Consider the following 109,712-nt stretch of genomic DNA (forward strand, 5'->3'; position numbering starts at 1 on the left):
ATCGCGCCAATCGAGGTGTTCTTCGCCGCACCGACTGAAATCGCCTTGAAACCATTGCTGGCCTGAAGGCCGGCAATGCCTGTCAGGTTGCTGGTCAAGCCGTAGGCGAACGTGCCGCTGAGGAAGGCGGGCTTGTCATAGCCCTCGCTGTTGTTATTGAATTTGCCGCTCGACAGGCTGTACTTCAACTGTCCCTCACGCACCATCGTCGGCAGGGCGGAGAATGCCTGTCGGGTGACCTTGCGCCGTCCATCCGCTTCAACAATGGTGATCTCCAGGTCGCCGTTGGAGCCCGATGGATAGATGTCACTGATCTCGAACGGACCCGGCGGCACGTTGGTGGTGTAGAGAATGTAGTTATCCTGGCGGACCTCGATCGTTGCATTGGTTTCAGCCACGCCACGAATGATCGGCGCATAGCCGCGCTCACTGTCTGCGCGCATGCCTTCATCAGAGGCCACCTTGACGCCTTGATAGCGCACGCTGTCGAACAGATCCGAATCGGAAAAGATTTCCCCCGCACTCAGTTGCCCCTTGATCGCCGTGAGGTCGCGCTGGATGAAGGTGCGGTTGCTGACGAACCGATTGGGCCGGCCGGTGGAGCTGCTCAGGTTGGACTCGTTGCGCAGCCGCCAGGCGCCCAGGTTCAGGCCGTTGCGAAGCCCGAGGTTGTTGGAAATTTGCGTCGAGTAATCGGTTTTGCTGCGGGTGCTGCTCAACTGATAGTTGATGAAGCCGGCGGCCACACCTTCGTCCCAAAGCTCTGGATCTACATAGCCGCGCGAGCCCCGAGCCATGGCGACCTGCGGCACGCTGATGTTGAGGCGCAGGCGGTTGGCATCGAAGCTGAGACTGGCTTGCTCGATCATCGCAGGCAGGTCGTAGTGATCGGCAGGGTGTTGCTCGTCAACCAGACCCTGCTCACGCAGTTTGCGCATGTCCACACCCAGCTGCTGCAACAGTTCCAGAGTGATGCGTGGCTCGACTTTGCCGTTGACCGGGTTGGCCGCGAAATCGATATCGCGACGCCCGACCAGCGTGCCGTTGCTGAACACGTCGACGCGGTATTGGCCTGGCAAGACGCTGTTGGCATTCAGCAACGGTTGCAGATCGACCGCCGATGAACCTTCAAGGAACAGCGTATTGAAAGATTCACTCGCCACTGCGGCCGGGGCTTCGGCGCCCACGGCGAATCCGCAAATGGCCATGTTGATAGCAAAGCACAATGGATGCAGGCAGCCCAACGCCGCTTTGTTTTTCTGGCGCGCAACATGATGCTTAACACAACTTTCAGATGTGTGGTGTTGGGAGGAAAACATGCAATTTGCCTTATCAGTCCGTGTTGCTTCAACCGGAGTCCGGAACTTGTGAATAGCTTGTAAGTTGGCAGGGTGGGGTGGGGGATTTACTGGGCGGAGGCATCTTTCACGCGCTCGGCATGGCTTTCGGCAACGCTTAGTGGTGCATCGAATCGTTGTTGTGCGCCGTAATCGTTAATTGCTGAAAAACTCAAATGCGAAGTACCAGCTGGCAGATCTTTCAGATTGAATGAGCGAACTTCCCCTGGAACGATCATTGTCGAATCAATTACCAATTCCGCTTTTTTCCCTGCAACGACTTTCAGATCCGCCAGCGACACGTGGTAGTTGCTTTGGTTTTTTACTTTCAGCACCGACTTGCCAGCCTGAGTGACCAATTGCCATGCAAGTTGCTCCGGTGCCTTTGCGGCATCACCGGTGAGTCCGTCCGGGCGGAAGAAGACCTTGATACGCTGACGTACCGCCAATTGCAGCGTGTTGACATCGGCAGCACTGGCCTGGGGGATTTCCTGCACGTTCAGCCATACCACCGACTCCTTGTCCGCAGGCATGCCGCGGCCTTCATAAAGAATCCTCAGTAATTGCTGTTGATTGGGCTCAAGTTTGGCCAGTGGTGGAGTAACTGCGAAAGGCGGTGCGCTGCCAGCGGTGTCGCCGGCATCCAGCCACGATTGCGCCAGAATGGTTTGTCCGCCGTTGCGCACGGTGACATTCGCCTCTTTGTGCGCGCCATCGAAGATAATCCGGGTGGAGCTCAAGGAGATGCTGGCGAATGCCGAGTGCGTCATCAACACCCCGGCAAGCCCCAGGCAAAGCGGAAAGTAGCGACTTAACATAGATTTCACCGATTAATCTGTTCGGGAAGGACGAGGCACAGCGGCCCCGTCCAGGTATTGCGGGCTGCTTATTCGTATTCGAGAACGAACGGCAGAGTGGCGTTACCGGTACCGGCAGTAGCGGTGGTCTTGTCGCCGGTGGTGACGTAAGCGGCTGCGAACGACAGGGTGCCGTCACCACCTGTGGTTGCGTCGCCAGTCAGGTTGGTCTGCACTTTGGCAGTGGCTTCGGAGCTCAGGTCGATCAACTGGCCATTGCTGTCCAGCAGTGCGATACCAACGCCTTTGGCCGCGTCTGCACCCTGCAGCTTGAGAACTTTCTTGCCATCAACCAGGCCCGAACCGCCGTTTACGGTTGGTTTGAACAGCATCGAAACCTTGGTGCCAGCGTTGCAGTTCACTTTCAGGTTGAAATCGTTGGCGGCCACACGACCGGCGCCCGGAGCAGAGTCGGTGCCCATGTCTTTGATCGACACGCTGCCCATGTCCACGGCAATCATCTTGTCGTTACCCAAGGCGCCATCTACCGAGCAAGCGTCGTTATTGATAACGCCGGTGAAGCTGATTTGACCGCTGCCGCCCTTGACAGCTTTAGCGGCTTCTTCTTCAGCCACTGCGCCAGTGGAGGCAGCCAGTACGGAAAGAGTGAGTACTGCGAAAGCGAACTTTTTCATGTTTATATCCGAAGTTATTGTGAAGTGCTGCATTGAAATGCCAGGCCATATTAGGTGTGCGGTGGTGGCGGGTCTTTGGGATTTGTCTTAAAGCGATAAAGGTGCGAGGCAGTCAGTAATATGGCAGTGGCGTATTCATATTTGCGGTAATGGTGCAGCGAACCAAATGAGACAATTCTCAAAGTCGTGCGGTCTTTGTCTGGCTAGTATTCGCGGATGCAGAAATTCTCAGTCAACGCAAAGTTTGTGAGCGGGCGTCCTGCTTGAAAGATTATTCAGACTTTCGCTATTAACGACTGATAGAAAGAGGTTCCAGGTTTGTGAACACGCTTCGTATATTGGTCTTGGAAGATCACGCCTTTCAGCGCACGGCGGCAGTCAGTGCGCTTAATAGTCTGGGGTACAAAAATATCTTTCAGGCGGCTGACGGCAAGGATGCGCTGGCTGTGATATCCCAGGCTGGAGGCGTGGACGTTGCATTGTGTGACTTGAGCATGGCCGGGATGGATGGTTTGACGTTCTTGCGCCTGGCGAGAGAGGCCGGTTTGATTCGTGCAGTGATTATCTGCAGTTCACTGCCTGAAGACTTGTTGCGCACGGTTGACCGGATTGTCACGTTGCAGGGGCTGGAATTGCTTGGCAGTGTCGGCAAGCCTCTGATGGTCGATGTGCTGGGGCCATTGTTGGCGCGTTATCGGCCGCACACTCCGGGCGATGCCAAAGTGGTGGAAAGTCATCTCGATCAGCCTTCGGAGAACGAAGTGCTCGAAGCGATACGCCGTCAGGAATTTCGCGCCTATTTCCAGCCCAAGTTTCATCTGCGCAGTGGTGAGGTGGATGGCGCCGAGGTGCTGGTGCGATGGCAGAGCCCCAGTCGCGGCTTGCTCTCGCCAGGCATGTTCTTGCCGACGATCGAGCGCTGCGGGCTGCTCGATGAGATGTTTTTCAGCCTGCTCACGCAAGGCTTGAGTCTGCAGCGCTTCGTCCAGTCTCACGGCAAGCCGTTCAAGCTGGCGTTCAATCTCGACGTGACGCAGATGGCCAATCCGAATCTTGTCGACCGGATCAAGGCGCTGTTGCGCATCCATGGCGCCTCGCCAGCTGGGCTCATTTTCGAGCTCACGGAAACCGGCCTGCTGCAGATGCCCGAGATCAGCATGGAAAACATGGTGCGTCTGCGCATGCTCGGCTTCAGTCTGGCAATCGATGATTTCGGTGTCGGCTATTCTTCACTTGAGCGGCTGTGCCAGATGCCGTTCAACGAAATCAAACTCGACGCCGGCTTCGTGCAGAATTTCCATCAGGCGCGCTACAGCGCGGTCATCCACGGGGCGTTGGCCCTGGCCCGGGAATTGGACATGCGCGTGGTGGCAGAGGGTATTGAAACCGCAGATCAGGTTCAGCATCTGGCGCGGCTTGGTTGTCAGTGGGGGCAGGGCTTCTTCTATGCTCGACCCATGAACTGGGCGCATCTGGTCGATTGGCGTTTCGAAGGCCAGAAGTCGTCCTGGCGCCGCGCAATAGGCACATCCGATCGTTGATGCAAGCGGCATTCTGACTTTTGGGACAAAGCCCTATTTCGTCACGCCTTCAAAACACTCATCATGTGCCGAGAAATCAATCAGATGCACCTGAATGCTTCGGTGATGCCCGGGATTTGCTGCGGTTGCCAAGTGCTGATGGTCCTCCAACACTCTTCATCATGGAGCTGTTCATGCATTGGTCAGTCGTGAATCCGTTACGCGTTGCCATCCTTGATGATCACTCGCTCATACGTCTGGCGATGAAGTCGCGGCTGACGCGCGAAGCCGAGTTCAGTGTCGTAGGTGTGTATGGCAGCAGCGCGCAGTTGCTCACCGGATTGCGCGAAATCGACATCGACCTGCTGATACTCGATTACAAACTGCACGATGGGGAGCTGGACGGGCTTAATCTGATCCGCCTGCTGCGCAAGCAATATCCGGGCATGCGCATCCTTGTCTCATCTTCCGAAGAGCGCCCGGCGGTAGTGAACATGGCGATCGGGGCGGGCGTCAGCGGATTCTTCGGCAAGTCGCAGTCGGTCGATGACCTGATCACCGCCATCCGCAGTGCTGCGTCCGGCCAGTTGTATCTGTCGCCGGAAATGGCCTTCGAACTCGATGTGCTGCCTGCGTCGGTCGACGAACCTGCTGGTGCCAATGACGATGGCGCGGCGCACGGCGACGACTTCCTCAGTAATCCTCTTCTGTCACCGAAAGAAAAAGAAGTATTGCGCTGCTGCCTCGAGGGGATGGGAGTCACGCAGATCGCTTTGAAGTTCTCGCGCAGTCGCAAAACCATCAGCGGGCAAAAACAGGCCGCTTTCAAAAAGCTTGGCATTCGTGGTGATGCGGAGCTGTTCAAGTTGCAGCACAGCCTGACGGCGGACAACCAGGGATAACACGCTTATGTTTCATCTGTTGCGCGGTGTTTTGCTAGTCAGTGTGCTTGTCATGTTCGGTAGCGGGTCGTTGTGGGCAGCAGAGCCGCGCACTCTGCAGGTGTTCGGTCGGTCTGACTGCAAGGAGCTGCAAGTCGATCTGGCCAATGAAGACTGGAGTTGGCTGCGGCAGAAGCGCAGTCTGGTGCTAGGCTCGGCGCTTCCGGATTTCCCGCCTTATGTCATGACCGCCAGCGGTACGCGGTACGAGGGAATAGCCGCCGACATCGCCTGCATTATCGGTCAGGCCTTGCATGTCGAAGTTACCGTCAAGGCTTATCCCGACCGTCGCGACGCCATGGCGGCGCTCGAGCGTGGCGACATCGACATGCTGGGCAGCTCCAACAGTTTCGAGTTGATCGACGGCCTCGTCACGCTCAGTAAGCCTTATGTCGAAGACGTGCCGGCGATGTTCATGCGCGGCGATGATCGACGACCGATGCCGGCCAATCTGGCCGGTTTGCGTATTGCGGTTGCCGACGATTACCTGCCTTCCAGTCAATTACACGCGTTATACCCCAACGCCGAATTCGTGCTTTTTCCATCGAACGAGTTGGCACTGGCTGCGCTGGCTTTTGGCAAGGTCGACCTGTTTCTCGGCGATACGGTGTCGAGCAATTACCTGATCAACCTCAACTACTTCAACTATGTGCGGCTGCACTCTTTCGTCAAAACCCAAACCAGCGGTTTCAGCTTTGCCTTGCGCCGGGGCAACGACCAATTGCTGCGTCTGATCGATTCGACCCTCGAGTCGCTGGGTGATGCGAAGATTGCCGAAATCACCAAGCGCTGGTCGGGCGGCGGCGGGGCGCTGACGCCCAAACGCATTGACCTGACACCCGGCGAAGCACGTTGGCTTGAGCTGCATCCGGTCGCGCGGTTCGTGATCAATGACGATCAGGCACCGTTTGCATTCTTTGATGGTGACGGCAACTTTGGCGGGATCGGCGCTGATCTGCTCGAGCTCATCCAGCGGCGTACCGGCTTGCAGATCAATGTCGAGCGCACCGACAGCTTTTCCAGTCTGAGCACGCGTCTGCTGGATGGCAGCGCGGATATTTCTCTGCTGACACCAACGGTCTCGCGGGAAGTCGGCATGCGTTTCACTCATCCGTTCCTTGCCAGCCCTTTTGTGATCGTCACCACCAAGGACGCAGGCGCGCCTTCAAGCCTGCAGGAGCTGCGCGGCAAGCGCGTCGCAGTGCCCGAAAGTTCGGCTGAGCGTGAGCTGCTCAAGGACTACCCCGACATCGAGATCGTTGATAACGAAACAGTTCTGGGCGCCTTGGCTGACGTGAAGGACGGTCGAGCGGACGCGATGATTACCACGTTGCACAGTGCGCGCTACTACATCGCCCACATCTACAGCGACAGCTTGCGTATCTCCAACATCGTCGGCATGAACAAAGGCTTCCTCGCTTTCGCCGCGCGGCGTGCCGATACCGAACTGGTCAGCATTCTGAACAAGGCGCTGCTGAGCATTCCGCCGGATGAGCTGGACGTAATCCTCAACAGGTGGCGTCCCATTGCAGCGTTTTCGGGGTTGTCGTGGCGCGATTACAAGGCGCTGATCTACCAGATCAGCGCTGGCGCGTTCCTGATTATCCTGGGATCGCTGGCGTGGAATTTCTATATTCGCCGGCAGATCCGCGAACGCAGCCGGGCAGAGCGCTTGCTGGGCGATCAGTTGAAGTTCATGGGAGCGTTGATCAACGGCACGCCGCATCCCATCTACGTGCGTGATCGTGAAGGTCGGCTTGTCACCTGCAATAATAATTATCTGCAAACATTTGGCCTGCTGGAAAAGGACGTGATCGGCAAGACCGTGCTCGAAAGCGGCAAGCGCAATCGTCAGGAGGCGTTGCAATTTCACGACGACTACCTGCGCGTCATCGAGCAGGACGAACCTTACGAGGTGGATCGCACGCTGCATGTCGGTGATACGCGGCTGATCATTTACCACTGGATCCAGCCGTATCACGACACGGCGGGTGAAGTCAGAGGCGTGATCTGCGGCTGGATCGATATCAGCGAACGCCGTGAACTGATCGAGGAGTTGCGTTCGGCGAAAGAGCTGGCTGACGAGTCGAGCCGCGCCAAAACCACGTTCCTGGCGACCATGAGCCACGAAATCCGTACGCCGATGAGCGCCGTGATCGGCATGCTCGAACTTACCCTCAAGCGTGCCGAGCAAGGTCACTTCGATCGGCCGGCGATTGAAGTGGCATACGACTCGGCAAAAGGTCTGCTGGAACTGATCGGCGATATCCTCGATGTGGTACGCATCGAATCGGGCCATGTCAGCCTTTCGCCGAAACGTGCCAACCTGCGCGAATTGGTCGAATCCGTGGCGCGGGTGTTCGACGGCTTGGCCAGGCAGAAGAGTCTGGTGCTTAAGCTCGACATCGACGCCACTGTCGGCTGTGACGTGCTGGTTGATCCGATGCGCTTCCAGCAGGTGCTCTCGAACCTGGTGGGCAACGCGATCAAGTTTACCGACACCGGTCATGTCAGCGTCTCGATTCGCGGCCAACGTCTCGCTGACGAACGCTTGCAGGTCGACCTCAAGGTCGAGGACACCGGCATCGGCATTTCCAGCGCCGATCTGCAGAATCTGTTCCAGCCGTTTTCCCAAGCTAATCATGGTCCCTCCAGCAGAGGCGGCACCGGTTTGGGACTGGCGATCTCCCGTTCATTGTGCGAATTGATGGGCGGGCGGCTGAACATTACCAGTACGCTTGGCAAAGGCACCTGCCTGGAAGTGTCGCTGTTCTTCAATATTCTCAGCCCGCTTGGCGGCAAAGTGCTGCCTGTTTCGGTTGTTCAGGACAAACCGGTACCGACACTCAGGATTCTCGTAGTCGATGACCAGAGCGCCAACCGCCTGCTGTTGACGCAGCAGCTGAGTTTCCTTGGCCAGGCGGTGCGTGATGCCGCCGACGGTGCCCAGGCATTGGCGCTGTGGCGCTCGGAGCCGTTCGACATTGTGATCACAGACTGCAACATGCCGGTCATGAACGGCTATGAGCTGGCCCGCACCATTCGCCAGGACGAACGCGAAAGTGGTGGATCGCCGTGCATCGTACTGGGCTTCACGGCCAACGCGCAGCCGGAAGAAAAAGTGAAATGCCGGGAGGCCGGGATGGATGATTGTCTGTTCAAACCGATCAGTCTCGGCACCTTGTCGATCATGCTTGCAGGCTGGGAAAAAAATGTTGAAACCCAGCCATTTGAAAGCCCGCCTGCGGCGACTATCAAGGAGCTGGGTTCGATTCGCGAGCGTCTTGACGAGCTCACCGGAGGCGATCTCGACATGATGAAAGAACTTCTGCGCGAGGCGCTGTCGAGTTGCGAAAAGGATCTGGAGGAGTTGCATTCGCTAATACCCGAAAGCGATCCCGGGCTGTTGGCTGACCTGGCGCACCGCATCAAGGGGGCGGCGCGCATTGTTGCCGAGCATCAGGTCATTGAGGCGTGTAACGAGCTTGAAGCCGAGTGCGAGGCGCCTGTTATCGATTCGCTGGACCTCAATCGCAGTGCATTGAAGCTGGAGCATGCACAGGCTGATCTGATCAAGAAAATCAAACGGATCGAGCTGTAAACGTATCGGCTCATGACCATCCGACTGGCCTTGCATTGAAGCTGACGTTAAAGATCATTTTGCAGCGGGCGATACCTTGGTTAATAACCATGGAGTTTCGCGATGATCATTCGACGTCCTTTATTGATTGCCTGCCTTTGCCTGCTCGGTTTTGACACCGTCAGCGCAGCCCAGTCTGCGCCGGTCAGCGGAGTGATTCGCTTCAGCGGTCGAATTGTCGAGGCAAGTTGCATTGCCAGTGGCGCCAGCCATTCTTCTGTCGAGTTGCTTGATTGCCCCCAGGCAAGCACCGGGCAGATTTTTACCGTGAACAACGTCAGTGCGGCAGGGCGAGGTGAGTCGCGCCAGCAGGTGTTTGTGAAGGTGATTGCCGATACTCATGAGCAGGACGATTATTACGACCAGCGCTTGCTGCTCACGGACAACAAGGGTCACCAGATAACGAGCGGTAATTACGTAGTGACGATGACGCTGCCTTGATGGCTTGGAAAGAATGAGCCTGCGCCCCTTGTTTCAAGGTTACTGACAAAGAGGGGCGTTAATAATGAGAATTGTCTGGTTCGCACAGAACCGTCCCGCGCTTCTGGCTTGTCGCCACTCCCCTGCGTTGCAAAATCCCTCCTTCAACACTCTCTGAGCCAGACCATGCGCCGATCGCGTGGGCTGTCGTCAAGGTGTGGCTTTTTATCATCTATCCCTGCGTTCATTTTTGAGACAAGTCTCATATCAGACAGATCGGCCCTTGGTTATTTTCTTGAAAGGAAGAATGGAGCTGCCAAAGGTGTCCGATGTTTCTTGAAAATAACCGAAGTCGATCCTTGCGGATCCTGATCGCCGACAGCGACGTGCGAAGAGGCCAGTCGATCGAACAGCAGTTCAACAAGCTGGGCTGTCTCAGCGTATTGAACGTGTGTACTTATCGCGACCTGAGAATACTGACGTATTACTGCCCCCAACGGTTGAGCCTGGTCGTCGTCAATGCTGAGCTGCTCAGCGAGATGGCGATGGATCCGCTCGACTTTTTCGGGGAAAACCCGCTGATTCGTCATCTGCTGATTTTCAATCCCAACGATGATCACCAGTGGTCGAAGACCTTCTTCAACCCGCATCCGCAACGCTGGATGCGCCTGGTCTCGAAAATCAATCTGCCGCGACTGGCAGATTTTCTGATGCTGGCCGACCCGGCGCTCAAGGAAATTGCGGAGCCGGCCTCGACCAAATCCACGCTCTCTCCGTGCGCCAACCGCTAGCTACCGCACCTTCCCGCGTTGATCCAGGTATGCGCCGAGGCGCTATACCGCAGCGCCGCTCTGCTGCCCACTCGTTTACCCCATTGTCTTGAACACACTCTAAGGTAAGGCATCATGCTGCTTCGTAAACTCAATCTCGCGCCGCGTTCGGCGCTGTGTTTCGGCTTGTTCTGTCTCATGATTATCGCGATCGGATTGATCGCTCTGCAGCAAGTCGACTTGCTCAACAAGGCAGAAACGTACGTCGAGACGACGATCGTGCCGAGTATCAAGCTGCTCGGCCAACTCGATCGAGAGTTCGTCGAAATCAAGGGCAACAACGCTCGCTTGCGCAATCCGATCGAAACCCCTGAGCGCAAGGCGCAGGCGCTGATGGACATTCAGCAGTCCCGTCAGCTGATCAAAAAACATCAGCAAGCGCTCATTGATCTGCTGGCCACTGACGCTGGGCGCGAGGCGTTCGAGAAGTTTGCCAAAGCACAGAAGGTCAACGATCTGGCTCAGGAGCAATACCTTCAAACCGTGGCGAACGGGCAGCTTGAAGCGGCCATTGCGTTGTCAAAGAATCAGATGCGTGCTGCCTCGGATGGCGTACAAGTCGCGCTCAAGAAGCTGATTGCACTCAACGAAATAGAAGCTTATGAGGCGGGCAAGCAGGCCGACAATGTCTATGAGCACACGCTGTTGATCGTCAGTGTGTTCATTCTCATCGCGATCGGTGCTTCGTTGGCCCTTGCCGTGTTGTATACCCGCAGTCTGACCGTGCCGATTGCAGGCTCGCTGAGGGTAGCGGAATGCATCGCCGCCAATGATCTGAGCGAAACCATTGCGCTGGATGGCTCCGATGAGGCGGCGCAAATGCTGTCGTCATTGGCGGCGATGCAAACCAGTCTGCGAGATGCCTTGATCATGATCCGTGATTCGTCCACGCAGTTGGCCGAGACCTCGGAGGTCATGCATGGCGTCACTGAAGATATCTCGCGTATCACTCAACGTCAGAGCCATGAAATCGAAATGGCCGCCACCGCCGTCACTGAAATGAGTGCAGCGGTGGAGCAGGTTGCAGACAACGCCGCATCGACCTCGCAGCTGACGTCGGAATCAAGTGCGGCAGCCATTGCCGGTCGAAGCCAGGTCAGCGACACGGTAGCCGCAATCAACCTGATGGTGTCCAGCGTGCACAGCACCTCGGCTGAGGTGCAGGCGCTATCGACCATGGCGAGCGATATCAGCAGCGTGCTGGACGTTATCCGAGAGGTTGCCGAACAAACCAATCTGCTTGCCTTGAACGCAGCGATCGAAGCAGCGCGGGCGGGGGAGGCGGGTCGCGGTTTTGCCGTGGTTGCCGATGAGGTGAGAGGGCTGGCGCAGCGTACTCAGAAGTCGACCGAGGACATCGAGTCCATGGTCAGCTCCATTCAGTCGGGCACCAGCCGCGCAGTTTCCTCCATGAGCCACACCCGCGCTCAGGCCGAGAGAACGCTCGAAATGGCCAATATCGCCGGCGAAGTGCTGACCGACATCACTGGCTCGCTGAATCTCATCAACGAGCGAAACCTGCTGATGGCAACCGCTGCCGAGGAGCAGGCTCAGGTTGCGCGGGAAGTCGACCGCAGCCTGATCAGCATTCGTGACCTGTCATGTGAAACCGCAGAGGGGTCGAAACAGACGGCAGTCGCATCGGCGGAGCTGTCGCAATTGGCGGCGTCGCTGAACAAATTGACCAAGGAATTCAAACTTTAATCAGTAAACGTAAAGCCCTGGCTACCAGGGCTTTTTGATCGGCGCTCGATCGGCGCAGCAAAGTCCTGCGCATGGGGTGCAGAGTCAGTTTGTGCTGGCGATGCGGTTTGTGCTGTCAACTGCTCAATGCAGCTGGCGAGTTGTTTTTCATAGCTTTCAAGTACCGCTTCGGCTTCAGCTTCGCGCTCATCACGCAGGCGGAAGAAATCGTCGCGATTGAGTTGGTCCGCAACAAGTCGGATGTTTTGCTCGATGATCGCGCACAATGAATCTTCATCCTCTAACGCCGCGCTGGTCAGGGCTGCCTGTCGATTGTTTTCGAGTTCGGTTTTTGCGTGCTCAGCGGCCTTCGCCTGTTCCTTTGCGCTAAGCAGGTCGGTTTCCAAAACCTGTTTCTGTTCCGCCAGGCGCTTCAGTTCTGCGCTCATCGACTGGATTGCATCGGCGCGTTGGGTGAGTTGGACCTCCTGTTGTTGCACCACAGCCTTCAGTGGAAACAGTTCATTGAGTTGGTAGCCGGCGACCAAAGTCATGGCGATCAGTGCCAGCGCAAGAATGGTCAGGCAGTAGATGGCGGCGTTGCTCTGGGGTTTTGAGCTATTGAGGGTATCGAGGGCTCTCACGGAATCGTTTCTCCTATCAAGAGTAGACAGTGTAATAACCTCGATTCGCTGGGCCTTTAAGACGAGTCTTAAATTGTGCTCTATTTGCGTATGTCGATAACGGCTAACATTTGTTAAAGAATTCGCAGAAGGTTTATTGCTTAAACCGACTATCTAAAGTTTCTTGTGGGTCCATGAGAATTGTCTTGTTTGCGAATAAATAAACTTTTTGCTCAAGCTCCTTTTTTTCATTATCGTCTGCTGCCGCTTTGGTGGCGTTACTGCTGATAGTTTACGCAATCGTCCGCCATTCAATTGTTTGCAAACACGGCGAGTCCAGAGAGATTGCTATGAAGTTTTCCCATGTTTTAATTGTCGGTTTTTTGTATTTACTGCCATTTAACGCAATGGCTGCAATTTGCGAATTTTATCCCGACCATTCCAAGGGCAGTGTCAGGGTGGTTCTTCCAGCCACGATCTCGGTGCCTCGTGACACGCCCAACGGCACGGTTATCTATGAAAGCCCGATCGTGACCCTGGGCGCCATACCCAGCTCATTCAGGTGCTCTGCGGTACACAACGAAGGTGTACGCAATACTGTCGGCGTTACTCAGCCGGGCGCGGAGATTTTTCCTATCGGAAATACCGGAATCGGCTGGCAATGGGTCCGACCGCCATCGGGGAAAGCGTGGAAAGGCTTTCCAGGAACTACCGACACTGCTGGCGGTTGGGGTTGGAATGGTTCTGAGCACATCTTGCGTTTTGTAAAGACGGGCACTATTTCCGGCAGTGCGACGATAACCTCAGGCCAACTTGGGACCTTCGTCGCTGCAGAAATCGAGCCTCTGGCAATGAATACAAATGGCACGCGGATCGTCTCGCAGTCTTGTGAAACACCTGATGTGAAAGTGGATATGGGCAGCTACACCATGAGCGATTTTTTGCAGAACGGTGACTATGCCAAGGAGAAATACTTCTTTCTTGATATGAAAAACTGTCCTCCCGGAATCAATAACTTCAGGTACTCCTTTTCGCCCACTGCGGGCAGCCCTGCATGGAGCGCTGATACCGGCGTGGTACACCTCAACAGTAATTCCACTGCCAAAGGGCTGGCATTGCAAATGCGCTTCAGTGACAGGACGATACTCAAGCTGAACCAGAATTACATAATGAAAGCGCCAACATCGAGCGGTGGTAATGCGTCCGTTTCCTTGCAAGCCCGCTTCGTGCGCATCGAGCCTTCCAATGCGCAAATGCGAGCGGGCGATGCCAATGCCGAAATTGCCTTTGTCGTCGAGTATCTATGAGCCCAACAGCCTCTTTACCTCAGCCACAATCACCGCAATATCAAACGGCTTGGGCACCACCACATCAAACAGATCCGAACGCTGCATGCCGATGTGCGCTTGCGCGCCACTCATGAGAATGATCGGCAAGTGTTTGACGGACGGCTGGGCACGCACGGCTTCGGCGAATTCGAGGCCGTCCATGACCGGCATCATGAAGTCGGTAATAACCAGCGCCGGACGTTCTCTTTCCAGCACCTCGAGCGCTTTCTTGCCATTGCTCGCGGTCACAGTCATGAAGCCCTCATCCTCAAGCGCAAAGCCAAGAATGTCAGCAATCAGATACTCGTCGTCGACTACCAGGATGGTGGTCATGTTATTTCAACCCGCTTGCAGACTTACGAAATTGAACCAGGCAATGACTCAGCTGTGACTGAAGGTTCATTTTTCAAAGCCTTTTCCAGGAACACATCTTGATCACGGATAACCACCTCGAACCGCGACGGGTTGTAGGAGCTATCACGTATCTTGAGAATGGAAAGCGTCCTGTGAAGTTCAGCGTGATTCTCAAAGAAACGCATGAGCATCAGGTTGTCGACAATACTGGACAGGTCGGAGTTCGGTGCGCTGACCTCGGAGCCGAACAAATCGCGCATTTCCCATGAGGCGAACACCGTAACGCCTCTGGATCGCAGCTCATTCATCAGCGCGCTGAAAAAGTCGGTGATGCGTTCCGGTGTGGTTGAAACCCGAGTCATGCCGCTGAGGCTATCGATGAACAGGCGCTTGATGCCTTTTTCATCGACCAGGCTCAGCAGGCGTGCGCCGAGGCCGTCCAGCAAGCCTTCGGTAGTTGGCTGCCAGGCAATGCTCAGCGCACCGCTGTGTTCCATGTGTTCGATATCAATGCCCAGCGAACGGCCTTTGAGCCGCAGCCGCTGCGGGCTTTCATAGAAGCCGAAGTGCAGGCCCGGCGCTTCGGCCGTCGACTGTGCGATGAACTTCAGACCCAGCGTGGTCTTGCCGATCCCGGAAGGCCCCATGACCAGCGTCACGCTGGAGCTGTGCAAGCCACCACCGAGGATGTCATCCAGTGAAGCAATGCCGCTTGGGATGCGCGTCATGTCCGCGCTGTCAGGGGCGGAAGGGCGCTTGTAGAGACTTTCGAGGCGCGGATAGACGACCAGGCCGTTATCGGTGATTTCACATTCGTGAAGACCGGTCAACGCGCCGCTGCCGCGAGTCTTGCGCAAATGAATGCGGCGTACCGAACGAGTACCGAACAGCTCTTCGCCCATTTCGATGACGCCGTCGACCATCGTGTGCTCGGGGCTGCCGTCGTCCAGGCGCGAGCTGGTGAGAAACAGCACGGTGCAACCGGCGAACGCCGCATGGCCTTGCAGTTCGGAGATGAATTTTTTCGTGTCGATCGGCGAGTCGGCTTTGGAACGTGCATTGAGCAGGCCGTCAACGACCATGACGGTCGCCTTCTGCCGGGTGATTTCGCGTCGCAGCAGCTTCACGACTTCATCGAGGCCTTCGTTTTCCAGCGTATCGAATGCGCTGACAAACTGAATTTCCGCGCCGACTCGCGAGGCGTCGAAGAAACTCATGGTCGACAGAAACTGGAACAGACGGTCGTGGGACTCGGCCAGCAACGTGGCGACCAGCACACGACCGCCATTACGGGCATGGTGAAACCCTAGCTGGTTGGCAAGGATGGTCTTGCCGGAGCCCGGACGCCCTTGAATGATGTACGAGGCACCGGCGACAAAGCCCCCCTGAAGCAGCGCGTCGAGCCCTTCGATCCCGCTTTGAAGGCGTTTTAGCTTTTCCACAATGCGACCCTGATCTGAATAAACAGGCTTGTTCAGCCGAATGAGTGAAATGCTAACGCCATTTCCGGTTGAGGGCCATAAAGGCTGGGGAAAAGTAGCGTTTTTGCAATGTGAACCTGGCACGTGACTGCTCGGGATCAGGGGGTAGTGACAAGTCCGGCACAGGAAGATTCGATCTTTCGAAACCCGGAAGCCGATTACATCCATAGGCGCTGCTGCGGACCGTGAGGGTAACGCTTGCCACTTTGCTTTCATGAAATCGTCACAAAGCTGCTGCAGAGTTCGGGAGCCCGTAATCACTAGGTGTCATTTAATGAAAAGTTTGATGAAGTCTGCTGCGCTCGCCATTGCGGTATCTCTTTGTGCCACCTCGGCCTCCTTTGCAGCAGAAAATGTTCGCCTGACGGGGTCCGGAGCAAGTTTCCCGGCGCCGATCTATCTGACCTGGTTCAAGGATTTCAGCAAGAAATCCGATGGTGTCACTGTCGATTACCAATCCAAGGGCAGTGGCGCGGGCGTACAGGACTTCTTGAACAAAACCGTGGATTTCGCTGCCAGTGACTCGGCAATGAAAGACGAAGATATCGCCAAGGTCGCCGAAGGCGTGCAGTTGCTGCCAATGACCGCCGGGGAAATCGTGCTGGCCTATAACCTGCCGGGCAATCCCAAGGGCCTGAAGCTGCCACGCGACGTCTATTCCAACATTTTCCTGGGCAAGATCACGCGCTGGAACGATCCGCAGATCGTCGCAGCCAACCCGGACCTGAAACTGTCCGATACGCCGATCACGGTTGTCGTGCGTGCAGATTCCAGCGGTACGACCGCGGTATTCACCAAGCACCTGGCAACCGTCAACGCCGAGTTCAAGCAGGCGTTGGGTGAGGGCAACACCGTCAACTGGCCGGCCAGTGACAAGTTCATCAAATCGCCGAAAAACGATGGCGTAACCGCTACCGTGCGCCAGACCCCAGGTGCGATTGGTTACATCGAATATGGCTTCGCCAAGCTGGCCAAGGTCGACTTTGCCCAGTTGCAGAACAAGGCAGGCAATTACGTCGTGCCAAACGCCGAAAGCGGTGCCGAGGCCCTGGCGGCGGTGAGGATGCCGGAAAACCTGGTGGCCTGGCTGCCTGATCCGGACGGTGCCAAGTCCTATCCGATCACCTCTTATACCTGGATGATTTTCCGCAAGGACAATGGCAACCCGGCCAAGGCCAAAGCCATGCGTGAAATGGTCGAATACAGCCTGACCGAGGGGCAGAAGATTGCCGATTCGATGGGTTACATCCCGTTGCCGCAATCGGTCGTCGAACAGGTTCGCAAAGCGTCCGCCAACATTCAGTAACGCCGTGAGGTCTCTCTCGGCGCGCGCGTCTGCGCCACGCCGGGAGAGTTTTCCCCTTGTTCCGGACTTAGCCCATGAACAAACCTTTTGTCGTACCGGTTAATCCCGACTCTGCCTGCCAGCCACCCTCGACGAAGGATTTTCTGGTTGATCGCACCTTCCGCGCGCTCGCACGCATCGGTGTGGTACTGATTCTGGCGCTGGTATTTGCACTGGTGTTCGAAGTCGGACGCAAGGCACTTCCCGGTATGGAGAAGCACGGCTTTGATGTGCTTCTGGGCAGTGTGTGGGACGTCAACCAGGGCAAATACGGCATCCTGCCGGCCATCTGGGGCACGCTTTACAGCGCCTTCATCGCGTTGCTGATCGCCGGTGTCTTTGGCGTGAGCATGGCGATTTTCCTGACCCAGGATTTCCTGCCGACCAAGCTCGCTGCGCTGTTTCGCACCATCGTCGAACTGCTCGCAGCCATTCCCAGCGTGGTCTATGGCCTGTGGGGGATCTATGTGGTGATCCCGGCGATTCGGCCGCTGACGACCTGGTTGAACAGCGAACTGGGCTGGATACCTTTTTTCGGCACGTCCCTGAGCGGTCCGGGCCTGCTGCCCGCGGCTCTGGTGCTCGCCATCATGATTCTGCCGACCATTGCCGCCGTGTCGCAGGACGCGCTTACGGCTGTGCCGATGAAAACCAAACAGGCCGCGTACGGCATGGGCACTACCCATTGGGAAGCGATTCTCAAAGTGATGGTGCCTTCGGCCGCCACCGGCATTTTCGGCTCTCTGGTGCTGGGCCTGGGACGCGCGCTGGGTGAAACGATGGCGCTGGCCATGCTGGTCGGCAATGCCAACAACATTTCCCTCTCGCTGTTTGCACCGGCCAACACGCTTGCCGCTCTGCTGGCGCTGAACTTCCCCGAAGCCGGGCCGAACGAGATCGAGGTGTTGATGTATGCCGCGCTCGTGCTGATGTTGATTACGCTGATCGTGAACATTTTCGGCTCGATGATCATGATGTACGCCCAACGGGGTAACAAGTGATGACTGATCTGACCGCAGCAACAGACCTGACGGCGCCAACCGGTGCAATGCCCAGCTTGCAACGCAGATTTGAAGGCCGTGCGCTGCGCAGCCTGATCCTGACCACCCTGGTCTGGGCAGGTGCTTTGCTCGCCAGCGTGCCGCTGATTTCCGTGCTCTACATGCTGATCACCCGTGGTGGCGCGCGTCTGAACCTGGAAGTCTTCACCGAACTGCCGCCGACCGGCTTCGAGATGGGCGGCGGTTTCGGCAACGCGATGGCGGGTACCTTTGTGATGGTCGGTATCGCGGCAGCGATCGCGGTGCCGGTCGGGATCATGGCGGCCATTTTTCTGGCTGAACTGGGGCCGGACAGCAAGCTGGGGAACGCCGCACGTTTTGCCGCCAAGATGCTCACGGGCCTGCCGTCGATCCTGGCGGGGGTGTTTGCCTACGCTTTGGTAGTAATGACCACCGGCACGTATTCGGCACCGGCAGGTGGCGTGGCGCTCGCCGTCCTGATGCTGCCTATCGTGGTGCTCACCGCAGAAGAATCGATGCGCATGGTGCCCAAGATCATGAAAGATGCTGCTTATGGCATGGGCTGCACCCGCTCGCAGGTCATCTGGAAAATCATCTTGCCGACCGGCATGCCGGCGATCCTGACTGGCGTGATGCTCGCCGTGGCGCGTGCCGCAGGCGAGACGGCACCGCTGTTATTTACCGCGCTCTTCAGCAACTACTGGATCTACCACCAGGGCAATCTCGATGTCATGAATCCGACTGCCTCGCTGGCGGTGCTGATCTACAACTTCTCCGGCATGCCTTTCGATAACCAGCTCGAGCTCGCATGGGCGGCCTCGTTGGTGCTGGTGATGATCGTGCTGTTCGTGAACATCATCAGCCGGATTTTCGGCAAGCCCAAGTATTAAGAACGGGAGCATCTGATTTTGAACGTATCCACTGCGCAAATAGCCGCTCCGTTTGTCACCCAGGCGCCTGTAGTCATGGACTGCAAACTGGACAAGATTTTCTACGGCAACTTCATGGCAGTACGTGACAGCCACGTGCCCATCGAGAAAAACAAGATCACCGGATTCATCGGTCCCTCAGGCTGCGGCAAAAGCACCGTGCTGCGCAGTCTCAACCGGATGAACGATCTGGTGAAGGGTTTTCGTTTCGAGGGCCATGTGCATTTCCTCGGCCAGGACGTCTACGGCAAGGGCGTCGATCCGGTGGTCGTACGTCGCTACATCGGCATGGTGTTTCAACAGCCTAACCCGTTCTCGATGAGCATCTTCGACAACGTCGCGTTTGGTCTTCGCCTCAATCGCTACAAGGGCGATATCGGTGACCGCGTCAAGCATGCGCTGCAAGGCGCCGCGTTATGGGATGAGGTCAAGGACAAGCTCAAGGTCAGCGGCCTGTCGCTCTCCGGTGGCCAGCAACAACGCCTGTGTATCGCCCGGGCAATCGCCACCGAGCCGGAAGTCCTGCTGCTGGATGAGCCTTGTTCGGCACTGGACCCGATCGCCACTAGGCGCGTCGAAGAATTGATGGTCGAGTTGAAGAAGGACTACACCATCGCACTGGTGACCCACAACATGCAGCAAGCCATCCGTGTTGCTGACACCACAGCGTTTTTCTCGGTGGATATTTCCCAGGGCACGCGCACCGGTTATCTGGTCGAGATGGGGCCGACGGCGCAGATCTTCGACAACCCGCGTGAACAGATGACCGGCGATTACATAAGCGGCAAGTTCAGCTGAGCCTTGCCACCGGTCACGGCCGCCTACCTGCACAAGCCAAATGGATTTGGCGGGCATCGGTGGACATTTACCAAGCGTTTCCAAGGAGCTCCAATGCCTGCCACGCATCGCCTTGATTTGCCTGCGATTGAACGCGCACTGCGGGAAGTGCAGACCCGTTTCGCCGAACTCAGCCGCCACTTCACCGAGCCTCGGGACCCGTTCACTGACGAAGTTCTGCACAATGTGCTTGAAGGCTATGCGTTGGTTGACGAATATGTTGCCCGCGGCGTCGACCTGTTCGATCTGCAGCAACTGAACCTGATGCTGGAGATCAATGCCACGGTGCTTTGTGGCCGGGATCCGGCGCGCCGGCTGGAATACGCCCAGCATCTGGCAGCCACTGAGGCGCACTTCTTCAACAACGTCGAGGGCGGCATCAAGGACTTGTACAACTGGTATTGCGCGTATCGCAGTGAGTCAGTCTGGAAACGTGCAGCGGGTGTCTATGTGCGCATTCTGAGCAAGCCGCAGCTGTTTATCGAAGGCAACAACCGCAGTGGCTCGCTGATTGTCAGCTACTTGCTCATGCGGGCAGGGCTGCCTCCATTCGTGTTGACCCTGGAAAATGCCGAGGGCTATTTCAACCCGTCCTCGGTCATCCGCAACTCCGCCAAGCATGGCGTCAAGGCGTTGTACGAATTGCCCAAGATCAAGAAAAAATATGCAGCATTCTTAGAAGAACAGGCGCCCGATCCAATGAAGTTCTTTCTCAAAGGCAAGCCTTTGCCTCTCTCTCAAGGTGGCCATTGATGAACTGGGCACCAGCATTTGCCAGATTGAAAACCTTCGGCAGCTGGGCAAGGCAGGCTATCCGCTGCGCTTTGCCGCAGTTGTTCGAACGTCAGCGCATACGGATTTCGTTCGATATAGATGACACGCTCGCCTGCCAGCTTCATCACTGCGCAGTCGAGAAGAGTCGACTACCGGCCTGTATCCATCGTTGGTTGGGTGAGCCGTTGCGGATGGGCACACGATCGCTGATCCGAGAACTGCGTCGCCAGGATTGCAGTGTCTGGGTCTACACCTCATCCGGGCGCACGCCGTCCTATATCAGGCGCTGGTTGGCGCTGTACGGTATCCGCGTCGACGGCGTGGTCAACAGCGTGCTGCACAACCGTGCGCTGACGGCGCACGGGATGTCGAACGCGCCTTCCAAGTATCCGCCAGCGTTCGACATCGACTTGCATGTCGATGATTCGGAGGGTGTGCAGATTGAAGGCAAGGATCATGGCTTCCGGGTGGTCGTGGTGCATCCCGAGGATGATCGCTGGGCGCAGAAAGTGCTGGATTCGGTGGCCAAGGTCCAGGCGCAGCTCGCCTGGCAGCAAATGCTCAGACCTCAGGCGCCGGTGCAACAGCGTGCGGAGGCTGTCTTTGAGTCGCTTGGCTGAGCGGGTACGCATTGGCTATCTGGACAGCAGCGCCTCAGTTTCACCAGCGGCAATATTCATATCTGTTTGAGTTAGTGGGGCTCCCGGATAAAGCGTTTCTGAGATGAACTCATCAGAAGCTCTTAAGAAGGCCACGCAGCTTTCAAAGCAACGCGCCACTTCTTCGAGCTTGATTTCATAGGCTGAGGCGATTTCATGGCAAATGATATGTCTCAGCTCGAACGTCCTGGCAACGTCTGCAAAAACATCGTTTGGATTTTCTAAGATTGGTGCAACTGCTTCGCCTTTGATTTCGTGCGCCCAGCGATCAACAACGGTCTCAAGCCCCTTCAAGAAACTGGTGTCAGGAATGGAAGAGAGTGTGACATTGATGTGTTCAAGTCGACTTATCTGAACGCCATGAGCGACTAGCTCGCCTACGGTGATTGCTTTTCCATGGACCGCTCTCAGGACTGAGAAGTCTAGCCTGATCAATGAGGCCGGCTTTTCGGCATTGGTTAGATATGGTTCGCCTGAATCAATCAGATCTTTGATAACCATCCGAAAATAGCCTTCCACGCAAGCTATCAAAGCGACGGGGAAGTACCTGACAAGCTCTCCATCTAGATCCTTGTGATTTTGAAAGGCTTGCTCAAGAGTCCGGAAGCTCCATCATCGCGCAGCCAGATGGCCTTCTCTGACGGAATTCCCGATTTCTTGAATGATGTCTCTGGTTTTGCTCATGGTTGGTTTCCACTGAAAAGAATTCATTCGGCTCGAGTCACATGGTAGATGAGAGCTGCATCATTGGAGCTTGTCTGAGTATTGATAGAAAACCGGCGGGGGACCCTGAGACTTTCGAAATAGTACGGGGTCGGAAAGCCGCGGGATCGCGTTAGTGGGAGGCCCGCCAGCTTACTTAAATTTCAATCATTGAAATCTTGAAAGGATTCATTGAAAAGCCGCTGAAAAGGAGGGCTCTTGACCGGAATCACATACATGTCCAAAAGCGCCTTCGCCGCGCACATCGGTCGATCACCGAGCTACATCACTTGGCTTAAGGAAAATGGTCGAGGCAGCCAGGGCATTGCGACCGAAACCGGCTTGGAGCACTGTCCGAAGTTGGATAGGCAGCGATCGAGCAACGGATACCTGATATGCCCATATTGTTTAGCACCTGCCGAGCAAGCACTTTAAGATAGCCTCCCGTCATGAACACCCATCCGTGCTGCATCCCGTCGTCGGCCCTGCTTGCGATTCGATCCGAATGATTTAATGAAGGTTTATCGTGGACGCTGAAGTTCGTCTTCCCGGGAGCCGCGGCGTTTTTTGCCTGGGCATGCTGCAGATTCTGGTTTGGGGGGGGTCGTTCTTTCTGCTCGCTGTTATGGGGGAGCCGATTATTCGCGACACTGGCTGGGGCAGCCAGTGGGTGTATGGCGCATTGTCATTGAGCCTTATGATCTCAGCGCTGTTAGCGCCTCTCTCCAGTCGCCTGGTGGCGCGTTTCGGTGGCCGTTTGCAGTTAGCCTGCAGTGGCCTGTTAGTCGCGCTAGGACTGTTGATCGCCGCTGCCTGTCATACCTTGCCGGTGTTCCTGCTGGCTTGGGCCGTTATTGGTATCGGCATGGCCGCGGGGCTTTACGAAGCGCTGTTTTCCACCCTCGGGGCGCTGTATGCGGAGCGAGCTGCCAGGGCGATCACCGGTATCACGCTGATCTCCGGGTTCGCCACTACCCTGACCTGGCCGCTAGTTGCATCGGCCATCGAGCACGTGGGCTGGCGAGGGACATGCGTTGGATACGCAGTGCTGCTTTTGCTCTCGACCCCCTTGTATTTGATCGTATTGCCAAGCGGTGGCAAGTTGCGCCGGATCAGGGGCACCAGCGAGCAAAATAACCCACCGGTAGACAAGCGCTTATACCTGCTGTTGATTTGGATCTTCGCGTTGGGCGCGATAATTATGACCGCGATCTCGGTGCAATTAGTAACCGTGCTCCAGGGGCTTGGCTACTCATTGACAGCCGCGATCGCACTGTCGTCTCTGCTCGGCCCGAGCCAGGTGGCTTCACGTGTTCTACAAATGATTGCAGGCAAGCGTCATCCGATCTGGACGGCGCTGGTGTCGGCGATGCTGGTTGCACTCGGGGTAGTACTGGTTGCCTTCGCGCCGGGCGCAACGGCCGTCGGTTTAGTGTTGTACGGTCTTGGCAACGGATTGCGTGCGATCGTCCGAGGAATGCTGCCGCTGGTATTGATGCCAGCATCGCAGTACGTGGCGCTCATGGGCAAATGTCGCGCCCCTCGTTGATCGGCCAGGCGTTGACCCCCTTGGCCGGAGGCTACTTGATGCAGCAGTTCGGAGCGACGGGTGTCCTCGTCACGCTGTGTAGTCTGGCCGTGATAAACGTGGTTCTGGTGGGGCTGATATTAAGGTTTTTGCAACGTTCTCGCGCGACGGATAAATCAGAAGTAGAGGAAAGTCACGATGGCCGATGAAAAACGAAGCGAGCATCTGATTGAAGGTCCAGCGGGTCTGATCGAACTCATAATCGATGAGCCGAGCTGCCCCCCGAAGGGAATCGTACTCGTGAGTCATCCCCAACCGCTGCTGGGCGGTAGCCCGCATCATCTGGTGCCATTAACGCTGGCACGCAAACTCAATGCAGAGGGATGGCGAGTGGTCCGCCCGAGCTTTCGTGGTGTAGGTAAATCCACCGGTGCGCATGACGAAGGCATCGGTGAAAGCGAAGATAGCATCATCGTCGTCAACCACCTTCAGCGCCTATACCCACAGCTGCCATCGCCCTGGTCGGATTTTCATTTGGCGCCCATGTGTATGCACGAGTGGCGTGTGCGCTCAATAACAGACTGCACGCGGTAGCTCTCTTGGGGTTGCCGGTTGGACTTGTACCTGGTGGAAGGCTGTACGAACCGCTGGCATTGCCTGCCGAGTGTCTCCTGCTGCATGGAGAACAGGACGAAATGGCCCCCTTGGCAAACCTATTTGACTGGGCGAGGCCGGAGCGTCGGGCCGTGGTGGTGTTTCCAGGTAGCAATCACTTTTTTAGAGGTTGCCTGGCGCAAGTCGCGCAGCATGTGGCGACGCACCTGGACCACGCATTCTGATCAACCAGTGAGTATTGCCTGGAATCGTTGACATCACAGCGCGTTGCGTTCCGAAGTGTTGGGGCACGACAACAGTGCGATGCTCATCCGTACGATCCAAGCCTCTATCCATGCTTCATCGACCGGCATCGGTCGGTTGCGCATGCCATCGGTAGTGTCAATCAATGCGTAAATCGCCGCGATTGCGCTGGGGATATCCTGCACGTTGAAATGCCCGGACCTTAGCCCTTGTTCTATCGCCTGATGCAACGGCGCCTGCAACCGATCAAGCGCCTGCGCTAACCAGATGCGGTGGCTTGCTTTGACATGTCGAGACTCATGGCGCAGCAGTAGCTCTTCGCAGGGATGAGAGCGTTGACGCGCCAGGAGAAAGCTCAGATAGCCCCGCAGGTCACGGGTATACGGGCCACTTTTCCAAGCCTCCAGCCGATGAGCAAGGATGTTCAGCAGAACATCAAGCAGCAGGTCCTCTTTGCTCGCGATATGGTGGTAGAGGCTGCCGGGTTGCAGGCCAACACGAGCGGCTAGTTGCCGCATGCTCATAGCGCCGTAGCCCTGCTCGGCCATTAGTTCACGAGCCGCCTCCAACAGGAAGTCCGGGCAATTCTGCGTGCGCGCGCCTTCAGGCATAGGCTGGCAATCTGGAAAGGGCACGCAGTAACGAACAGACAGCGCGGCGGCAGCGGTTACGTGAAGGGCTCTTTTTCATTATTTACCTCCAAACTAGGAATAGCCTTTCAGGCTGCCGGGTTTCTCGCATCCGCAGAAGTAGCCTACCTGCGACAAACCGCTCTGCTCAGTCGTCTTGCGTGATGCGCGCAAGCGTTGCACGAGCACGCAGTATTACGGGCGCATCGACCATTTGCCCGTCAAGGGTGAACACCCCGGCACCACCTTCGGCGCCCGCTATGACTCGGCGTGCCCAGTGCACCTCGGCTGACGAAGGCCGCAACGCCTGGTGAATTAACCTGACCTGGCTGGGATGGATGCACAGTGCGCCGCCAAATCCCATGTCGCGTACGAACTCGGTGTGCCGGCACAAGCCGTCGGTGTCGTGGATGGAGGGGTACACTCCGTCCAATGGTGCAGCAAGATTCGCTACTCGTGTGTGCAGCAAGATAGCGTAGCGCGCGTGCGCCAACACTTGCTCGGCGGCGTCACTGCCGCTGCGCAGATTCAGATCGAGCCCCAGGTCAAGGCTGCCGAAAGACAATCGTTCAACGCCGACGCTCGTCGCCAGCTGGGGCAATGCCGCGAGCCCACGCGCGCTTTCGATAATCGGCCACACAGGCTTGGCCGTCGAGTATGCCAGGCGAACCTGCTCGACTGTCTCGGCCTTAGGCAACAGAATGCCGCGCACTCCCGGATGACGCTTACATAGGTCCAGATCAGCCTCATGTGCCCAGTGCTCAGGTGCGTTGACACGGACCAGCACTTGGGCCTGCGGGTGCTCCGCCAGGAAGGTATCGAGGTTGTGCCGGGCCTGCTCCTTGGCGCTCTCCTCGACTGCGTCCTCAAGATCGACTATCACCCTATCTGCACCACTTGCCAGCGCTTTGGGGATGCGTTCCGGCCGGCTGGCAGGCACGAACAGGGCACTGCGTACGACTGACTGGCTCATAATGCATCTCCTGTAGTGAACTCAACTTCGCCGGATTGCGCCATACCGGCCTCTGCGGTTGCCCAGATCTGCGCCTTGCCGGCGTCCGTCAGCCGGCCACCCACCTCGAATGCCTGTGGTGAAATCAGCGGGCGCAAGCCGCGGAAATTGAAGCTATGAACTATGGCAGCCGGGTTGGCCCGCTGGAACGCGCGCAGGCTGAGCGTCGCGATCAGTGGGCCATGTACCACCAACCCTGGATAGCCTTCAACCTCAGTGACATATGGCCAATCGTAGTGGATCCGATGGCCATTGAAGGTGACTGCCGAATAGCGGAACAGCAGCGTCGCATCGGGAATGACTGCTTCCTGCCAAGCGCCTTCAGGGGCGGCCTCGGTGCCGGCGAGCTTGGGCGGGGATGGCTCGCGGTAGACGATATCCTGCTCCTCGACCAGCACTTCACGCCCCTCCTGAACATATTCGTGCTTTACCGTGACAAACAGCAGTGAGCCGGTTCTGCCGTGTTTGTCTTGTACATTGAGGATGGTCGAGCGCCGTGAAACTTCGGCGTCCACCCGCAACGGTGAAAGGAACTTCAGACGGCTGCCTGCCCACATGCGGTTGCGGTCGTCCGCCGGCGGCAAGAAGCCACCACGTGCAGGATGGCCATCGCTACCCAGGCCTGCTGCGTCGACGGTGTCCTGGAAGAATGCCCAGTGCCAGAGCAAGGGCAGGGCATCGCCTGGACCAGGTGCCGGTTCGCTCAAGGTCGCGGCGATGCGCTTGACCAAGTTATGTGTGATCCGATCCTGACTGGTTTCAGTGCGGCCGATCCAGGCGCTGAGGTCTCGTGTTGTCATTCTGCGTGTCCTCGTTCGTTCAAAGGTGGCTGGCAAGTGCCGGGACTGCTTCAAACAAGTCCGTCACCAAGCCGTAATCGGCCACCTGGAAGATCGGCGCTTCTTCGTCCTTGTTGATCGCAACGATCACCTTAGAGTCTTTCATACCGGCCAGATGCTGGATCGCGCCGGAGATACCGGCGGCGATGTACAGCTGTGGCGCAACGATCTTGCCGGTCTGACCGACCTGCATATCGTTCGGTACGAAACCTGCGTCGACCGCAGCGCGTGAAGCGCCAACAGCAGCGCCGAGCTTGTCGGCCAGCGCGTACAGGTGTTTGAAGTTGTCACCGTTCTGCATGCCGCGACCGCCGGAAACGACGATCTTGGCAGCGGTCAGCTCAGGACGATCGGACTTGGCCAGCTCTTCGCTGATGAAGCTCGAGGTACTGGCGTCGTGCGCAGCGCCAACGGCTTCAACGGCAGCCGAACCACCTTCAGCAGCAACCGGATCGAAACCGGTGGCACGCACGGTGATCACTTTGATCGCGGCGGTTGATTGCACTGTGGCGATGGCGTTACCGGCGTAGATCGGACGCTTGAAAGTGTCAGCGCTTTCTACCGAGATGATCTCGGAGATCTGGTCAACGTCCAGCGCAGCAGCAACGCGCGGCAGGATGTTTTTGCCGTTGGAGGTCGCGGCAGCCAGGATGTGGCTGTAGCCAGCGCCCAGCTCTGCAACCAGCGGTGCAACGTTTTCCGGCAGCTGATGCGCGTAAGCGGCGTTGTCGGCATTCAGGACTTTGCTCACGCCAGCGATTTTCGCTGCGGCTTCGGCCACCGGGCCTGCGCCCTGACCTGCTACCAGAACGTGGATGTCGCCGCCGATTTTTGCCGCAGCAGCCACGGTGTTCAGTGTGGCCGGGGCCAGCACTTTGTTGTCGTGTTCAGCAATAACCAAGATAGTCATTTAGATTACCTTCGCTTCGTTCTTGAGTTTTTCAACCAGTTCAGCCACCGACTTGACCTTGATGCCCGCGCTGCGTGCAGCCGGCGCTTCGACTTTCAGGGTCTTGTTGGTGGAGGCGGTGGAAACGCCCAAAGCGTCCGGAGTCAGCACTTCGAGAGGCTTCTTCTTGGCTTTCATGATGTTTGGCAGGGACGCGTAGCGCGGCTCGTTCAAACGCAGGTCGGTGGTGACGATGGCCGGCAGTTTCAGCGAAACGGTCTGCGCGCCGCCGTCGATTTCGCGAGTCACGGCAACGCTGTCGCCGGAGACTTCGACTTTCGAAGCGAAGGTGCCCTGACCGTAGCCGCTCAGTGCCGCGAGCATCTGGCCGGTCTGGTTGTTGTCGCTGTCGATCGCCTGTTTGCCGAGGATCACCAGCTGCGGCTGTTCCTTGTCGACAACGGCCTTGAGCAGCTTGGCCACGGCCAGCGAGGTCAGGTCTTCAGCGGATTCGACGAGGATGGCACGGTCGGCACCCAGAGCCAGTGCGGTACGCAGCTGCTCCTGAGCGGTGGTCGGGCCGATGGAGACGACGACGATTTCAGTCGCAACACCTTTCTCTTTCAGGCGTACGGCTTCTTCCACGGCGATTTCGCAGAATGGGTTCATCGACATCTTGACGTTTGCGAGGTCGACGCCGGAATTGTCCGCCTTGACGCGGACCTTGACGTTGTAGTCGACCACACGCTTGATTGCGACCAGCACTTTCATGGGCAGTATGACTCTCTGATTATTGTTCTAGGGCTGAAAAAAGAGGGGTCAGATGACCCCGCAGCTGCGCAACTCCTCAATACGTTGGGCAGACAGGCCAAGCTGGGCGAGAATGCTCGCGCTGTGCTCACCCAGGTCAGGCACCGCATCCATGCGCGGGCTGAAGGCATTGCTGCTGGCAGGAGGGAGTAGGCTGGGAATCTTGCCCTTGGGGGTCTCCACTTGGCGCCAGCGTTTGCGAGCCTGAAGTTGTGGATGCTGCCAAACTCCTTGCATATCATTTACGCGAGCATTGGCGATGCTGGCACCATCAAGGCGGGCAATCACGGTGTTGAAGTCGAGCTGGGCAAACGCTTCGACGATCAGCGTGCGTAAGCGGTCGCGGTTTTCGACCCGTTTGAAGTTCGCCGCGAACCGCTCATCGTCGGCGAGCTCGGGATGCAGCAGGACCTGCTCGCAGAATAGCCGCCATTCGCGCTCGTTCTGCAGCCCTAGCATGATGGTGTTGCCATCGCCGGTAGGGAAGGGGCCGTAAGGGTAAATGGTGGCGTGCGCTGCACCCGCGCGTGGCGGCGGCGTCGCACCCTCATAGGCGTAGTACAGTGGATAGTTCATCCACTCCACCAGACTTTCCAGCATGGATACGTCGACATGGCTGCCTTCACCTGTCTTGCCACGCAACAGCAGGGCAGAAAGTACGCCGGTATAGGCATACATCCCGGCGGCGATATCGGCAATCGAGTTACCAGCCTTTGCCATTTGATCGTCGTCAGGGCCGCCAGTGACCGAGAGGAACCCGCCTTCGCTCTGAATCAACAGGTCGTAGGCTTTCTTCTGCTCATAGGGGCCGCCGGCACCATACCCTGAAATGTCACACACGATCAGTTTTGGGAAGCGTGCATGCAACGTTTCGAACGACAGGCCCAAGCGTGCAGCGGCGCCCGGTGCGAGGTTCTGCACCAGCACATCGGCTTGCTCAAGAAGTTGGTCCAGAATGTCGCCGGCCACCTTCTGCTTGAGGTCGAGGGCGAGGCTTTCTTTTGAGCGATTGGTCCAGACGAAGTGGGAGGCCAGGCCGTTGACCCGCTGGTCATAACTGCGCGCAAAATCGCCGACACCTGGCCGTTCGATCTTGACCACGCGGGCGCCGAGGTCGGCCAGTTGGCGGGTGCAGAAGGGCGCGGCAATAGCGTGTTCGAGGCTGATGACGGTGATCCCGTCGAGTGGGCGGATGCCCGTGGGCTGGCTCATGGTTGTTATCTCTCTTGTCATGGCAGGCCCCTGCCGTTTGGGCGGCATGGGGCGACTTCAATCAGAACGAGCGGGGTAACTCCAGCAGGTGTTCAGCGACATACGACAAGATAAGGTTGGTCGAGATCGGCGCGACTTGGTACAGGCGGGTCTCGCGGAACTTGCGCTCTACGTCGTACTCGTTGGCAAAGCCGAAGCCACCGTGGGTTTGCAGGCATGCGTTAGCGGCTTCCCAGCTGGCCTTGGCTGCCAGATACTTAGCCATGTTGGCGGCGGCACCGGCATTTTTGCCGCTGTCATACTCTTCACAGGCGCGCCAGCGCATCAGGTCGGCGGCCTCGATCTCGATATGCGCCTCTGCGATCGGGAACTGCACGCCCTGGTTCTGCCCAATCGGTCGGCCGAACACTACGCGGTCACGGGCATACTGGCTGGACTTCTCGACGAACCAGCGACCATCACCAATACATTCCGCGGCGATCAGGGTCCGCTCGGCGTTGAGGCCATCAAGGATGTAACGGAAACCCTTGCCTTCTTCGCCGATCAGGCTGCTGGAAGGGATCTCCAGGTTGTCGAAGAACAGCTCGTTGGTTTCGTGATTGACCATGTTGGCGATCGGCTGCACGGTCAGGCCGTTGCCGATGGCTTCGCGCAGGTCGACGAGGAAGATCGACATGCCTTCGGATTTTTTCTTCACGTCGGCGAGAGGCGTTGTACGGGCCAGCAGAATCATCAGGTCGGAATGCTGGATCCGTGAGATCCACACCTTCTGACCATTGATCACGTACTTTTCACCCTTGCGCACCGCCGTCGTCTTGATCTTGGTGGTGTCGGTCCCGGTGGTGGGTTCGGTAACCCCCATCGACTGCAGCCGTAGCTCGCCGCTTGCCAGCTTGGGCAGATAGTAGCTTTTTTGCTCTTCGCTACCGTTACGCAGCAGTGTGAACATGTTGTACATCTGGCCATGGATGGTGCCGGAGTTACCCCCGCAGCGGTTTACCTCCTCTAGGATCACCGAGGCCTCTGCCAGGCCCAGGCCCGATCCGCCATATTCTTCTGGAATCATCGCCGAGAGCCAGCCCGCTTCGGTCATGGCTTTGACAAAGGACTCCGGAAAACCCTTTTGCTCATCGATCTTGCGCCAATACTCGGCAGGGAATTCACCACACAGGGCGCGAACGCCTTCACGGATGGCATTGAGTTCTTCGTTATCGTAGTCGCTCATTATTGTTCTCCAGGCGAGACGGCTTGCAGCGTCATCGTGGTTCGGCCGCAAGCCTATCTCCAACACGGTCAGAGAGGCTGGAAGCCGAGGGCAGCGCGGAAACGGTTCTTGATGAAATGACCATCACGCGGCGGAAGCACCCGTGGCGGGTTCTCAGCCTTAATTTTCACTGTGACCAGCTTCACCCCTTCACGCATGGCAAAGCGCTCGCGCAGGTCATGCACGCCTTCCATCTCACGAATTTCGTTAGTCCAACTGAAACCGCAGGTCCGTGCGACCTGGTCGAGCTTGATGCCGAATCCGGCATGGCTTACCTGCATGCCGGTCTCGCCGAAGTGGCCGTTGTCCAGCACGACGATGGTTAGGTTGGCGGGCTTTTGCAGCGCAACCGTGGCCAGTGCGCCAAAGCCCATCAGCAACTCTCCGTCACCGGTGATGACCACTACTGATTTGTCCGGCTGAGCGTTGGCTAGGCCCAGACCCACTGTGATGGCGCTGCCCATAGCCGCCCAGAGGTAGTAATTGCCGTCATGGTCACCTGCAGCCATCACATCGTAGGATGCAGAGCCCAATCCGGTGACGACCAACACATCGTTACGATCTGCTAGCAGGGTGCGTACCACTTCACGACGGCACAGGGTGTGGTTAGCGCTTACTTGACCCATTTCTTTTCTCCGATCAGACGCTGACCAAGCAGCAGGGCAGTGGCCGAATCACCGTTGAAGGCCATAGTGGCTGCGCCATGCAGCAGTGGCGCGACGTCCTCCGGCACGTCCGCACGCCAGGTCATCACCTTCATCAACTGCAGGGATGCCTCAGTAGCCTGCCCCATCGGGTTCTGCCACGCATTGAACTCAGCCCAGTCGCCGCGCATGGTGACGACCATCAGCAGGGGGAAACCGGCGCAGTTCTGCAAGGCCAGGGTATTGATGCAGTTACCCACACCACTTGACTGCATCAGCAGTGCACCACGCTCACCGCCGAGCCAAGCGCCGGCCAGATAGCCAATGCCTTCTTCTTCGGTGGTCAGAACGACTGCCTTGATATCAGGATCCTCGTAGGACATGCGGATGGCGGCCGAGTGGCCGGCGTCCGGGACGAATACTACGTGCTTGACGTCGTGAGCTTTGAGGACGCGAAAAACATCTTCTTGCCAGCTTTGTTCAGCTTCTTGCGATGACATGGTTGTCTCCAGTGCTGCTCTTGTTTTGCCTCATCATGAAGTCAAAGGAAGGAACAGACGACTACCATTTTTCTCTTTGAGATATGCCCGTTCGGCATAGCTTGCACTGCGCTGCGAGGAGCTTTGTGCTATCTCCCAGATGGATAGCAGTTAGGCCGAGAATGGCCTTAGTCGGCGTGGAGAACTTGGTTAGGGTGAGAGGCTGGTGTCCCTTCGGACGCCGTCCATGACCCACAAAAATAAAATCCGAGGGTACAACCATGTTCGAACGCTTCCTGCACTGGCTCACGCCTGCTCAACTTTCCGCAGACCCGCAGTACTCCTCGGCATGTCCTACAGGACACCTTGCAACTGCCTACCTCATTCCGTAATGCGGCGCATGTGCGGCGATACTTTCATTACTCGTTAACAGGTGGTCTATGAAATACCGTCTACCTCTGGCAGGTTGGATCCTGCTTGCGATGCTCACCGGTGTGCTGATCGGTTACACCATCTTTCTCAACGCCCCTGCCAAAGCCAGTGCAACCGAGATCGCCGGGTATATTTCGATTATCTCGGATGTGTTTCTGCGCCTGATCAAAATGCTGATCGGGCCACTGGTGTTTTCTACCCTAGTGGTCGGCATCGCTCACATGGGCGATGCCGGTGCGGTTGGCCGTGTGTTCAGTAAGGCAATGCTGTGGTTCATAACCGCTTCGCTGCTTTCGCTGGCAGTGGGGTTGATGATGGCCAATATTCTCCAGCCAGGTCAGCATCTGGCGTTGCCACTGCCTGACGTCAATGCAACTACATCATTACAGACCTCGGCGTTTACTTTGAAAGGCTTCGTCACTCACCTGGTGCCAAGGTCGTTTGCGGAAGCGCTCGCGACCAATGAAATCCTACAGATTGTGGTGTTTTCATTGTTCTTTGGCGTGGCCTTGGCCGCACTTGGCGAGAAGGCCAAAGGTCTGGTTCGCCTGACTGACGAGCTGGCGCAAGCCATGCTGCTCATAACTGGCTATGTGATGAGGCTTGCGCCCTTGGCTGTTATGGCGGCGATGGCCTCCACCGTAGCGATTAACGGGCTGTCGATTTTGGCTACCTTTGCCGTGTTCATGCGTGATTTTTACGTCGGCTTATCACTGCTTTGGTGTTTGTTAGTCCTGGCAGGAGCGTTGTTCCTTGGGAGTAGGGTGTTCAGCCTGCTGAGTCTGATCAAGGAAGCATTCCTGCTGGCGTTCGCTACAGCCAGCTCTGAGTCGGCCTACCCGAAGCTGTTGGCGGCGCTTGACCGGTTTGGCGTTTCGCGCAAGATCTCCAGTTTCGTGATGCCCATGGGGTATTCGTTCAACCTTGATGGTTCGATGATGTACTGCACGTTTGCCGTGTTGTTCATTGCCCAGGCCTATGGCATCGAGATGACCCTCGGCACTCAGATTCTTATGCTACTGACGCTGATGTTGACCTCGAAGGGGCTCGCGGGTGTGCCTCGCGCCTCTTTGGTGGTTATCGCAGCCACCCTGGTACAGTTCGATATTCCTGAGGCTGGGTTGCTGCTGATTTTGGGCATCGATACGTTTCTCGACATGGGCCGTTCGGCGACCAATGAAGTGGGTAACTCGATCGCAACGGCGGTGGTGGCGAAGTGGGAGGGAGAATTGCTTGATGAGCCTGAGGCGCAGGCGCGGGCAATGGCGATGGAGCGTCAAACCGATAACGTCGTTGCCGACTTGCAGCCTGCGCCATAGTTGAGCCCAAAAGTGTTTAAGGCTGACTCGATTCAACTGCTTTGCTGAATTGCAGGTAGAGCAGGTCCATCGGTTTGGATGGGCCTGCCAAATCTTCCAACAATGGTGTTAATACCCACACTCGCCAGATTAGGCGCCTCTCAATCTTGTGCTGCCAGCACTTGGCAAAGACAGCTGTCGCATCCTCTGTCCCCAAGACATTGACAACCCCGTCCTTCGCTCTCGACAGGCTATCCTTGTGTACTCGAGCAATGCACGCCGGTGCATGTGGATGCACGACTGCAACTGATGCTCGACCAATCTTTAGATCCTCAGTATGTGCACACACACACACACACACACCAACCTCTTCGAAGTATGCCAAGTAGCGCTTGAGCGGAGTATGGTCAGGCATTGGAAATAACACGGGCACGAAAAAGGGCTCAGATTCGTAACCGCCAATGGCGCGAATCTAAGCCCTCGAGATGCTGAAGCGTCAGCGATTAAAGTCGTGCTGTCTGCATCCTGCTTACGGGCATGCCTGTATTTTCTTCGACGTTGCCATCGCCACTGATATAACCATGCCGGCTCAGGTTAGGCATCATCATCGAGGCAACGAAGGTCACGCAGAGCACTGCGGCGACGTAGAAGAAAAAGTAGTCCTCGACACCTTCAGCGCGGAACGACAGGGCGACATACTCGGCGGTACCGCCAAACGCAGCATTCCCGATGGCGTAAGGAAAGCCGACTCCCAAGGCTCTCACTGCAGGCGGGAACAGCTCGGCTTTGACGATGCCCGCAATTGGCGTATACAGGGACGCGACTACCAGCCCGCCAAACACCAGCAAAAAGGCTACGAATGGGCTTTGTGTGCCCTTGATGGCGAACAGCAGCGGAATAACCAATAGAAGAGCCAGCCCCGAGAACATCAGCATGTGAGTCTTGATACCCAGTCGATCAGCCATTAGTCCGAACAACGGCTGACAGAGCATGAATCCGATCAGGGCCGAGGTCATGATGAAGCTGACCGTCTGAGCATCGAATCCGGCCGAGATCACTAGGAATTTTTGCATGTAGGTGGTGAAAGTGTAGAAGTACAGCGAGCCGCCGATGGTAAAGGCGATGACGAGGGCAACGGCGCGTTTATGTTTGAACATGCCGCGTAGCGATCCGGCGCCCTCGCGGTTCATTTCTTTTTTCGACGCAGTTTCGTGCATCGAACGGCGCAGATAAACCACTACCACTGCACTCACTGCACCAATGAAGAATGGAATACGCCAGCCCCATTCACGCATCTGTTCGTCAGTCAGGGTCTGCTGCAGGATTACCACGGTGAACAACGCCATTAATTGCCCAGCGATGATGGTGAAATATTGGAACGAGCCATAGAAACAGCGTCGTCCGGGTGTTGCGATTTCGCTGATATAGGTCGCGCCGGTACCGTACTCGGCACCCACCGAGAGACCTTGGATCAAGCGCGCAACAACCAACATAATGGGTGCCGCGATGCCTATGGTTTCATAGGTCGGTATCACTGCGATCAGCAGTGAGCCGCCGCACATCATGAACACCGAGATAATCATCGAGACCTTGCGGCCCTTCGTGTCAGCGAGCCAGCCGAAGATCCAGCCGCCCAACGGACGCATGAAGAAGCCGACAGCAAATACGCCCGCAGTGGCTAGCAGTTGAGTGGTGGTATCACCTTTGGGAAAGAACGACGCAGCGAAGTAGATCGCTGTGTAGGCGTAGATAAAAAAATCATACCATTCGACGAGGTTGCCCGAGCAGGCGCCCATGATCGCGCGGACACGATTGGGTTTGCGGACGCGAGCATCATCGACATCGGTATTGATTGGCAGTGGAGTGGACATGGTGGTCAACCTCTGGCAAGGCACGAGACATAACGAAGCGAAAACAGGCGCTCCGTCATCGGCTTGGGCATTTGTGTGAATCAGAGTGGGCGTTGTGTTTGCAAACAAATAGGGGGCTGGGGTAGCGGTCCTGCCAGAGGGGGGAGGAGTGGGTGGGTAGCATGATCAAGACCTCTAATTTTATTGTTGTGAGGCATCGCGTATCGAGTCGCGACTTGCTTGCAAGCTACTCCACAGTGCATGCATGAATAAGGGCGCCAGGCGACTATCTGATATGCTCAGATTCTATAGCTGCTAATAGTCAGGGTGATTAGACTGCCATTCACCCCTCTATCCTAAGTTGGTCTACCCATGGACGTCGTTCAGCTCAAAACACTTATTCATGTTGCTGAGCTAGGCAGTCTCAGCAAGGCGTCCGATCGACTGCACATCGCTCAACCAGCACTGAGTCGTCAAATTCGGCAGTTGGAAAAAGAGCTTGGGGTGTACCTTTTTGAGCGCCACGGTCGCGGCATGATCATTACCGAGGCTGGGAATGAAGTTCTGCAACATGCCACTCGCATCATGGATGAACTGGAGGCCATTCGCAGTTCGGTCGCGGTAGGTCGGGGGGCCTTCCGTGGTGCCGTTGCTATCGGTACTACACCGACCATCGCTGAAATAATGACGGTGCGCCTGGTAAAACGCATTCGCGAGGAAAACCCGGATTTGTCTATCCGTATCTCCTCGGCCTTTAGTGGCTATTTACTGGACTGGATTCAACGCGGCGAATTGGAACTGGCGATCTCCTATGATCTGGAGCCGTTGCACACGCTACGTATCGTCCCTGTGATGATGGAAAATCTGGTTTTGGTAGGACCACCCAGTGCGGGTTTGAAGTTGAACGAGGCAGTTCACTTCTCTAGCCTTGCCCACGAGCAGTTGGTACTGCCCAGCCCGCGACATGGCTTGCGCAAGATCATGGACCGTTGCGCTGCAGGCGTCGGTTTTAAGATAGTTGCCAACGTTGAGGCGGATTCATTTGGTGCGATGATCGACCTAGTCCGTAATGGTTTCGGGCTGACCGCATTGCCATTGGCTTCGATATATGGGCATCTGCAAAGCGGCACCCTGTGTGCCGCGCCTCTGGTAGAACCCACGCCAATGCGCAAACTAGTGATGGTGTCGCCCGCTGACAGAAAAGTCAGCCAGGCCACGCGCTATGTCGGCGAGACATTTGTCGAGTTGGCGTCAGAATTGGTGAAACAGGGAATCTGGGCCGGTCACATGCTCTGAACGCCCCGACAAAACTGCTTGATGATTTATATCACTGATTTAGGCGTTGTCCAACGTTTAAGCGGATACGTCAATGGCAGCTAAGGGCCGATAGCTGCCGCTCACGAACGGCGGCTTTCGGCCAAAAGCGGTCAGTGACAATATTCGCAAAGGCTACCGCTCAGCTTCCCGAAGACCGATCTCGACTATTCGTTAGATACAGCACCATCGCTGCACGAGCCGCATCTTTGATTACCTTCAGCCTCAACCAAGGTGATATTCGCGCCTTTATCAGCCAGGTGATACGCCAGCGAAGCTGCCACGATGCCGGCACTAATGACAACGACTCGTTTGCCCAGAGCATTTCCCATATCAACCTTCATTCTGTCGACCTGAAGGCGGTTCATTGTCTGCCTCTGGTCGATTTCTGCTTGTCGTAACGGGCTGCAGTTGTCGTCCAGAAAGCAGATGTAGATTTGTCTGAAGTGGCGAAATAGCTGACAAATTCATCGTGTTAAAACGCCGCCTGAAATGGTAGCAAGATAAGCGCGTAAGTGTTGTTGGCACTGGAGGGTACCGAAAATTCGTTCAGCTACTACGGCAAGCGTCATCAACGACTATAGTCATTGGTGAGCCAGAGCGAATCTGACCATTCCCCTGCCAACCTGGCCTAATCCAATTCCGCGATTACACGGCGGATCTTCTTGTGTTCCTTGATGCGGAACGTGAATGTTTCGCTGCCGAAATCACTCAGGCTCAGGCTGAGATCGAGGCAGCGTTGTCTTTTTTTGAACCCCTTGATGGTGGATGGAGTTATCCCGCCGGGCACGTCGCATCCCACTGAGCACGTCACAACCACCCATCTATCAAGGTTCAAGCAATGAATACTTTAGAGTTCGATGATGCACAAAAAACCAATGGCGACCTGGTTCAGGGGCCGCTGCCAGCCGGCACTGTCGCGCCCGACTTCACTCTTCACGCAACCCCTGATCAACAGTTGTCGCTGCGTGAGCTAAAGGGAAATCCCGTGATATTGGCGTTTTATCCCGCTGACTGGACTTCGGTGTGTGGTGACCAACTGACCTTGTACAACCAGTTGCTACCCACATTCAGAGAATACGGTGCGGCGCTACTGGGTATCTCGGTTGACAGCGCCTGGTGTCATCAGGCCTTTGCCAAAGATCGGAATTTTCACTTCAGCCTGCTGGCCGATTTCGAGCCCAAAGGGGCTGTGGCACGACGGTATGGAGCGTACGAGTCCCAGCTCGGGGTTTGTAAGCGTGCGCTGTTCGTGATTGACAAGGACGGGGTGGTTGCCTGGAGCTACGTCTCCCCGATGGCAATCAACCCTGGTGCGGACGGTATTCTGGATGCGCTGGATGCTTTGGCGAATTCGCCACAAAGCACGCCAACCAAAAATTAACAGGTGATTAGATGGCCACTCTCAAAGTCCCGGTAAGTGCCAACGACCATCGCCAGGGAAGTGCGCATGCCAAGGTCACCTTGGTCGAATTTGGCGACTATGAATGTCCCTATTGCGGTGAAGCTTATTGGATGGTCAAGAATCTGCAACAGCATTTTCGCAATGACTTGCTGTTTGTGTTCCGTAACTTCCCTCTGACCACCGCTCACCCCCATGCATTGGGTGCAGCGGTCACCGCTGAGTATGCCGGGAGTCGAGGATTCTTCTGGGAGGCCCACGACGAATTGTACGAAAATCAGGATCGATTGGGCCTGCCGCTGTATCGCGCCATCGTTCTCAAACACGGCCTTTCCAGGGAGGAATTCGATCTTGCAATGCAAGAGGATACTTACATTCCCAAAATACAAGCCGATTTCAATGGCGGTGTACGCAGCGGCGTGAATGGCACCCCAGCGTTTTACATTGACGGGCTTCGCTATGATGGAGTTCCAGAGTTCATCGGGATGAGTCAGATGATTGAGCTTTTGTTAGTGCGTGGACGAAATCGCTAGAGAGCCAAATCGGCTTGGCATCACCCACATCGGAGCCGAGGAAAAACCAACGTTAGCTTCCTTTTACATTAAAGAGGTGGACAAGGAGCCGGCAACTAATGAAATCTTTGAAGTATTATGAAGAAAATCGACACGCCACATGGTTGGAGTTGTTTTTTGACCTGACTTTCGTTGTTACGATAGGCCAGGTTACGCACACTCTCGGACATGTTCATGACGGGCACTTTGAACATAAGCAATTATGGACATTCTTACTGCTTTTTGTACCGTTGTGGTGGATCTGGTCCAGTCACACGATTTACTCCAACAGGTTCGATACAGACAGCAATCTTCACCGTTTGGCAACATTATTCATAATGCTCCTGCTCATTGTGCTATCGGCACGGATCGGGGAAGACCTGGAAGTGAACTACCCGCTTATTATTGCCTGCTATTTTGGTATACGTGCGATCATCAGTGTTATGTACATTTCATCCATTAGTAAACTCGATTCTCGCGGCGAACTTTCCTCAAGGCTTGGGTTCGCCCTATTAGTTAGCGCAGTTATTAGCCTTTCATCCGTTATTTTTGACCCGCCCTTGCGTTACCTTGTTGCTTATATTGGGATTGTTCTTGATATTCTGTTTCCTGTATTTTTCTGGACTAAACTAAAACCGTTGCCAGCACACACGGAACACTTGGTTGAGCGCATAGGCCTACTCACCCTAATCTTATTGGGGGAGTCAATTATTAGCCTTTCCGGAGGCTTATCTAACATTCAATGGGGTTATTATAATGTGATGGCGGCCATCACCGGATTTATCATGATTTGCAGTATCTGGTGGATCTATTTTGATAGTTTTTACTTATTAAACAAACATCAAGGCAGTATGAGTGGGCACGCCTTAATCTACTCGCACCTTTTTCTTTTTATGGGGCTGGCACTTCTGGCAAATTTGATAAGGCATGCGATCCTGAACGACATTGCGATACGCGATTTTCAGATTATGTCGATCACCGGCATGGCCTTGTTTTTCCTAGGTAAGCAATATGGCTATTTCATAGCCGTGAGTAGAATAAGGAAATACATACTGCAAAACACGTTGATAGTGTTTTCTTTGGGCGGGTTAGTCGTATTTTTACCCCGCATCGAGTACATATTGGTCGGCCTGACAGCAACCATGATCTCTTATGTTTTTCTAAATTTCAGATATCGTTGAATCATTATTATCAGACCAGAGGGTGGGACCAAGTGAGCAAGTGGCTGACTTGCGGTTACATGTTGCCCACTACGTCGTTCTCACTGCCCGTGCGCTACTCGCCGCTACCCTTGGTCTATTTGGGTTTGTAATCCTGGTATCGTCGACCATAGTTAAGAGTCTCGGATGCCCCTCTTAGCTATCGCGATCTGATAGCGCCAGCCGCATCGTAACAACAGGAGCCACATCATGGTCAAAGTAGCGTTGTTCGTTCGCCTGGAAGCAAAACCCGGGAAAGAAAAGGATGTAGAGAGCTTTCTTTTGGGCGGCCTTCCGTTAGTGGAGGAGGAGCCAGCCACTACAGCCTGGTTTGGAATCCGCTTGGGGCCGTCCACCTTTGGCATCTTTGACGCATTCCCGGATGAAGCGGGCCGGCAGGCTCATCTTTCGGGCAAGGTCGCGGCGGCGCTTATGGCAAACGCTGCCGAGCTATTTGCCGAACCGCCATCAATCGAGAAGGTTGACGTCCTTGCGGCCAAGCTACCCGGCTAAGCAAACCCAATAGGAAGCTCCCAGTCAGTACTGGGAGGCCCACGATGTATTTTGTGAAAATCAGGATAGCCTGGTCCTGCTGCTGTTCCGGGCGGTGATCAATCAAAACACCTGTATTGAAGATAAATGTCATGGCTAGAGTGCCGTGTCCAGGATTTATGCCATGCTCGCGCGCTCGGTATAAGTGAAAGGATACGCGCGCAAATCGTGTCCATGGACGGCGTGGAGCCGCACAGAATCCGCAAGGCAACGTGCTCATCTCGGGTTTAGGCTGGGTAGGGTAGATTGTTTGCCGAGCACCGGTCGCTCATGGCGCGAAGATCTCCATCATTGATATAGAACCGGAGGTCATCCGCGCCGTGACACCTTATGGTTTCGTCAAGTGAGCATTCGTCGGCGTAGCAGTGACCGATGTTCAATGAGCTGCCTGACGCGGCTGCACTCCGAACTGCGCAACGATGTGCGTACCCAATTCCTCAATAACTTCCACCGCAGGGCGCTTGCCGTATTTGAGATTGAGAATGACGTGGTCCACGCCGATTTCCTCAAGCGACTCCAGCAAAAATCGTAGATGGTAACGTCCAAGTCTGAACCCCAAATGGATACGTGTGGGTGGCGTTGACGGATTCTCATCGAGATCGATGTACAGCGACTGAGTAAAGGGCTTATACACAGAGCCACATTGTTTCGTGACCTCCAGTCGCCAATCTTCCACGACCAGCCGCTGCATGTTCGGAATGCGTGGATAGTTGATCCATCCGCTGCTCTCACGCGCGATCCAATCCAGTGACTGGCGACTGTTGCCGGTCACGAGCATTGGAATGAATTGGGTGGTAGGTTTCGGAATCAGGTCTGCGCCTTGCATTTCACCAGTGCTCCAGTGGATGGGCTCAAAACTGGTGCTGTGGGCGCGGCGAATCACTTCGTAGTGTTCTCGAAAGATCTCTCCACGCCTTTCGGGATCGACGCCAAACGCCGAAAACTCCACTGGCCGATCTCCCGTAGCAACCCCCAGAATCAAGCGACCAGTGCTCAACTGATCGACGCTGGCTGACGCCTTGGCCGTGTGCAGGGGATGGTGCAGCGGGATGGCGATGGAGGCGGTGCCAAGTGCAATCTCCGAGGTATGGGCGGCCATATAACCCAGGTAAACCCAGGGGTCGAAGACTTGGCCGACATCGCCGAAGCCAGGGTCGCGAAGCGGCACGTCGCGAAACCAGAGCGCGCAGAAGCCCAGCGCCTCGGCTTGTTTAGCCAGTGTGACCTGGTTGAGCATGCTCGGAGTGTCCCCGTCGAACGCCTCCATGGGAAAGAATAATCCAAGGCTCAAATGCCCCTGAGTGAAGGTTCGGCTGAACCCTCGATGCTGCTGGTAAGGAATCGTGCTCGGCCGATACATACGGATTGACCTCATGGCAGAACGTGAACAGCGCCCCCGTTTCCATAGGTGCTGCGGCATCGGTCGCTTTTGAACGGCAGATGGGGGGACTGGGTCTGGCTTTTACCCGTTGCGCCGTACTGCTGGTCGTGTGGACCGGACTCAGGGGGCAGTTGCTGGCGATAGGCGCGGGTTGGTCCGGGTGGGTGTTAAGCGGACGGTCAAAGGAAGTCAGATCTCTCGGCTCTATACCACCAGATGGGCAAGGCGTTCGAGGAATTATTCTATAAGCGTAGGCGGTTTTGCAGCTCTCCGCCATATTCTTACAATCGCGCCGCTGGCGGGCGAAAGTCGCGTATCGAAGGCAGTTATCGGTCGTTTCCTGCCATTCCAGAACGGCCGCTATTGGCCGGTAGCGGTCGCTTGCCGACGTCCGCTTCTGGCCGAAAGCAGCCTACTGCTCGAGTAAAAACTCGTCTGTGGCATTAAATCTGGCAATTGAAATTGACCGGAGGAGGGCGTCTGAAAGCAGGGTTGCGGAAATGGCCGAAAAGATGCGGAAACGATCCATAGAGACAGGAGCAAGTTTCCTGAAAGCCAGAAACGACAAAGCCCTGAATAATCAGGGCTTTGTCGTATAAAGATGGCGGAGGCGATGGGATTCGAACTCATGGACCTGTTACAGTCGACGGTTTTCAAGACCGATATGCAAAGCCAATGAAACCGGGGCCTGTAGCCGCTTTTCGTTACGATACGTTTATTTTTTGACACCTCTACACCCCGCATTCTACAAGGGGCGGATTTTGAGTTTTGTAACGGTTTTTGGGGCTATTTCGATGGCTTGGCAATGGCGCCAACTCGTCGATAAACGCGCTCGGTAATGTCTCCTTTGGTGTGCCCCAAGAGTAGGCTCGCATCGCCGACGTCGAGGATTTCCGACGCCGCTTTCGGCCTGATGTCTCTGAACTGGAAGCCTTCGATTTTCTCAGCCAGCTGAACATCGCCTTTTTCTTCAGCTTCTTTCTTGGCCCTTTCTCTGGCGTTGTCCCATCGATCGCGAAGCATCTTCGCGGTCATCCGCTTGCCGCGTGCGCTCACGATCAAATAGCTGCAAATGTGCTGAGCATTGCGCTCGGCCATTTTCCCGATCAACAGGCCCAGACTGTTTGGCTCATCACCGTCAGTAATCTGGATACGCAGCTTTTTGTGTGTCTTGTTCTGCTGCACACCCAAGTAATTTCCCTCGACATCGTCCTTCCTCATGACCAGGACATCTGCCGGTCTTTGCCCGGTCAGATAGGCCAAGTCCATCGCGTCCTTCAGCTCTTGAGCTGCCTTCACGTAAACAGCATCCCAAACAACATCATTCGCGTAATAGTCCCTCGGCGTTTCCTTGTTTTTGCGCACGCCTTGGCAGGGATTTTCTTTGGTCGTCAGTCCCCATTCTCGAGCAATGTTGAAAACGTGGGAGAGGGTGGCAATCTCGCGATTCGCCCGTACTTTGGCGGTCCGCGCGTCGCGGTACCCTGCGATAGTTGCTGGGGTGATTGAGTCGATGGGAGCGCTGTCAAACATCGGCCGAAGCTGCTTGATCTCTGACAAATTGTCCTTCTGCGTCCGTGCCGCTTTCTTCGATACGATGTCGCGGATATATCGGTCGAAGATGCCTTTCATAGTGCGCAGATCAAGCGGCTTTTCCTTCGCCTCCAGCTCCGCCCATTTGACCCTGGCCAAGTCCAGATCCTTGCCCAGCGGGATCGCCTTACCTGTCATATCCAGATAGTAATAGGCGATCCAAACCTTTCCGCTTTTTCGTGTTCGTGTCCACTTGTACATCCGAGGCGGCAAGCTGCGTGTGTCGGCCTTGCGGGGGCGCATATCAATTCACTCGCGAGTAGTCTGGCGTCCATACCGGTGCAGCCGGCGGCGGGTTCGTATCGGCGATCGTAGAGCTGATCATGCCCAGCTTCATGCGGGCATACATGCGGCCCACCAGCGGGCGCTTGCCACGGCTTTCGACGAACACCCACTGGCGATCAATCAGCCAGCGGCGCTGGTAGGCCCGGGCCTTGTAGCCGGTGAGTACGGCCAGTTCCTCGTCGGAGAGAATTTCAGTTTCCATTGTGATGCTCCATGCCGCGCCTGGCGGTAGCAGTTGGTGATGGGTTATGCGGGCAACAAACCTTTCGCTTTTGCTTCTGCCCGGCACTGCTCGCGAAACTCCTGGGCCTTTTCGATTGCTTGCTGCTTTGTCGCGGCCTTCCAAGTGGGGCCGACCTGAATGAACTTGCCGCGCAGCTTCCCGCACCAGTGCTTCACGAAATCGCCGTTCTCGATCTGGCAGATGGTGCCGGCCGATGCTTTCGGTGCCGTTGCGTAATCCACCAGCTTCTGGTCGTACGTTAATCCGGGCATGAGGATTCCTCGCCTGCCGTACACTGACAGGCTGTTGAGTTGGGGAGCGATTACGGGTACTGGCGTTTTATGCGATCGGCGATGCCTTCGAGCTTTTCCGCCATGTACCGCATGTCATTGTTATCGCGGCGGGAGACGACGCCGGATCGCCTAACGTTGCGACCGTCGATGATCCAGGCTGCTAGGAGGATGATTGCGGATTCGAGCCGACGCCTAAGCCAGCCGGTGTGTGGGACAACCTTCATCGCCACCGCTCCCTGCAGATCAGGGAGGCGATGTAGAGCGGGGCGAAGATCATGGCGTCACCTCGCGTCGCGCCCACCAACAGACCGGGCCATCGTCAGTGTCGTGAATCGAAAGGCAGAACCAGCCTTCGCCATTTGGACGATCCGGTTCCCAATAGCCGCAGTCCGGATTTTGGGAGTCAAAGTAGCGCTCCGATATCTCGTCCAGGGCGTCCTCAATGCTGGATATCTTCACAACTAAACCCTGTTCGTCGAGCCATTTCTTGCACTTGTCGCCGTCACCCTCATCGAAAGATGGCAGATCCGGGTGCCAGAACATGCCGTTTTCATCCCGCTTTACCGGCCAGTGTTTGATAAGTCCGACGCGATCGACGCGCTCAATCTCTGCAAGCAGCAGGGCTGCCGCCTTCACAAGGTCACGGCGCCGATCTGCACTCGGCTTGAACTCCCCGACTACAAGCGGCCAGGCCGTGCTCAGGCTGCGCGGCTTCCCGGCGAGGCTTGCATAGGTAGACGCCGCTTCGGCTAGTTCGCCATTGACGTATAGGTCATCGCGATACAGCGAAAAGCCCTCGAGGGACACTTGGCGTTGCCGTTCGGCCATGACGTCCCGCGCTGCGCTATTGAGGCGAATTTCGGTTTCTTCAGACATGACGTCGTCCTTGCCGCTATAGCGGCTCACTTTGAAGGGGCTATTGAATTTCTATCAATCTGAATGGAATACTGCGTTGGCGACGACGCTCAAAGAAAAAGGAAGCGTGATGTCCATTTCTACGCCGGCCGTCAGTAAATGTTCGGGGTGATTTTTAATTTTTAGTTTGAGGCAATGGAATGACTCCAAAATCAAATGCGTTATTTCACTTTACAAAGAATGTAGAAACACTGAAGTTGATCTTGAAAGGAGGGTTCTGGCCAAGATATTGCCTAGAAGATGTCGCTTGGCTCGGATATGAGCAGTTCAGCTACATAGGCTATCCAATGGTTTGTTTTTGTGAAATACCACTGACTCGTATATCTGAGCACGTTGATTTTTATGGCTCATTTGGTATCGGTCTTACAAGGGAGTGGGCGGAAAAAAATGGCCTAAATCCTGTGTTTTATGTTTCAGGTGGAAATAATGTATCGGGCGCCTATCGCGAACTAAATACATTGTCAAATTTGGGGGGCGATGCGGAAATAACAGCTAAGATAAAGGTGGTGTTGCGTGATTTTCTCGCTTTTACCAAGCCTACATTTGGAACTATGATCATAGAGGATAAGCCCATAGAGAAAGCGTTTTATCAGGAATCTGAGTGGCGCTACATCGCTAAGCATGATGACGTAAAGCAGTATATCATTCAGAGTGTTTATGATGATGTTGAGAAAAGGTCGGATCATAATGAGAACACAAGGGCAAACTGTTTGTTGAGGGTTGCTCCGTCTGATATACGATATATTTTTGTCAGGCGAGATTCAGATATTCCAGAAATAATAAATTTTATTCAAGCAGAGCTTGATGCATACCCTAGTGCGGATTTGAAGGTTTTAATGAGCAGGGTTGTTTCGTTAGAGAGTATAAGCCTCGATATGTGATCAGCTCTTTCGTTGTTTTTTGAGGTGCTCGGAGGAGTGCGCAGGGCATTGGCTATGAGCCAGTCGGCGATGTCCGGGCGCGCGAGTACCTTGGCGATGATTCGCCAGAAGAGATTGATCACGGTTGGCGTCCTATGCCGGGGCATGCCCGGGCGGTGGAAGGTGGCCTTCAGTCGAGTTTCAAAAGGTGCGCTCTTGGTTCGGTTCTGAGTAATCTGAGCAGCATGCGTACCGATCGGGAAGGATGATTAAGGGCTTTCCTTGCTGGCGAAATTGAAATTCGTGGGTTATTGTTCGAGTGACTTACAATTAACTTTAATAGGTGTCTAAAATTGAGCTTTCCTTCAGCGCCACCACCTCCTAGTCCTTTTAATAGTCTTGCTCAGGGACTCGGCTTTTCGACGAACCCAGTTGTTAAAGGTCAATGGTTTAAAGATCAAACAATGAGGCTTGATGGTTGGACTTTTCAGAACTGTAGATTTGATGGTTGTATGCTTCATGTGGCTACGAGCTCAATTCGGTTGGATCGCTGTTATATCGACGAAGAAACATCGATTGTATTTGAAGGTATGGTCTTAAATATCGTGCGATTGTTTCATGTTCGCAATGATTATATGAAGGATAAATTCCCATATTTTGCTCCAACTTATCACGATGATGGCACTATCTCTATTGGGGCCGCCTGACATGAGCATGGAAGGGAAATTCGAAACGACTGTTTCTCTCACTCCCCAAAAAAGTCAAATTTTTACTGTTGGTTGCCTTGTTCTTTCGGGCGCAAGCTTGCTAGCAAGCTGTGCATTTCTGTGGACTGAAAAATCGGGTTGGGAGATCCCTCTTGCAGGAGCGTGTTTTTTTGGAGTAGGCGGATTTTTATGCTGGCTTTTATCTCATAGAAATTCTGAGCTCGCTGGTGGTAGAGCTACTCAATTGACTGCTGATGATAAAAATATGACGCTGACTTTTGATCCGCGTAATCAGCCAACAAAACAGATGCTCTTAATGTTTGCAGCGCATGCGGAAGCTATCGCCTATAGAGAGCGTCTACCACCCTCTCAAGGACTGGTTGACGATTCCGGGAGAATTATTAAAGGGTCAGAGATTGAGGCAAATATTAATATCGATCAGCTCAATAAGCTTGTTAGCGAACAAGCGAAAAAGCTCGAGCAGCTTGCTTGCGATGTGAGATTGAATACTTCAGATTTAACTAATAATAAAAATATCTCTGCACCTGCCTATACAGGAGATGCACCTGTGGAAGGTGTCGTCTTAGAGAAAAATGTAGATAAGACTTATGACTCCCCGGGCTAGCGTGATTCATATAAGTGGGGTATTTATGTTCGAACCGGCATGGGACAGAGCCAAGGAGTTGTGAATGCAGGAAGATGATCAGTTTGCAAGTGACGCGCAGGTGGAGCTCTTCAGGCGGTGGACCAACTGCCCAAGTGACTTCGGTAACACTCCCCCGGGAAATGCAAGCCGCGCTCATCAAACCCTATTTGCTGACCACGTCCACGTGGAGGCGCATAAACTTCTGAGGTACATGCGCGGTGATATCAAGATGCCAGTTAAGGGCTTTTGTGCGATTCAGAGCGTGTATATGTGTGAGTTTTCTTCTGATCATGACGCGGTGCGAAAAAATGAACAGTGAGATATCTTACTGAATTGTAGGCTGAAATTATTTGATTTTTATAAGTTCGCCAGGCAACTAACGAGTGCCTGGCCTATGCTTGGTGTTATCCAGCTATTTGCAAATTGGCTGCTCGATAACGTCGAATTACAATTTGATTCACTGCACCGCACCAGATGATAGGTTTAGATTGTTGCTTTCCGGTGAAAAAGCACTTTCCAGAGACGAGGATGTGTGCGCCAGCTAAATCATCTAGCTCATCAATATTAAAGCTTTTTATGAAGTCATCAGCAATATCCGGGAATATTGCCACGCTGACAGATTGATATTGTGGAGAGGAGTTTAACCAGATCTTTCCATCTGGCGTTGTTTTGACGCTGGTGATTGGTCCCCAGTAGAACATGGGGTTCTCACTTGTTTCTTCCTTTGAAATCTCGCTGAATGCACGAGTGATATCCTTTACGCATCCTGAGATATAGGGCTCATCGCCCTTTTTAAAAAAAGTTAGCTTTGCGGAGGAATTCCGAAAATCAGGGCTCTGTACTAATCGATGCAGAATTCGACGTAAGGTAAACTCCTGACTCGACAATCTATCTCCACCTTTTACAAGGTGTGTTCTTCCGTCTTGCGAAGCCGGACCGCCTGGAAGCTCTGCAGGTGGAGCTACGTCGATATCACCACCCTTTTCTTTGTCGAGACGTACTATGATATCGCCACTGCTTTTCAGCATATCTACCGCTTCAGTGCCATCTCCCTTATCCTGGTCGACAACTACGTATTCTGCTTTTAACTCGCATTCATTGTTGTGGTGGGCACAGAAGTGAGCGGGGTGACCGTGGGTACTTTCCTTTCGGAACCATGCCAATGCTCCGCACATTGTACAGATAAGATTGTTACGCTTATCGCTTAACTCCGAGTGGCCTAGCCTTGAAAATGCATAAGCTTCCCAAGTTTTTCCGTCATTTCTGCACAGAGCGTATTGCATATGTTCTTCCCTGATTCATGCCAATTCGCCATTATCCTGCCTCTTCATGCCGACTTTGCCAAGTAGCCAGAGCGATTTCCCGTAGGTTGATCAGGTGCAGATTATGTCGCCTGCGCTCCTTGCATCTGCGGCCAATCTGTAAAGCCGACCTTCGGCACCTTGGTTTTCGGATTGAGGATTGGCTTCCCCTTGGTGTCAGTCAGTACCGCCTTTGCCCTGATCTTCAGATCACGACAGCGCAAAGTCTTGCGAGCCAGCTCCATGCACTGCTCGGCGTACTGCGGCGCGTCGAACAATGGCGAGAGCTGACGCACCGTAGCCCCCCCCATGATCTTCTCGGCACGCTTGCGAACCAGCTCAAGCCACTCAGGCTCCGGTATTGGCTCGACGCCGCCTGGAGCTTTGAGTTTCTTGCGGGTGCCGCTCGTTTTCTTGCGCGCCTCGGCGGTGGCGACATCAATGGTCATTCCAAACACAGCGAAAGTGCTCATAAGCATTCTCCGGGCATACGCCTGCCTCGCCGGCTGGCGTGATTCGTAGAAGTGGGGTATGTATCTCTGAACTCACACTGGCAGGAGGCCGACATGAGGTTGCAGAGCGATGTAGATGCGCTGGCGGCTATTGAAGAGGACGCCAAGGCAATGCTGAAACGGATAGGGCTGCCGGACGACGCAGTGAAGCTGGAGGTGGTCGTGTTCCTTCGGGAGGTGATCGACCTGGCCAGCTACATGGATTCGGCGCATCGAATCGTTGAGCCGCCTAGCTTCGTCTGAGGCGAGTGGGCATGCAGTCGAGCAGGCGCGCCGAACCTTGAAGTGCAACATCGCCTTGATGCTGTGGCAGTAATCCTGAAGCCGCTCATAGGCCTTGTATTTGGCCTGACTTCGAGTGGCTGCCCACACCCTGACCAGATCTTCGCGGGCTTCGCGGTTCCAGTCGAGATCGCTCCAGTCATGCTTGAACGGCAGGACCATCCATTCTTTGAGGGGCAGCGTTTCCGCCATCTCGCCGTACTGCATTTCGTGGGTGGGGTGAAAGTTGGCGATCCGTTTCTTCGGATCATCATCCAGCACCACGCCGATCTAATGGCCTCTATCTGCCAGGATGACGCCGGGCTTGCCGTAGGCGATGACGCGGCGGCCGATTTCGGCGGGCACCTGGTAATGCTGCCGAACGTATTCGCAGTTGTGGCTCATGAATTTCTCCAGTCAGGCGCCGCCCTCCGTGACCGGTGGTGGCAATTTGGATATAAATAGGGTATCTAGCAGGTTTCGAGAACCCAAAAAAAGCGACAAAATGATGGCAGCTGAAAGAGTCGATTGGTTTACTTTAGATACAAGAGATCTTGGCTATACGAATATTATGGGCGCTGCACGATCTGGCGACGAGGTCGTAAGCGGATTTTATGCAAGCAGTTTTTCAAACGTAAGTTTGTCGTTTTATGTCGGTTTGGTAGTTTGTATTTTTCTGTTCTGCTATCTCTTGATTGGTTGTTCAAGGCGCTTGAATTATAGGCTGAGTAGTTCTGGTAAGGTGGCGCTTTTATTGTTTATGGTGTTTTTTGTTTATGTTTCTTTTTTTATTACTATGCTTTGGGATGTTCCTTTTGGCGGAGTTCCAGAAAAGCTTCGTGAAGGTGCATTTGGCGATAGTTTTGGAACTTTGAATGCGTTGTTCTCGGGCTTGGCTTTCTCAGGTGTGTTAATTACGATGCTCCTTCAGAGAAAAGATTTAATCGAGTCGCGTGCTCAAGTCTCGAATCAGCAAGTAGAATCTCAGTTCTATAGTATGTTGGCATTGCAGCAGAGTGTTGTTAGTGGCTTCGATCTGAAGAAAAAAGGTGAGTTACTATACTCTGGTAGGGATTGTTTCAAGGCTTGGTATCGTTTTTTTGAAACTGAATTCCGTGAGAGTATGTCTCCAGAGTACAGTAAGCTTGATGATGCGTATGAACTCATGTGGCTCAAGTATCAAGGTGATTTGAGTTTGTATTTTAGAAGCTTGTATTCTGTTTTTAGATTTATCTCAGAGTCGGGTCATCCAGACGCGCCTAAGTTTGGCGGGATAGTCAGATCATTTTTGTCGGATTTTGAGCTTGTTGTACTTTATTACAATTGCCTAAGTGCACAAGGGAATGGTTTTAAAAAGTATATTTCAGAATTCAAGGTCTTTGATAATTTGGATACTAATATGCTAATTGACGTAGGCGAACTGAATGAATTTGATGCTCGGTCCTTCGGCGCTAATGAAGCCGCATTGTACATGCGGGCAATAGTAGGGGGGCGGTGAAGACTTTACTGTACCTTCAGTTAGTCTCGATACCAGGCTCGGCAAACTGCTCAAGCTGTCGCGACTGTTTTTCCGTTATTATGATTTCCGGTCGCGACATGTTGGCGAAGCGACCGGACTCACAGGTTGTTGCGCCGGCGAGGTTGATCAGGAACGTCGACACCGTCTCCTGCCATTCCTCGAAGCCGTGGCGCCCGCCGAGAATATGAAGGGCGTCATCTAAAGCTTTCGAGACAATCAGCGATCGCTTCTCGGCGCCGATGCGATCGAGCAGCGCCTTCTCCTTGGCTCGCTTGTCCTTCTGCAATTGCGCGTTGCTCTTGGCCATGGCCTACCTCTTCAATTCCGCTGGCCGGCAAGTCCAGCCAGGTTTGTCGGCGGCGTGTCGTCGCCCGGTTACTGATGCGTTTCATGAGTTGAACCTGAATCCGTTCTCGCTGGCGATCAGCGCAACCCGCTTGACGTGCATGTGCAGTGTCTTGGCCGTCTCGCTGATGGTCTTGCCGGCTTCGGCCAGTTCGCGAACCTTCGGGGCGATCTTGTTGCGCTCGACTCGCAGACGGTCGTGATGCGGTGTGGATGCCAGCTTTGGATCGCCAGTGACGCCACTGGGGATTTGCTGAGCCTTACCGCCGGAACCGAAGAACTGATCAAGTTGCTGGCTTAGGTTGTCGAGCAACTGGTCTCGTGGGTTTGGCATTGGTGCACCGATCAATGCACACCTTCCGCCAAGCGATTCGCCTGCTTTTCGAATGCGATCGCCATGTTCAGCGCGACCTGATAATTGAAGCGGAAGGCCTTTGTCTTGCCGGTGACCAGGTCAACGATGTGGTAAGCATTGCCGACCGTCCTCACCTGAAAGCGCACTTTCTTATTCGGCGCCGCCAGACCTGCAAGTCGGGCGAACTCTTCACGGGCTGCGTGGGAGCGAACAAATAAGGCGTTGAGAACTTCCCGGCGCTGTTGCATCAGTGGGTGCATTTGCATGGCTGATCCCTCGGTGGGTGTTGGGGTTGTATTCATTCGTCATCACTCGGCGCCGCCTGCTGGTTGCCGTTGGGCGCAGGGGAAAGTGCTGACGAGTAGAGGTGGGGAAGGGTAGGTGCCGGACAGCCCCGGCGTACTCACCACTGCCCAGGTGACGGGTCCTGCCGTAGACTGCAGGTTCGACCAAGCAGTACTACACGAGATAAGCATATGAGTAACAATGCAAAGTATTACACTGTTGATTCCGCGCGAAGTTTGGCTCCTTATTGTCAAATATCTCTAGGCTCTTACACGCCCGATACGCCAGTGAAGACTGATTTCCTCAACCAAATACACCCTGAAGGCTTGTCCAAACACGGCTACAATTATCTCTACAATCCTGAAGTAGTAATGAATAGTTTAACTGGGGCGAGTAACTCTCTGTTAGTGGGGCTAATATTTGAGCTGGTGCGCCGTAGCTATTTCCCGGAAAAGCCATCCCGCTATCAGTCGCTATTTGCTTGCGAACATTTTAGTGATGCAAAGCGATTTAGGGAGTTACTCGCGAAAGAGAAAAATGAACAAGAGATAGAATCAGCTTCAATATATGAGGTAATTACCGAGAGCGCGGTTCATCGCGGTGATATGAATCTGTTAGGCACTGATTGCTCTGTATTGGAACTGTATCAGCGGGCACACCTTTACTGGTCCAGTGAGGAATCACCTCATAAATTAGCGGATGAGCCACTTTGGGAGATATTGATTCCTCTCCCAACATTGGTTGGGCAACGAGTGTCGGAATAGCGGGTCACTGGTGTAATTTATACCGGGAGGTTGCAGCCACACTACCAATCATCATCACGTTGTTTTCGCCTTCAGCAAAGCGGCTTTCTCCCTCCTCCAGCTTCATCAGTGCGGTCTTTAAAGCCGTTATCGCGCAAGAGGGGGAGGCAGCATCCACGCTCAGCGTGTAGGTTTTGTTTTTTTCGCCCACCCTAATACCAAATAGAAATCCACGCCTGTCTTGTGTGGTGTCAGTCATTGCAACTCCGGGGTTTGTGCTGGCGGATGACGGGTAGAAGCGCCCGCCGATGTAAAAGGATAGGTGCCGGACAGCCCCGGCCTACTCACCACTGCCCAAGTGACGGGCTTTACGCTAGGCTGAGCGCTCTCACACAACGCAGCTTGCAAAGGAGGGCGAACTTGCTATGCGCAAATTCAAACTGAAGTACCTGAATGACTCCGACGATTCGTGCCCGAAGTACTACGAAAGCGCCGAGCCGATAAAGGTTGGTGATGCCATTCTTGTTGATAACGGCTTCTGGCACGGCGTTACGGACATTCGAATTCTGAAGACAGATATTCGTCTAACTCTTTCGAAATCGTCTCAGTCACCGGAAGAGGCAAAGCTCGTAATGAAGCAACTATTGTCCGACTGGTAACGATCGTTGCGTACTTGAGGCAGCTCGCCGCGTCGAGTTCTTTGCTCGTTGCATCAAAGTAATTTTCGTGCGAGGCCCAGGCTCAGCCTTGCTGAGCCACCGTCATAAGCGCGGCCCTATTCGAGAGGCCAGTGATGGAGCTTCAACTCGCGGTAACTTTGCGTTGCTGTCCACTGAATGCTGCATTTAGATGCTCCTCTAGGTCATCCCAAAGCACCCTCGCAAGAAGGTGCTTCAGTGATGATTGATATCTCGTTGCACGTCTGCCGGAGTCCTCTCTCTACCCGCTGCCGCTACTGGCGTCACATCGGGTGGCTGTGCAACTTTGCGTGCTCTCATGAGGGAGCCCGGCCAGTTCCAGAGCTGGCATGGGGATCGAAATTTGTGTTTCGCGCTGTTCCCGTTGCCGGGGATCGATCCGCGAAGATTTTTGACTGTTAAAGAACGGCGTAGCTTTCGCTACTTGGCCGGCGTAGTGGCTTGAAGCTATTTAAGCAAGCTGAAATCAAGCAGTCAAGCAAACTTAATAAAATAATTCAGCATTCTGAAATCAACAGTCGTAAAAAAGCCCGCGTTTGCGGGCTTCTTTTAAGCGTCACAGTATTGTTTCCACCCGATCTTTATTGCACCACCCTGTAAAGATTCAACCATCACACCGTCAGTCTCGCTGATATCGTCAATTAGTCGCTGCCAGTCTTCCTCGGCCTCGTGCTCCAACCTCGACACCGTGACGGCCATTCTCTTCTGAACACTCGGTGCAGTGATTAGTGCCTGGAGGCGCCGGCCCGCGAGTTCGTAAGATGTGGTGGTGCTGGGTGTCGCGGTCGATCTTAGAGACATGGGTGTTCCTTACCGTTAACTGTATGAATGTACAGTATTATTTCAACGCAGTTGATTGGCAAGGTTTTAGGAGTACATTTGTACTCCTTTGTCTTCGGGCAGCAAAAAGCCCGCTTTTGGCGGGCTTGGGATTAGCGGGTAGGGAGTAAGTGGGGCTATAACTTCTGCAGCGCCCGGACTACGACACCTACAATGCGGCAGTCTTCGGCCAGCATCTCAGTTGGATACGCGGGATTCAACGGCTTCAAAAAACGCCTGCCGCCATCATCAACAAGCTTTTTGAAAGTGGCTTGATCGCTATCGGCGAGTTTTGCGACAACCAGTTTGCCCGATTGCACATCTGCCTCAGTGTCGACGAGGATAAGTGTTCCCTCTGTGATGCTTGTGCCTACCGGTGATGTCATCGAATCGCCTTTCACTTCCAGCCAGAACGCGGTTCCTTTGGAGTCATAGTCGGAGAGCTCGTACCGATCTGAGAAACCAGGCGGGAAGGGCTCCACAGCCTCGGCCCACGCGCCTGCAGCTACCCAGCTGATAACCGGATATCGAAACGACTCCACGGGTTGCCGAGCCGCGCCTACATTCGAATCAGGTTCAACCTCTTCGCCTTCGCCGATTGCAAGCCATTCAGCCCTGAACCCCGTGGCCTTAGCCAGCGCGTAAAGGTTTTCAGGCCGAATACTTTTACTTTCGCCTGAGATCCATTGAGTAACGGCAGAATTCGCCACTCCGCAAAGGGCGGCGATTTCCCCTTTCTTTTTCCCACTGAGCGCAATGGCTCGGGCAATACGTTCGTGTCTTTCCATGACGCCAATATTAAGTTAGCTGAATTTAAGTATGCAGAGTGCTTAATTCTTCGTTGACGCCATAACTTCAGCATGCTGAATTTGCGGCACGCTCGAATGAGGATGCGCAATGAATACGCGTGAGGTCGCCGAACACTTCGGCAGCAAGAAAAAGTTAGCGGTTGCGCTGGGAATCCATCCAAGTGCCGTGACCATGTGGGGGGAAACGATCCCAGAGTCCCGTCAGTACCAGATTCAGGTCCTTTCCAAGGGGAAATTCAAAGCGGAGCGCAAAAGCGACGCGCCATAGCTGCCCTGATCCATGAGTTGAATTCTACTCCGCCACTGGCATCACGCCACGGAAACAAATTTGAGGTTTTACGAATGGAAGATTTCTTGAGGGCTTGCCACACCACCGTCAAGGAAAGTGGGGCAGAGGAGTTGGCCGGGAAGATGTGCATGGCACACGTGAGCTTGCTCCAGCGCTCGAACCCGGACAACGCGGCGCATCACCTGACTATTGAGCATCTGTTTGGGATTTTGCTGCACACCGAAGACATGCGCCCGTTGAAAACTTTGGCGGATCAGTTCGGTTTCGAGCTCGTTCCGAAGGATGCGCCGGCCCCCAAAGAGCTGACTGCCTCGCTGGTACATGTCGGCAAGGAAGTAGCTGATTTGACCATCGCTGTACACGAGGCTTTGGATGACCAGCACGTTTCATCCGGCGAGAAGGCCGACATTCTCACTGAGATCGGACATGTACGCGAAAGCCTTCATTTGCTCGAAAGCTCGGTGAAGGCAGCTTGAGTTTCAGGCACAAAAAAGCCGGGCTGCAACCCGGTTTCTTCAAAACGCAAAAAACTGAGGGGCCATTATGAATACGAACGTCACCCCCGGTAATCCCTCCATTCCTGCGACACGTTTTGGTCAATCGCAAAAAGTGTCGCGACACACGTCATCTCGTTTTGCCGAATTGAATATCGGAGCCTCGCTGTGAGCGTTCAAGCAATGTCATGGGCGCTGTCTTTGCCCACGCAAGTTCTCAAGGATGCCAGCGCACGGCACGTTCTGCTGTGCCTGGCCAACTATGCCGGATCGAACGGTACTGGCGCGTTCCCGTCAGCTTCCACCCTGGCTCAGGACACCGGTCTATCCGAGCGTACCGTGCGTTACAAGTTAGATGACCTGGAGAAGTCGGGACTGATCAAGCAGGGCAATCAGGCGATTGCTGCTGTTCACATTGATCGCCATGACCGACGCCCAGTCGTTTACGACCTCCAATTATTGCGGGGTGCAAATGCTGCACCCCGTTCCGAGCGGGGTGCAAATGACGGCACGGGGTGCAACCCACAACAGAACGGGGTGCAAGCTAAGACAGAACGGGGTGCAGCGGCTGCACCCAATCCGTCACTTAACCATCAATTAACCGAAGAGCAGCAACAGCGCGAGATTGATGCCGCGATCGCGGAGCAGAACAACGCCGCAATCGAGCCGCAGGATAATCACCAGCGCTTCTCCATGTTCGCGACTTGGTTGCCGAACGAGAAAGCGTTGTCGGATCAGATCGCCATCGCGGGGCTTCCAGCCGACTGCGTCCCTGACGAAGCGGTTCGCAAGTTCAAGGGCTTCCACTGCGCCAAGCCAAACACTCTCGATTCCGGCTCCGGCTGGTGCTACCGCCTGGTCCAATGGGTGAAGCGTGAGCGAGTGCAGGCAGCAGGTCGTGGTCAAGAGCCTGATTTCAACGACACCAGTTGGGGTGATGACCTGGGAGGTCTGTGATGAAGTCTGTTTCGAGTGTGCTGCAAATGTTACCAAATGTGGCGTCGGCTGAGGTCGCGCCAGTGAAGGCGGATGCGGGTACGGTCCAAGTCATCAACGCACTGTTCCGCGAGCTGATGGCAATCTTCCCGGCGTGGAAGCAGGCTTGGCCTGATCAAGAGGCCGTCAACGCCGCGAAAGCCACCTGGACCAAGGCGTTCATGGCCGAGAAAATCACGAAGGTCGAGCAGATTCGCTTCGGCATCGAGCAGTGCCGGAAGCTCGGCTCTGACTTCGCGCCGAGCGTAGGCAAGTTCATAAACCTGTGCCAGCCCACGCCTGAAATGCTTGGGCTGCCACCGCTCGAAACGGCGTTTCGCGAAGCGAGCCGCAATGTCCATCCGTCGATGGCCGGCCAAGCGAACTGGTCACATGATGCGATTTGGCACACGGCCAAGGAGTCGGGTTTCGAGAGCCTGAACCGCCTCGAAACCTCGCTGGCGCGCAAGCTGTTCGAGCGCAACTACGTGATCACCGTGCGCCGTTTGATCGATGGGTTGCCGCTCCAAAAGATGCCGCTGGCATTGCCCGCCCGAGTTGACGGCCGCCGTACACCTGAGATCGGAAACAGAGCGCTCTCCGAGCTGCGCGCCATGAGATCGGGGGCTGCCCGTCATGCCTGACCGCCGCCTGGCTGTTCCTGAAATCGATACCTATCGCTTCGCAGTGTTCTGCTGCTCGTTCAAGGTCGATCTGAGTTCGCCGCCTGATCACGCGCTGGCGCTGTTTGCCGACGAGGCCATGGCCAAGCGTTATGGCTCGTGGATGTGGCCTGGGACCTACGAAGTCGTCGACGTAGTGACGGGGAAGCCTGCATGCGAGTGAGCTCGAGGAAGCTTCGCGCCTCGGCAAATGGCCAAGAGTGCACCGTCCGGATGCCAAGCATCTGCAATCACAATCCAGAAACCACCGTCCTCGCGCATCTGCCTTGCGGGCAGAAGGGTATGGGCATGAAAGGTTTTGACACCGTGGCGGTGTACGCGTGCAACGCTTGCCACGACGTGATCGACGGCCGCGCCGCCGGCGAGATCGACTGGCAGGACGTCCCGCGCGCCATCGCCGAAACCCACGAAGCCCTGATCAGGGCTGGAATTCTCACCGTTAAGGGGGCCGCATGAGTACCGCCGCGGTGAAGATCACCGAAGCTGAGATCAAGCGCCAAGTGGCCGGCACCGTACAGGACGTACGCGACATTGAGAATAAGGGCCTGTACCTGCGCTTCAACAAGGCTCGAACCGGTGGCTCGTGGTACCTGGTGTTGAAGGGTAAGTGGAATCCCATCGGGACGTTCCCCGAGCTGACTCACAAACAGGTTGTAGCGGCGCTGCCGTCGCTTCGGCTGCGCCTGGCCGCCGGGGAGGGTGCGAGCCTGTCGAAGTGGAACGCTGTTGGCGAACTGCTGGACTGGTTCGCGGATCGCATGTCGCGCGATCGCAATCTGTCGACCAAGCGCAAGAACACCGGCGCCTCGATCATCAAGTGTCACCTTAAACCGCGCCTCGGCGAACTGCCCCTGATCGGTATCGACAAGGCTGCGCTCGACACCTTGCTGATGTGGCCGCTGCAAGAGATGGTTTCCATCGACTACGTGCGTTCCGCATTCCAGCTACTGGCCCTGGCATTCCGGCAGGCGGCCAAGCTGGGGATGATCACGTCCAATCCGATGGCGGCGATCCGTTTCAACGACTTCTCCAAAGCGAAGGTCGGCATCAAGCCGTCCCGTCTGCGCGGCGTTCAGTTGGAAGGCCTGCTCGGGCAACTGGCCGACGTCATGACCACGGCGCCGCTGGATTCGATGCTCGCACTGATGATGCTCTGCCATGGCACGCGGATCGGTGAAACCCGGATGGCGCGCTGGTCGCACATCAGCCTTGCCGAGCGCGAATGGTTCATCCCGGCCGAGAACACGAAAACCGGTGTCGAGCATCACCTGCCCCTGACCGAGCAAGTGTGCACGCTGCTGACCCGGTACCGCGAAGGCCAGTTCGCCCGAGGCTATAAGGGCCAGAGCCTATTCCCTGCGCGCAACGGCAAGGCGCTGGGCGAGGCTCAAGGTTGCGCAGTGTTTCGTCGGTTGGGGCAGGGCGAGTGGACCAGCCACGACCTGCGCAAGGTGGCTCGCACCGGTTGGGCAGACCTCGGCGTCGACCACCTGATTGGTGAGCTGCTGATCAACCACGCGATGGGCCACAACGTGAAGGTTTACATCCAGTCGGACGTGATGAGCCGCAAGCGTGATGCCCTCGAGCAGTGGCACGCGCATCTAGATCAGAAAGGCTTTACGGCGATTCACGGATTGACCGGCTTTAGATTTGAAGATTCCGGTAATCCGCTGCAAACCACAGAACATAAGGCCTGCAAGGCCGTTGAAGAAACAACCATAGGCGAGGTTTAAAAATGGATAAAAGAACACACGGCCCCGCCTTTGTGCGCCGCCAGATCCCGCTCACCGACTGCCCAACCTGTGCCGGGAAGGGGTTGGTCAAGGGCGTGTTTCATCAGCTCGATTGCATCGGATGCCACGCCTCCGGCCTGGTGCACGCCGAGACGCTGGAACCGTTGCCAGTAGATGACCTGATCGTTCAGCTCGGCATGCTGATCCGTCATGAACGCCACATCGCGACATTGCCGCGTGAGCCATTGACCACGGCTGAGCTTTACCAGCAAACCAACACTCGCGGGCCTGGTGGCTCGGCTATCAAGGGGGATTGATCCATGATTTACAACAGCGTTCTTGGTGGTGTGGTTTCGGCTCTCGCCGCTGAAGCTATCGATAACACCAGCAAACAGGCATGGCAGAAGCTGTACAGCCCGCATGAGGAAGAGCAGCGTGACCTTCTTTCACTGTTCCGCTGTGCGCCCGGTGAGCGTATTGATCGTGCCCAGGCTGATTGCTGGGTTGCGGCACGACTTCACCACGGCCTTGAAAAGAAACATATGAATGCCTTGGTGGCCAAGTTCAGTACAGACAAGGCGAAGAAGATTCAGGCAATCACCGAGCTTCGACAGTTGATCAATTCGCCGGCACCGCAACTATTCATCTTCAAAGCCGTCACCGCGTGGGCAGTCCCAAAGCTGAAGGGCGCCGATCCGAAGTCGGCCAGGACTGTAACGGTAACTGTTCCTGTCGACGCGCGGGATTGGCGCCGTGAGTCGATGATTGCCTCTGCCGTCGCTGTAGAGAGATCGGCGAAGAAGAGGATTGAATCCCGGTCTGCTTCAATGATCGTTCTGCCGAAAAGCTTTTACGACATGAACACTTGGGATACGGAAGGCCGCCCTGAGTCGACGCGCCGCGAATGGCGCCGAAACATCTACGGCGCGCTAAACACTCTTGTTGATGAGGCGCTGTGTCTGGCAGGAGAGATATTCGATATCGAAGGGCTCATTATTTCTGCTGATGCAGCGTAAAGGCCTGTTGACATCAGTCCATCGTTCCATCAGTATTTATCCCATCCTGTCATTCCTGCGCGTGTAGAGGACTGACAACAAAGCCCAGCCAAGCGCTGGGCTTTTTCTTTGTAGGGCGCTCAGGTATATAGGGGGTTGTTACCACCAACTGCAGGGAGCGTTACCATGTCTGATTTGAATGAACCTCAAACTCACGATGACATGTTAAGAGGGCGGCTCGACGATCCGCTGTTTGTCCAACAGGAATGGCAAGGACGGGGTATTGATCAGTTGCTTCAATGGCTGGTCAATAACACGAATGCTCACCCCAATAATCAGCATTCAATTACATTAACTGTCGGCGGAAATCTAATTTCTGGGAAATTGATATCGGCGGATGCTTATTTCAAGAAGATGACGGATCACCTTGCAGCCGACTTTTCTGCTGAAGATGGTTCTCGCGAGATTTTCAAAGAAGAAGCCTCGCATTGGAATACGCCACCGATTACTGAGAACGGTCTTTTGCCTCCACCGCAATTCATTCATTTAGAAGCTGCAGAAATCTATAGCTCGAACGAGCGACCAATTCTACCTGGAGGGTCGCTTTGGAGAGGGAAGCTGTCGAGTGTTGATGGTTTCAACTTAGGCCGCCTCGTCTATACAGCACAGTAATTTCTTCACGCTCCAAGCGTTATTTTTTCACTAAAGCCTCGGCATTTGCCGGGGCTTTTTCGTTTTCGGCCCCACCACACCCATCGCTCTGAGCCGGGAGTGCCGTTGGAGCCGAACCTAATGCACTCCCCCAAAGGGAGGAATCGAGATGCCAAACATGCCTGAGAAGGATCCCGGTCTGTGGGCCGCAATGATTGCCTGGCTGCTGCTGCATCAGCCGCAACTCTACGCCGCTGGATTGTCCGTATGCGTCGCCGTGTTGCGCGTGATGTATGGCGGTGGCACGCGCCGGCAGATGTGTCTGGAAGGCGCGCTGTGCGGCCTCGTCACGCTGTCATTGGTGCCCCTCCTTGAATGGATGGGCTTACCTCAAAGCATGGCCACATTTGCCGGCGGCGCTGTTGGCTTCCTCGGCGTCGAGAAAGTTCGCGGTTACTACGACCGTGCTGCCGGCAAGCGAGTTGAAGGTTGATGTCCTTTATTGAATGCGCTGCGCGACGAGCGCGATTTACGGCAAGTACACGCACTTGCAAGAGGCGCTGCGAGAGTTTCCGTAAACCCTCACCTTTGCGGTTCGGGGACGGCCTACCGCTCGCGCGTCCTCAAATGCCACCGGTAAGTGGCGGCCAGAGGCCGGCGCACCGGGTTGGTGCGCCGAAAACTGCTGGGGACCCTGGGGATATCCGGAGGGTACGGGGTCGCAAACCCGCGGGAAAGCGTTAGCCACAGGGCTGGAAAGTTAGTTGACAGCGGTTGACAGGTTGACAGGTTGACAAGAAATTCTGTGTCTCCAGCGACAGAGTTCGCATGATCCAAAGAGTGTTTTTTATTGAAGTCCCCCCGGTTCTATTGGGCTGTAGGCCTTTTCATGCCTGTTCATTTTCTTAAACAGCAGCCTCGGCGCAATGGTCAGATCGCTTGTCAACTAAGCCGGGTTAGTTGACAGGCTTAACAAGCCACGACGATGGAGGCCGCATGGCTTTTGTAACTCGCAAGGAGTACTGCGAGCTTAAGGGGTGGTCTCGGCAGTACGTTGGCAAGCTGGTCAAGAGTCAGCGACTGGTTCTGAATGCTGCCGGGCAGATTGATGTGGAGGCCAGCGAGCGGCTTCTGACCATGACGAGCGACCCGAGCAAGGCCGGCGTCGCCGCTCGACATGAGCGCAATCGTCCGAAACGGGATGATCAGCCGCCGCTGGAAATAGTCATCGCAGACTTTGTAGATGACCCCTCTGGTGAGGTGCCCGACTTTCAAAAGTCACGCGCGCTTCGTGAGCACTACCTGTCGCTTCAGGAAAAAAACAACTTCCTTAAAGCCCTGGGCACTTTGGTAGAGCGCAAAGCGGTCGAAGATGCCGCCTATAACGCCGGTCGCTTACTGCGTGATCTTTTGCTTGGAATGGCTCCACAGCTCGCGCCTGAACTGGCCTCGCTGTCTGATCCATGGCAAATCGAAAAGCGTCTGGCGTCGGCTTTGCGACAAACATTGGAAGATGCTGAGCGGCTGTCTGCAGCAGATCTAGAACAAGCCATTATCCCGAGCTAAACCTATGTCCTTAGAAATTCCGAACGGTGCGACGGTGTACCGCGAAGCGTATTTCCGTGGGCAGCGACCAGAGCCAGATGTCTGGATTGATCAGTGGGCCGACGAGTACATGCGTATCCCGCGCGACACGGGTGCGGCCGAGCCTGGTCAATACCACACTTCGCGTACCCCTTATGCGCGTGAGCCGATGCGCTGTCTGTCACCAGCCCACCCGTGCAAACGCGTGGTAACTATGGTGGCTTCGCAGTTGATGAAAACACAGATCGCTTTGAACTGGATCGGCGGCCTTATCCATATGGCCCCGTCCAACATCCTGACGTTGTTGCCCAGCCTGGGGTTGGCCAAGCGGGTATCTTCGCGGATTGGTAAAACCATCAAGGCCACGCCGGTTCTGCGTGAGCGCGTGGCGTCCAACCGCTCGCGAGATGCGCGCAACACCATGGACACCAAGGAGTTCGAGGGTGGTTCGCTGTACATCACCACGGCCGGTTCTGCGGCCAACCTGGCGGAGCTTTCCGCACGCTACATCTACGGCGACGAGGTTGATCGCTGGAGTGTGGACGTTGGCGAAGAGGGCGACCCGGTCGAACTGGCCGAGACTCGCGGCAGTACTTTCGGCCGTAACGCGAAATTCTATTTTTCCAGTTCGCCCACGGTCAGGGGGGCGTCACGGATCGCTGATCTGTTTGAGGTCAGCGATCAGCGTTACTACTACGTGCCGTGCCCAACCTGCGAGCATATGCAGGTGCTGGAGTGGGAACGTTTGCATTACTCGGCGGATTTTCAGGTTGTGCATTACCAGTGTGCCGGCCCCGACTGCGACGTACTGATCGAGGAGCGCTATAAGGGCGAGATGCTGGCGAAAGGGGAGTGGCGAGCACACACCCAAGGCGATGGTGAAACCATTGGTTTCAACTTGAATGCGTTGTACTCGCCGCCCGGCTGGACCGGTTGGGCCTCGTTGGCCAAGCAATTCGAGAAGGCTAAAAAGGCTCAGGCCAAAGGCGATCTGGAGCCGATGCAGGTGTTTTATAACACCCGTCTGGCCAAGGTCTGGGATAGCGCTCAGGAGCAAACCTCGGCCGATGTGCTGAGGGATCGGGCGCGGCTGGAAAACTACGGGCTTGGCTCAATGCCCGACGGCGTGTTGATGCTGACCGCTTCTGTTGACACCCAAGCCAACCGCCTGGAACTGATGGTGATGGGTTGGGGCGCTGGCATGGAGCGCTGGGTGGTCGACTTTCAAGTGATCTCCGGCGACCCCGCCGATGAGCGCACCTGGGTGGCGCTGGATGAGTTACTCAAGGCCCGTTACCGACACCCTTGTGGTGCTGAGCTGATGATCATGGCTACTGCGGTCGACTCCGGTGGTAACCATACGGATGAGGTCTATCAGTTCTGTCGTATGCGCCGCTGGCGCAGCGTGTTCGCCATCAAAGGGGCGAGCAAGCGGGGCCGGCCGGTAATTGCGCAGCGACCTTCGATGGTCGACGTGACATGGAAGGGACTGACTGAACGGCATGGCGCCGAGCTATGGATTGTCGGTACCGACACCGCGAAGGACTGGATCTACAACCGCTATGCATTCGACACCGGCCCGGGAGCGCTGCACTTTGCCAACGACCTGCCGGATGACTTTTTCGCCCAGTGTGTGGCTGAGCGCAAAGTTACCCGTTACGTCAGGGGGCATAAACGCATTGAATGGACCAAGGGCAAGTCCGAGCGCAACGAAGCACTCGACCTGTTGGTTTACAACCTGGCCATGGCCCATTACCTCGGCATCAATCGCTACCAGGATCACGATTGGACGCGGATTCGGCAGGCGATCATCCAGTCGGCTTCGGGCGATAGTGGCCAACCAGTTCAGAGCGAGCGGCTCAGCCGGCCAGTCGAAACACCGGCAGCACCACAGGCGCCGCAACCAGCCGTGAAATCACGTCCGACAACGGCCCCCCCACAACGCCGCAGCTCCACCAGTGGCTACCTGAAGAGACGCTGATATGTCATTTACGAAAAAGCACCTCGACGCGGTTGAGGCGGCCATTGCTCGCGGTGAAAAAACTGTGCGCTACACCGACCGGACCGTGGAATACCGCACGGTCGATGAGCTGCTCAAGGCGCGCGAAGAAATACGCTCGTCGCTGGCCAGCGCCGCCGGGCCACGTTCGCGCGTGGTCCGCCTTTATCACGGGGGCAAGGGACTTTAATGGCCCGACATTTTCCGACGTTGACCCGTAACGGCTTTGTGCTGCCGTCCAACATCAAGGCCAGTTACGAAGGCGCTGGTGAAGGCCGCCGATCCGCTAACTGGGACGCTCCCGACAACGGGATCAACAGCATCAACACCCCGGCACTGCGCAATTTGCGGTCGCGCTCCCGGGCAGCGGTTCGCAATGACCCGTATGCCTTCAACGTCATCGACAAGCGCGTCAGCAACCTGATCGGTACCGGCATCACCCCTCGGCCAGCGACCGATGATGATGCCCTGCGCAAACTGCTGCAGGAGCTGTGGAGTGATTGGGTTGATGAATCTGATGCGGATGACCGCACCGACTTTTACGGCCAGCAGGCGCTGGTGTCGCGCACGGTGGAAACATCGGGTGAATGCTTTGTTCGCTTGCGTCCTCGCAGTCGGGCCGAAGGCTTGGCGGTTCCGCTGCAGTTGCAGATTCTGGCGCCGGAGTTCGTGCCGCACGACAAATTCGAGAGCACCAAGAACGGCAATATCATCCGCGCCGGCATCGAGTTCACGCCCGGCGGCAAGCGGGTAGCGTATTGGATGTACCTGTCGCACCCGCGTGATGCGGCCTCGTTGAACGCCGGCTATAACCAGCTAGTGCGCGTCCCGGCCGCGCAGGTGCTGCACATCTTCGAACCGGTCGAACCTGGCCAGTTGCGCGGTGTGCCGCGATTGTCGCCGGTACTCAAACGGCTGCGCAGTCTGGACAACTATGACGACGCGGTGCTGTTCCGTCAGGAGGTGGCCAACCTGTTCGCCGGTTTCATCACGCGCCCGTCGCCTGACTCGGGTCCGGCGCCACGCGATCCGGTCACCGGCGCGTTATTGGATCTGGACCGCGACGGCTTCACGCCCATGGTCGCGCTCGAACCCGGCACCATGCAGGAACTCGGTCCGGGTGAGGAGGTGGAATTTTCCAAGCCGCCGGACGCGGGCAACAACTACCCGGACTTCATGCGGCAGCAACTGATGGCTGCTGCAGCGGGCTCTGGTACGCCTTACGAGATCCTCACGGGCGACATGCGCGGGATCAACGACCGAGCGCTTCGGGTGGTGCTCAACGAGTTTCGGCGCCGCCTGGAACAACTGCAATTCAGCGTGTACGTGCATCAGCTCTGCCGTCCCGTACGGGCGGCATGGATGGACATGGCGGTGCTGTCTGGCGTCCTGGTGCTGGACGATTACGCACAGAAACGCCGCCAGTACCTGCGTACCCGGTGGGTGCCACAAGGCTGGGCCTACATCCAACCAGTACAGGACGTGCAGGCACGCCGGATGGAAGTCCAGGCCGGGTTTTCTTCTCGTAGTGAGATGGTGCTGCGCACCGGCTACGACGCCGAAACGGTCGATCTGGAAAACGCCGCCGATCTGGCACGGGCCACAAAACTGGGCCTCAACTACAACACCCTTGATGCCGTCGAAGACACCGACGACAAGGAGCAACCATGAGCAAAAACGCGAAACCGCGTATCTACAACCGCGCCGGCAAACGCGTCGAGGTCAAGGACAAGACCTGGTACGCCGTTCATGCCAGCGGCGAGGCCACCGAGCGAGTGATCGAAGTCTTCGTGTATGGCGAGATCGGCGCGTGGGGTATCACTGCCAATCAGTTCGTGCAGGATCTGCGCGCCATGGACGACGGTGTGTCGCCGGTGGTCGCCGCGTTCAACAGTATCGGCGGTGACCTGTTCGATGGGCTGGCCATGCATAACGCGCTGTCGCGTCTGGGTGAGCGCTGCACTGGTCGCGTTGATGCACTGGCAGCGAGCGCCGCTAGCGTGGCCGTGTGTGGTGCGCACCGCGTAGTCATCGCGGCGAACGCCATGCTGATGATTCATAACCCCTACACCTATGCAGGCGGGGACGCTGAGGACTTTCGCCGGGTCGCTGATGTGCTGGATCAAACCTTGGAGGCGATCATTGCGGCCTATAAGGCCAAGGCGCCCGACATTGATGAGGCGGAACTGCGGCGTTTGGTGGCGGCTGAAACCTGGCTGACCGCCAACGAAGCGGTGGCACTGGGGCTGGCCGATGAAGTGGGCGACGGCATCAAAGTCAAAGCCTGTCTGGGGCAAGGCGCGGTGCTGCAACGGTTCCAGCACGCTCCGGCTGAGTTGGTAGCGCAGCTCGACGAGGCACCCGAACCGGATCCGGATCTTGATCCTGTCGATCCGCCGACGGTGCCGCCCGTTGTAGACTCGGCCAAGTTGGCATTGATGGTCACTCAGCGCTGCACGGCGGCGGGCATCAGCAACCTGATCGAGCCGCTGCTCAAGTCCACCCAGCTTGAAAGTGAAGACATCGTTTTGGCGGGGCTGGCACGCGCCAAGGCGATTAACGACCTCTGCGTGGCCGCGCGGCTGCCTGAATTCAGCGCCGAGTATGTCGCGGCAGGTCTGGATGCGCCGGCGGTGCGGGCGCGTCTGTTCGACAAAATTGTCACCAGCGGCAAGGGCTTTGAAATCGACAACAGTCTGCCGCTGGCGGACGATCTGGCGCCCAAGGTGCTGGCCAAACAACCTGACCCCAACTCGATTTGGGCTGCTCGCCAAGCGGCCCAAACTGGAACCGCGCAAAGCGCGAAAGGAGCACGAGCATGACCATCAAACAGGAACCGATGCACGCAGGTGAATTCCTGCTGTCCGAAGGCGCCGGCACGATCTCGCGTGAAGCGATCAACGTCGCGGCCGGTCCAGCGTTGTGGCCGGGGCAAATCCTCGGGCTGGTGACCGCCACCGGCGAATTCGCACCGTATGAACCGGCGGCAGAGGACGGCACTGAAAACGCTGTCGCCATTCTCTACGGCCCGTTGGGCGAATCCGATGTGGTGCGTCGCGGTCGCGCCGTGGTGCGGTTGGCCGAGGTCAGTGAAGCGCATTTGACCGGCCTGGATCTGGCTGCCGAGAAAGCCTTGGCCGCACATTCGGTAATCGTCCGCTAAGACGTTTCCTTTTTCATATGCATCCCGCCGCGAGCGGGATTTTTCGTTTCTGGAGAGTACCCATGGCCGATATCGCCATTTTTGAAGACGAAGCGTTTACCGTTACCTCGCTGACCGCTGCACTCAATGATCAACCCTACCTGCCGGGCCGCATCAGCGCCCTGGGCCTGTTCCGCGAGGAAGGCATTACCACCCTGACCGTGCAGATTGAAAAGGACGGTGACACCCTGGCACTGGTGCCGGCCGGTGAGCGCGGTGGTTCTGGCCTGGTGGTTGCTGCGAGCAAGCGCAACCTGATCCCGTTCAACACCGTACACCTGCCTGAGCGCTTCACCATCAAGGCGGATGAGATCCAAGGCATTCGCGCCTTCGGCACTCGCACCGAGCTGCAGGCGGTGCAGGACGTGGTCAATGCACGTCTGGCAAAGGCGCGTCGTCAGTTGGATGCGACGCATGAGTTCCAGCGCATGGGCGCACTCAACGGCCAGATCCTCGACGCTGATGGTTCGACGGTGCTGCTGGACTTGTATGAGCGCTTCGGTGTTCAGCGTCAGAAGTTGTCCATGGGGCTGACTGAAGCCGGTACCGAGCTGCGGGTTAAGTGCGGTGAGGCGCTGGACATGCAGGAAGACGCGCTCGGCAGCGTGACCAGCACCGGTTCTCGCGCCTTCTGCGGCAAGAACTTCTGGAACAAGCTGATCGTTCACAAGTCGGTCAAAGAGACCTACCTTAACAGTCAGCAAGCGGCGGCCTTGCGTGGTGATGCGCGCGAAAGCTTCGAGTTCGGCGGCATCATCTGGGAGCGCTATCGTGGCAAGGTCGCGGGCGTGTCGTTCGTCCACGACGACAAGGCGCTGCTGGTGCCTGAAGGCGTGCCAGATCTGTACATCTCGGTGTTCGCGCCGGCCGACTACATGGAAACGGTCAACACTCAGGGCATTCCGTACTACAGCATGATCGAGCCGCTGCCCTTCAACAAAGGCATGGCGGGCGAAGCTCAGTCCAACCCGTTGCACCTGTGCACTCGACCGCGCGCCCAGATCCTGCTGGAACTCTGACCATGGGCTTTCGCGATCTGGTCGCCGAGGTCGACGCGGTGGTGTTCGAAACGCTGGGCGACACTGCACGGATCGAAGGTCGCGACGAGCCAGTGTTCGGCATGTTTGCCGCGCCCTGGCTGCAACCTAAGTTCGGCAAGCTCAACACCGGGTTGCGAGAGCCGCGCTTCGAGATCCGCGTCAGCGATTCGCAAGGTCTGGAACAGGGCATGTTGGTCAGCGTTGACCTGCCTGCCTTGGATGGCGGCGGTGACTACGACCTGATCCAGCTCGAACCGAGCGGTGACGGGCTGGTCGCTCTGATTCTGAGGTTACGGCCATGAGCGTCGGCAGCTATTTCAAACCCTCGGCCGGGGGCGGGATGATCTCCATCCAGTCCTCGGCCGCACATTTTCAAGCGTTCCAGGACTTTGCCAAGGTGGTGCCGAAAGCGGCTGCTGCGGCGCATCGGCGCGCGATCAACAAAACGTTGGGAAGGTTGCGCACGCACATTGCCCGAGCCGTCAGCCGGTCAGAGCGCATTGCCGTAGCAGCGGTGCGTCAGCGGTTGCGCAGCTATCCAGTTTCCGGCGCGGCCGCGAGCGGCAAATTATGGTTCGGGTTGAACACCATCGAATCCAGCCGGATCGGCCGGGCGCGGCAGACCGGTAGCGGTGTGTCGGTGGTGGGGCGGCGTTACGAAGGGGCTTTTCTCAAGAAGGTCTACGGCAACAAGCCCGACATCTGGATCCGTACGGCCAGCAAGCATTTCAACGCGGACGACTACCCGGACAGCACGGTTTCCCCCGGTCGCGGGCCGAGTTCTGGCTGGGTCGCCGAAAACGGTAGTCGTTTCCCGTTGGCCAAAGCCAAGGTGTCGCTGGAGCAAGCCCGCCCGCATTTCGATAGCTGGGTCAAAAAGGCAGACGAGATCCTGTTGGCGATTCTCAAACAAGAACTCAACTTTGAGCTGCAGAAATACCTTAAGAGGATCGGCAATGTCTGACGAACCGTTCAGCCTGGACCAGCTTTTTCGGGCGGTAGAACAGCATCTGCGTACCTACTTGCCTGGCGTGCAGACCGTCACGGCTTGGCCAGGCATTAAGGATCGCGTGTTGCTGCCCGCGGTGTTTCTTGAAGTGGCTGAGATCGAGCCGGGTACCGAAATCGGCACCGGCGAAACTTCGCTGGTCTGCAAGTTCGAGGCTCGGATCATTGTTGACCCGATCAAGCCGCACCATCATCAACAGGCCGTGCAATTGGCGACCCAGTTGGCGGTGCTGCTGCGCGCGCAGACGTGGGGATTGGCAGTTGAACCTGCCGAGTTTGTGCAATCGCTGCAGGACTTTACCCAGCCGCACCTGGATGGATACACCGTGTGGCTGGTGGAATGGACTCAGCAGGTTTATCTGGGGCCGGAGGAATGGCTTTGGCCTGACGAGCCGCCGGGGATGTTGCTCATTGGCTTCCAGGACGACGTCAAAGAGGACTTTGTCCCAGCGGAGGCGATGTGAGCAGCTACGCGAGCGCCCAGCATGACCGCATGATTGCGGGAGCGGTAAAGGCTTGCTACGTGGTCGCGGTGGATCTGTCAGCATCGCCGCCGGTGTGTCGCGTGTCAGACGGCAGTGAATGGGTCAGCGCTTGGGTGCGCTGGCACAGCATCGCCGCCGGCAAGGCCAGGCACTGGCGGGCGCCGTCTTTGGGCGAGCAGGGCAGCTTGATCAGTCCCAGCGGTGACGTGTCACAAGGCACGTTTGTCCCGGGCCTGTATGGCAATGCTGGCCCGCCGCCGGACAACCGCGACCATGTCGAGGTCTGGCGCTTCGATGATGGAGGCTCGCTGATCTACGACTGGCAGGCCAAGAGCTACAGCATCACCCTGCCCAGCGGCACGGTCACCATCAAAGTGGCCAGCACGGAAGCGGTGGTGACCGATAGCGCGGTGAACGTGACCACCGGCAACATCAATCTTAAAGCGGCGGTGATGATCGACGGCGCGCTGCACGTTACCAAGGGCATCACCAGCGCCGGCGCGATCATTGATGCCACCGGAAACAGCAATCACCACACGCATTAATTCATTCACGACAGCCCGCCCAGTGCGGGTTTTATTACGCCTGGAGAACCACATGGCCAAGTTCGATCCGACTTCAACCGAGGCGCAAACCTCCTCGGAACCGGCATTGTCATCCCCAACCTACTCATCGCCTGAGTCCTTGAAATTCCGCGACAAGCTCTACACGTCGCGACTGTTGATCGTGCCCGATACTGACCGTTCCTATCCGGTCGAAAAGGCGACGGTCGTGGTGCCGTCCTCCGACATCGAGGCGGTCAAGTTCCTGAAAGCCAGCGAAGAATACGAGCCGTTCAAGGAGTGACATAGATGATCGGAATGGATCGCCACACCGGCCTACCCATATCCGGCATCGAGCATCTGCGGCAATCCATTGCCGACATCTTGAGCACGCCGCTGGGCAGTCGCCGGCACCGCATGGAGTACGGCAGCAAGCTGCGGCGGTTTGTCGATTTGCCCGTCAACGAGGGCTGGAAAAGCGCTGTGCAGGCTGAGGTTGCCCGCGCTTTGGGGCGCTTTGAGCCGCGTTTGAAGTTGGATCAGGTGCGCGTCATTTCCGTCATTGGCGGGCAAATCAATTTGCAAATCGTCGGGAAATACCTGGGCGACGGCGTCACGTTGGAGGTGGCTGCATGAGTACCGTTGATCTGTCGTCGCTGCCGGCGCCGACCGTGCTGGAGCCTCTGGACTTCGAAGAGGTGTATCAGGACGGTTTAGGCGTCTTTCGCGGGTACATGGGTGGCAACTGGACGGCCGCGCTGGAAAGCGATCCAGTGGTCAAATTGCTTGAGGTCGGGGCTTATAACAAGGTCAGCAACCGCGCTCGGGTCAATGACGCCGGCAAGGCGCTATTGCTGGCGCACGCTATTCGCGGCGACCTCGATCACTTGGGGGCCAACGTCAATCTGCAGCGCCTGGTCATTCAGGCTGAGGATCTGCTGGCCGTGCCGCCGGTGCCCAAGGTCATGGAAGACGACGACCCGTTTCGCGAACGCATCCAGTTGGCCTATGAGGGTTTGACCACGGCCGGCCCGCGTAACAGCTACATCCTGCACGCGCGTAACGCCTCGGGGTTAGTGGCAGATGCGACGGCTGAAAGCCCGGCGCCTTGTTACGTTACGGTAACGGTGCTGGGGTTTGATGGGGAGGGCGAAGCGCCGCCGGAGCTGCTGGCGACGGTGGCCGCTGCGCTGGATGACGATGACGTTCGCCCGGTGGGCGATCGTGTAACCGTGCAGAGCGCGCAGGTGATCCGCTACGAGATTGACGCCATCTTGCATATGGCCGGCGCCGGCCCCGAAGCGGATGCCAGTTTGGCCGAAGCGAAAAGCCGATTGGCAGCCTGGATCAATCCACGCAAGCGGCTGGGCGTCGAGGTCGCCCGCTCTGCTGTTGACGCTCAGTTGCACGTTGCCGGCGTTGCACGGGTTGAGTTGGTCGGGTGGCAGGACTTGGCCCCGACCAAGGCTCAGGCGGCGTTCTGTACACGCTACAACGTGAGGCTGGCGGGCTGATATGAAAAGTCTCCTGCCGCTCAACAGCACGCAACTGGAACGGGCCATGGAGGCCGCGTTCTTCGAACAGACGATTGTCCCACTGCGCGACCTCTACAACCCCGACACCTGTCCCGCGCATCTGCTGCCACATCTGGCGTGGGCGTGGTCTGTCGATCGCTGGGACTACCGATGGCCTGAGGCGACCAAGCGCGCGGCCATCAAAGCGTCGTTCTACATCCACAAGCACAAGGGCACGATCGGCGCGATACGTCGCGTGGTCGAGCCGCTGGGCTATCTGATCGAAATTGTCGAGTGGTTCAAAACCGTGCCCGAGGGCGTGCCGGGCACCTTCGCACTGAAGATCGGCGTTCTCGATACCGGCATCACCGAAGAAATGTATCAGGAGCTTGAGCGACTGATTGATGACGCCAAGCCCGTCACCCGGCACATGATTGGTCTGGCGATCAGCCTGGAAACACAAGGCAATTTGAGTGTAGGCGTGACGCTCTACGACGGTGATGAACTCGATATCTATCCGCCGGAAATGCAGGACATTGAAATCACCGGCAGCTTCGGCGTGGTCGGCCGTGAACACTCCATAGACATCATGGATATTTATTAAATGATTGATGCGAACTCAAAGTTTTTCGCGATCCTGACGGACGTGGGGGCGGCCAAGCTGGCGAATGCCAATGTGCTGGGCGTGCCCTGGAACATCACGGAAATGGGCTTGGGCGATGCCAACGACACCGAGCCGCAGCCCAGCGCCAAGCAAACCAAACTGATCAACGAATGGCGCCGCCGTCCGCTGAATCAACTGCGCATCGATCCGGTCAACCCGGCGGTGATTATTGCAGAACAGGTTATCCCGGCCGACGAGGGCGGGCGCTGGATTCGTGAGGTGGGTCTGTATGACGCTGACGGGGATCTGGTGGCGGTGGCCAACTGCGCGCCAAGCTTCAAACCGGTGCTGTCGCAGGGATCGGGCCGCACGCAAGTTGTGCGGATGAACCTGATTGTTTCCAGCACGGCGCAGATCAGTCTCAAGATTGACCCGTCGGTGGTGCTGGCCACGCGTGAGTATGTCGATTCGCGCATTCTGGAGGAGCTGAGCAAGCTCGACATTAAGCAGTCAGTGCGCGCGGCGACCACGGCCAATATTACCTTGGTCGGCTTGCAGGTCGTCGACGGTGTTTCGCTGAATGCCGGCGATCGCGTGCTGGTGAAGAATCAGGCGGCTGCCAAGGATAACGGCCCGTATGTGGTGGCTGTGGGTGCCTGGGCGCGGGCCAAGGATGCCGACAATAACGCGAAGGTCACGCCGAATCTGACGGTAGCGGTCGAGGTGGGTGCGACGCAGGCCGACACGATCTGGCAACTGGTGACCGATGGCCCGATTGTCGTGGGCACCACGGCGCTCACGTTCAAGGACATTACAGACGGCTTTGCCCGGCTGTTGTCGCCAAGCCTTGCCGGCAACCCCACGGCCCCGACGCCGGCGCAGTTCGACGGTAGTAAGTCGCTCGCTACGACCGAGTTCGTCAAGCGTAGCGGTGTGGAGTTCTCGGGCTTCACTACGAACGCTGCAAACTTGGCATTGACGGCCGCGCACGTCGGTGGCCTTCACAGCTTTTCCGGTGCCGCGCAGCTTCAGGCCACTTTGCCTCCGACGGCAGGTGTCGCGCAGGCCGCAACCATTACGCTTGTTTGTGCCGGCAATGGTGGGCTAAAAATTGTCCCGGCCGGCGCTGACGTCGTGTACACCTCGACCGGTGTCGCTGGGCCGCTGGTACTCGCCCTGGGCGACACCGCTGAATTCATCCGATTGGAAGGTCAGTGGCGATTAGTCGGGGGAACGGCTGCGCTCGCCTTCGCTGGGGTCATGGCTGGGCCGAACTTCTCAACTCGGCCCCAGTTCGACAATACCAAGGCGCTGGCAACGACGGAGTTTGTGAACCGCACGCAGGGTAACTGCAAAGGGTTGGTTGCAATTTCCGTCAACACCACTTTGACCGCTGAGCAGGTTGGTAGCTTTGTTACGTCGAACGTCGGTACGGGGTCGGTCAATGTTGGTTTGCCGCTGGTTTCCTCGGTGGTCCCGGGATCTATGTTTCTGATCACTCATTCGTCGTCGGCCATGGCGTCGTTCGCAGTCACCACTACTGGAGCGGATCTGCTCATTTTTGACGGGCTTGGTGGAAATAGCGCTCCATACCCGATGGCAGTCGGTGAGTTTCTTTTGGTTGTTGCTGTCGGCCTTGGCTGGAAAGTAGCCGGTGGGAATGGCGCAAAGACGCTGAAAACTGGCGGTGGTTTTGCTGCTGGAACGGGCGTGCAGGGCTATCAGAAGCTGCCGAGCGGAACAATCATCCAGCGGGGCAGTGGTACGACAACTAACGGCACTGGTTCGGTGACATTTCCAGTCACATTCCCTACGGCTTGCCGTCAAGTTTTGGTCACGGAATCGGCCGCGACTGGCTGGGTTCCGGCGAACTTCACAGTTTACGGCGCGGGCACAAAAACTCAATTGGGAGCCCTTATCCGCTCAATGAACTGGAACGGAAGTGCTTGGGCTGGGAGCAACGGCAACTTCGACTACATTGCAATAGGGGAATGATCATGTTGTTTAGTCCAAGCACTTGCGGTTTTTATGACCCTGCCATCAATTCTGTTTTGCCTTCTGACGCCGTTGAAATCGATGATGATTTTTATGCCGAGCTTCTGCGTGGTAACTCTCGCGGGCAGATCATTACGTCAGATAAGCATGGTTATCCCTGCCTTGTTTCACCGGCAGAGCCATCGCCTGATTATTTGGCGGAGCTGGAACGCACATGGCGAAACGGTCAGCTTTTGTTGACGGATCCGTTGGTTTCTCGACACCGCGACGAGATCGAGGAGGGGGGCGAAACCTCACTCACGGCCGACCAGTACACGGAGTTGCAGGCCTACCGCCGTCAGTTGCGCGACTGGCCGCTAGGGGATCAATTCCCCCTCGCCGAACATCGACCGCCGGCGCCGACCTGGCTGTCAGCACAACCCAACTAAACGCCCCGCACTGACGGGGCGTTTTCTTTTCCGTTACGCGTAACACGAACACCCTCACAGCCTCGCTTATGCGGGGCTTTTTCGTTTCTGGAGACTGACCCTTATGAGTTTTTTCCACGGCGTCACGACCACGTCGGTCGACACTGGTGCGCGCACCATCTCGCTGCCGTCGTCGTCGATTATCGGTCTGTGCGACACCTTCACACCTGGCGTTCTCGGCGGTGGTACCGCCAAGGCGGGCGAGCTGAAGTTGATCACCACCGAGCGCGAAGCCATTGCCGCCTTCGGTGCCGAGTCGGCAATCACCAAGGCCTGTCAGGCGATCTACGTCAAAGCCAAGGCGGTGATCGTCGCCATCGGCGTGGCCGAGCTGGAAGACCCTGCGCTGCAAACCTCGGCGATCATCGGCGGCGTGCTGGAGTCGGGGCAGCGTACTGGCTTACAGGCGCTGCTCGACGGAAAGAGCCTGTTCAACGCCCAGCCGCGATTGCTGATCGCCCCGGGCCACACCGCGACTCAGGCGGTGGCCACGGCGCTCGATAGCTTGGCGCAGAAGCTGCGCGCTATCGGCATCATCGACGGACCGGGTACGACCGACGAGGCCGCCATGGCCTACGCCGATAACTTCGGCAGTCGCAACCTGTTCATGGTCGACCCGGGCGTCAAGTATTGGGACACCATCACCAGCAAGACCGTCGACGCGCCCGGCTCGGCTTGGGCGGCGGGGCTGTTCGCCTGGACGGATGCTGAATACGGTTTCTGGGCGTCGCCGTCGAACAAGGAGTTGACCGGCATCACCGGTACCGGCCGCGCGGTCGAGTACCTAGACGGCGACGAGACCTGCCGGGCCAACCTGCTCAATAACGCCAATATCACCACGATCATTCGCGACGACGGTTACCGCCTGTGGGGCAACCGCACGCTGTCGAGCGATCCGAAGTGGGCGTTCGTTACCCGCGTTCGCACGCTGTTCATCCTCATGGACGCGGTACAGGCGGGGCACAAGTGGGCGGTCGACCGCTCGATCACCAAGACCTACGTGACCGATGTCACCAACGGTCTGGATGCATTCATGCGCGACCTGAAAGCCCAGGGCGCAATCATCAACTTTGAAGTGTTCCCCGACACCGAACTGAACACGGCCAGCCAGATCGCCCAGGGCAAGGTGTATTGGCGCATCCGTTTCACCGATGTTCCGCCGGCAGAGAACCCGAATTTCCTTTTCGAAGTCACCGATCAGTGGATGACCGAAGTGCTTGAAGCAGCCTAAGGGGGCGTAGCAAATGATTCCTCAGACTTTGTACAACACCAACCTGTTCGTCGACGGCGTGAACTTCTCCGGCGACGTGCCGAGCCTGACGCTGCCCAAGCTGACCACCAAGACCGACGAATATCGTGGCGGCGGCATGGCTGGCCCAATCGATATGGATCAGGGGCTTGAAAAAATGGAAGCCTCGTTTGTCACCAAGGGCGTGCGCCGCGAGTCGCTGAAGTACTTCGGCCTAGCCGACGGCACGGCGTTCAACGCCACGTTCCGAGGTGCCTTCAAGGGCCAAAAGGGCGCTGTGACAGCAGTCGTTGCCACCCTGCGCGGTCGCCTCAAAGAGGTCGATCTCGGCGACTGGAAAGCCGGTGATGCGGCCGAGATCAAACACGCCGTTTCGGTCACGTACTACAAGCTCGAAATCGACGGGCGCCTGATGTACGAGATCGACATGGTCGCCGGCATTCAGGTGATCGACGGCAAAGACCAACTGCTCGAAGTGCGCCAGGCGCTCGGCCTGTAAGGAATAGATCCAGATGACTCAAGCAATCGCTAAAAAACTGCCGGCCTGGTTGTCGCTCAGCGCGCACGGCGCAGTCGTGACGCTGACCCGGCCAACCAAAGCCAACAGCATCGACGTCGAGACGTGGAACCTGCGCAACCCGACCGTGCGTGAAGTGCGCGCGGCTGATCGTGCTGCCAACGGCGACGATGAACAGCGTGAACTGATGCTGTTCGCAGGTCTCGCCGAAGTCGGACTGAAGGATCTGGAAGGCCTCAAGCTGACGGATTATCGCCGCGTGCAAACGGCGTATTCGCACCTGGTACCGAAAACCGATTATTCGGACTCGATGCCGGCATGGCTGTCGCTGACCACCGACCAAGTGCTGGTGACACTGTCGTGCCCGAGTGAAATCAATGGCGTGACCGTCGACAAGCTGGCCTTGCGTTCGCCGACCGTGGGCGACGTGCGCGCCGCCAACCGTGAAGTGGGTGGTGACGATGAGCAGCGCGAGCTGGTGTTGTTTGCTGCATTGTCCGGTGCGCGTGTGGCGGATCTGGAGGGGCTGAAGCTGGTGGATTTTAACCGCTTGCAGGCCGGCTATTTTCGCATGGACAACGACGACGGGCTTTAACCCCAGCGTTATCAAGTCGGCGGCGAAACGTCTGGCGGCGGAAACCGGATTTTCCGCCGCCGAGATCCAGTCGATGCCGTTCGCGGATATGGTGTGGTGGCTCACGGATTGAGCCGCCATCGGTAGTGCTGGGCACATGAGGGCCATGACATGGCAAACAAACTCGCCCTCGGGCTGGTGATCGGCGGTGCCGTCAGTTCCACGGTCGGCGCCGCGTTCAAGGACGTGACCGGACGCATCAAGCGCCTCGAGGCAGAAGGCAACAAAGCGCGCGTGCTGCAGCGCACGATTGGCGACACCATCCGCCTGCGCGAAGAATGGAAAAAGGCTCACGACACCGGCGCTGCCGGCGCGTCCAAATTACTCAACCGTTTGAACTCGAACCTCGACAGCTTGAAAAAGCAGGGGGTCGAGGTCGGCCGGCTGGAAAAAGCCTATCGCTCGATGGGGCAAACGGCCAACAAGGCCGAGCTGAAAGCCAAGGGTCATCAGCAGATCGATTCTGGCGTAAAGGGCATGAAGGGCGCCGTCGGTGCGGCGGTGGTCGGTGTTGGTGCCATGGCGGTACCGGCCAAGGTCAGCGCTGATTTTGGCGCAATTGTCCGTGACATCGCGATCAAGGCCGGCATTGCCAACAAGCCGCAAGAACAGGAGATGTCGCGCAAGATCATCGACACTTCACGCGACACCGGCATGGCGCGCAACGATGTGGCCGACGTGGTCAATCAGTTGGTCGGCGCCGGTATGGACCTGAGCAAGGCGCTGGAGTACGCGCCTGTCGCGGCCAAGTTTGTCGTGGGGCAGGGATCCAGCGGTGTCGACACGGCGAAGATGATCAACGCCCTGGGGCAGAACGCCAAGATCACCGACCCCAAGCAGATGCAGCAGGCGCTGGAGGCGATCGCTTACCAAGGGCAGGCGGGTAGCTTTGAAGCGGCCGACATGGCCAAGTGGTTTCCGGAGCTGTTGGCCAACATGGCCAGCAACGGCATCACTGGCTTGGATGCGGTGACGCAATTGGGCGCCATGTTGCAGGTGCAGATGAAGCAGGCCGGCAGTTCGGACGAAGCGGCCAACAACCTGAAAAACTGGATGGGCAAAATCGGTTCGACCGATACGGTCAAGGCTTATGAAAAAGCCGGGATTGATTACAAGGGATCGATGCAGACCGGTTTGCAAAACGGTATGTCGACCCTTGAGACCAGCATGTCGCTGGCTCAGAAATACATTCAGGCGACCGATCCGAAGCGTGCGGCGGCCATGGCCGAAGCGACGTCAAAAATCAGCAAGGAAGCCAATCCCGATAAGGCCAAGGCCATGATGGCCTCGCTGGAAGAATCCCTGCGCACCGGCGACCTGTTCGCCGACATGCAGGTCAAGGCCGCGCTGTCGGCCTACATGCAGAACAAGGCGCTGTACAGCCAGCTCAAAAACGATTCGCGTGACGCCACCGGAATCCTCGACAAGAACCTCGCCGAGCGGCGCGAGTCGTCATCGCAGAAATGGGCGGAAATGGCCCAGTCGATGGATGACGCCATGCGCAGCATCGGTGATGCGCTGCGCCCGGTGACGGACACCGTGGCCGAGTCGTTGACCAAGGTTACTAAAGGCATTACGTCGCTGACGGATAGCGCGCCCGGGGTGGTTGCCGGTATCGCCACGGTCGGGGCGGGGCTGATCGCCTTAAAAGGTATCTTCAGCACGATCAAGATCGGCAAGGGGTTGCTAAACCTTGCGCGTGGGTCGCGCGGTGGCAGGAATGGGAGCGAAGCCCCAAATAAAAACCCCGGAGAACTTGATCTGGTAGCGACTGGCCTGGATGTTGTTTCGCGGGTGAAGGATGCGGCAACAGGCGGTGGCCTTGGTACTGACAGTGGTGCAGGTAACGAAGGCGTCAAGAAGGTTTTCGTCGTCAATGCCGGCGCTATGGGTGGCGGTGTGGATGCGTCGGGCGAATCGCGCCGACGTGGACGTGGGTCAAGGCGCAGCGCGCGGCGCCGATCGTTGCCGAGTTCGAGAGGTCCTCGTCCGTCTGTGCCTCGTCCACCTGTTTCGCTCCCATCGCCATCAGTCCCCTCCGTTCCAAGTGGGGCATTGTCCAAGCTCAGCGCCGTCGCAGGAACCGTCGGCAAGGTCGGCAAGGTGGCCAAGGTTATTCCTGGCGGCACGCTGCTGGAGTCCGGCGCGATGGCGCTTGAAACCTTTCAAAACGCCAAGACCAAGGACGAAAAAGCCGAAGGTTACGGTTCGGCCGCTGGCAACTTGGCCGGCACCATGGCCGGTGCAGCAGCAGGCGCCGCCATTGGTTCGGTTGTGCCGATCATCGGCACCGCGATCGGCGGCATGATCGGTGCTTACCTGGGCAGTCAGGGCGGTGCGGTGCTGGGCGGGTCGTTGGGTAAGTCGTTGTTCGGTGGTGAGGATGAAAAGCCCGAACAAACGGCAAAGGCGCCGGTGCCGACCACGCCGCTCATGATGGCGTCAGCGGCGCAGCAAGGCCCGGTGTTGGGGGATGTCGCGCGCTCGATGGCGGTGACGGCGCCGCTCAAGTCGGCGGCGCTGGCTATCCAGCCCAAGGAGGCGGCGAAGCCGGAGCCGGCCAAGGTGGATCAGCAGTTTCAGTATTCACTGAGCATGCCGGTGACCGTGCAGGGCGATGTCAAAGACCCCCAAACCTTGGCGCAGGATCTGATGCCGCACATGCAGCGAATGATGGCGGACGCGGCGAGGAGTAACGCCGCCAAGCTGTACGACGAACCCCATGTCTAAGGAGGTTTCATGGCTTACATGGAGCAGATGCAATCAAGTCTGAAGTATCTGGTGGATGCAGCGGAAACCGGGCGGCGTAGCGCGGATGGCATGCTGTCCCCGGTCAATGGCGCGATCCGCGAACTGACCGGCGCCGCGTCCGAGCTGGAAAACATCCCGTTCGTTGGTCCAGCCATCGGCGCCAAGCTTCAGCGGGTGATGCGCGGCGTCGACGCGGCTCAGACCAAGGTCGGTCAGGTGGCGGCGGTGTACGGCCGCACCACCCGGGCGGCGGCCGAAGTGCAGGAGCGGCTGGGCACATTGAAGGAACAGGCAGGCAAGGCAGCCACGGCGATCAACAACGTTGCCGGCAAGGTCAGTCCGTCGCTGGCCAACATCGTGCCCACCAGTTCCTTTGCCGTGGAGGCCACGCCGGCGCCGGAGGCGGTGAAGCCGTTCCCGCATCTGATGATCATTCAGCCGCGCGATCCGAAGATTGAGCCGTATTACTTCAACCTGGACACGGCAGCTTTCGACGAGCTGAGCCGTTCGACCGAATTCCGCTGGGCTTCGCAGGAGCGGCTGACGCGCCGCCCGGCGAAGCAGGCCATCGGTATGGGCGATGAAAAATTGACGCTCAAGGGCACCATCTATCCGGGCTTCAAAGGCGGTTTAAAGCAGCTAGACACGCTGCGTTCCATCGGGGCCAGGCAGCAGCCGCTGACCCTGACCACGGGCTATGGCGAGGTGATCGGGACGTGGTGCCTGAAAAACATCAACGAGGAACAATCCGCACTGCTGCACGGCGGGATTGCTCGCAAACAGGGCTTCACTCTGGAGTTTGAGCGCTATGGCGACGACATGCAGGACGTCTGACGGCGACATGCTCGATGTCATTTGCAACAACGTTTACGGCCATCTGAATGGCAGCGTCGAGGCCGTGCTCGACGCCAATCAGGGGTTGGCCGATGAGCCTCAGCCGTTCCGGTTGGGCGTGATCATCGTCCTGCCGGATCTGCCCAGCCCGACCAATGAAGGCGTCAGCTTGTGGGATTGACCCGGGGGGAGGCCTTCGCCGGCGCCGCGCCGCGTTACGCGTAACGACACCTTGTTTTCTGGCCGCCTTGTGCGGGTTTTTTATTGGAAAAAACCATGACTCCGATGTTTCGCATTGTCGCCGATGGGGCCGACGTCACGGCCAAGATCAACGATCGGCTGTTGTTGCTGCGCACCTCTGACAAGCCGGGCATGGAGTCCGACGAGTTTGAGTTGCGCATCGACGACCGTGATGGGGAAGTGCAATTGCCACGGCGCGGCAGCTCAATCGAGGTTTACCTGGGCTATGCCGAAACGACCTTGGCGCGCATGGGCAGTTACACCGTGGACACGGTCGAGGTATCAGGCCCACCGGATACCATCGTGATCAAGGGCAAGGCCAGCGACGTACGTGGCAGTGGCAAGACGATCCGTAGCGGGAGCTGGGAAGACGTGCCGCTGTCGAAGATCGTGGCTGACGTCGCGGCGCGCAATGGCTGGACGCCGGTGTGCCCGGTGTCGACCAAGGTTGCTCGGGTCGACCAGCTCAACGAGTCCGATTTTAATTTCATCACCCGCCTGGCCAAGCAATACGACTGCACGGCCAAGGTCGCCGACGGCAAGCTGTTGGTGATGCCGCGCCAAGGTGGCCAGACGGCGAGCGGCAAAGCATTCGGCGCCATCACGCTGACTCGCCGCGATCTCAGTCGCTGGCAATTCAGTCTTGGAGATCGCAATTCGCACAAGGCGGTGGCCACCAAGCATCAGGACAAAAAGAACGGCAAGCTCGCGGTGGTTACCATCGACAACGATGACGCGCCGGACGGATTGCCGGCAGTGCATACCGACCGCCATATCTACCCAAACAAGACCGCTGCTGAAGCGGCGGCAAAGGCCCGTCTGTCCGCGTTCAACCGCTCGACCGCCGATGTTCGGCTTGAGATGCCCGGCCGGACGGACATCTTCGCCGAGCGTCCCATCATCGCTCAGGGTTTCAAGGTCGGGCTTGATGGTGAATACCTGGCGGATTCGGTTGAGCAGGTATTCACCCAGTCCGGATGGTCCACTACGGTCGAATGCAATGCCGGCAAAACCGGTAAATCCAAGGGCAAGAAAAAGAAAGGGCCGAAACCACCCCTCAAGGTTGTGAACATCGAGAAGCAATAGCCGCCCCCCATCGCCGCCTGAGTGCGGTTTTTTTATGTCTGGAGTTTGTATGTCTATCACTGAGCAACAGCTGCAAAGCATCATGCCCAACGCCCGCCGCCAAGCGGGCGTTTTTGTATCCGCCCTGAACACCGCCATGAAGCATTACCAGATCGTCGGGCCCAAACGCGCGGCCGCGTTCCTCGCACAAATCGGGCATGAGTCCGGCCAGTTGCGCTACGTCCGTGAGATCTGGGGGCCGACCGCCGTTCAGCGTGGGTACGAGGGCCGGGCAGACCTGGGCAACACCGTGCCGGGTGACGGCCGGAAGTATTGCGGACGCGGCCTGGTCCAGATCACCGGCCGGGCGAACTACGCCAAGTGCGGCGAAGCGCTGGGCCTTGACCTGATCAGCCATCCCGAGCTGCTCGAACTGCCGCAGCATGCCGCGATGTCGGCGGCGTGGTTTTGGAAGCAGAAGGGGCTGAATGATTTGGCCGATCGGGACGAGTTCAACACCATCACTCGGCGAGTTAATGGCGGGCTGAACGGCTTGGCGGATCGTCTGGCGCTCTGGAAGAAGGCGCGCGAGGTGCTGGCGTGATCGTGCCGTGGCGGTTGATCGGCGTGCTGGCTCTGGTGCTCGCCGGCTTCGGCGGCGCCTGGCACATTCAGGACTGGCGCTACGGCCGGCAGATCGCCGAGCAGGCCTTGCTCAACGGCGAGACGCTGAACGAACTTGCCACGGCCGGCGCCGAGGCGCAGAAGGCCGAGCAGGACAAGCGACTTGCGCTCGAACAAAAGCTGGCAGCCAGTGAGCAAACCCATTACAGGAAATTGAGTGATGCCCAACGTGACCAGAATCGCCTGCGCGATCGCCTTGCCACTGCTGATCTGCGGCTGTCAGTCCTCATCGACGCGGATTCAGCCGGTAGCAGTGACGTGCCAAAAGCCTCCGGCGCCGGCGGCGTGGATCATGCAGCCGTACGAGCCCGACTTGACGCGGCGCATGCTCAACGAATTATCGCCATCACCGACACCGGTGACCGCGGACTGATCGCGCTGCAGGCGTGCCAGGACTATGTGCGAAACTTGCAACATTGATGGCCCTCCGCCACGCTTGCAGGGCCTTTGGTCTTGAACCATCATTCCTTTTTGATGATGGCGATATGTACGTGGACAAGCGACTCGCAGGGCTTTCGTTTTTGATGACCCTCGTTTGGGTTACGGTCGTCCTGGCGGTGATGTATTGGATGTCGCAGTGAATACAAAGGGTGAATCGTTGTGGAAGGCGTAGTGATGGGCGACAAAATGCAGCGAGAGGCCGATCGCCTGCTGGCGCAGATCGTCCGGACGGATTCGATGATCACGGCGGTAAAGGCGGGAGCACGGGCAGAAGGCTTCGTGCTTGGGCTGGAAACCGCCGGCGCCCTGCGCGCTGGCGATGCTGAAAGGCTCTATATCATTTTCGAATCTGCGCTGGTGGAGCACCTGAAGACACTTTCTCAGCATTAAATCATTCAGCTTTTTCATCAATCGGATTGATCAATCCGCTTTGTTGATTGCGTACATTGCCCACGGCGCGATCGACCTTGAACCATTCGAAAGCCTCTGATGGCTCGCCCTCATGCAGCACCATCTGTTCGGCGCGCTCTTTGGGCGTGGCTGGGTCCAACCATTCCCGCGCTAGCTCTGGCGGAAGAGCGACCGGGCGGCGGTCGTGGATGTCGACCATGCCGCCGGCGCTGTCGGCGGTGATGATTACAAAGCCGTCGTGCTCGCCGGGGCCGTGCTCTTCGTTCGGGTACTGGCCGATCGCGGCGCAGAGGATCGGGGACTGGTCGCGATGCCTGATCAGGTAGGGCTGCTTCTTCGGCCCACCTTCGTCTACCCACTCGAACCAGTTGTTGATCGCGATGATTGCCCGGTGCGGCCAGATCGCGCGAAAGAAAGGGCCATGGGCGACTTTCTCGACGCGTGCATTGATTGGCGCGGCTCGGTCTTTTGCCCAATGCGGTCGCCATCCCCAGCGGACCATATCTGCATGCAGAAACTCGCCTTCCTGATGGAAGAGGGCGAGCTGAGTGGTTGGCGCGGCGTTGTACCGCTCAAAGGGTTGCTCGCCGGTCGAGTTGATGAGCGCGTTCGGCATGCTGAGCGCCGCCACGAAGTCGTGAATGCCGCTGTACTGGGAAAGTCGTCCGCACATTGCCATGCCCTCGGCTGGATCTGATTCAGCGTAGACCCATAAGGGAAGGCTTCGTCACAAACCTTTTTCGGCGCAGCATTCGCAATGACCTGCGAATTCCCCCCGATCTCGAGCTTCTCTGAAAAGGCGCTGGTTTTCATTTAACAGATGGTTCCTGTTGTGCTCGACGTCGGCGAATCGTCGCCTCTCGCTTAGCAAAGCCCCTTCGGCGTGCTGAAGCTTGGCCTTGAGAGAGTTTCTCTCCTCCGTGAGGGCGTCATTGTCTCTGACCAGTCCTTCGATATTCGCCAGCGCGCGAGCGAGCTTTAGGATGAGAGCCTCGAATTCGTTTTCATACATCCTGAGCTGGTGTCGGCAGGTTTCAAGCGGGGTCGGGTTGCCGAGCCAATCGTCGGTGTCTTCTATATAGAGGGGGTCCACGTGAGTGCCTTACTGGATACTGGTTGCATATACAGTAATCGAGAGGCGGAACGTAGGCGAGGCTGCGGCGACGAACTGTCAGTCCGGCGCCATCAAAACAGCCAACGTCATTTTGATGAATTCTTCATTTCGATCGATCGCGGCGAGAGAGCTTCGGACGTTTTCGGCGACATCGGCGGATCCGCGCTGCTCGACCCATAAAGTGAGCTCCATGATGGCGGCTTCAAGGGCGAGCTGGTTTTCGTTGATTTTGAACAGTAGGGAAGGGAGCAGATCAGAGTTTGGCATTGGTTTCCTCCTTGGACGAAACCAGAATAGCAGAGAGAAATTTGATCGGCAGAACGCCGGAGAAGGGTAGAGCACTGTAGGAAAATACAGCGCTAAGTTGTTGATTCTTATAGCGGGTAAGGTCAGTTTTTGACCCTGCAAATTTCGGTGTGTTTCCTTTATGCATCAATGGGTTGCGTGTGTTTCGGGGTCACCTTGACATGGTGGTGCCTATAAATCACTTACCAGCACTTTTCTTTCACGTAATTCCTTTAAACAGTCATTAAAAGCAGCCTCGCTGATTTGTGAAAGCTCACCTGCTAACGTTTGGAGAGGGCCTACCATTGGAGTATCAAGTGTCTCCATTTCCTCCACCTGGGCGGCGTAGGCATCCCACGTCTCGCTCAGACACTCCAAGGCTCTGCCGACCGTCAATACATCAAGCGATAGTAGGGCATTCGGGATCTCAAAAATGGGTAGCAGCAGTAGTGTTTGATGGGCATCACGCATCATTGACGGAGTAACCATTGCAAAATCCTCCGAATTCCTGCTCTCGAATGCCTGAATCACTTCCCGCGACATGGTCATGGATCTAATCATCAATGCCTTGATGACTTCGAGCTTTTGTATTTCGTTGCGAATACGCTGTTCATTTTCTATATCCCGAGCCTGACTGGCTTGCTTAGTGGCGATAGCGGAGGCCGCAAGAATTGCAGCAATGCTTCCGATCGCCTGGATCCAAGCAGGCGCATAGTTCTGAAGAAAGCCTTCCAACCTTGGCCATCCGCCAGTAGCTTTCGCAACAAATCCGACCACTAGAGATACAAGTGCAAATGTCGCGAGCCAGAAGATCCATGTGGGTACTTGAACGATTTTACTTTTCATTGCCTGTATTGCCCTACAAAAATCTTGTCAAAACCCGGAAGCAACCATAAGTTTTAAGCAGCGATCAGATGGTAATTGGACTTTCAGTTGCAAGGAACAAAATGCGACTTTTTCGTCGTCAGTTGAGTGTTTTCAAGGTGCTGTGGATTGCGCAAAACTCTGTCTACAAGCCGCGTGTTCCGTTTGCGTAAGCACAAAATGCGTATTTTTACCATGTCTGTGGCGGGCTATTATCTTTACAAAACAGATAGTTAGGCCGCTTCAGTCCCCAGCATGGGATGCTAGGGACGAGTGCGGCGGTCTTGACAGACTTCTGTCATTCGGGGGTCATAAGTACCGCGTGCGTCATCTTGATGAATTCTTCGTTCTTGCCGATTACCCAAAGGCACCGCGGACGCTCTGGGCGATGTCGGCAGATCCGCGCTGCTCGACCCAGTTTGACAATTCCATGATGGCGGCTTCGAGGGCGAGTTGGTTTTCATCGATTTTGTAAAGCAGGAAGGGATCAGGTCTGAATTTGGCATTAGGCGTTCCTCCGTGAAAAAGCCAAGCGTAGCACCGTGTTACATGGAGAATTTTTGCGTTTGGCAGGACGCCGGAGAAGCGAGAAAAAGCAGAAAGTTTTGTAACGCGGGCCAGAAAGTTTTGTAACGCTTCAGCTAGTGCGGCGGAAATCCCAAACCCCAGAAACGACAAAGCCCTGAATAATCAGGGCTTTGTCGTATAAAGATGGCGGAGGCGATGGGATTCGAACTCATGGACCTGTTACAGTCGACGGTTTTCAAGACCGTTGCCTTAAACCACTCGGCCACACCTCCGTTTGCGTTGCGGGCGCCATAATACCTGAATGAAACACACTGTCAAACTCTCTGCATGGCTTGTTACAGAGCGTCTGTTATGATCTTTGCGACTGAACGTTTCAAACCAACAGGAGTGTCGCCATGCGCGAACAGGATTACGCAGTTAATAACAGCGTGCAGGCTGAGCAGCTAGAGGTTAGCCGCGTCCTGCGCAACACTTATGGTCTCTTGGCTCTGACCCTCGCATTCAGCGGTGTGATGGCCTTCGTAGCCCAGCAGATGCGTGTCGGCTACCCGAACATTTTCGTGGTGCTGATCGGCTTCTACGGGCTGTTCTTCCTCACCAACAAACTCCGTGATTCCGCGTGGGGCCTGGTATCCGCCTTCGCGTTGACCGGTTTCATGGGTTTCCTGCTCGGCCCGATCCTCAACCGTTACCTGGGCATGCAGGGCGGCGCTGAAGTGGTCAGCTCGGCTTTTGCCATGACCGCACTGGTGTTCGGTGGTCTGTCGGCCTACGTGTTGATCACCCGCAAGGACATGAGCTTCCTAGGTGGCTTCATCACCGCAGGTTTCTTTGTCCTGCTGGGCGCTACGCTGGCGAGCTTCTTCTTCCAGATCAGCGGCCTGCAACTGGCGATCAGCGCCGGCTTCGTGCTGTTCTCGTCGGTCTGCATTCTGTTCCAGACCAGCGCGATCATCCACGGCGGCGAGCGCAACTACATCATGGCGACCATCAGCCTGTATGTATCGATCTACAACCTGTTCGTCAGCCTGCTGCAACTGTTCGGCATCATGAGCCGCGACGACTGATCGTAATGGCTGCAATAAAAAACCCGCTTCGGCGGGTTTTTTATCGTCTGGACAAAGGTGTCTGCTCAGTTGATGACGATGCTGCCGTCCACTTGCTGACGGTAGATGGTGTAGGGCAGCAGCAAGGTATCTAGGGCGCCGGACACCACGGCGTCCACCAGCACCACCGGAATCGCCGCGTTGCGGTGATCATCGGGATCGATGCCTGAGGCCAGCGGAGCGTTCAGCGTGCAGAAGTCATAAGCGAGGCCGCTGTAGATTCTCGGCACCGCGCCGCAATAACTTTTCTGCTGCTTGAGTCCGTCAACAGCAGCCTGATCGTTGCGCGCCACCGTTTGAATCGTGCCACAACCGCCGAGCAGCAGGGCCGCCAGCAGCATTGCCTGAATTTTCATAGCGCCATTCCTTAGCCGCGAAAAACCCACAATCTACGCCGAACAACGGAAAAAAACACCTACGCCATCGGTGGCAGGCGTCGCTTGACCGGGGTCTTCTTGACGATCGCAGTGTTGGTTTCGGCCAACGTATTCAGTCGGTCTAGCAGGGTATCGAGCTGCTCCATCGAGCGCACGTGCAGGCGGGCAATAAAGCAGTCGTCACCGGTGACCTTGTCGCACTCGGTGAACTCCGGAATCGACATGATCTGCCGCTCAACCTCGTGCAATTGCCCTGGCAGTGGCCGTACGCGGACGATCGCCTGCAACTGATAGCCGAAGCATTTCGGATCAATCTCCACCGTGTAGCCCTTGAGCACGCCACGTTCTTCCAGACGCCGCAACCGCTCGGCCACGCTGGGCGATGACAGGCCGCTGATCTGCGCCAGCGCTTTGAGCGAGCGCCGCGAGTCTTCCATCAGCGCGCTGATAAGGATCTGATCGATATCGTCAGTCACATTCAAACTCCGGATTAGGCAAAGGACGCAAATCACCCTCGATAAAAAAGGCGAAAACCAAGTTTAGCCTGCTTTATGCGCTGGAGCAGCTCGAGGTGCGCTTGGCATACTTTTGCCATGCTTCGCTCACAGCCTCAGGAGAAGATGATGGACAACGCAATCCGCCGCGGTTCGCTGGAAATGACCGCCGCCATGCTCATATCCGGAACGATCGGCTGGTTTGTGCTGGTGTCCGGGCAACCGGTGCTGGACGTGGTGTTCTGGCGCTGCGTGTTCGGCGCCGGCACCTTGCTGTTGGTCTGCGCCGCATTCGGCTTCCTGCGTCCGGGGATGCTGACCCGCACAACGTTTCTGCTGGCGGTGCTCAGTGGAATGGCGATTGTCGGCAACTGGGTGCTGCTGTTCGCATCCTATTCCCGCGCCTCGATTGCCATCGGCACCGCAGTCTATAACGTGCAGCCATTCATGCTGGTCGGTCTGGCGGCACTGTTTCTCGGCGAGAAAATTACCCTGCAGAAGCTGTTCTGGCTGGCGATTTCGTTCATGGGCATGTTGGCGATCGTCAGCGCCCATGGCACGCAAGGCGAGGAGGGTAACGATTACTTGATGGGAATTGCCCTGGCGTTGGGCGCGGCGTTTCTCTACGCGATTGCCGCACTGATCATCAAGCGCCTGACCGGCACGCCGCCGCACCTGATCGCGCTGGTTCAAGTGTGCACCGGTGTGTTGTTGCTCGCGCCGTTCGCGCATTTCGATGCGTTGCCGGCGGGCGTCGATGCCTGGGCCAGTCTGCTGACTCTCGGGATCGTGCACACCGGTCTGATGTACGTCTTGCTTTACGGCGCGATTCAAAAGCTGCCGACGGCATTGACCGGCGCACTGTCGTTCATTTATCCGATCGCGGCGATTTTCGTTGACTGGTTCGCCTTCGGCCATCGCCTCGAATTGCTGCAATGGATAGGCGTCGCAGCGATCCTGCTGGCGGCCGCCGGCATGCAACAAGGTTGGGGCTGGAAAACCCGGCGGCTGGCGGCGCAATAAAGATCAGATATTCCAGCGCGGTGCGGTTGCTGCCAAGCGCTGGCGCATCTCGCTGATATTGGCCGCCAGTTGCCGGGTCAGCATCCGGTAGCCGTCGAGCGTATTGGCGACTGGCGCATCAAGGTCCGCTGCTGGCAGCTCCATCGGTCGCTCCAGCCGTTGCGAGGCCCCGGTTTTCAACGCGCGAGCCATGCCGATCAGTTGCACACGAATCTGCCGGTGCTCAGCCTTCAGTGCCGTTTGCAGATGTGCCGTGGCCTGCGGGTCGCTGGCATTGGGACGGATATTACCGAGGATCTCCAGCGTACTGATGCACATGCGCAGGTTGCGCTGAATCGCGTCGAGCTCGGTCATGGAGATTTTCACTTCCTTGGACACCGACGGCATCAGCGAACGTAATTGCACCATCACCGCGCCGAGCTTGCTCATCAGCCGCACGTGTTCGTCGGCGCTGACCGCTTCACCGTTGATGATGCGTCCGTACACCGTAGCGCAATCGCGCAAGGCATCGGCGAGGTTGTAACGCCACGAGTAGACCGCGTACAGCGGCAGGGCGAAGGAAAACGCCAGGGCGAGGGCGATGCCGATCAGGATGTCGACGCCGCGCCACAGTCCATCGGTGATCGGGTTGTCGCCATGCCCGGCGACGATGAACACGGTGATGGCCGAGAGCAGGGCGGTGTAGCCGCCCTTGCCGATCGCGTGATAGGAGAAAAAACCACAGACCACGGCCATGGAAAAATAGGTCAGCCACGGCATGCCCAGCCACGCATGTTGCGCCACCAGTGCCAACCCGACTCCTGCACCGATCAAGGTACCGATGGCGCGCTCGGCGGCTTTTTTGCCGATGTTGCCGTGGTGCTGCAAACCGCCGATCACCACCAGCATGGTCACCGATGCCCATTCGCCGTGGGGCAGATTGATGCCAGTGGTCAGCAGAATCGTCGCCAACAATCCCAAGGCCACCCGCACGGAATGGATCAGTCGGGCGTGACGGTAGCGCCGATACGGGTCCAGTAACGGACGCAGGATACGGCGCAACAGCGGTGGCAGGTGGTGGGTGCTGTAAGTAGTCAGTGCGAACCTCGTGAGTCAGTCAAATCAATGGAAGGGGAAAATGTAATTCATCCAGGCGGACATGCGCAGCAGGATTTTGCGCATCGCGCCGATGTGTTGAAAGTGCTTGCTGTACAGCGCCGCTTGTCCATACGCGCCGCCTGGCATGAGCGCGCTGTATTCGGCGAACGCCGGATCGGTTATCTCGATGATCACTGGCACCCGTCCGGCCGGTGGTGAGCCGGTGTAGCTGATCAGGGTACCGGAAGGTTGCACCTGGCCCTCGGCGATCACCCCGATCACACTTTTCACCCGACCGGCGAAGACCTTGCCGGGAATGCCGTCGAAGGCGACTTCGGCCTCGTCGCCCACGGTCAGACGCAATAGGCTGTTCTGACGCATCCAGGCAGCGAAGTACTGACCTTCCTGCGGAATAAACACCATTGACGGGCGCAGCGGCAGCTTGCTCGCCATCATCCCCGGTCGCAGCGAAACGTGGGTGACGAAGCCTTTGCTCGGTGCTCGAACCACGGTGTTGTCCAGCTCGAACTGCGCATTGTCCAGTTGCGCCTGCAGATCGTCGGTGCGGGCGATGGCCGCGTCCAGTTCACGCTGGGTGCCGAAGTTGCGGCGAATCAGTTCGGTGATGCGGAAGCGGTCGCCCTTGGCTGCAACCAGTTGCGCCTTGAGCGATTTCAGGCGGTTCTGGAAAGGCGTGGGATCGATGCGGAACAGCACGTCGCCTTTTTCCAGGGGTTCGTTGCCCTTTACCGGCACGTCGATAACCTGGCCGCTGACGATCGGAATGACCGGCACCGAGACAAAGTAGGAGCGCGCCACCTCGGAATAGGGGTGGTTGTAGTTCATGGTGAAAATCAGCGCGCCGATGATCAGCACGCCACCCAGGACAGCGGTGGGCACCGTCCATTTGTTCAGCGGAATGCGGAAGATCTTGAAAATCGCGACGCAGAGTGCGGCGTACGTGAGGATGAGCAACAGATCCATGCTCAGATCCCCCGGCTGTCAGATTGCGGCGCAACCGGCGACTGCGCTTCGAGCCGCTCGATCCGGGCTTGCAGCTCGACGACCTGCTGCTCCAGTTGATTGACGTGATTCTGAATGGGTTTGCCATCGCCGAACCCCCAACCACGATCCTCGCGATAGGCCATCGCCCAGATCCACAGAAACGGCCAGAGTGCATGCAAGGTGAACAGGCTGACCCAGCCAGTGGCATGGATCGCGTCCTGATGCGGGTGGTTGCGGTGGACGGCGATCTCGTACGGAATGTCATGCAGCACGATAACCCCGTAAAACAGCACGAGACCGACAAAAACCAACAGACCCAATGCGAAGTAATCGAGCATGGTCAGCCTCCCGGGCATCCAGCAATGCTGGGCTCAGTGTAGTCACTGAATCGCCGGGGGGCTGACGGATCGGCAGGATCATTCAATCCTGCCGATCATCCGTCAAAAGATGTAATCGGTGGTCAGGAAACTCGAATCACGCCCGCGAATGATCTCGCTGATCAGATCCTTGTTGCTCTCCTGGAATTTGGTCGCCACCAGGGTGCGGATCGAAAACACTCGCAATGCATCGTGTACCGACAGCGTGCCTTCGGCAGAGTTTTTGCGGCCGTTGAACGGATAGGTGTCCGGGCCGCGCTGGCACTGGGCGTTGAGGTTGATCCGCCCGACCTGGTTGGCGAAAGTGTCGACCAGCCGGCCGACGGCCACCGGGTTGGTGCCGAAGATACTCAACTGCTGGCCGAAATCGGATTCCAGTACGTAGTCGATCACGGTATCGAGGTGGCGGTACGGCACGATGGGCACGACCGGGCCGAACTGTTCTTCCTGATACACGCGCATTTGCGGATTCACCGGATACAGCACTGCCGGGTAGAAGAACGAGGCGTGGGACTCGCCACCATTCGGGTTGACCACCTGGGCGCCTTTGCTTTGCGCATCCGCGACCAGACCGTGCAGATAATCGACCTTGCCCGACTCCGGCAGCGGCGTCAGCGCCACGCCGCTGTCCCACGGCATGCCTGGTTTCAGCGTGGCCAGCTTGGCATTGAATTTCTCGATGAAACTGTCGACCACGTCTTCATGCACGAAGAGGATTTTCAGTGCGGTGCAGCGCTGACCATTGAACGACAGCGAGCCGGTGACCGCTTCGCTGACGGCGTTGTCGAGATCGACTTCGGGCAAAACGATGCCCGGGTTCTTCGCATCCAGACCCAGAGCGGCGCGCAAACGGTGTGGTTTCGGGTGCAGCTTCTTCAGGTCACTGGCAGCCTTGTTGGTGCCGATGAAGGCAAAGATATCGATCTTGCCGCTGGCCATCAGAGCGCTGACGGTCTCGCGGCCGCTGCCATAGATGACGTTGATCACGCCGCTCGGGAAGCTGTCGCGGAAGGCTTCGAGCAACGGCCGAATCAGCAGCACGCCGAGCTTGGCCGGTTTGAACACCACGGTGTTACCCATGATCAGTGCCGGAATCAGCGTGGTGAAGGTTTCGTTCAGCGGGTAGTTGTAAGGCCCCATGCACAAGGCGACGCCGAGCGGCACGCGGCGGATCTGGCCGAGGGTGTCCTGCTCCAGCTCAAAGCGGCTGGAGCGGCGGTCGAGTTCTTTCAATGCGTTGATGGTGTCGACGATGTAATCGCAGGTGCGATCGAACTCTTTTTCCGAGTCCTTGAGGTTCTTGCCGATCTCCCACATCAGCAGCTTGACCACCGCCTCGCGCTGCTCGCGCATGCGGCCGAGGAATGCTTCGACGTGCTGGATGCGCTCGGCCACGCGCATGGTTGGCCACAGGCCTTGGCCGCGATCGTAAGCGCGAACGGCAGCGTCGAGGGCGGTGAGCGCGGTGTCGGCATCCAGCAGCGGCGTGCTGCCGAGGATCACCTGTTCTTCACCGTTTGCGCTTTTCAGATAAACCGGGCTGCGCACCTGCGCGAGCGGGCCGTCCCAGCGGCGCAATTGACCATCGACCAGATATTCACGCTGCTCGACCTGAGCGTCGAGGCGATATTTTTCCGGGATGTCGCTGACCGAAGGGAACAGGTTGCCAAGGATGTTTGCTGTCATGTCACTACCCTGTGTTGAAGTCGGCGTGCCGATTGAAAGTCTTGTAAAGGTTATACGCCTGAACGGGCCGGGATTTAACCCCGTGAATGTCACGCGAATGTCACGCAACGGTGCAACCACAGTCCACCTTGTGGGAGCGAGCCTGCTCGCGAAGGCGGCGGCACATCCAACATCCTCATCGCCTGACACAGCGCTTTCGCGAGCAGGCTCGCTCCCACGGTCGATCATCTACATCCGTCAATCCATCTTCGGTAATGAAGCTTTTATGACAAAAGTTCGGTAGCCCTTTGCCAGTCCGGTCATGCCTGTGTAACGCGCTTGAGGGGCCTTTCGGGGCGCACTTTGCAAGCCGAGGCGGGACGCCGGGAGTGAGGCAATGGGGACTATGGAACGCTATTCGAAAGTGGGCATGCAGGAGCTCGATCAACGCCTGTCGAAGATCGTCGAAGCCGCGCGCAAGAAGCCGGTTTCGGTGTATCGCTACGGCGCGCCGTGGGTCTGGATCGTCTCGCAGGAGGACTGGCAGGGCGCTCTGAAAGAAGTGTCCAGCTACATTCCGCCGGGCCATTCGCTGGTGTTGCTGCGCCCGCAGATCGACGATCTGCTCGACGCCCACCAGGACCTGCTGCGCGACCTCAATGCCGCACCCGGCATGCTCATTCCCGCGCAGACGGTGATGCACATCCTGCTCCTGCAATTGCTGTATTCGGTGCCCAGCGAACAGCAGCTCTATGAACAGCTCAATTACAACCTGCTGTTCCGCTGGTTCGTCGGCCTTGGCCTGAACCAGAAGGTCTGGAGTTTCACCGCCCTCAGTCGTGACATCGCCACGCTGCTCAACGAGCCGCGCGCGGTGCTGCTGATTCAGAAAATCATCGGCGAAGTGTTCTGCGGTGCCTTGCTGCAAATGCCCGAGTTCTCGCTGAACTTTGCGCTGTTGCATACCTGGCTGGGCAAGCACGCCTGCGCCACAACGATCAGCAATTGACGCATCACACCGGGCGCTAACGCCTACAGGTCATCGCGAATTTCAGGGGGTAGTGTGGAACGGATTTTCACGTCACGGCTGGCACTGTGGGGCTGGCTGCTGGTGACGGCGGGCGCGCAGCCGGCGCTGGCCGAGGAGGGCACAGAAGCGCCCGCCGCGCAGCGACTGGTCGACGTCAACGAATACTTCGTGCGCGGCAATACCGTGCTCGATGCGCGGGCGATCGAAGAAGCGGTCTACCCGTTTCTCGGCCCGCAGAAAGCCTTGAGCGATATCGAAGGCGCCCGCGATGCGTTGCAGAAGGCCTATCAGGAGCGCGGCTATCAGTCGGTGTTTGTCGAGCTGCCCGAGCAGGCTGTGGCCGATGGCATCGTCTATCTGCAAGTCAGCGAAACCAAGGTCGGCCGGGTGCGCGTGGTCGGCGCCAAACACTATTCGCCGCTGGACATTCGCGACAACGTCCCGGCGCTGAAAGAAGGCGAGGTGCCGGACTTTGCCAAGGTCCAGGGCGAACTCGCGCAGCTCAACAAGACCCCCGGTCGCCAGGTCATGCCGCTGGTGCGCGAAGGGCAGCGCCCCGGCACCATGGATGTCGATTTGCAGGTCGAAGACCAGAACCCGTGGACGGCCAGCGTCGGCCTCAATAACGACTACAGCGCCGACACCGAAAAGCTGCGCAGCGTCACCAGCCTCGGTTACAACAACCTCTGGCAACTCGGTCACAGCGTCAACCTGACGTTCTTCACCGCGCCGCAGGAAACCGACAACGCCAAGGTCTGGTCGGGCTCCTACACCGCGCCGCTGAGCGAGCGCTGGAGCGTGCAATTCTCCGGTTACCAGTCCGACAGCAACGTCGCCACCATCGGCGGCAGCAACGTGCTCGGCAAGGGTCACAGCTACGGCGTCGCGGCAATTTACACGATGCCCTCGAGCGGCAACTGGTCGAACTCACTGTCGGCCGGCATCGACTTCAAGGACTTCGACGAGCGCCTGAGCCTGTCCGGCGAAAGCGACAAGGTACCGCTCAAATATGCGCCGTTCACCTTCGCCTACAACGGCTATCGCTACAGCGAAAAGAGCCAGCTCGGTCTCGGTCTGAGCCTGGTTGCCGCCACCCGCAGCGTGTTCGGCTACGGCAGCGACGACGAAGACTTCGACTACAAACGCTATCGCGCCAAACCGAGTTTCGCCGTGCTCAAGGGCGACACCAACTACACCTGGACCTTCGACAGCGACTGGCAGAGCGCAAGCAAAGCCGCATTCCAGCTAGCCTCGGGGCCGCTGGTTTCCAACGAACAATTCTCCGCCGGCGGTGCCACTTCGGTGCGCGGCTATCTCGCTGCCGAGCGCACCGCCGATGACGGCTACCTGCTCAGCCAGGAATTGCGCACACCGTCGCTGGCGAAATTCGCCGGCACGTGGATGCAGGACTGGCGCTTCTATGCCTTCGCCGAAGGCGCGCAGTTGTACCTGCGCGACGAACTGCCGGATCAGGACGCCAATTACGCCCTGGCCAGCGTCGGCCTCGGCACCCGCGCCAGCCTCAGTAAATGGCTGTCCGGCAGCCTCGACTGGGGCTACCCGCTACTCGAAGGGCCGAACACCTCAAAGCAGGAATCGCGCCTGCACTTCAACCTTCAAGCCACTTTCTAACGGAGCACGTCCATGCAACGCCTTTTCCTTTCGTTGTTGATCTGCCTGGGCTTCGTGCTCCCGGCCACGGCTCAGGCTTGGTGGCAGGACGACTGGCATTACCGCAAACAGATCGCCGTCGACACCACACCGCAGGGCGCGGCGATCAATCAGGCCCTTGGCCGCACCGCGCTGCTGGTGCGCCTGCACACCGGCAACTTCACCTTCGACGGCGTGAAAGAGGATGGCTCCGATCTGCGTTTCGTCGCGGCGGATGACAAAACCGTGCTCAACCACCAGATCGAAAGTTTCGATGCGCTGATGGGCATGGCGCTGATCTGGGTTGATGTGCCGAATGTAGAGGGCGGTCAGCGTCAGGACATCTGGATGTATTACGGCAACCAGAAAGCCCCGGCTACCGGCAACGGCCAGTTGACCTTCGATCCGAGTTACACCGCGCTGTATCACTTCGACGGCGCCACCGGCACCCCGGCGAAAGACACCACGGCGTACGGCAACACCGCGCAAAGCGCGACCGGCACAGCGATCGATGGCGTCGTCGGCCGTGCGTTGCAGTTCAGCGGTCAACCGTTGCTGCTGCCGGCCAGTCCGTCACTGCAACACAACGCCGGCAGCGCGTTCACCTTCAGTGCCTGGCTGCGTCTGGCTCAGGCCACTGGCGAGCAACTGATCCTGGCTCGGCGAGAAGGCGCGCAGAGCCTGCTGATCGGCGTCAGCCAAGGCCTCCCGTTCGTGGAAATCGACGGCCAGCGCGCTGCTGCCACCCAGGCGCTGGCGCCGGCGCAATGGCAACACGTTGCGCTGACCGCCGAGGGCTCGAAAGTCACCCTGTACATCAACGGTCGCGAAAGTGCTGCGTTGGCCCAGGCGATGCCGGCGTTCAACTCGGTCATGGCCATCGGCGCCGATCTGCAGGAAGGCGCGTTCCAGCCATTCTCTGGCGCCATCGACGAACTGCGCCTGTCGAAAGTCGCCCGACCTGCTGCGCTGTTGCTGGCCGATGCCACCTCGCAAGGCGCCGAGTCGAAACTGGTGGCTTACGGCGTCGATGAAGAACAATCCGGCTTCGGTTTCGGCAGCCTCGGCTTCCTCCTTAACGCGGTGCCGATCGACGCTTGGGTGATCATCGCCGTGCTGGTGCTGATGATGTTCCAGTCGTGGATCATCATGCTGCGCAAGAACCGCAGCCTCAGCCGCGTGACTGCGGCGAACGAAGACTTTCGCGTGCAATTCGCCAAGGTCGGCACACGCCTGGAAATGTTCGCCGACGACGCGCAACTGGCTCAACGTCTGCAGCATTCGTCGCTGTGGCGCCTCTATCTGGTGGCGGTCAAAGAGATCCGCACCCGCCGCGAGCAGGGCGCCGATACCTCGTCGGTTTCCGCCGCGACCATCGAAGCCATTCGCTGCTCGATGGACGGTGTGCGCACCCGCGAGAACCAGCAACTGAGTTCGAAACTCTCGACCCTGTCCAACGCCATCGCCGGCGGCCCTTATATCGGCCTGCTAGGCACGGTGCTGGGGATCATGGTGGTGTTCCTCGGCACGGCGATGGCCGGCGACGTCAACATCAACGCCATCGCGCCGGGCATGGCCGCAGCACTGCTCGCCACAGCGATGGGCCTGTTCGTCGCGATCCCGGCGCTGTTTGGCTACAACCGCCTGATCACCCGCAACAAGGAAGTCAGCGCCGACATGCGTGTGTTCGTCGACGAGTTCATCACTCGTCTGGCGGAGATGCATGGCGAGAGCCAGTTCAGTGAGGCGTCGCACCAGCGCGGCCATCACGCCAACCACTCCGTACCGGCCTGAGGAGCACTGCCATGGCGTCCGTAAATGCCTCCCACGACGATGATGACGATGCCGCCGTCGACAGCATCAACATCACCCCACTGGTCGATGTGCTGATGGTGGTGCTGGTGATGTTCATCCTCACCGCCACCGCGCAGGTCTCCGGGATCCAGATCAACCTGCCCAAGGCCAGCGCTTCGGTGTCGCTGTCGGAGGCCAAGACCAAGGCGATCTCGGTCAACGACGGCGGCCAGGTGTTTCTCGATGCCTATCCCGTGACGTTGGCGGAGCTGGAAGAACGCCTGCGCATCGAGAAAGCGCAGAGCCCGGATTTTCCGGTGATCGTGCGTGGCGATGCGACGGTGCAGTACCAGAAAGTCATCGAAGTGCTCGACCTGCTGCGCCGGCTCGAACTGTCCCAGGTCGGTCTCGTCACCGGCAAACCGAGTCAGGGCTGAGTCATGACCGCACAACTCCCGATCGAACCGCCGCCCGTGAAAAAGTCGCCGTTGCGCTATGTGAAGTGGGGCGCCGGATTGCTGGTCGGCGCACTCGCCGCGTGGTTCCTCTGGCAGTGGGCCAACGACATGGCCGGCGTGCGTCGCGAAGCGCCGAAGGTGCCGACGATCATTCCGTTGCCGCCACCGCCACCACCGCCGCCGGAGAAACCGCCAGAGCCGGAAACGCCGGTGGAAGAAAAAGTCGTCGAGCCCGAGCCAACGCCGGAGCCGGAGGAGGTCAAGCCTGAAGAAGAAGCACCGCCATCGCCGGCGGACGACCTGGCCAACCCGATGCAAATGGACGGCGACGCGCAGGCCGGCAGCGACGCTTTCAAAATCGGCGCGGGCAAGGGCGGCGGCATGGCCGGGGCCGGCGGTGGGCGTTTGGGCACGGGCACGTACAGCCAGTTTCTCGCGTTCACCTTCCAGCGTTTGCTGCGTGAGAACCCCGAGCTGCGCAACCTCGCATTCTCGCTGCAGGCCGATGTGTGGCTGAGCAGCGTCGGCGAGATCACCCGTGTCGAGCTGATCAAGTCCAGTGGCAACCCGCAAATCGATACCCAAGTGCTGGCCGCTTTACGCGGTGCGCCAGCGCTCAGCGAACGGCCTCCGGCCTCCATCACTTTGCCCGTGCGCCTGTCCCTGCAAGGGCGGCGTCCGGGTTAATTCACTTATTCAAGCTTTGGCAAAAGGAGTTGTGTGCAGATGATTTCCAACGTGAATCGATTGTCCCTGGCGGTCGGCATGGTCATTGCGACCCTGGTCGGTCAGGCGGTGGCAGCGCCTGCGCCTTCGGAGAACGCCACGATCAATCTGATCCGCTTGCTGGTCGAGCAGGGCATTCTGAAACAGGACAAGGCTGACGCGCTGATCGCCCAGGCCCAGAACGAAGCGGCGCAGGCCAAGCAGGCTGCCGCGTCCACTGCCGTAGCGGCCGGGCCGGTCGCCGCGCCGGGGGATGTGCGCGTGCAGTACGTGCCGGCAGCGGTGCGCGACCAGATCCGCGATCAGGTCAAAGCCGAGGTCATGGCCACCGCCAAACAGGAAAACTGGGCCGCGCCGAATACCTTCCCGGACTGGGCCTCGCGCATCAGCTTCGACGGTGACATTCGCCTGCGTGACGAATCGCGTTACTACTCGGGCAACAACAGCAACGAAATCGTCGACTTCGCCAAGCTCAACAACAATGGCCCGTACGACGTGAACCCCAACAGCAGCACCAGCCTGCCGCCGTTGCTCAATACCCGCGAAGACCGCGAAAACCTCTTTCGCCTGCGCGCACGCCTGGGCATGAAAGCGGTGATCTCCGAGGAATGGACCGCCGGCATTCGCATCGGCACCGGTTCGGACAACAACCCGGTATCGACCACGCAGAACCTCGGCGGCGGCTTCGCCAAGAAAGACATCTGGCTCGATCAGGGCTATCTGACCTGGAAGCCAATGGACGAATTGACCCTGACCGGCGGGCGCTTCGCCAATCCGTTCATGTCCACCGACATGCTCTATTCCAATGACCTGAATTTCGACGGTGTGGCGGCGATTTTCGATCACAAGTTCAACCGCGATTGGGGCGTGTTCGGCACGGTCGGCGCGTTCCCGGTGGACTACACCAACGACACTTCCAGCAGCAACGGTTTCGACAAGGAAGAGAGCGACAACAAGTGGCTGTACGGCGCGCAGCTCGGCGCGAAGTGGGCGATCAATAGCAACAACCGCCTCAAAGGCGCGCTGGCCTATTACCGTTTCGACGACATTCAGGGCCAGCGCTCCAGCCCTTGCGAACCGTGGGCCGGCGCACCGGGTTGCGATAGCGATGGCACTCGCGCAGCGTTCATGCAGAAGGGCAACAGCGTGTTCCTGCTGCGTGACATCACGCCGAACCCGCTCAACCCGAGCGCTACGCCGCAGCCACAATTCGTCGGGCTTGCGTCCGAGTTCAACCTGCTCGACCTCAACGTCGTGTGGGACGCCGACCTGCCGCAGGATTTCAAACTGCGCAGCCAGGGCAACTACATCCACAACCTCGGCTACGACGAAGGCGACATGCGCAAGCGCTCCGCCGGGCAGATCGTCAACAACCTCGACAGCAACGGCGAGATCGAAAGCGGCGCCAACGCGTGGATGGTGCAGTTCACCCTCGGCAACGCGCTGGACCTCAAGCGCAAGGGCGACTGGAACCTGTTCGCCGGCTACAAGTACATCCAGCCGGACGCCTTGCCCGACGGCTTCAACGACTCGTCGTTCCACCTCGGCGGCACCAACGCCAAAGGTTATTTCATGGGCGGCAACTACGGCCTGGCGAAGAACGTTTCCGCCACCGGCCGCTGGATGAGCACCGAAGCGGTGTACGGCGCGCCGTTCGACATCGACGTCTTGCAGCTTGAGATCAACACGCGCTTCTAAGGCGCCGGGAGAGCTTTATGAACACGCGTTTTCTCGCGCTGGGCCTGGGTTTGCTGCTTGCCACCGGGGCGAACGGCGAAGGCATGGAAGAACGCCTGCGCACGCAATTGCGCAGCACCACCCAGCAATTGCAGGCCCTGCAAAGTCAGCAGGCCCAGGCCAGCGCCGCGCAACTGGCGGCGCAGAACGAAGTCAAGGCAGCCCAGGCGCAAATCAAGCAATTGACCGCCGAACTGGCCAAAGCCAAAGGCCTCGCCGAGCAACTGGCCGGGCAACAACAGAGCCTGCACAGCCAGGCTCAGGCGCAAGTCGCGGCCAGTGCCGAGCAGACCGGCAAGTTCAAAAAAGCCTACGACGAGTTGCTGGTCCTCGCTCGCGGCAAGGAAGCCGAACGCTCGAAGCTGCAAGCGCAACTGGCGGAACGTGACACACAAGTGCAGCAATGTTCAGCCAAGAATCAGCAAATGTACGGCGTCGCCAAACAGATCCTCACGGCCTACGAAAACATCGACGTCGCCGAAGTGATGAAGATCCGCCAGCCCTTCGCCGGCAGCGCCAGGGTCAAGTTCGATGAACTGGCCCAGGGCTTTGGCGACGAGCTGTACAAAACCCAATTCGACGCGCCGCAAGCCGCGATCGCTCACTGATAACAAGGAAGAAAGCCATGACTCAATTGATCACCCACGTTTCTCCGCAATCGCTGACCGACGTCCTCCAGGCCGCTGGTTATCGCGTCAACCAGAGTGAACAGAACGGCATCGTCCAGCTGCTCAGCGCCAGTCAGGGCATCGGCTACGCCGTGCGCTTCGGCAACCCGGCGGTGGAGCAGGGCAGCTTTGTTGATTTCACCTTCAGCTGCGCGCTGCGCGTGCAGGGTGACTTGCCTGAGGGAGTCGCAGAGCAGTGGAATGCTACTCGACGTTTTGCACGGTTGTCGTTGCAGGGCGAGTTTCTGCTGATGGAAATGGACGTAGTCGTGGCCGCAGGGGTGAGCAACGAGCACCTGCGCGGCAATCTGGAGTTGTGGGATCGCCTGTTGCAGGAGTTCATCGTTTACCTGCGCGATTTCAGCCAGACCACTGCTGTGCAAGCCGCCAAGTCCGCTGTCGCCGAACAAGAGGAAGTCGCACTGTGAAAAAGCCTGCCATGGTGATCGGCGCCGGAGCTGTGGCGCTGTTGGTGGTGGCCGTGGCGCTGGTGCTGCGGCCGGGCAGTGATCCGGTCGCCGCCCAGCAGCCGTCTCCGTTGCTGGCGGTTGCAGCCGGGCCAGCGGTCGCGCGGTTGGGCAATCAGCAGGTTTCGCCAGAGGAATTGCAGGCGCTGCTGGCCACCGTCCCGGCGCAAACCCGCGAGCAATTGCGCGGTAACCGTGAGGCGCTGGAGCGCTGGATTCGTGCGCGGCTGGCGGAAAAAGCCGTGCTGGAACAGGCCGATGCGCAGGGTTGGGCGCAGCGTCCGGACGTCGCCCGGCAGACTCGCGCAGCGACTGAGCAAATCGTGTTTCGGGATTATTTGCGCTCGGTGAGTCAGGTGCCGGCGGAGTATCCGAGCGCGACCGAGTTGCAGCAGGCGTACGACGCCGGCAAGGACAATTGGCAGACCCCGGCGCTGTATCGGGTCAGTCAGATTTTCCTTGGCGTCAGTGACGCAGCGAATGTGGAAACGGTGCGCAAACAAGCCGCTGAATTGAGCAAGAAGGCGCAATCAGCACCGGCTGATTTTGCGGCGCTCGCTACGCAATATTCGCAGGATCGCGTCACGGCAGAGCGGGGCGGTGATACCGGCCTGCAACCGTTGCAACAACTCGTGCCGGAAGTGCGCAGCGCCGTGGCGCGGCTCAAGGTGGGCACCGTGTCAGATCCCGTGCAAAGCGCCGCCGGTTTTCATGTAATCAAACTCACCGAACAACAACCGGCACGCACCGCGACGCTGGAGGAACTGCGCGACCAACTGACCCAGGCCCTGCGCGCACAACGCCAGGAACAGATCGCCCAGGCTTATCTGGACGGCATGCTCAACACCGCCACCCTGAGCATCGACGGTGCCGAACTGAACAAAGTGATAGGTAACTGACACACGGTGTTTCTGTAGGAGCTGTCGAGTGAAACGAGGCTGCGATCTGTTGATTTTGCTTTTAAAGATCAAAAGATCGCAGCGTGCCGCAGCTCCTGCAAAGATTTGCGTAACGACACCACATTAGATCGACAGGGAGTCATCAATGTCATTCACCGAACCCGCAGGACGCCCGGGCACCGTTGATTATCAATCGCCGCAATCCAGATCCGAGCCTTGGCTAAACCAGGCCGCGACCATCGACAGCGAAGTCGCCCAATACTTCCTGGTCAGTGCCCGCTGCGGCTGCTTCATGCAAGCTGCGCGCAGCCTCAACGTGCGCTCGACCCTGTTGCGCAAACAACTCGCGCAACTCGAACAACAACTGCAACACAGCCTGTTCAGCTTCCAGGGCAGCGCCCTCAGCCTGACCCGCGAAGGCCAACAGTTGCAGGCCCGACTCAGCACCCTGGCCCACGAACGCAAGCTCCCGGTCATCGAACAACCACTGATCCGCCTCGCCATCGCCGAATCCATCCTCCACGACATCCTCGGCCGCGACCTCATCGCGTTGCTGCGGCGCAACGCCAGCCTGCGCCTGGAAATCATCGCCCTCGACAGCGAACTGGCCCTGCGCGCCGTCAGTGCCGACATCGTCCTCTGGCTCGCTCCTGGCGAGCACCCGAACCCCGGTCCGACCTTTTCCACCAGCGAACCGCAACACCTCGCGCGGATCGAGTATCTGCCGCACATTGCCAAGCGCTATTCGCGGGTGACAGCTAGACCGGAAAGTACGGATGAACTGGCGGATTTCATGCTGGTGCAGTGGCAGCATGACCGGCGGGTTGAGAGCTTTCGCCCTTGGAATGAACTGGTTGAACAGCGGTTGGCCGGGGTGGTGCAGATGCAGTCTTATGAATTGATGCTGGAGATGATCCGCTGTGGCGCCTGCATTGGCTTGCTGCCGGCATACATGAGCCGCTTCGACCGTGGCCTCATCGCACTGCCCGGATTATTCGCCGAACCGATGCAGCTCCATGCTTGGCTCGCCGTCAACACCGACTCGCAAAACTCCCCCGAAATCAAAGCCCTCACCGACCTCATCCAGCAAACCTTCAACGAACGCCACGAATGGTTCCAGCCTTAACCCGACCCCCTGTAGGAGTGAGCCTGCTCGCGAAAGCAATCCGCCAGTCGAAGCTTCAGTGACTGACCCACCGCCTTCGCGAGCAGGCTCGCTCCCACAGGAATCTTCATTGCTTACGCGTTGATCGTTCCCACGCTCCGCGTGGGAATGCAGCCCGGGACGCTCTGCGTCCCCCAAGAGCTGGAACGCGGAGCGTCCCTTGAGGCATTCCCACGCAGAGCGTGGGAACGATCATCAACTGCACCCGTAACTGAATAAACCGCATCAACAGTGGGAGCGAGCCTGCTCGCGAAAGCAATCCGCCAGTCGAAGCCTCAGTGACTGACCCACCGCTTTCGTGAGCAGGCTCGCTCCCACAGGAATCTTCATTGCTTACGCGTTGATCGTTCCCACGCTCCGCGTGGGAATGCAGCCCGGGACGCTCTGCGTCCCCACCAGAGCTGGAACGCGGAGCGTCCCTTGAGGCATTCCCACGCAGAGCGTGGGAACGATCATCAACTACACCCGTAACTGAATAAACCGCATCAACAGTGGGAGTGAGCCTGCTCGCGAAAGCAATCCGCCAGTCGAAGTCTCAGTGACTGACCCACCGCCTTCGCGAGCAGGCTCGCTCCCACAGGAATCTTCATTGCTTACGCGTTGATCGTTCCCACGCTCCGCGTGGGAATGCAGCCCGGGACGCTCTGCGTCCCCACCAGAGCTGGAACGCGGAGCGTCCCTTGAGGCATTCCCACGCAGAGCGTGGGAACGATCATCAAAAGCCCGCTACTGCGGCAACTCCAAATTATCCAGCACCCGATTCACCGCCAGTTCGCCGAGCATGATCAGCTGCGCAATCCCCATCAGCGTCCGGCGTTGCGATGGCTTTACCAGCCCGGCGAATTCCTGGGCGATGGTTTTCGCGGAGGCGAGGGTTTCGCAGGCGTTGGCCAGCAGGTCTTCGTTTTTCGTGTCGGCGGTGACGGCGTACATGGCGCGGGGGCTGAAGGGCGGTGGGGTCGAGCCGGGTGGGCAGAGGTAGTGGTCGAGGGCGCGGTCGGCGGCTTGGTGAAGTTTTTTTGAGTCGAGGGATTCGTAGGGGGAGGTGGGGTCGGATTCGGGTGGGTTGGGTGTTGGTTTGATCATGGGTGAAGCCTCTAGAGTGGTGAAGCTGCCACCGTTCGCTGCTAACGAAGGAGGTGGCGGCTGTACGCGGGTTAGCAGACCAGGACTCTAGAACCCGGCGCACCGAAGTGCCCCACGCAAAGCCGCCATAACGGCAAGGCCTTGTGCGTCTAGAGATAACCCGGGCTGCTAAACCCGATCACTGAACATTCAGCGACCGCACCACAATAGAACCCGCCCCCAAGGCGCACAAGCCGGCGGATTCTGGCTTGGCTGTAGGCAACGACGCAAGGATTTGTAGCCTGGAAGGCGTGTCTGAAGGTGTCTTTTAAACAACGGCGTTTAAAAAACAAAAAATTGGCGACTGCACGGTAGACGTTTTTGCCGGGAAGCAGGTGTTGGCTATGAGGTCGCTTTCGCGAGCAGGCTCGCTCCCACAGGAATCTTCAGTGCTCACAGGGGTTGTGCCCGGGCTGGATCAAAATGTGGGAGCGAGCCTGCTCGCGAATGCAATCTGCCAGTCGAAGCTTCAGTGACTGGCCAACCGCCTTCGCGAGCAAGCTCGCTCCCACAATTTCATCTCGCCAGATTCGAGATCAGCGGTTTAGAGTGACCAGCCACACGCTGATCACGGACCGATCCCATGTCAGACCCAACCTCCACGATCCATCTCGAACGCTCCAACGAATCCCACCTCGAAGGTATCACTGCGCTTTACAACGACCCCGTCGTTGCACGGCAAGTGCTGCAAATGCCGTTTCAATCCACCGAGGTCTGGCGCCAGCGACTTCAGGCTGATAACGAACGTGCGCTGAAACTGGTTGCCCTGGACCAAGGCGTGGTGATCGGCAATCTGGGCCTGGAAGCTTATTCCCGCATGCGCCGCGCCCACGCCGGCAGTTTCGGCATGGCAGTCGGGGCGGCTTGGCAGGGCAAGGGCGTCGGATCGATGTTGTTGGCGGCGGCGCTGGAGGTCGCCGATAACTGGATGAATCTGCACCGCGTCGAACTCACGGTCTACGCCGATAACGAGGCAGCCATCGGCCTCTACCGCAAGTTCGGTTTCGAGACCGAAGGGCTGTTGCGTGATTACGCGGTGCGCGACGGGCAGTGGGTCGACACCGTGAGCATGGCCCGTCTACGCAATAGCCCGAAACCCTGAGTCAGTCGCCCAGCGCGAACGCCACTGCTGACTGCGCATGCAGCTCGGTAGTGTCGAGCAGGGGCAGGGCGCTGTGTTCGGGTTTGATCAGCAGACCGATTTCGGTGCAGCCGAGAATGATTGCCTGGGCGCCACGGGCGGTCAGGGACTGGATGACGCCTTGATAGATTTCTCGCGATTGTTCACTGATCACACCTACGCAGAGTTCGTCGTAGATGATCCGGTGCACCTCTTTGCGCTCGGCATCATCCGGCACCAGCACGGTCAGGCCTTGGGCGATCAGTCGCTGCTTGAGGAAGTCCTGCTCCATGGTGAACGCGGTGCCGAGCAACCCGACGGTGCGCGCGTCGATTTCCAGTGCAGCCTGCGCGGCGGGTTCGGCAATGTGCAAAAACGGAATGCTGATCGCCGCCTGAATCTGCTCGGCGACCTTGTGCATGGTGTTGGTACACAGCACCACGCATTCTGCGCCACCGGCTTCAAGCCTGCGCGCGGCATCCACCAGAATCGCCGCTGCATCGTCCCAGCGCCCGGCGTGCTGGGCCTGTTCGACCGGGCCGAAGTCGACGCTGAACATCAATAACTGCGCCGAGCGCAAAGGGCCGAGGCGCTCGCGAACCTGTTGGTTGATCAGGCGATAGTATTCGGCGCTGGACTCCCAGCTCATGCCGCCGATAAGGCCGATGGTGCGCATTGGATTTCCTCAAGCAAATGTCAGTGTCGAGCATTCAGGTGTGCCCGAAGTTTCCTTCTGTTCGAGACTCGACGCCAGTACCGACTGACTGTACCGCCGATCTTTCCCGCAACTGTGCATCTGCAACAACTAAACGTACGCCGCGCCGGGGATCTGCCACTATCACCCTTCGCAGGTCCTTTCCGAGGAACACCGCAATGAACGACGTACAGCAACTGGGCGAGATGCTGCGCCACTATGCCGAAAGCGAAGCGCACAAGAAGCAACTGTTCACCACGCAATCGGCTGCTTGGGCGGCTCGGATTGGCGCGCTGTTCGATCAGATCGAGCAATGGCTTGAGCCGGTCAAGGCGCCCAATCTGCTGGAGGTCAGCCGCGAGGCGTATGTCGCGTCCGGGCCGAGCGTGCCGGTGGAAACCTCGACGTTCAAGACGGAAAAACTGAGCATTGTGATTGCCGGCAAACCGGTGGAGTTTGTGCCGGATGTGATGGGCGGCGGCGGGCAGATTTCTTTGGCAGTGATGGGGCTGACGGCGGCGCGGTACGGGAGTATTTCGCTGGTTGGCCTGGCGGATGGTGCGTGGCAGTGGCGCAAGACCAATGGTTTGAAGGATCCGGATACGTTTGCGTTTGATGCGAATTTTCTGGCGCAGCAACTGCAAAGCCTGATTCCTCGCGATCGCACCTAGATTGGGACGCAGAGCGTCCCGGGCTGCATTCCCACGCAGAGCGTGGGAACGATCAAACACCGCTATCGCGAGCAGGCTCGCTCCTTGGGGGGGGGAGGCGAGTACCGGGGAAACCCTTAGGTTAGGTGCCAATCCGGCATTTTCCCTTGGGTCACTGATGGCCTTTTGGTAGAGTCGCCGTCGCCAGCGGGTTTTCGGCTGGACGATGGAACCGAAGAAGGGAGTCTGATCAGTGAGTCCGGGCAAAAAAATCCTCGGTCTCACGGCGTCGCTTTTGTTGCTGACGCTGTGGGCCAGTTACTTTTACGTATTCAAGGAAAACCGCGACGGCCAGCTTGGCGGTGTCGGCGAAAGCACCGCGTGGTGCGGCACGCCAACGACCAGTGAAGCGGCGTTGCTGGGCAAGGATCAACTGACCTTGCGCGTCACCAACAACCTGCGTGGCGAATTCATGGTTGGCGGCTCGCTGGTGGTTTCCGAACGAACCTTCAACCGCTACGACCTGGGCCGCAACGAACTGCGCCTTCGTCTGGAACCGCTGCAGTGGTCGTTCGGCGTGACGCCGATCTTCCTCGAGCAGGTCAAGGTGCAGCCGCTGAGCCGCAACCTCTCGTCGACCAATAAAAGCGCCTTCGCCGAACTTGAGCCTCGCGCAATCGGCGTGCACGCTCAGACTGCCGCGTTCCCCTTCGATACCTATCGCTACGGCTATAAACCGGTGCTGTATTACCTCAAGGGCAGCGAGCGCATCGACTTGCGCTTCAAGAACATCACCACGCTGATGGAGATGTCCAACACCTTCACGCCGATCCAGAAGTACAACCGCGCCGACTACATCAACGAGAAAAACTCGATGATCCGCGATGAGGACTACAAGCCGTACGGGGCGCATGAGTGCGCGTTCAGCGTCGAGCGCAAAGGCTCGTTCAAGGTCGTGGTGTTGCTGCTCTTGCTGGTGCTGTGCCTGCCGCTGATGCTGGTGTTTTACCGCGATGAGCCGGGGATCGACTTTCTCGCGACGCTGGTGGGAATTGCGGTGGTGCGCACATTGCTGATCGGGCCGGTGGAAGATTTCCAGCTATACAACATCGACTTCTTGTTTGGTGCGGCGATTCTGCTGGTGGGAACGGTATCGCTGATCAAGGCGATGCGCGCCAATAGCCGGCGAGAGATGGCGTTGCGCAGTGGCGAAACGTCGTCCTGGTAATACCGGATGGCGAGGCACACGCGCTGTCGGATGTGAACTTTGCAATTGGCCATCGCATTTGCCGGGGTTTT

General features: G+C 57.5%; 122 protein-coding genes, 1 tRNA gene and 6 pseudogenes (1 of these 129 running past the window's edge). 82 read left to right on the top strand and 47 right to left on the bottom strand.

The features are described from left to right. The 3 genes from FEE99_RS16900 to FEE99_RS16910 form a co-directional block, all read right to left on the bottom strand. On the bottom strand, positions 1-1,208 hold the 5' portion of the coding sequence (locus tag FEE99_RS16900) for a fimbria/pilus outer membrane usher protein (protein ID WP_041478804.1). It extends 1,252 nt beyond the left edge of the window; only the first 1,208 of its 2,460 coding nucleotides appear in the window; it begins with the start codon at positions 1,206-1,208; the stop codon falls past the left edge of the window. 197 nt (positions 1,209-1,405) lie between these two features. Further along, a complete protein-coding gene (locus FEE99_RS16905; protein WP_041478776.1) occupies positions 1,406-2,155 on the bottom strand; it encodes a fimbrial biogenesis chaperone in 750 nt (249 codons plus the stop codon). A 68-nt stretch (positions 2,156-2,223) separates the two neighbouring features. Next, positions 2,224-2,829: a fimbrial protein gene (locus FEE99_RS16910; RefSeq protein ID WP_016774577.1), complete on the bottom strand. Its 606-nt coding sequence runs from the start codon at positions 2,827-2,829 to the stop codon at positions 2,224-2,226. Positions 2,830-3,149: 320 nt separating this feature from the next. Between FEE99_RS16910 and FEE99_RS16915 the strand changes: the two genes are divergently transcribed. The 6 genes from FEE99_RS16915 (at position 3,150) to FEE99_RS16940 (ending at position 11,884) form a co-directional block, all read left to right on the top strand. Then, positions 3,150-4,370 carry an EAL domain-containing response regulator gene (locus FEE99_RS16915; protein WP_024012832.1) on the top strand — a complete coding sequence of 407 codons (1,221 nt, stop codon included), beginning with the start codon at positions 3,150-3,152 and terminating at the stop codon, positions 4,368-4,370. A 173-nt stretch (positions 4,371-4,543) separates the two neighbouring features. Next, the gene (locus tag FEE99_RS16920) at positions 4,544-5,251 is read left to right on the top strand and encodes a response regulator transcription factor (RefSeq protein WP_041478777.1); all 708 of its coding nucleotides are present in this window, start codon (positions 4,544-4,546) and stop codon (positions 5,249-5,251) included. Between the two features lie 7 nt (positions 5,252-5,258). Continuing rightward, the gene (locus FEE99_RS16925; RefSeq protein WP_041478778.1) at positions 5,259-8,891 is read left to right on the top strand and encodes a transporter substrate-binding domain-containing protein; all 3,633 of its coding nucleotides are present in this window, start codon (positions 5,259-5,261) and stop codon (positions 8,889-8,891) included. A 102-nt stretch (positions 8,892-8,993) separates the two neighbouring features. Beyond that, positions 8,994-9,371 carry a type 1 fimbrial protein gene (locus tag FEE99_RS16930; protein WP_016774580.1) on the top strand — a complete coding sequence of 126 codons (378 nt, stop codon included), beginning with the start codon at positions 8,994-8,996 and terminating at the stop codon, positions 9,369-9,371. 308 nt (positions 9,372-9,679) lie between these two features. Beyond that, positions 9,680-10,141: a hypothetical protein gene (locus FEE99_RS16935; RefSeq protein WP_052392175.1), complete on the top strand. Its 462-nt coding sequence runs from the start codon at positions 9,680-9,682 to the stop codon at positions 10,139-10,141. Between the two features lie 114 nt (positions 10,142-10,255). Then, on the top strand, positions 10,256-11,884 hold the full coding sequence (locus tag FEE99_RS16940) for a methyl-accepting chemotaxis protein (protein WP_041478779.1): 1,629 nt from the start codon (positions 10,256-10,258) through the stop codon (positions 11,882-11,884). On the opposite strand, the gene FEE99_RS16945 is transcribed toward FEE99_RS16940, so the two are convergent. Beyond that, the gene (locus FEE99_RS16945) at positions 11,881-12,507 is read right to left on the bottom strand and encodes a hypothetical protein (protein ID WP_041478780.1); all 627 of its coding nucleotides are present in this window, start codon (positions 12,505-12,507) and stop codon (positions 11,881-11,883) included. The genes FEE99_RS16940 and FEE99_RS16945 overlap by 4 nt on opposite strands. A 329-nt stretch (positions 12,508-12,836) precedes the next feature. On the opposite strand from FEE99_RS16945, the gene FEE99_RS16950 reads away from it, so the two are divergent. Then, positions 12,837-13,793: a fimbrial protein gene (locus FEE99_RS16950; RefSeq protein ID WP_041478781.1), complete on the top strand. Its 957-nt coding sequence runs from the start codon at positions 12,837-12,839 to the stop codon at positions 13,791-13,793. Here FEE99_RS16950 and FEE99_RS16955 read toward each other — a convergent pair. Both FEE99_RS16955 and FEE99_RS16960 read right to left on the bottom strand, forming a co-directional pair. Beyond that, positions 13,788-14,147, bottom strand: coding sequence for a response regulator (locus FEE99_RS16955; protein WP_016774585.1), 360 nt, complete (start codon positions 14,145-14,147; stop codon positions 13,788-13,790). The genes FEE99_RS16950 and FEE99_RS16955 overlap by 6 nt on opposite strands. Positions 14,148-14,170: 23 nt before the next feature. Further along, positions 14,171-15,610: an ATPase domain-containing protein gene (locus tag FEE99_RS16960; RefSeq protein WP_041478782.1), complete on the bottom strand. Its 1,440-nt coding sequence runs from the start codon at positions 15,608-15,610 to the stop codon at positions 14,171-14,173. 313 nt (positions 15,611-15,923) lie between these two features. On the opposite strand from FEE99_RS16960, the gene pstS reads away from it, so the two are divergent. The 6 genes from pstS to FEE99_RS16990 all read left to right on the top strand — a co-directional run bounded on the left by pstS (position 15,924) and on the right by FEE99_RS16990 (position 21,176). Beyond that, positions 15,924-16,955, top strand: a complete 1,032-nt coding sequence (gene pstS / locus FEE99_RS16965) for a phosphate ABC transporter substrate-binding protein PstS (protein WP_041478783.1) — start codon at positions 15,924-15,926, stop codon at positions 16,953-16,955. Between the two features lie 74 nt (positions 16,956-17,029). After that, positions 17,030-17,995 (top strand): phosphate ABC transporter permease subunit PstC, encoded by a 966-nt coding sequence (gene pstC / locus FEE99_RS16970; RefSeq protein WP_024012838.1) that lies wholly within the window; start codon positions 17,030-17,032, stop codon positions 17,993-17,995. Beyond that, positions 17,995-18,906 carry a phosphate ABC transporter permease PstA gene (pstA, locus tag FEE99_RS16975; protein WP_016774590.1) on the top strand — a complete coding sequence of 304 codons (912 nt, stop codon included), beginning with the start codon at positions 17,995-17,997 and terminating at the stop codon, positions 18,904-18,906. The genes pstC and pstA overlap by 1 nt, the downstream gene beginning before the upstream one ends. Positions 18,907-18,981: 75 nt before the next feature. Next, positions 18,982-19,743: a phosphate ABC transporter ATP-binding protein PstB gene (gene pstB, locus FEE99_RS16980; RefSeq protein ID WP_016774591.1), complete on the top strand. Its 762-nt coding sequence runs from the start codon at positions 18,982-18,984 to the stop codon at positions 19,741-19,743. A 93-nt stretch (positions 19,744-19,836) separates the two neighbouring features. Continuing rightward, complete coding sequence (locus tag FEE99_RS16985; protein ID WP_041478784.1) at positions 19,837-20,535, top strand: hypothetical protein; 699 nt, start codon at positions 19,837-19,839, stop codon at positions 20,533-20,535. Beyond that, the gene (locus tag FEE99_RS16990; protein WP_041478785.1) at positions 20,535-21,176 is read left to right on the top strand and encodes a hypothetical protein; all 642 of its coding nucleotides are present in this window, start codon (positions 20,535-20,537) and stop codon (positions 21,174-21,176) included. Before FEE99_RS16985 ends, FEE99_RS16990 begins: the two co-directional genes overlap by 1 nt. Positions 21,177-21,191: 15 nt before the next feature. Here the strand turns inward: FEE99_RS16990 and FEE99_RS16995 are convergent, their stop codons facing one another. Continuing rightward, complete coding sequence (locus FEE99_RS16995) at positions 21,192-21,716, bottom strand: hypothetical protein (RefSeq protein ID WP_041478786.1); 525 nt, start codon at positions 21,714-21,716, stop codon at positions 21,192-21,194. Positions 21,717-22,154: 438 nt separating this feature from the next. Here FEE99_RS16995 and FEE99_RS17000 point away from each other — a divergent pair. From FEE99_RS17000 to FEE99_RS17010, 3 pseudogenes are all read left to right on the top strand, one after another. Then, a pseudogene (locus FEE99_RS17000) lies at positions 22,155-22,229 on the top strand (terminase small subunit); the annotation flags it as partial. Between the two features lie 265 nt (positions 22,230-22,494). Beyond that, positions 22,495-23,654: pseudogene (locus tag FEE99_RS17005) on the top strand (MFS transporter). Further along, positions 23,644-24,284, top strand: a pseudogene (locus FEE99_RS17010) (alpha/beta hydrolase). Before FEE99_RS17005 ends, FEE99_RS17010 begins: the two co-directional pseudogenes overlap by 11 nt. A 33-nt stretch (positions 24,285-24,317) precedes the next feature. Here FEE99_RS17010 and FEE99_RS17015 read toward each other — a convergent pair. The 9 genes from FEE99_RS17015 to FEE99_RS17055 form a co-directional block, all read right to left on the bottom strand. Continuing rightward, the gene (locus FEE99_RS17015) at positions 24,318-24,914 is read right to left on the bottom strand and encodes a TetR/AcrR family transcriptional regulator (RefSeq protein WP_052392176.1); all 597 of its coding nucleotides are present in this window, start codon (positions 24,912-24,914) and stop codon (positions 24,318-24,320) included. A 166-nt stretch (positions 24,915-25,080) separates the two neighbouring features. After that, positions 25,081-25,905: an HpcH/HpaI aldolase/citrate lyase family protein gene (locus tag FEE99_RS17020; protein WP_041478787.1), complete on the bottom strand. Its 825-nt coding sequence runs from the start codon at positions 25,903-25,905 to the stop codon at positions 25,081-25,083. After that, a complete protein-coding gene (locus tag FEE99_RS17025; protein WP_041478788.1) occupies positions 25,902-26,744 on the bottom strand; it encodes an FAS1-like dehydratase domain-containing protein in 843 nt (280 codons plus the stop codon). The genes FEE99_RS17020 and FEE99_RS17025 overlap by 4 nt, the downstream gene beginning before the upstream one ends. Positions 26,745-26,763: 19 nt before the next feature. Next, entirely contained in the window at positions 26,764-27,693 is a 930-nt protein-coding gene (locus FEE99_RS17030; protein WP_064361159.1) for an electron transfer flavoprotein subunit alpha/FixB family protein, read from the bottom strand. Then, on the bottom strand, positions 27,694-28,443 hold the full coding sequence (locus tag FEE99_RS17035) for an electron transfer flavoprotein subunit beta/FixA family protein (RefSeq protein WP_041481083.1): 750 nt from the start codon (positions 28,441-28,443) through the stop codon (positions 27,694-27,696). A gap of 48 nt (positions 28,444-28,491) precedes the next feature. Further along, entirely contained in the window at positions 28,492-29,694 is a 1,203-nt protein-coding gene (locus tag FEE99_RS17040; RefSeq protein ID WP_041481082.1) for a CaiB/BaiF CoA transferase family protein, read from the bottom strand. Positions 29,695-29,755: 61 nt separating this feature from the next. Beyond that, positions 29,756-30,919, bottom strand: coding sequence for an acyl-CoA dehydrogenase family protein (locus tag FEE99_RS17045; protein ID WP_041481081.1), 1,164 nt, complete (start codon positions 30,917-30,919; stop codon positions 29,756-29,758). Positions 30,920-30,987: 68 nt separating this feature from the next. Further along, positions 30,988-31,584: a thiamine pyrophosphate-dependent enzyme gene (locus FEE99_RS17050; RefSeq protein ID WP_041481080.1), complete on the bottom strand. Its 597-nt coding sequence runs from the start codon at positions 31,582-31,584 to the stop codon at positions 30,988-30,990. Next, positions 31,572-32,102: a thiamine pyrophosphate-binding protein gene (locus tag FEE99_RS17055; RefSeq protein ID WP_041481079.1), complete on the bottom strand. Its 531-nt coding sequence runs from the start codon at positions 32,100-32,102 to the stop codon at positions 31,572-31,574. Before FEE99_RS17055 ends, FEE99_RS17050 begins: the two co-directional genes overlap by 13 nt. Before the next feature lie 419 nt (positions 32,103-32,521). Between FEE99_RS17055 and FEE99_RS17060 the strand changes: the two genes are divergently transcribed. Next, on the top strand, positions 32,522-33,832 hold the full coding sequence (locus FEE99_RS17060) for a dicarboxylate/amino acid:cation symporter (protein WP_041481078.1): 1,311 nt from the start codon (positions 32,522-32,524) through the stop codon (positions 33,830-33,832). 482 nt (positions 33,833-34,314) lie between these two features. Here FEE99_RS17060 and FEE99_RS17065 read toward each other — a convergent pair whose 3' ends face one another. Then, the gene (locus FEE99_RS17065) at positions 34,315-35,607 is read right to left on the bottom strand and encodes an MFS family transporter (protein ID WP_269465686.1); all 1,293 of its coding nucleotides are present in this window, start codon (positions 35,605-35,607) and stop codon (positions 34,315-34,317) included. A 426-nt stretch (positions 35,608-36,033) separates the two neighbouring features. Here FEE99_RS17065 and FEE99_RS17070 point away from each other — a divergent pair, with 426 nt between their 5' ends. After that, positions 36,034-36,957, top strand: coding sequence for a LysR family transcriptional regulator (locus tag FEE99_RS17070; RefSeq protein ID WP_041481076.1), 924 nt, complete (start codon positions 36,034-36,036; stop codon positions 36,955-36,957). Positions 36,958-37,193: 236 nt separating this feature from the next. On the opposite strand, the pseudogene FEE99_RS17075 reads toward FEE99_RS17070, so the two are convergent. Beyond that, a pseudogene (locus tag FEE99_RS17075) lies at positions 37,194-37,307 on the bottom strand (FAD-dependent oxidoreductase); the annotation flags it as partial. Positions 37,308-37,816: 509 nt separating this feature from the next. On the opposite strand from FEE99_RS17075, the gene FEE99_RS17080 reads away from it, so the two are divergent. From FEE99_RS17080 to FEE99_RS17095, 4 genes are all read left to right on the top strand, one after another. After that, entirely contained in the window at positions 37,817-38,359 is a 543-nt protein-coding gene (locus FEE99_RS17080) for a redoxin domain-containing protein (protein ID WP_052392237.1), read from the top strand. Between the two features lie 11 nt (positions 38,360-38,370). Next, positions 38,371-38,910, top strand: a complete 540-nt coding sequence (locus tag FEE99_RS17085; RefSeq protein WP_041481074.1) for a DsbA family protein — start codon at positions 38,371-38,373, stop codon at positions 38,908-38,910. A 98-nt stretch (positions 38,911-39,008) separates the two neighbouring features. Then, positions 39,009-40,109 carry a low temperature requirement protein A gene (locus tag FEE99_RS17090; RefSeq protein ID WP_041481073.1) on the top strand — a complete coding sequence of 367 codons (1,101 nt, stop codon included), beginning with the start codon at positions 39,009-39,011 and terminating at the stop codon, positions 40,107-40,109. Positions 40,110-40,337: 228 nt separating this feature from the next. Then, positions 40,338-40,640 carry a putative quinol monooxygenase gene (locus FEE99_RS17095; protein WP_023047152.1) on the top strand — a complete coding sequence of 101 codons (303 nt, stop codon included), beginning with the start codon at positions 40,338-40,340 and terminating at the stop codon, positions 40,638-40,640. Between the two features lie 415 nt (positions 40,641-41,055). Here FEE99_RS17095 and FEE99_RS17100 read toward each other — a convergent pair whose 3' ends face one another. From FEE99_RS17100 to FEE99_RS17125, 6 genes are all read right to left on the bottom strand, one after another. After that, positions 41,056-42,039, bottom strand: coding sequence for an LLM class oxidoreductase (locus FEE99_RS17100; protein ID WP_041481072.1), 984 nt, complete (start codon positions 42,037-42,039; stop codon positions 41,056-41,058). 807 nt (positions 42,040-42,846) lie between these two features. Further along, the gene (locus FEE99_RS17105) at positions 42,847-43,896 is read right to left on the bottom strand and encodes a tyrosine-type recombinase/integrase (RefSeq protein ID WP_041481071.1); all 1,050 of its coding nucleotides are present in this window, start codon (positions 43,894-43,896) and stop codon (positions 42,847-42,849) included. Position 43,897: 1 nt separating this feature from the next. Then, positions 43,898-44,140: a DUF4224 domain-containing protein gene (locus FEE99_RS17110; protein WP_041481070.1), complete on the bottom strand. Its 243-nt coding sequence runs from the start codon at positions 44,138-44,140 to the stop codon at positions 43,898-43,900. 44 nt (positions 44,141-44,184) lie between these two features. Then, positions 44,185-44,433 (bottom strand): hypothetical protein, encoded by a 249-nt coding sequence (locus tag FEE99_RS17115; RefSeq protein ID WP_041481069.1) that lies wholly within the window; start codon positions 44,431-44,433, stop codon positions 44,185-44,187. A gap of 50 nt (positions 44,434-44,483) precedes the next feature. Beyond that, positions 44,484-44,678, bottom strand: a complete 195-nt coding sequence (locus tag FEE99_RS17120; protein ID WP_041481068.1) for a hypothetical protein — start codon at positions 44,676-44,678, stop codon at positions 44,484-44,486. 49 nt (positions 44,679-44,727) lie between these two features. Further along, a complete protein-coding gene (locus FEE99_RS17125) occupies positions 44,728-44,997 on the bottom strand; it encodes a hypothetical protein (protein ID WP_052392238.1) in 270 nt (89 codons plus the stop codon). Between the two features lie 512 nt (positions 44,998-45,509). Between FEE99_RS17125 and FEE99_RS17130 the strand changes: the two genes are divergently transcribed. The 4 genes from FEE99_RS17130 (at position 45,510) to FEE99_RS17145 (ending at position 47,901) form a co-directional block, all read left to right on the top strand. Further along, complete coding sequence (locus FEE99_RS17130) at positions 45,510-46,250, top strand: abortive infection system antitoxin AbiGi family protein (protein ID WP_041481067.1); 741 nt, start codon at positions 45,510-45,512, stop codon at positions 46,248-46,250. 332 nt (positions 46,251-46,582) lie between these two features. Next, complete coding sequence (locus FEE99_RS17135) at positions 46,583-46,936, top strand: hypothetical protein (protein ID WP_143979109.1); 354 nt, start codon at positions 46,583-46,585, stop codon at positions 46,934-46,936. Between the two features lie 7 nt (positions 46,937-46,943). Further along, positions 46,944-47,561, top strand: a complete 618-nt coding sequence (locus tag FEE99_RS17140) for a hypothetical protein (RefSeq protein ID WP_143979108.1) — start codon at positions 46,944-46,946, stop codon at positions 47,559-47,561. Between the two features lie 64 nt (positions 47,562-47,625). After that, the gene (locus FEE99_RS17145; protein WP_064361160.1) at positions 47,626-47,901 is read left to right on the top strand and encodes a hypothetical protein; all 276 of its coding nucleotides are present in this window, start codon (positions 47,626-47,628) and stop codon (positions 47,899-47,901) included. A gap of 85 nt (positions 47,902-47,986) precedes the next feature. Here FEE99_RS17145 and FEE99_RS17150 read toward each other — a convergent pair whose 3' ends face one another. From FEE99_RS17150 to FEE99_RS17160, 3 genes and pseudogenes are all read right to left on the bottom strand, one after another. Continuing rightward, positions 47,987-48,865: a hypothetical protein gene (locus tag FEE99_RS17150; RefSeq protein WP_081932674.1), complete on the bottom strand. Its 879-nt coding sequence runs from the start codon at positions 48,863-48,865 to the stop codon at positions 47,987-47,989. A 101-nt stretch (positions 48,866-48,966) separates the two neighbouring features. Then, positions 48,967-49,356: a hypothetical protein gene (locus FEE99_RS17155; RefSeq protein WP_447121718.1), complete on the bottom strand. Its 390-nt coding sequence runs from the start codon at positions 49,354-49,356 to the stop codon at positions 48,967-48,969. 306 nt (positions 49,357-49,662) lie between these two features. Continuing rightward, positions 49,663-50,061: pseudogene (locus tag FEE99_RS17160) on the bottom strand (hypothetical protein); the annotation flags it as partial. Between FEE99_RS17160 and FEE99_RS17165 the strand changes: the two are divergent. After that, complete coding sequence (locus FEE99_RS17165) at positions 50,060-51,154, top strand: putative phage abortive infection protein (protein ID WP_081932670.1); 1,095 nt, start codon at positions 50,060-50,062, stop codon at positions 51,152-51,154. The pseudogene FEE99_RS17160 and the gene FEE99_RS17165 sit on opposite strands and share 2 nt — an antisense overlap. A gap of 16 nt (positions 51,155-51,170) precedes the next feature. Here FEE99_RS17165 and FEE99_RS17170 read toward each other — a convergent pair whose 3' ends face one another. The 3 genes from FEE99_RS17170 to FEE99_RS17180 all read right to left on the bottom strand — a co-directional run bounded on the left by FEE99_RS17170 (position 51,171) and on the right by FEE99_RS17180 (position 52,177). After that, positions 51,171-51,482, bottom strand: coding sequence for a hypothetical protein (locus FEE99_RS17170; protein WP_041481064.1), 312 nt, complete (start codon positions 51,480-51,482; stop codon positions 51,171-51,173). Between the two features lie 81 nt (positions 51,483-51,563). Continuing rightward, positions 51,564-51,854: a hypothetical protein gene (locus tag FEE99_RS17175; RefSeq protein WP_237143771.1), complete on the bottom strand. Its 291-nt coding sequence runs from the start codon at positions 51,852-51,854 to the stop codon at positions 51,564-51,566. Between the two features lie 11 nt (positions 51,855-51,865). After that, positions 51,866-52,177, bottom strand: a complete 312-nt coding sequence (locus FEE99_RS17180; RefSeq protein ID WP_256675360.1) for a hypothetical protein — start codon at positions 52,175-52,177, stop codon at positions 51,866-51,868. 174 nt (positions 52,178-52,351) lie between these two features. Between FEE99_RS17180 and FEE99_RS17185 the strand changes: the two genes are divergently transcribed. Further along, positions 52,352-52,924, top strand: coding sequence for a DUF2441 domain-containing protein (locus tag FEE99_RS17185; RefSeq protein ID WP_081932668.1), 573 nt, complete (start codon positions 52,352-52,354; stop codon positions 52,922-52,924). Between the two features lie 4 nt (positions 52,925-52,928). Here FEE99_RS17185 and FEE99_RS17190 read toward each other — a convergent pair whose 3' ends face one another. Next, positions 52,929-53,162: a hypothetical protein gene (locus FEE99_RS17190; protein ID WP_041481062.1), complete on the bottom strand. Its 234-nt coding sequence runs from the start codon at positions 53,160-53,162 to the stop codon at positions 52,929-52,931. Between the two features lie 166 nt (positions 53,163-53,328). On the opposite strand from FEE99_RS17190, the gene FEE99_RS17195 reads away from it, so the two are divergent. Further along, a complete protein-coding gene (locus FEE99_RS17195; RefSeq protein WP_041481061.1) occupies positions 53,329-53,562 on the top strand; it encodes a hypothetical protein in 234 nt (77 codons plus the stop codon). 588 nt (positions 53,563-54,150) lie between these two features. Here FEE99_RS17195 and FEE99_RS17200 read toward each other — a convergent pair. Both FEE99_RS17200 and FEE99_RS17205 read right to left on the bottom strand, forming a co-directional pair. Next, positions 54,151-54,402 carry a DUF1654 domain-containing protein gene (locus FEE99_RS17200; protein ID WP_041481060.1) on the bottom strand — a complete coding sequence of 84 codons (252 nt, stop codon included), beginning with the start codon at positions 54,400-54,402 and terminating at the stop codon, positions 54,151-54,153. Positions 54,403-54,557: 155 nt separating this feature from the next. Next, a complete protein-coding gene (locus FEE99_RS17205; RefSeq protein ID WP_041481059.1) occupies positions 54,558-55,208 on the bottom strand; it encodes a LexA family protein in 651 nt (216 codons plus the stop codon). 109 nt (positions 55,209-55,317) lie between these two features. Between FEE99_RS17205 and FEE99_RS17210 the strand changes: the two genes are divergently transcribed. From FEE99_RS17210 to FEE99_RS17395, 38 genes are all read left to right on the top strand, one after another. Next, the gene (locus FEE99_RS17210) at positions 55,318-55,497 is read left to right on the top strand and encodes a Cro/CI family transcriptional regulator (RefSeq protein WP_041481058.1); all 180 of its coding nucleotides are present in this window, start codon (positions 55,318-55,320) and stop codon (positions 55,495-55,497) included. Positions 55,498-55,571: 74 nt separating this feature from the next. Then, entirely contained in the window at positions 55,572-55,994 is a 423-nt protein-coding gene (locus tag FEE99_RS17215; protein ID WP_041481057.1) for a phage regulatory CII family protein, read from the top strand. Positions 55,995-56,180: 186 nt separating this feature from the next. Then, positions 56,181-56,969: a helix-turn-helix domain-containing protein gene (locus FEE99_RS17220; protein WP_371924068.1), complete on the top strand. Its 789-nt coding sequence runs from the start codon at positions 56,181-56,183 to the stop codon at positions 56,967-56,969. Further along, positions 56,969-57,631, top strand: coding sequence for a replication protein P (locus FEE99_RS17225; RefSeq protein WP_041481055.1), 663 nt, complete (start codon positions 56,969-56,971; stop codon positions 57,629-57,631). Before FEE99_RS17220 ends, FEE99_RS17225 begins: the two co-directional genes overlap by 1 nt. After that, positions 57,624-57,833 carry a hypothetical protein gene (locus FEE99_RS17230; protein WP_041481054.1) on the top strand — a complete coding sequence of 70 codons (210 nt, stop codon included), beginning with the start codon at positions 57,624-57,626 and terminating at the stop codon, positions 57,831-57,833. Before FEE99_RS17225 ends, FEE99_RS17230 begins: the two co-directional genes overlap by 8 nt. Then, the gene (locus FEE99_RS17235; RefSeq protein ID WP_041481053.1) at positions 57,824-58,126 is read left to right on the top strand and encodes a nuclease domain-containing protein; all 303 of its coding nucleotides are present in this window, start codon (positions 57,824-57,826) and stop codon (positions 58,124-58,126) included. Before FEE99_RS17230 ends, FEE99_RS17235 begins: the two co-directional genes overlap by 10 nt. Then, on the top strand, positions 58,123-59,403 hold the full coding sequence (locus FEE99_RS17240) for a tyrosine-type recombinase/integrase (protein WP_041481052.1): 1,281 nt from the start codon (positions 58,123-58,125) through the stop codon (positions 59,401-59,403). Before FEE99_RS17235 ends, FEE99_RS17240 begins: the two co-directional genes overlap by 4 nt. Before the next feature lie 2 nt (positions 59,404-59,405). After that, positions 59,406-59,720, top strand: coding sequence for a hypothetical protein (locus FEE99_RS17245; RefSeq protein ID WP_041481051.1), 315 nt, complete (start codon positions 59,406-59,408; stop codon positions 59,718-59,720). Between the two features lie 3 nt (positions 59,721-59,723). Next, positions 59,724-60,419 carry a hypothetical protein gene (locus FEE99_RS17250; protein WP_041481050.1) on the top strand — a complete coding sequence of 232 codons (696 nt, stop codon included), beginning with the start codon at positions 59,724-59,726 and terminating at the stop codon, positions 60,417-60,419. A 165-nt stretch (positions 60,420-60,584) separates the two neighbouring features. Further along, a complete protein-coding gene (gene gvpU / locus FEE99_RS17255) occupies positions 60,585-61,070 on the top strand; it encodes a gas vesicle accessory protein GvpU (RefSeq protein WP_041481049.1) in 486 nt (161 codons plus the stop codon). Between the two features lie 148 nt (positions 61,071-61,218). Further along, positions 61,219-61,542, top strand: coding sequence for a phage holin, lambda family (locus FEE99_RS17260; RefSeq protein WP_041481048.1), 324 nt, complete (start codon positions 61,219-61,221; stop codon positions 61,540-61,542). Between the two features lie 503 nt (positions 61,543-62,045). After that, complete coding sequence (locus FEE99_RS17265; protein WP_041481047.1) at positions 62,046-62,615, top strand: hypothetical protein; 570 nt, start codon at positions 62,046-62,048, stop codon at positions 62,613-62,615. Between the two features lie 4 nt (positions 62,616-62,619). Then, positions 62,620-64,614, top strand: coding sequence for a phage terminase large subunit family protein (locus tag FEE99_RS17270; protein WP_041481046.1), 1,995 nt, complete (start codon positions 62,620-62,622; stop codon positions 64,612-64,614). A gap of 1 nt (position 64,615) precedes the next feature. Then, positions 64,616-64,822 (top strand): phage head-tail joining protein, encoded by a 207-nt coding sequence (locus tag FEE99_RS17275; protein WP_041481045.1) that lies wholly within the window; start codon positions 64,616-64,618, stop codon positions 64,820-64,822. Beyond that, positions 64,822-66,303 (top strand): phage portal protein, encoded by a 1,482-nt coding sequence (locus FEE99_RS17280; protein WP_041481044.1) that lies wholly within the window; start codon positions 64,822-64,824, stop codon positions 66,301-66,303. The genes FEE99_RS17275 and FEE99_RS17280 overlap by 1 nt, the downstream gene beginning before the upstream one ends. Then, a complete protein-coding gene (locus FEE99_RS17285; RefSeq protein WP_041481043.1) occupies positions 66,300-67,454 on the top strand; it encodes a head maturation protease, ClpP-related in 1,155 nt (384 codons plus the stop codon). Before FEE99_RS17280 ends, FEE99_RS17285 begins: the two co-directional genes overlap by 4 nt. After that, positions 67,451-67,795 carry a head decoration protein gene (locus FEE99_RS17290; protein WP_041481042.1) on the top strand — a complete coding sequence of 115 codons (345 nt, stop codon included), beginning with the start codon at positions 67,451-67,453 and terminating at the stop codon, positions 67,793-67,795. The genes FEE99_RS17285 and FEE99_RS17290 overlap by 4 nt, the downstream gene beginning before the upstream one ends. A 62-nt stretch (positions 67,796-67,857) precedes the next feature. After that, the gene (locus tag FEE99_RS17295; protein WP_041481041.1) at positions 67,858-68,853 is read left to right on the top strand and encodes a major capsid protein; all 996 of its coding nucleotides are present in this window, start codon (positions 67,858-67,860) and stop codon (positions 68,851-68,853) included. A 2-nt stretch (positions 68,854-68,855) separates the two neighbouring features. Beyond that, positions 68,856-69,176: a head-tail joining protein gene (locus FEE99_RS17300; protein WP_041481040.1), complete on the top strand. Its 321-nt coding sequence runs from the start codon at positions 68,856-68,858 to the stop codon at positions 69,174-69,176. Then, positions 69,173-69,838: a hypothetical protein gene (locus FEE99_RS17305; protein WP_041481039.1), complete on the top strand. Its 666-nt coding sequence runs from the start codon at positions 69,173-69,175 to the stop codon at positions 69,836-69,838. The genes FEE99_RS17300 and FEE99_RS17305 overlap by 4 nt, the downstream gene beginning before the upstream one ends. Continuing rightward, the gene (locus tag FEE99_RS17310; protein WP_041481038.1) at positions 69,831-70,346 is read left to right on the top strand and encodes a hypothetical protein; all 516 of its coding nucleotides are present in this window, start codon (positions 69,831-69,833) and stop codon (positions 70,344-70,346) included. Before FEE99_RS17305 ends, FEE99_RS17310 begins: the two co-directional genes overlap by 8 nt. A gap of 29 nt (positions 70,347-70,375) precedes the next feature. After that, on the top strand, positions 70,376-70,912 hold the full coding sequence (locus FEE99_RS17315) for a phage baseplate assembly protein V (protein ID WP_041481092.1): 537 nt from the start codon (positions 70,376-70,378) through the stop codon (positions 70,910-70,912). A gap of 52 nt (positions 70,913-70,964) precedes the next feature. Next, the gene (locus FEE99_RS17320) at positions 70,965-71,213 is read left to right on the top strand and encodes a hypothetical protein (protein ID WP_041481037.1); all 249 of its coding nucleotides are present in this window, start codon (positions 70,965-70,967) and stop codon (positions 71,211-71,213) included. Between the two features lie 5 nt (positions 71,214-71,218). Further along, positions 71,219-71,545, top strand: a complete 327-nt coding sequence (locus FEE99_RS17325; RefSeq protein ID WP_041481036.1) for a GPW/gp25 family protein — start codon at positions 71,219-71,221, stop codon at positions 71,543-71,545. Further along, complete coding sequence (locus FEE99_RS17330; protein ID WP_041481035.1) at positions 71,542-72,423, top strand: baseplate assembly protein; 882 nt, start codon at positions 71,542-71,544, stop codon at positions 72,421-72,423. The genes FEE99_RS17325 and FEE99_RS17330 overlap by 4 nt, the downstream gene beginning before the upstream one ends. A 1-nt stretch (position 72,424) precedes the next feature. Next, positions 72,425-73,027, top strand: coding sequence for a phage tail protein I (locus FEE99_RS17335; protein WP_041481034.1), 603 nt, complete (start codon positions 72,425-72,427; stop codon positions 73,025-73,027). Then, positions 73,028-75,022 (top strand): phage tail protein, encoded by a 1,995-nt coding sequence (locus tag FEE99_RS17340; protein WP_081932666.1) that lies wholly within the window; start codon positions 73,028-73,030, stop codon positions 75,020-75,022. Between the two features lie 2 nt (positions 75,023-75,024). Next, the gene (locus FEE99_RS17345) at positions 75,025-75,450 is read left to right on the top strand and encodes a phage tail protein (RefSeq protein ID WP_041481033.1); all 426 of its coding nucleotides are present in this window, start codon (positions 75,025-75,027) and stop codon (positions 75,448-75,450) included. A 103-nt stretch (positions 75,451-75,553) separates the two neighbouring features. Continuing rightward, entirely contained in the window at positions 75,554-76,720 is a 1,167-nt protein-coding gene (locus FEE99_RS17350; protein ID WP_041481032.1) for a phage tail sheath subtilisin-like domain-containing protein, read from the top strand. 13 nt (positions 76,721-76,733) lie between these two features. Then, on the top strand, positions 76,734-77,237 hold the full coding sequence (locus tag FEE99_RS17355) for a phage major tail tube protein (RefSeq protein WP_041481031.1): 504 nt from the start codon (positions 76,734-76,736) through the stop codon (positions 77,235-77,237). Positions 77,238-77,250: 13 nt separating this feature from the next. After that, complete coding sequence (locus FEE99_RS17360) at positions 77,251-77,850, top strand: phage tail assembly protein (protein WP_081932664.1); 600 nt, start codon at positions 77,251-77,253, stop codon at positions 77,848-77,850. A 150-nt stretch (positions 77,851-78,000) separates the two neighbouring features. Further along, complete coding sequence (locus FEE99_RS17365) at positions 78,001-80,619, top strand: phage tail tape measure protein (protein ID WP_041481030.1); 2,619 nt, start codon at positions 78,001-78,003, stop codon at positions 80,617-80,619. A gap of 9 nt (positions 80,620-80,628) precedes the next feature. Next, positions 80,629-81,474, top strand: a complete 846-nt coding sequence (locus FEE99_RS17370) for a phage tail protein (RefSeq protein ID WP_041481029.1) — start codon at positions 80,629-80,631, stop codon at positions 81,472-81,474. Next, positions 81,449-81,655 carry a tail protein X gene (locus FEE99_RS17375; protein WP_034156567.1) on the top strand — a complete coding sequence of 69 codons (207 nt, stop codon included), beginning with the start codon at positions 81,449-81,451 and terminating at the stop codon, positions 81,653-81,655. The genes FEE99_RS17370 and FEE99_RS17375 overlap by 26 nt, the downstream gene beginning before the upstream one ends. A 95-nt stretch (positions 81,656-81,750) precedes the next feature. Next, positions 81,751-82,800: a phage late control D family protein gene (locus FEE99_RS17380; protein ID WP_041481028.1), complete on the top strand. Its 1,050-nt coding sequence runs from the start codon at positions 81,751-81,753 to the stop codon at positions 82,798-82,800. Between the two features lie 49 nt (positions 82,801-82,849). Further along, positions 82,850-83,383 (top strand): glycoside hydrolase family 19 protein, encoded by a 534-nt coding sequence (locus tag FEE99_RS17385; RefSeq protein WP_041481027.1) that lies wholly within the window; start codon positions 82,850-82,852, stop codon positions 83,381-83,383. Next, the gene (locus FEE99_RS17390) at positions 83,380-83,883 is read left to right on the top strand and encodes a lysis system i-spanin subunit Rz (RefSeq protein ID WP_041481026.1); all 504 of its coding nucleotides are present in this window, start codon (positions 83,380-83,382) and stop codon (positions 83,881-83,883) included. The genes FEE99_RS17385 and FEE99_RS17390 overlap by 4 nt, the downstream gene beginning before the upstream one ends. Positions 83,884-84,078: 195 nt before the next feature. Further along, on the top strand, positions 84,079-84,294 hold the full coding sequence (locus tag FEE99_RS17395) for a hypothetical protein (protein WP_221264806.1): 216 nt from the start codon (positions 84,079-84,081) through the stop codon (positions 84,292-84,294). Position 84,295: 1 nt separating this feature from the next. Here FEE99_RS17395 and FEE99_RS17400 read toward each other — a convergent pair whose 3' ends face one another. The 6 genes and pseudogenes from FEE99_RS17400 to FEE99_RS17425 all read right to left on the bottom strand — a co-directional run bounded on the left by FEE99_RS17400 (position 84,296) and on the right by FEE99_RS17425 (position 87,378). Further along, positions 84,296-84,988 (bottom strand): SOS response-associated peptidase family protein, encoded by a 693-nt coding sequence (locus tag FEE99_RS17400; protein WP_041481024.1) that lies wholly within the window; start codon positions 84,986-84,988, stop codon positions 84,296-84,298. A 54-nt stretch (positions 84,989-85,042) separates the two neighbouring features. Beyond that, positions 85,043-85,408 (bottom strand): hypothetical protein, encoded by a 366-nt coding sequence (locus FEE99_RS17405; RefSeq protein ID WP_052392234.1) that lies wholly within the window; start codon positions 85,406-85,408, stop codon positions 85,043-85,045. Positions 85,409-85,486: 78 nt separating this feature from the next. Beyond that, the gene (locus FEE99_RS17410; protein ID WP_041481023.1) at positions 85,487-85,696 is read right to left on the bottom strand and encodes a hypothetical protein; all 210 of its coding nucleotides are present in this window, start codon (positions 85,694-85,696) and stop codon (positions 85,487-85,489) included. A 210-nt stretch (positions 85,697-85,906) separates the two neighbouring features. Continuing rightward, on the bottom strand, positions 85,907-86,560 hold the full coding sequence (locus FEE99_RS17415; protein WP_041481022.1) for a hypothetical protein: 654 nt from the start codon (positions 86,558-86,560) through the stop codon (positions 85,907-85,909). Positions 86,561-86,876: 316 nt separating this feature from the next. Continuing rightward, a pseudogene (locus tag FEE99_RS17420) lies at positions 86,877-87,084 on the bottom strand (hypothetical protein). A 206-nt stretch (positions 87,085-87,290) separates the two neighbouring features. Next, positions 87,291-87,378: transfer RNA gene (locus tag FEE99_RS17425), tRNA-Ser, on the bottom strand. 123 nt (positions 87,379-87,501) lie between these two features. On the opposite strand from FEE99_RS17425, the gene FEE99_RS17430 reads away from it, so the two are divergent. After that, entirely contained in the window at positions 87,502-88,173 is a 672-nt protein-coding gene (locus FEE99_RS17430; protein WP_008006561.1) for a Bax inhibitor-1/YccA family protein, read from the top strand. A gap of 65 nt (positions 88,174-88,238) precedes the next feature. Here FEE99_RS17430 and FEE99_RS17435 read toward each other — a convergent pair whose 3' ends face one another. Both FEE99_RS17435 and FEE99_RS17440 read right to left on the bottom strand, forming a co-directional pair. Further along, positions 88,239-88,568: a YceK/YidQ family lipoprotein gene (locus FEE99_RS17435; RefSeq protein WP_041481021.1), complete on the bottom strand. Its 330-nt coding sequence runs from the start codon at positions 88,566-88,568 to the stop codon at positions 88,239-88,241. Between the two features lie 59 nt (positions 88,569-88,627). Next, positions 88,628-89,065 (bottom strand): Lrp/AsnC family transcriptional regulator, encoded by a 438-nt coding sequence (locus FEE99_RS17440; RefSeq protein ID WP_041481020.1) that lies wholly within the window; start codon positions 89,063-89,065, stop codon positions 88,628-88,630. 147 nt (positions 89,066-89,212) lie between these two features. Here FEE99_RS17440 and FEE99_RS17445 point away from each other — a divergent pair, with 147 nt between their 5' ends. Continuing rightward, entirely contained in the window at positions 89,213-90,106 is an 894-nt protein-coding gene (locus tag FEE99_RS17445; RefSeq protein ID WP_041481019.1) for a DMT family transporter, read from the top strand. A 3-nt stretch (positions 90,107-90,109) separates the two neighbouring features. On the opposite strand, the gene FEE99_RS17450 is transcribed toward FEE99_RS17445, so the two are convergent. From FEE99_RS17450 to FEE99_RS17465, 4 genes are all read right to left on the bottom strand, one after another. Continuing rightward, a complete protein-coding gene (locus FEE99_RS17450) occupies positions 90,110-91,150 on the bottom strand; it encodes an FUSC family protein (protein ID WP_041481018.1) in 1,041 nt (346 codons plus the stop codon). A 57-nt stretch (positions 91,151-91,207) separates the two neighbouring features. Further along, positions 91,208-92,167 (bottom strand): HlyD family secretion protein, encoded by a 960-nt coding sequence (locus tag FEE99_RS17455; RefSeq protein WP_041481017.1) that lies wholly within the window; start codon positions 92,165-92,167, stop codon positions 91,208-91,210. Positions 92,168-92,169: 2 nt separating this feature from the next. Next, positions 92,170-92,526, bottom strand: coding sequence for a DUF3302 domain-containing protein (locus FEE99_RS17460; protein WP_041481016.1), 357 nt, complete (start codon positions 92,524-92,526; stop codon positions 92,170-92,172). Between the two features lie 102 nt (positions 92,527-92,628). Next, positions 92,629-94,251: an NADP-dependent glyceraldehyde-3-phosphate dehydrogenase gene (locus FEE99_RS17465; protein ID WP_041481015.1), complete on the bottom strand. Its 1,623-nt coding sequence runs from the start codon at positions 94,249-94,251 to the stop codon at positions 92,629-92,631. Positions 94,252-94,627: 376 nt separating this feature from the next. Here FEE99_RS17465 and FEE99_RS17470 point away from each other — a divergent pair, with 376 nt between their 5' ends. The 10 genes from FEE99_RS17470 to FEE99_RS17515 all read left to right on the top strand — a co-directional run bounded on the left by FEE99_RS17470 (position 94,628) and on the right by FEE99_RS17515 (position 104,785). Further along, complete coding sequence (locus FEE99_RS17470; RefSeq protein ID WP_080902524.1) at positions 94,628-95,239, top strand: transposase; 612 nt, start codon at positions 94,628-94,630, stop codon at positions 95,237-95,239. A 54-nt stretch (positions 95,240-95,293) separates the two neighbouring features. Further along, entirely contained in the window at positions 95,294-96,892 is a 1,599-nt protein-coding gene (locus FEE99_RS17475) for a ShlB/FhaC/HecB family hemolysin secretion/activation protein (RefSeq protein WP_041481013.1), read from the top strand. 12 nt (positions 96,893-96,904) lie between these two features. Next, complete coding sequence (locus FEE99_RS17480; RefSeq protein WP_041481012.1) at positions 96,905-98,704, top strand: DUF2341 domain-containing protein; 1,800 nt, start codon at positions 96,905-96,907, stop codon at positions 98,702-98,704. An 11-nt stretch (positions 98,705-98,715) separates the two neighbouring features. Continuing rightward, positions 98,716-99,141, top strand: a complete 426-nt coding sequence (locus FEE99_RS17485; RefSeq protein WP_003201710.1) for an ExbD/TolR family protein — start codon at positions 98,716-98,718, stop codon at positions 99,139-99,141. Between the two features lie 3 nt (positions 99,142-99,144). Further along, positions 99,145-99,849 carry an energy transducer TonB family protein gene (locus FEE99_RS17490; protein WP_041481011.1) on the top strand — a complete coding sequence of 235 codons (705 nt, stop codon included), beginning with the start codon at positions 99,145-99,147 and terminating at the stop codon, positions 99,847-99,849. Between the two features lie 39 nt (positions 99,850-99,888). Then, positions 99,889-101,586: a putative porin gene (locus FEE99_RS17495; protein WP_041481010.1), complete on the top strand. Its 1,698-nt coding sequence runs from the start codon at positions 99,889-99,891 to the stop codon at positions 101,584-101,586. Positions 101,587-101,603: 17 nt separating this feature from the next. Then, the gene (locus FEE99_RS17500; protein WP_041481009.1) at positions 101,604-102,233 is read left to right on the top strand and encodes a hypothetical protein; all 630 of its coding nucleotides are present in this window, start codon (positions 101,604-101,606) and stop codon (positions 102,231-102,233) included. Between the two features lie 17 nt (positions 102,234-102,250). After that, entirely contained in the window at positions 102,251-102,721 is a 471-nt protein-coding gene (locus tag FEE99_RS17505; RefSeq protein WP_041481008.1) for a YbjN domain-containing protein, read from the top strand. After that, positions 102,718-103,659, top strand: coding sequence for a peptidylprolyl isomerase (locus tag FEE99_RS17510; protein ID WP_041481007.1), 942 nt, complete (start codon positions 102,718-102,720; stop codon positions 103,657-103,659). The genes FEE99_RS17505 and FEE99_RS17510 overlap by 4 nt, the downstream gene beginning before the upstream one ends. A gap of 145 nt (positions 103,660-103,804) precedes the next feature. Further along, positions 103,805-104,785, top strand: a complete 981-nt coding sequence (locus FEE99_RS17515; protein ID WP_041481006.1) for a substrate-binding domain-containing protein — start codon at positions 103,805-103,807, stop codon at positions 104,783-104,785. A gap of 765 nt (positions 104,786-105,550) precedes the next feature. On the opposite strand, the gene FEE99_RS17520 is transcribed toward FEE99_RS17515, so the two are convergent. Then, a complete protein-coding gene (locus FEE99_RS17520) occupies positions 105,551-105,910 on the bottom strand; it encodes a DUF6124 family protein (protein ID WP_024012116.1) in 360 nt (119 codons plus the stop codon). 622 nt (positions 105,911-106,532) lie between these two features. Here FEE99_RS17520 and FEE99_RS17525 point away from each other — a divergent pair. Beyond that, on the top strand, positions 106,533-107,051 hold the full coding sequence (locus tag FEE99_RS17525; RefSeq protein WP_041481005.1) for a GNAT family N-acetyltransferase: 519 nt from the start codon (positions 106,533-106,535) through the stop codon (positions 107,049-107,051). Between the two features lies 1 nt (position 107,052). On the opposite strand, the gene FEE99_RS17530 is transcribed toward FEE99_RS17525, so the two are convergent. Next, positions 107,053-107,745, bottom strand: a complete 693-nt coding sequence (locus FEE99_RS17530; RefSeq protein WP_041481004.1) for an aspartate/glutamate racemase family protein — start codon at positions 107,743-107,745, stop codon at positions 107,053-107,055. A gap of 197 nt (positions 107,746-107,942) precedes the next feature. On the opposite strand from FEE99_RS17530, the gene FEE99_RS17535 reads away from it, so the two are divergent. Beyond that, positions 107,943-108,434: a hypothetical protein gene (locus FEE99_RS17535; protein WP_041481003.1), complete on the top strand. Its 492-nt coding sequence runs from the start codon at positions 107,943-107,945 to the stop codon at positions 108,432-108,434. Between the two features lie 232 nt (positions 108,435-108,666). Then, entirely contained in the window at positions 108,667-109,641 is a 975-nt protein-coding gene (locus tag FEE99_RS17540) for a hypothetical protein (RefSeq protein WP_041481002.1), read from the top strand. Positions 109,642-109,712: the final 71 nt, after the last annotated feature.

Source organism: Pseudomonas sp. ef1, assembly GCF_007293365.2.
Classification (GTDB): Bacteria; Pseudomonadota; Gammaproteobacteria; order Pseudomonadales; family Pseudomonadaceae; genus Aquipseudomonas; species Aquipseudomonas siliginis.

Bases quoted from the DNA above. Each gene is read 5' to 3' on its own strand.
- FEE99_RS16905 (WP_041478776.1), bottom strand. From the start codon at position 2,155: ATGTTAAGTCGCTACTTTCCGCTTTGCCTGGGGCTTGCCGGGGTGTTG.
- FEE99_RS16910 (WP_016774577.1), bottom strand. From the start codon at position 2,829: ATGAAAAAGTTCGCTTTCGCAGTACTCACTCTTTCCGTACTGGCTGCC.
- FEE99_RS16920 (WP_041478777.1), top strand. From the start codon at position 4,544: ATGCATTGGTCAGTCGTGAATCCGTTACGCGTTGCCATCCTTGATGAT.
- FEE99_RS16925 (WP_041478778.1), top strand. From the start codon at position 5,259: ATGTTTCATCTGTTGCGCGGTGTTTTGCTAGTCAGTGTGCTTGTCATG.
- FEE99_RS16930 (WP_016774580.1), top strand. From the start codon at position 8,994: ATGATCATTCGACGTCCTTTATTGATTGCCTGCCTTTGCCTGCTCGGT.
- FEE99_RS16935 (WP_052392175.1), top strand. From the start codon at position 9,680: ATGTTTCTTGAAAATAACCGAAGTCGATCCTTGCGGATCCTGATCGCC.
- FEE99_RS16940 (WP_041478779.1), top strand. From the start codon at position 10,256: ATGCTGCTTCGTAAACTCAATCTCGCGCCGCGTTCGGCGCTGTGTTTC.
- FEE99_RS16950 (WP_041478781.1), top strand. From the start codon at position 12,837: ATGAAGTTTTCCCATGTTTTAATTGTCGGTTTTTTGTATTTACTGCCA.
- FEE99_RS16955 (WP_016774585.1), bottom strand. From the start codon at position 14,147: ATGACCACCATCCTGGTAGTCGACGACGAGTATCTGATTGCTGACATT.
- pstS (WP_041478783.1), top strand. From the start codon at position 15,924: ATGAAAAGTTTGATGAAGTCTGCTGCGCTCGCCATTGCGGTATCTCTT.
- pstC (WP_024012838.1), top strand. From the start codon at position 17,030: ATGAACAAACCTTTTGTCGTACCGGTTAATCCCGACTCTGCCTGCCAG.
- pstA (WP_016774590.1), top strand. From the start codon at position 17,995: ATGACTGATCTGACCGCAGCAACAGACCTGACGGCGCCAACCGGTGCA.
- pstB (WP_016774591.1), top strand. From the start codon at position 18,982: ATGGACTGCAAACTGGACAAGATTTTCTACGGCAACTTCATGGCAGTA.
- FEE99_RS16985 (WP_041478784.1), top strand. From the start codon at position 19,837: ATGCCTGCCACGCATCGCCTTGATTTGCCTGCGATTGAACGCGCACTG.
- FEE99_RS16990 (WP_041478785.1), top strand. From the start codon at position 20,535: ATGAACTGGGCACCAGCATTTGCCAGATTGAAAACCTTCGGCAGCTGG.
- FEE99_RS16995 (WP_041478786.1), bottom strand. From the start codon at position 21,716: ATGGTTATCAAAGATCTGATTGATTCAGGCGAACCATATCTAACCAAT.
- FEE99_RS17015 (WP_052392176.1), bottom strand. From the start codon at position 24,914: ATGCCTGAAGGCGCGCGCACGCAGAATTGCCCGGACTTCCTGTTGGAG.
- FEE99_RS17020 (WP_041478787.1), bottom strand. From the start codon at position 25,905: ATGAGCCAGTCAGTCGTACGCAGTGCCCTGTTCGTGCCTGCCAGCCGG.
- FEE99_RS17025 (WP_041478788.1), bottom strand. From the start codon at position 26,744: ATGACAACACGAGACCTCAGCGCCTGGATCGGCCGCACTGAAACCAGT.
- FEE99_RS17030 (WP_064361159.1), bottom strand. From the start codon at position 27,693: ATGACTATCTTGGTTATTGCTGAACACGACAACAAAGTGCTGGCCCCG.
- FEE99_RS17035 (WP_041481083.1), bottom strand. From the start codon at position 28,443: ATGAAAGTGCTGGTCGCAATCAAGCGTGTGGTCGACTACAACGTCAAG.
- FEE99_RS17040 (WP_041481082.1), bottom strand. From the start codon at position 29,694: ATGAGCCAGCCCACGGGCATCCGCCCACTCGACGGGATCACCGTCATC.
- FEE99_RS17045 (WP_041481081.1), bottom strand. From the start codon at position 30,919: ATGAGCGACTACGATAACGAAGAACTCAATGCCATCCGTGAAGGCGTT.
- FEE99_RS17050 (WP_041481080.1), bottom strand. From the start codon at position 31,584: ATGGGTCAAGTAAGCGCTAACCACACCCTGTGCCGTCGTGAAGTGGTA.
- FEE99_RS17055 (WP_041481079.1), bottom strand. From the start codon at position 32,102: ATGTCATCGCAAGAAGCTGAACAAAGCTGGCAAGAAGATGTTTTTCGC.
- FEE99_RS17060 (WP_041481078.1), top strand. From the start codon at position 32,522: ATGAAATACCGTCTACCTCTGGCAGGTTGGATCCTGCTTGCGATGCTC.
- FEE99_RS17065 (WP_269465686.1), bottom strand. From the start codon at position 35,607: ATGGGCGCCTGCTCGGGCAACCTCGTCGAATGGTATGATTTTTTTATC.
- FEE99_RS17070 (WP_041481076.1), top strand. From the start codon at position 36,034: ATGGACGTCGTTCAGCTCAAAACACTTATTCATGTTGCTGAGCTAGGC.
- FEE99_RS17080 (WP_052392237.1), top strand. From the start codon at position 37,817: ATGAATACTTTAGAGTTCGATGATGCACAAAAAACCAATGGCGACCTG.
- FEE99_RS17085 (WP_041481074.1), top strand. From the start codon at position 38,371: ATGGCCACTCTCAAAGTCCCGGTAAGTGCCAACGACCATCGCCAGGGA.
- FEE99_RS17090 (WP_041481073.1), top strand. From the start codon at position 39,009: ATGAAATCTTTGAAGTATTATGAAGAAAATCGACACGCCACATGGTTG.
- FEE99_RS17095 (WP_023047152.1), top strand. From the start codon at position 40,338: ATGGTCAAAGTAGCGTTGTTCGTTCGCCTGGAAGCAAAACCCGGGAAA.
- FEE99_RS17100 (WP_041481072.1), bottom strand. From the start codon at position 42,039: ATGTATCGGCCGAGCACGATTCCTTACCAGCAGCATCGAGGGTTCAGC.
- FEE99_RS17105 (WP_041481071.1), bottom strand. From the start codon at position 43,896: ATGCGCCCCCGCAAGGCCGACACACGCAGCTTGCCGCCTCGGATGTAC.
- FEE99_RS17110 (WP_041481070.1), bottom strand. From the start codon at position 44,140: ATGGAAACTGAAATTCTCTCCGACGAGGAACTGGCCGTACTCACCGGC.
- FEE99_RS17115 (WP_041481069.1), bottom strand. From the start codon at position 44,433: ATGCCCGGATTAACGTACGACCAGAAGCTGGTGGATTACGCAACGGCA.
- FEE99_RS17120 (WP_041481068.1), bottom strand. From the start codon at position 44,678: ATGAAGGTTGTCCCACACACCGGCTGGCTTAGGCGTCGGCTCGAATCC.
- FEE99_RS17125 (WP_052392238.1), bottom strand. From the start codon at position 44,997: ATGTTCTGGCACCCGGATCTGCCATCTTTCGATGAGGGTGACGGCGAC.
- FEE99_RS17130 (WP_041481067.1), top strand. From the start codon at position 45,510: ATGACTCCAAAATCAAATGCGTTATTTCACTTTACAAAGAATGTAGAA.
- FEE99_RS17140 (WP_143979108.1), top strand. From the start codon at position 46,944: ATGGAAGGGAAATTCGAAACGACTGTTTCTCTCACTCCCCAAAAAAGT.
- FEE99_RS17145 (WP_064361160.1), top strand. From the start codon at position 47,626: ATGCAGGAAGATGATCAGTTTGCAAGTGACGCGCAGGTGGAGCTCTTC.
- FEE99_RS17150 (WP_081932674.1), bottom strand. From the start codon at position 48,865: ATGCAATACGCTCTGTGCAGAAATGACGGAAAAACTTGGGAAGCTTAT.
- FEE99_RS17155 (WP_447121718.1), bottom strand. From the start codon at position 49,356: ATGAGCACTTTCGCTGTGTTTGGAATGACCATTGATGTCGCCACCGCC.
- FEE99_RS17165 (WP_081932670.1), top strand. From the start codon at position 50,060: ATGAATTTCTCCAGTCAGGCGCCGCCCTCCGTGACCGGTGGTGGCAAT.
- FEE99_RS17170 (WP_041481064.1), bottom strand. From the start codon at position 51,482: ATGGCCAAGAGCAACGCGCAATTGCAGAAGGACAAGCGAGCCAAGGAG.
- FEE99_RS17175 (WP_237143771.1), bottom strand. From the start codon at position 51,854: ATGCCAAACCCACGAGACCAGTTGCTCGACAACCTAAGCCAGCAACTT.
- FEE99_RS17180 (WP_256675360.1), bottom strand. From the start codon at position 52,177: ATGAATACAACCCCAACACCCACCGAGGGATCAGCCATGCAAATGCAC.
- FEE99_RS17185 (WP_081932668.1), top strand. From the start codon at position 52,352: ATGAGTAACAATGCAAAGTATTACACTGTTGATTCCGCGCGAAGTTTG.
- FEE99_RS17190 (WP_041481062.1), bottom strand. From the start codon at position 53,162: ATGACTGACACCACACAAGACAGGCGTGGATTTCTATTTGGTATTAGG.
- FEE99_RS17195 (WP_041481061.1), top strand. From the start codon at position 53,329: ATGCGCAAATTCAAACTGAAGTACCTGAATGACTCCGACGATTCGTGC.
- FEE99_RS17200 (WP_041481060.1), bottom strand. From the start codon at position 54,402: ATGTCTCTAAGATCGACCGCGACACCCAGCACCACCACATCTTACGAA.
- FEE99_RS17205 (WP_041481059.1), bottom strand. From the start codon at position 55,208: ATGGAAAGACACGAACGTATTGCCCGAGCCATTGCGCTCAGTGGGAAA.
- FEE99_RS17210 (WP_041481058.1), top strand. From the start codon at position 55,318: ATGAATACGCGTGAGGTCGCCGAACACTTCGGCAGCAAGAAAAAGTTA.
- FEE99_RS17215 (WP_041481057.1), top strand. From the start codon at position 55,572: ATGGAAGATTTCTTGAGGGCTTGCCACACCACCGTCAAGGAAAGTGGG.
- FEE99_RS17225 (WP_041481055.1), top strand. From the start codon at position 56,969: ATGAAGTCTGTTTCGAGTGTGCTGCAAATGTTACCAAATGTGGCGTCG.
- FEE99_RS17230 (WP_041481054.1), top strand. From the start codon at position 57,624: ATGCCTGACCGCCGCCTGGCTGTTCCTGAAATCGATACCTATCGCTTC.
- FEE99_RS17235 (WP_041481053.1), top strand. From the start codon at position 57,824: ATGCGAGTGAGCTCGAGGAAGCTTCGCGCCTCGGCAAATGGCCAAGAG.
- FEE99_RS17240 (WP_041481052.1), top strand. From the start codon at position 58,123: ATGAGTACCGCCGCGGTGAAGATCACCGAAGCTGAGATCAAGCGCCAA.
- FEE99_RS17245 (WP_041481051.1), top strand. From the start codon at position 59,406: ATGGATAAAAGAACACACGGCCCCGCCTTTGTGCGCCGCCAGATCCCG.
- FEE99_RS17250 (WP_041481050.1), top strand. From the start codon at position 59,724: ATGATTTACAACAGCGTTCTTGGTGGTGTGGTTTCGGCTCTCGCCGCT.
- gvpU (WP_041481049.1), top strand. From the start codon at position 60,585: ATGTCTGATTTGAATGAACCTCAAACTCACGATGACATGTTAAGAGGG.
- FEE99_RS17260 (WP_041481048.1), top strand. From the start codon at position 61,219: ATGCCAAACATGCCTGAGAAGGATCCCGGTCTGTGGGCCGCAATGATT.
- FEE99_RS17265 (WP_041481047.1), top strand. From the start codon at position 62,046: ATGGCTTTTGTAACTCGCAAGGAGTACTGCGAGCTTAAGGGGTGGTCT.
- FEE99_RS17270 (WP_041481046.1), top strand. From the start codon at position 62,620: ATGTCCTTAGAAATTCCGAACGGTGCGACGGTGTACCGCGAAGCGTAT.
- FEE99_RS17275 (WP_041481045.1), top strand. From the start codon at position 64,616: ATGTCATTTACGAAAAAGCACCTCGACGCGGTTGAGGCGGCCATTGCT.
- FEE99_RS17280 (WP_041481044.1), top strand. From the start codon at position 64,822: ATGGCCCGACATTTTCCGACGTTGACCCGTAACGGCTTTGTGCTGCCG.
- FEE99_RS17285 (WP_041481043.1), top strand. From the start codon at position 66,300: ATGAGCAAAAACGCGAAACCGCGTATCTACAACCGCGCCGGCAAACGC.
- FEE99_RS17290 (WP_041481042.1), top strand. From the start codon at position 67,451: ATGACCATCAAACAGGAACCGATGCACGCAGGTGAATTCCTGCTGTCC.
- FEE99_RS17295 (WP_041481041.1), top strand. From the start codon at position 67,858: ATGGCCGATATCGCCATTTTTGAAGACGAAGCGTTTACCGTTACCTCG.
- FEE99_RS17300 (WP_041481040.1), top strand. From the start codon at position 68,856: ATGGGCTTTCGCGATCTGGTCGCCGAGGTCGACGCGGTGGTGTTCGAA.
- FEE99_RS17305 (WP_041481039.1), top strand. From the start codon at position 69,173: ATGAGCGTCGGCAGCTATTTCAAACCCTCGGCCGGGGGCGGGATGATC.
- FEE99_RS17310 (WP_041481038.1), top strand. From the start codon at position 69,831: ATGTCTGACGAACCGTTCAGCCTGGACCAGCTTTTTCGGGCGGTAGAA.
- FEE99_RS17315 (WP_041481092.1), top strand. From the start codon at position 70,376: ATGATTGCGGGAGCGGTAAAGGCTTGCTACGTGGTCGCGGTGGATCTG.
- FEE99_RS17320 (WP_041481037.1), top strand. From the start codon at position 70,965: ATGGCCAAGTTCGATCCGACTTCAACCGAGGCGCAAACCTCCTCGGAA.
- FEE99_RS17325 (WP_041481036.1), top strand. From the start codon at position 71,219: ATGATCGGAATGGATCGCCACACCGGCCTACCCATATCCGGCATCGAG.
- FEE99_RS17330 (WP_041481035.1), top strand. From the start codon at position 71,542: ATGAGTACCGTTGATCTGTCGTCGCTGCCGGCGCCGACCGTGCTGGAG.
- FEE99_RS17335 (WP_041481034.1), top strand. From the start codon at position 72,425: ATGAAAAGTCTCCTGCCGCTCAACAGCACGCAACTGGAACGGGCCATG.
- FEE99_RS17340 (WP_081932666.1), top strand. From the start codon at position 73,028: ATGATTGATGCGAACTCAAAGTTTTTCGCGATCCTGACGGACGTGGGG.
- FEE99_RS17345 (WP_041481033.1), top strand. From the start codon at position 75,025: ATGTTGTTTAGTCCAAGCACTTGCGGTTTTTATGACCCTGCCATCAAT.
- FEE99_RS17350 (WP_041481032.1), top strand. From the start codon at position 75,554: ATGAGTTTTTTCCACGGCGTCACGACCACGTCGGTCGACACTGGTGCG.
- FEE99_RS17355 (WP_041481031.1), top strand. From the start codon at position 76,734: ATGATTCCTCAGACTTTGTACAACACCAACCTGTTCGTCGACGGCGTG.
- FEE99_RS17360 (WP_081932664.1), top strand. From the start codon at position 77,251: ATGACTCAAGCAATCGCTAAAAAACTGCCGGCCTGGTTGTCGCTCAGC.
- FEE99_RS17365 (WP_041481030.1), top strand. From the start codon at position 78,001: ATGGCAAACAAACTCGCCCTCGGGCTGGTGATCGGCGGTGCCGTCAGT.
- FEE99_RS17370 (WP_041481029.1), top strand. From the start codon at position 80,629: ATGGCTTACATGGAGCAGATGCAATCAAGTCTGAAGTATCTGGTGGAT.
- FEE99_RS17375 (WP_034156567.1), top strand. From the start codon at position 81,449: ATGGCGACGACATGCAGGACGTCTGACGGCGACATGCTCGATGTCATT.
- FEE99_RS17380 (WP_041481028.1), top strand. From the start codon at position 81,751: ATGACTCCGATGTTTCGCATTGTCGCCGATGGGGCCGACGTCACGGCC.
- FEE99_RS17385 (WP_041481027.1), top strand. From the start codon at position 82,850: ATGTCTATCACTGAGCAACAGCTGCAAAGCATCATGCCCAACGCCCGC.
- FEE99_RS17395 (WP_221264806.1), top strand. From the start codon at position 84,079: ATGGGCGACAAAATGCAGCGAGAGGCCGATCGCCTGCTGGCGCAGATC.
- FEE99_RS17400 (WP_041481024.1), bottom strand. From the start codon at position 84,988: ATGTGCGGACGACTTTCCCAGTACAGCGGCATTCACGACTTCGTGGCG.
- FEE99_RS17410 (WP_041481023.1), bottom strand. From the start codon at position 85,696: ATGCCAAACTCTGATCTGCTCCCTTCCCTACTGTTCAAAATCAACGAA.
- FEE99_RS17415 (WP_041481022.1), bottom strand. From the start codon at position 86,560: ATGAAAAGTAAAATCGTTCAAGTACCCACATGGATCTTCTGGCTCGCG.
- FEE99_RS17430 (WP_008006561.1), top strand. From the start codon at position 87,502: ATGCGCGAACAGGATTACGCAGTTAATAACAGCGTGCAGGCTGAGCAG.
- FEE99_RS17435 (WP_041481021.1), bottom strand. From the start codon at position 88,568: ATGAAAATTCAGGCAATGCTGCTGGCGGCCCTGCTGCTCGGCGGTTGT.
- FEE99_RS17445 (WP_041481019.1), top strand. From the start codon at position 89,213: ATGGACAACGCAATCCGCCGCGGTTCGCTGGAAATGACCGCCGCCATG.
- FEE99_RS17455 (WP_041481017.1), bottom strand. From the start codon at position 92,167: ATGGATCTGTTGCTCATCCTCACGTACGCCGCACTCTGCGTCGCGATT.
- FEE99_RS17460 (WP_041481016.1), bottom strand. From the start codon at position 92,526: ATGCTCGATTACTTCGCATTGGGTCTGTTGGTTTTTGTCGGTCTCGTG.
- FEE99_RS17465 (WP_041481015.1), bottom strand. From the start codon at position 94,251: ATGACAGCAAACATCCTTGGCAACCTGTTCCCTTCGGTCAGCGACATC.
- FEE99_RS17470 (WP_080902524.1), top strand. From the start codon at position 94,628: ATGGGGACTATGGAACGCTATTCGAAAGTGGGCATGCAGGAGCTCGAT.
- FEE99_RS17480 (WP_041481012.1), top strand. From the start codon at position 96,905: ATGCAACGCCTTTTCCTTTCGTTGTTGATCTGCCTGGGCTTCGTGCTC.
- FEE99_RS17485 (WP_003201710.1), top strand. From the start codon at position 98,716: ATGGCGTCCGTAAATGCCTCCCACGACGATGATGACGATGCCGCCGTC.
- FEE99_RS17490 (WP_041481011.1), top strand. From the start codon at position 99,145: ATGACCGCACAACTCCCGATCGAACCGCCGCCCGTGAAAAAGTCGCCG.
- FEE99_RS17495 (WP_041481010.1), top strand. From the start codon at position 99,889: ATGATTTCCAACGTGAATCGATTGTCCCTGGCGGTCGGCATGGTCATT.
- FEE99_RS17500 (WP_041481009.1), top strand. From the start codon at position 101,604: ATGAACACGCGTTTTCTCGCGCTGGGCCTGGGTTTGCTGCTTGCCACC.
- FEE99_RS17505 (WP_041481008.1), top strand. From the start codon at position 102,251: ATGACTCAATTGATCACCCACGTTTCTCCGCAATCGCTGACCGACGTC.
- FEE99_RS17515 (WP_041481006.1), top strand. From the start codon at position 103,805: ATGTCATTCACCGAACCCGCAGGACGCCCGGGCACCGTTGATTATCAA.
- FEE99_RS17520 (WP_024012116.1), bottom strand. From the start codon at position 105,910: ATGATCAAACCAACACCCAACCCACCCGAATCCGACCCCACCTCCCCC.
- FEE99_RS17525 (WP_041481005.1), top strand. From the start codon at position 106,533: ATGTCAGACCCAACCTCCACGATCCATCTCGAACGCTCCAACGAATCC.
- FEE99_RS17530 (WP_041481004.1), bottom strand. From the start codon at position 107,745: ATGCGCACCATCGGCCTTATCGGCGGCATGAGCTGGGAGTCCAGCGCC.
- FEE99_RS17535 (WP_041481003.1), top strand. From the start codon at position 107,943: ATGAACGACGTACAGCAACTGGGCGAGATGCTGCGCCACTATGCCGAA.